At 35.5% G+C, this 105,010-nt stretch carries 87 protein-coding genes and 2 pseudogenes; 34 read left to right on the forward strand and 55 right to left on the reverse strand.

All coding sequences use genetic code 11. The annotated features are described in order from the left end of the window. The coding region (locus GSM_RS14065; protein ID WP_010077919.1) for a LysM peptidoglycan-binding domain-containing protein at positions 1–397 on the forward strand (397 nt) is incomplete at its 5' end. Between the two features lie 71 nt (positions 398–468). On the opposite strand, the gene GSM_RS06410 is transcribed toward GSM_RS14065, so the two are convergent. After that, positions 469–2,148 carry a glycerol-3-phosphate dehydrogenase/oxidase gene (locus GSM_RS06410; protein WP_003689044.1) on the reverse strand — a complete coding sequence of 560 codons (1,680 nt, stop codon included), beginning with the start codon at positions 2,146–2,148 and terminating at the stop codon, positions 469–471. Positions 2,149–2,162: 14 nt separating this feature from the next. After that, the gene (gene glpK / locus GSM_RS06415) at positions 2,163–3,674 is read right to left on the reverse strand and encodes a glycerol kinase GlpK (protein WP_003689046.1); all 1,512 of its coding nucleotides are present in this window, start codon (positions 3,672–3,674) and stop codon (positions 2,163–2,165) included. 255 nt (positions 3,675–3,929) lie between these two features. Here glpK (GSM_RS06415) and GSM_RS06420 point away from each other — a divergent pair, with 255 nt between their 5' ends. Then, the gene (locus tag GSM_RS06420; RefSeq protein ID WP_003689048.1) at positions 3,930–4,622 is read left to right on the forward strand and encodes an aspartate/glutamate racemase family protein; all 693 of its coding nucleotides are present in this window, start codon (positions 3,930–3,932) and stop codon (positions 4,620–4,622) included. Between the two features lies 1 nt (position 4,623). Here the strand turns inward: GSM_RS06420 and GSM_RS06425 are convergent, their stop codons facing one another. Continuing rightward, the gene (locus tag GSM_RS06425; protein ID WP_003689050.1) at positions 4,624–5,178 is read right to left on the reverse strand and encodes a TetR/AcrR family transcriptional regulator; all 555 of its coding nucleotides are present in this window, start codon (positions 5,176–5,178) and stop codon (positions 4,624–4,626) included. 175 nt (positions 5,179–5,353) lie between these two features. Between GSM_RS06425 and GSM_RS06430 the strand changes: the two genes are divergently transcribed. Next, entirely contained in the window at positions 5,354–6,121 is a 768-nt protein-coding gene (locus tag GSM_RS06430; protein ID WP_235720352.1) for a tyrosine-protein phosphatase, read from the forward strand. A gap of 169 nt (positions 6,122–6,290) precedes the next feature. Here GSM_RS06430 and GSM_RS06435 read toward each other — a convergent pair whose 3' ends face one another. Next, positions 6,291–6,896, reverse strand: a complete 606-nt coding sequence (locus GSM_RS06435; protein WP_003689054.1) for a nitroreductase family protein — start codon at positions 6,894–6,896, stop codon at positions 6,291–6,293. A 178-nt stretch (positions 6,897–7,074) separates the two neighbouring features. Between GSM_RS06435 and GSM_RS06440 the strand changes: the two genes are divergently transcribed. Both GSM_RS06440 and GSM_RS06445 read left to right on the forward strand, forming a co-directional pair. After that, a complete protein-coding gene (locus GSM_RS06440) occupies positions 7,075–7,566 on the forward strand; it encodes a PH domain-containing protein (RefSeq protein WP_003689056.1) in 492 nt (163 codons plus the stop codon). After that, the gene (locus GSM_RS06445) at positions 7,559–9,052 is read left to right on the forward strand and encodes a PH domain-containing protein (RefSeq protein WP_003689059.1); all 1,494 of its coding nucleotides are present in this window, start codon (positions 7,559–7,561) and stop codon (positions 9,050–9,052) included. The genes GSM_RS06440 and GSM_RS06445 overlap by 8 nt, the downstream gene beginning before the upstream one ends. Before the next feature lie 49 nt (positions 9,053–9,101). Here the strand turns inward: GSM_RS06445 and GSM_RS06450 are convergent, their stop codons facing one another. Further along, positions 9,102–9,794 (reverse strand): NADPH-dependent F420 reductase, encoded by a 693-nt coding sequence (locus tag GSM_RS06450; protein ID WP_201781410.1) that lies wholly within the window; start codon positions 9,792–9,794, stop codon positions 9,102–9,104. Then, a complete protein-coding gene (locus GSM_RS06455; RefSeq protein ID WP_003689063.1) occupies positions 9,791–10,834 on the reverse strand; it encodes an Atu2307/SP_0267 family LLM class monooxygenase in 1,044 nt (347 codons plus the stop codon). Before GSM_RS06455 ends, GSM_RS06450 begins: the two co-directional genes overlap by 4 nt. Before the next feature lie 577 nt (positions 10,835–11,411). Between GSM_RS06455 and GSM_RS06460 the strand changes: the two genes are divergently transcribed. The 5 genes from GSM_RS06460 (at position 11,412) to GSM_RS06480 (ending at position 15,851) form a co-directional block, all read left to right on the forward strand. Further along, positions 11,412–11,966 (forward strand): NADPH-dependent FMN reductase, encoded by a 555-nt coding sequence (locus GSM_RS06460; RefSeq protein ID WP_003689065.1) that lies wholly within the window; start codon positions 11,412–11,414, stop codon positions 11,964–11,966. A gap of 256 nt (positions 11,967–12,222) precedes the next feature. Further along, the gene (locus GSM_RS06465; RefSeq protein WP_003689067.1) at positions 12,223–12,699 is read left to right on the forward strand and encodes a Dps family protein; all 477 of its coding nucleotides are present in this window, start codon (positions 12,223–12,225) and stop codon (positions 12,697–12,699) included. 196 nt (positions 12,700–12,895) lie between these two features. Beyond that, positions 12,896–13,663, forward strand: a complete 768-nt coding sequence (locus GSM_RS06470) for a (Fe-S)-binding protein (RefSeq protein WP_003689069.1) — start codon at positions 12,896–12,898, stop codon at positions 13,661–13,663. A gap of 12 nt (positions 13,664–13,675) precedes the next feature. Beyond that, a complete protein-coding gene (locus GSM_RS06475; protein ID WP_003689071.1) occupies positions 13,676–15,154 on the forward strand; it encodes a LutB/LldF family L-lactate oxidation iron-sulfur protein in 1,479 nt (492 codons plus the stop codon). After that, the gene (locus GSM_RS06480) at positions 15,147–15,851 is read left to right on the forward strand and encodes a LutC/YkgG family protein (RefSeq protein ID WP_003689073.1); all 705 of its coding nucleotides are present in this window, start codon (positions 15,147–15,149) and stop codon (positions 15,849–15,851) included. Before GSM_RS06475 ends, GSM_RS06480 begins: the two co-directional genes overlap by 8 nt. Positions 15,852–16,157: 306 nt before the next feature. Here GSM_RS06480 and GSM_RS06485 read toward each other — a convergent pair whose 3' ends face one another. The 7 genes from GSM_RS06485 to GSM_RS06515 form a co-directional block, all read right to left on the reverse strand. Further along, positions 16,158–18,158, reverse strand: a complete 2,001-nt coding sequence (locus GSM_RS06485; protein WP_003689075.1) for an oxidoreductase — start codon at positions 18,156–18,158, stop codon at positions 16,158–16,160. Positions 18,159–18,789: 631 nt separating this feature from the next. Then, a complete protein-coding gene (locus GSM_RS06490; RefSeq protein WP_003689077.1) occupies positions 18,790–20,499 on the reverse strand; it encodes an FAD-dependent oxidoreductase in 1,710 nt (569 codons plus the stop codon). A gap of 25 nt (positions 20,500–20,524) precedes the next feature. Beyond that, positions 20,525–21,388 carry an FAD synthetase family protein gene (locus GSM_RS06495; RefSeq protein WP_003689079.1) on the reverse strand — a complete coding sequence of 288 codons (864 nt, stop codon included), beginning with the start codon at positions 21,386–21,388 and terminating at the stop codon, positions 20,525–20,527. An 89-nt stretch (positions 21,389–21,477) separates the two neighbouring features. Then, positions 21,478–23,208 (reverse strand): FAD-dependent oxidoreductase, encoded by a 1,731-nt coding sequence (locus GSM_RS06500; protein ID WP_003689081.1) that lies wholly within the window; start codon positions 23,206–23,208, stop codon positions 21,478–21,480. A 111-nt stretch (positions 23,209–23,319) separates the two neighbouring features. Continuing rightward, positions 23,320–24,282, reverse strand: a complete 963-nt coding sequence (locus GSM_RS06505; protein ID WP_003689083.1) for an FAD:protein FMN transferase — start codon at positions 24,280–24,282, stop codon at positions 23,320–23,322. A gap of 98 nt (positions 24,283–24,380) precedes the next feature. Beyond that, the gene (gene glpK / locus GSM_RS06510) at positions 24,381–25,901 is read right to left on the reverse strand and encodes a glycerol kinase GlpK (protein WP_003689086.1); all 1,521 of its coding nucleotides are present in this window, start codon (positions 25,899–25,901) and stop codon (positions 24,381–24,383) included. Between the two features lie 127 nt (positions 25,902–26,028). Further along, on the reverse strand, positions 26,029–26,958 hold the full coding sequence (locus tag GSM_RS06515) for a LysR family transcriptional regulator (protein WP_003689088.1): 930 nt from the start codon (positions 26,956–26,958) through the stop codon (positions 26,029–26,031). Positions 26,959–27,212: 254 nt separating this feature from the next. On the opposite strand from GSM_RS06515, the gene GSM_RS06520 reads away from it, so the two are divergent. From GSM_RS06520 to GSM_RS06540, 5 genes are all read left to right on the forward strand, one after another. Further along, positions 27,213–28,094: a shikimate dehydrogenase gene (locus GSM_RS06520; protein ID WP_003689089.1), complete on the forward strand. Its 882-nt coding sequence runs from the start codon at positions 27,213–27,215 to the stop codon at positions 28,092–28,094. Positions 28,095–28,107: 13 nt separating this feature from the next. Then, positions 28,108–29,322 (forward strand): MFS transporter, encoded by a 1,215-nt coding sequence (locus GSM_RS06525; RefSeq protein ID WP_003689091.1) that lies wholly within the window; start codon positions 28,108–28,110, stop codon positions 29,320–29,322. Continuing rightward, positions 29,319–30,080, forward strand: a complete 762-nt coding sequence (aroD, locus tag GSM_RS06530; protein ID WP_003689092.1) for a type I 3-dehydroquinate dehydratase — start codon at positions 29,319–29,321, stop codon at positions 30,078–30,080. The genes GSM_RS06525 and aroD overlap by 4 nt, the downstream gene beginning before the upstream one ends. 81 nt (positions 30,081–30,161) lie before the next feature. Further along, positions 30,162–31,379: an MFS transporter gene (locus tag GSM_RS06535; RefSeq protein ID WP_003689094.1), complete on the forward strand. Its 1,218-nt coding sequence runs from the start codon at positions 30,162–30,164 to the stop codon at positions 31,377–31,379. Positions 31,380–31,573: 194 nt separating this feature from the next. Then, on the forward strand, positions 31,574–32,977 hold the full coding sequence (locus GSM_RS06540) for an NAD-dependent succinate-semialdehyde dehydrogenase (protein WP_010077920.1): 1,404 nt from the start codon (positions 31,574–31,576) through the stop codon (positions 32,975–32,977). Between the two features lie 163 nt (positions 32,978–33,140). Here GSM_RS06540 and GSM_RS06545 read toward each other — a convergent pair whose 3' ends face one another. Further along, positions 33,141–35,249, reverse strand: a complete 2,109-nt coding sequence (locus GSM_RS06545; protein ID WP_010077921.1) for a putative ornithine decarboxylase — start codon at positions 35,247–35,249, stop codon at positions 33,141–33,143. Between the two features lie 188 nt (positions 35,250–35,437). Between GSM_RS06545 and GSM_RS06550 the strand changes: the two genes are divergently transcribed. Further along, a complete protein-coding gene (locus GSM_RS06550; RefSeq protein WP_010077922.1) occupies positions 35,438–36,661 on the forward strand; it encodes an MFS transporter in 1,224 nt (407 codons plus the stop codon). A gap of 40 nt (positions 36,662–36,701) precedes the next feature. Here GSM_RS06550 and GSM_RS06555 read toward each other — a convergent pair whose 3' ends face one another. Genes GSM_RS06555 through larA form a run of 5 tightly spaced genes read right to left on the reverse strand, consistent with a single transcriptional unit; the run spans position 36,702 to position 41,562 of the window. Further along, positions 36,702–37,424 carry an MIP/aquaporin family protein gene (locus GSM_RS06555; protein ID WP_010077923.1) on the reverse strand — a complete coding sequence of 241 codons (723 nt, stop codon included), beginning with the start codon at positions 37,422–37,424 and terminating at the stop codon, positions 36,702–36,704. 6 nt (positions 37,425–37,430) lie between these two features. Next, on the reverse strand, positions 37,431–38,267 hold the full coding sequence (larE, locus tag GSM_RS06560; RefSeq protein ID WP_010077924.1) for an ATP-dependent sacrificial sulfur transferase LarE: 837 nt from the start codon (positions 38,265–38,267) through the stop codon (positions 37,431–37,433). A gap of 22 nt (positions 38,268–38,289) precedes the next feature. Next, positions 38,290–39,519: a nickel pincer cofactor biosynthesis protein LarC gene (larC, locus tag GSM_RS06565; protein ID WP_010077925.1), complete on the reverse strand. Its 1,230-nt coding sequence runs from the start codon at positions 39,517–39,519 to the stop codon at positions 38,290–38,292. Next, complete coding sequence (gene larB, locus GSM_RS06570) at positions 39,516–40,277, reverse strand: nickel pincer cofactor biosynthesis protein LarB (RefSeq protein ID WP_010077926.1); 762 nt, start codon at positions 40,275–40,277, stop codon at positions 39,516–39,518. The genes larC and larB overlap by 4 nt, the downstream gene beginning before the upstream one ends. A 1-nt stretch (position 40,278) precedes the next feature. Beyond that, the gene (gene larA, locus GSM_RS06575) at positions 40,279–41,562 is read right to left on the reverse strand and encodes a nickel-dependent lactate racemase (RefSeq protein WP_010077927.1); all 1,284 of its coding nucleotides are present in this window, start codon (positions 41,560–41,562) and stop codon (positions 40,279–40,281) included. A gap of 223 nt (positions 41,563–41,785) precedes the next feature. Between larA and GSM_RS06580 the strand changes: the two genes are divergently transcribed. From GSM_RS06580 to GSM_RS06610, 7 genes are all read left to right on the forward strand, one after another. Continuing rightward, a complete protein-coding gene (locus GSM_RS06580) occupies positions 41,786–42,475 on the forward strand; it encodes a Crp/Fnr family transcriptional regulator (protein ID WP_029327382.1) in 690 nt (229 codons plus the stop codon). Between the two features lie 138 nt (positions 42,476–42,613). Beyond that, positions 42,614–43,909, forward strand: coding sequence for an isochorismate synthase (locus GSM_RS06585; RefSeq protein WP_010077929.1), 1,296 nt, complete (start codon positions 42,614–42,616; stop codon positions 43,907–43,909). Continuing rightward, positions 43,906–45,606, forward strand: a complete 1,701-nt coding sequence (menD, locus tag GSM_RS06590) for a 2-succinyl-5-enolpyruvyl-6-hydroxy-3-cyclohexene-1-carboxylic-acid synthase (protein ID WP_010077930.1) — start codon at positions 43,906–43,908, stop codon at positions 45,604–45,606. The genes GSM_RS06585 and menD overlap by 4 nt, the downstream gene beginning before the upstream one ends. Positions 45,607–45,608: 2 nt before the next feature. Continuing rightward, entirely contained in the window at positions 45,609–46,418 is an 810-nt protein-coding gene (menH, locus tag GSM_RS14070; RefSeq protein WP_010077931.1) for a 2-succinyl-6-hydroxy-2,4-cyclohexadiene-1-carboxylate synthase, read from the forward strand. Further along, on the forward strand, positions 46,415–47,533 hold the full coding sequence (menC, locus tag GSM_RS06600; RefSeq protein WP_010077932.1) for an o-succinylbenzoate synthase: 1,119 nt from the start codon (positions 46,415–46,417) through the stop codon (positions 47,531–47,533). Before menH ends, menC begins: the two co-directional genes overlap by 4 nt. Positions 47,534–47,943: 410 nt before the next feature. Continuing rightward, positions 47,944–48,798, forward strand: a complete 855-nt coding sequence (locus GSM_RS06605; protein WP_010077933.1) for a DegV family protein — start codon at positions 47,944–47,946, stop codon at positions 48,796–48,798. Between the two features lie 408 nt (positions 48,799–49,206). Next, a complete protein-coding gene (locus GSM_RS06610) occupies positions 49,207–49,707 on the forward strand; it encodes a DoxX family membrane protein (protein ID WP_010077934.1) in 501 nt (166 codons plus the stop codon). A 25-nt stretch (positions 49,708–49,732) separates the two neighbouring features. Here GSM_RS06610 and GSM_RS06615 read toward each other — a convergent pair whose 3' ends face one another. From GSM_RS06615 to glf, 11 genes and pseudogenes are all read right to left on the reverse strand, one after another. Further along, positions 49,733–50,236 carry a shikimate kinase gene (locus GSM_RS06615; RefSeq protein ID WP_010077935.1) on the reverse strand — a complete coding sequence of 168 codons (504 nt, stop codon included), beginning with the start codon at positions 50,234–50,236 and terminating at the stop codon, positions 49,733–49,735. A gap of 3 nt (positions 50,237–50,239) precedes the next feature. Continuing rightward, positions 50,240–51,340: a prephenate dehydrogenase gene (locus tag GSM_RS06620; protein ID WP_010077936.1), complete on the reverse strand. Its 1,101-nt coding sequence runs from the start codon at positions 51,338–51,340 to the stop codon at positions 50,240–50,242. Positions 51,341–51,344: 4 nt separating this feature from the next. Next, positions 51,345–52,649, reverse strand: a complete 1,305-nt coding sequence (gene aroA, locus GSM_RS06625) for a 3-phosphoshikimate 1-carboxyvinyltransferase (RefSeq protein ID WP_010077937.1) — start codon at positions 52,647–52,649, stop codon at positions 51,345–51,347. An 8-nt stretch (positions 52,650–52,657) separates the two neighbouring features. Then, positions 52,658–53,191, reverse strand: a complete 534-nt coding sequence (locus tag GSM_RS06630; RefSeq protein WP_010077938.1) for a hypothetical protein — start codon at positions 53,189–53,191, stop codon at positions 52,658–52,660. Positions 53,192–53,213: 22 nt separating this feature from the next. Then, on the reverse strand, positions 53,214–54,383 hold the full coding sequence (gene aroC, locus GSM_RS06635; RefSeq protein ID WP_029327384.1) for a chorismate synthase: 1,170 nt from the start codon (positions 54,381–54,383) through the stop codon (positions 53,214–53,216). A gap of 13 nt (positions 54,384–54,396) precedes the next feature. Beyond that, complete coding sequence (locus tag GSM_RS06640; protein ID WP_010077940.1) at positions 54,397–55,848, reverse strand: MFS transporter; 1,452 nt, start codon at positions 55,846–55,848, stop codon at positions 54,397–54,399. A 430-nt stretch (positions 55,849–56,278) separates the two neighbouring features. Beyond that, a pseudogene (locus GSM_RS14075) lies at positions 56,279–57,477 on the reverse strand (DUF2075 domain-containing protein). Between the two features lie 376 nt (positions 57,478–57,853). Beyond that, complete coding sequence (locus tag GSM_RS14560) at positions 57,854–59,254, reverse strand: L,D-transpeptidase family protein (RefSeq protein WP_162097657.1); 1,401 nt, start codon at positions 59,252–59,254, stop codon at positions 57,854–57,856. Between the two features lie 228 nt (positions 59,255–59,482). Next, positions 59,483–60,523 (reverse strand): glycosyltransferase, encoded by a 1,041-nt coding sequence (locus tag GSM_RS06655; protein ID WP_010077944.1) that lies wholly within the window; start codon positions 60,521–60,523, stop codon positions 59,483–59,485. A gap of 135 nt (positions 60,524–60,658) precedes the next feature. After that, complete coding sequence (locus tag GSM_RS14085) at positions 60,659–61,840, reverse strand: hypothetical protein (RefSeq protein ID WP_010077945.1); 1,182 nt, start codon at positions 61,838–61,840, stop codon at positions 60,659–60,661. A 71-nt stretch (positions 61,841–61,911) separates the two neighbouring features. After that, positions 61,912–63,027, reverse strand: coding sequence for a UDP-galactopyranose mutase (gene glf, locus GSM_RS06665; RefSeq protein WP_010077946.1), 1,116 nt, complete (start codon positions 63,025–63,027; stop codon positions 61,912–61,914). 351 nt (positions 63,028–63,378) lie between these two features. Between glf and GSM_RS06670 the strand changes: the two genes are divergently transcribed. After that, entirely contained in the window at positions 63,379–64,623 is a 1,245-nt protein-coding gene (locus GSM_RS06670; RefSeq protein ID WP_010077947.1) for a nucleotide sugar dehydrogenase, read from the forward strand. 164 nt (positions 64,624–64,787) lie between these two features. Here GSM_RS06670 and GSM_RS06675 read toward each other — a convergent pair whose 3' ends face one another. From GSM_RS06675 to GSM_RS06690, 4 genes are all read right to left on the reverse strand, one after another. Next, on the reverse strand, positions 64,788–65,570 hold the full coding sequence (locus tag GSM_RS06675; RefSeq protein WP_010077948.1) for a DUF4422 domain-containing protein: 783 nt from the start codon (positions 65,568–65,570) through the stop codon (positions 64,788–64,790). Between the two features lie 21 nt (positions 65,571–65,591). Continuing rightward, positions 65,592–66,239, reverse strand: a complete 648-nt coding sequence (locus GSM_RS06680) for a sugar transferase (protein WP_010077949.1) — start codon at positions 66,237–66,239, stop codon at positions 65,592–65,594. Between the two features lie 213 nt (positions 66,240–66,452). Further along, positions 66,453–67,328 (reverse strand): homoserine kinase, encoded by an 876-nt coding sequence (gene thrB / locus GSM_RS06685; RefSeq protein WP_010077950.1) that lies wholly within the window; start codon positions 67,326–67,328, stop codon positions 66,453–66,455. A 25-nt stretch (positions 67,329–67,353) separates the two neighbouring features. Further along, the gene (locus tag GSM_RS06690; protein ID WP_010077951.1) at positions 67,354–68,637 is read right to left on the reverse strand and encodes a homoserine dehydrogenase; all 1,284 of its coding nucleotides are present in this window, start codon (positions 68,635–68,637) and stop codon (positions 67,354–67,356) included. 208 nt (positions 68,638–68,845) lie between these two features. Between GSM_RS06690 and thrC the strand changes: the two genes are divergently transcribed. Then, complete coding sequence (gene thrC / locus GSM_RS06695; RefSeq protein ID WP_010077952.1) at positions 68,846–70,345, forward strand: threonine synthase; 1,500 nt, start codon at positions 68,846–68,848, stop codon at positions 70,343–70,345. A 174-nt stretch (positions 70,346–70,519) separates the two neighbouring features. Continuing rightward, on the forward strand, positions 70,520–70,972 hold the full coding sequence (locus tag GSM_RS06700; protein ID WP_010077953.1) for an Lrp/AsnC family transcriptional regulator: 453 nt from the start codon (positions 70,520–70,522) through the stop codon (positions 70,970–70,972). A gap of 120 nt (positions 70,973–71,092) precedes the next feature. Here the strand turns inward: GSM_RS06700 and GSM_RS06705 are convergent, their stop codons facing one another. The 5 genes from GSM_RS06705 to GSM_RS06725 all read right to left on the reverse strand — a co-directional run bounded on the left by GSM_RS06705 (position 71,093) and on the right by GSM_RS06725 (position 76,610). After that, positions 71,093–73,042, reverse strand: coding sequence for a PTS fructose transporter subunit IIABC (locus GSM_RS06705; protein WP_010077954.1), 1,950 nt, complete (start codon positions 73,040–73,042; stop codon positions 71,093–71,095). 15 nt (positions 73,043–73,057) lie between these two features. After that, positions 73,058–73,975: a 1-phosphofructokinase gene (pfkB, locus tag GSM_RS06710; protein ID WP_010077955.1), complete on the reverse strand. Its 918-nt coding sequence runs from the start codon at positions 73,973–73,975 to the stop codon at positions 73,058–73,060. Then, positions 73,972–74,727, reverse strand: coding sequence for a DeoR/GlpR family DNA-binding transcription regulator (locus GSM_RS06715; RefSeq protein ID WP_010077956.1), 756 nt, complete (start codon positions 74,725–74,727; stop codon positions 73,972–73,974). The genes pfkB and GSM_RS06715 overlap by 4 nt, the downstream gene beginning before the upstream one ends. A 251-nt stretch (positions 74,728–74,978) precedes the next feature. After that, positions 74,979–76,322 carry a PFL family protein gene (locus GSM_RS06720; protein ID WP_010077957.1) on the reverse strand — a complete coding sequence of 448 codons (1,344 nt, stop codon included), beginning with the start codon at positions 76,320–76,322 and terminating at the stop codon, positions 74,979–74,981. 18 nt (positions 76,323–76,340) lie between these two features. Then, the gene (locus GSM_RS06725) at positions 76,341–76,610 is read right to left on the reverse strand and encodes an ACT domain-containing protein (RefSeq protein WP_010077958.1); all 270 of its coding nucleotides are present in this window, start codon (positions 76,608–76,610) and stop codon (positions 76,341–76,343) included. Between the two features lie 319 nt (positions 76,611–76,929). Between GSM_RS06725 and GSM_RS06730 the strand changes: the two genes are divergently transcribed. Next, on the forward strand, positions 76,930–78,288 hold the full coding sequence (locus GSM_RS06730; protein ID WP_010077959.1) for a DHA2 family efflux MFS transporter permease subunit: 1,359 nt from the start codon (positions 76,930–76,932) through the stop codon (positions 78,286–78,288). Here GSM_RS06730 and GSM_RS06735 read toward each other — a convergent pair. The 8 genes from GSM_RS06735 to pdhA all read right to left on the reverse strand — a co-directional run bounded on the left by GSM_RS06735 (position 78,272) and on the right by pdhA (position 87,509). Beyond that, positions 78,272–79,252 carry an NAD(P)-dependent oxidoreductase gene (locus tag GSM_RS06735; protein ID WP_010077960.1) on the reverse strand — a complete coding sequence of 327 codons (981 nt, stop codon included), beginning with the start codon at positions 79,250–79,252 and terminating at the stop codon, positions 78,272–78,274. The two genes, GSM_RS06730 and GSM_RS06735, sit on opposite strands and share 17 nt — an antisense overlap. 176 nt (positions 79,253–79,428) lie before the next feature. After that, positions 79,429–80,208 (reverse strand): epoxyqueuosine reductase QueH, encoded by a 780-nt coding sequence (locus tag GSM_RS06740; RefSeq protein WP_010077961.1) that lies wholly within the window; start codon positions 80,206–80,208, stop codon positions 79,429–79,431. A 67-nt stretch (positions 80,209–80,275) separates the two neighbouring features. After that, positions 80,276–81,415, reverse strand: a complete 1,140-nt coding sequence (locus GSM_RS06745; RefSeq protein ID WP_010077962.1) for an SGNH/GDSL hydrolase family protein — start codon at positions 81,413–81,415, stop codon at positions 80,276–80,278. 239 nt (positions 81,416–81,654) lie between these two features. Next, positions 81,655–82,668: a lipoate--protein ligase gene (lplA, locus tag GSM_RS06750; RefSeq protein ID WP_010077963.1), complete on the reverse strand. Its 1,014-nt coding sequence runs from the start codon at positions 82,666–82,668 to the stop codon at positions 81,655–81,657. 12 nt (positions 82,669–82,680) lie between these two features. Further along, positions 82,681–84,087, reverse strand: coding sequence for a dihydrolipoyl dehydrogenase (lpdA, locus tag GSM_RS06755; RefSeq protein ID WP_010077964.1), 1,407 nt, complete (start codon positions 84,085–84,087; stop codon positions 82,681–82,683). 4 nt (positions 84,088–84,091) lie between these two features. Beyond that, a complete protein-coding gene (locus tag GSM_RS06760) occupies positions 84,092–85,417 on the reverse strand; it encodes a 2-oxo acid dehydrogenase subunit E2 (protein ID WP_010077965.1) in 1,326 nt (441 codons plus the stop codon). 11 nt (positions 85,418–85,428) lie between these two features. Continuing rightward, on the reverse strand, positions 85,429–86,406 hold the full coding sequence (locus GSM_RS06765) for an alpha-ketoacid dehydrogenase subunit beta (protein WP_010077966.1): 978 nt from the start codon (positions 86,404–86,406) through the stop codon (positions 85,429–85,431). A gap of 2 nt (positions 86,407–86,408) precedes the next feature. After that, positions 86,409–87,509 (reverse strand): pyruvate dehydrogenase (acetyl-transferring) E1 component subunit alpha, encoded by a 1,101-nt coding sequence (pdhA, locus tag GSM_RS06770; RefSeq protein WP_010077967.1) that lies wholly within the window; start codon positions 87,507–87,509, stop codon positions 86,409–86,411. A 342-nt stretch (positions 87,510–87,851) separates the two neighbouring features. Between pdhA and GSM_RS06775 the strand changes: the two genes are divergently transcribed. The 4 genes from GSM_RS06775 (at position 87,852) to GSM_RS06805 (ending at position 92,724) form a co-directional block, all read left to right on the forward strand. After that, positions 87,852–88,085: a hypothetical protein gene (locus GSM_RS06775; protein ID WP_010077968.1), complete on the forward strand. Its 234-nt coding sequence runs from the start codon at positions 87,852–87,854 to the stop codon at positions 88,083–88,085. Between the two features lie 578 nt (positions 88,086–88,663). After that, a complete protein-coding gene (locus tag GSM_RS14090) occupies positions 88,664–88,867 on the forward strand; it encodes a hypothetical protein (RefSeq protein ID WP_010077970.1) in 204 nt (67 codons plus the stop codon). Positions 88,868–90,884: 2,017 nt separating this feature from the next. After that, positions 90,885–92,057 (forward strand): SAM-dependent methyltransferase, encoded by a 1,173-nt coding sequence (locus GSM_RS06800; protein WP_010077971.1) that lies wholly within the window; start codon positions 90,885–90,887, stop codon positions 92,055–92,057. Positions 92,058–92,448: 391 nt separating this feature from the next. Then, positions 92,449–92,724 carry a hypothetical protein gene (locus tag GSM_RS06805; RefSeq protein WP_010077972.1) on the forward strand — a complete coding sequence of 92 codons (276 nt, stop codon included), beginning with the start codon at positions 92,449–92,451 and terminating at the stop codon, positions 92,722–92,724. A 247-nt stretch (positions 92,725–92,971) separates the two neighbouring features. Here GSM_RS06805 and GSM_RS06810 read toward each other — a convergent pair whose 3' ends face one another. The 3 genes from GSM_RS06810 to GSM_RS06820 form a co-directional block, all read right to left on the reverse strand. Next, positions 92,972–93,580 carry a helix-turn-helix domain-containing protein gene (locus tag GSM_RS06810; protein WP_010077973.1) on the reverse strand — a complete coding sequence of 203 codons (609 nt, stop codon included), beginning with the start codon at positions 93,578–93,580 and terminating at the stop codon, positions 92,972–92,974. Between the two features lie 114 nt (positions 93,581–93,694). Then, positions 93,695–93,940, reverse strand: a complete 246-nt coding sequence (locus GSM_RS06815; protein WP_003690750.1) for a helix-turn-helix transcriptional regulator — start codon at positions 93,938–93,940, stop codon at positions 93,695–93,697. Next, complete coding sequence (locus GSM_RS06820) at positions 93,916–94,224, reverse strand: DUF6442 family protein (RefSeq protein ID WP_235720354.1); 309 nt, start codon at positions 94,222–94,224, stop codon at positions 93,916–93,918. The genes GSM_RS06815 and GSM_RS06820 overlap by 25 nt, the downstream gene beginning before the upstream one ends. Before the next feature lie 454 nt (positions 94,225–94,678). Between GSM_RS06820 and GSM_RS06825 the strand changes: the two genes are divergently transcribed. Further along, positions 94,679–96,106, forward strand: a complete 1,428-nt coding sequence (locus GSM_RS06825) for a DHA2 family efflux MFS transporter permease subunit (protein ID WP_187323312.1) — start codon at positions 94,679–94,681, stop codon at positions 96,104–96,106. 230 nt (positions 96,107–96,336) lie between these two features. Here GSM_RS06825 and GSM_RS14735 read toward each other — a convergent pair. After that, positions 96,337–96,435 (reverse strand): annotated as a pseudogene (locus tag GSM_RS14735) (DNA recombinase); the annotation flags it as partial. Positions 96,436–96,509: 74 nt separating this feature from the next. Here GSM_RS14735 and GSM_RS06830 point away from each other — a divergent pair. Together GSM_RS06830 and GSM_RS06835 are read left to right on the forward strand one after the other, a co-directional pair. Further along, positions 96,510–96,788, forward strand: coding sequence for a type II toxin-antitoxin system Phd/YefM family antitoxin (locus GSM_RS06830; protein WP_003690740.1), 279 nt, complete (start codon positions 96,510–96,512; stop codon positions 96,786–96,788). After that, positions 96,788–97,144 (forward strand): type II toxin-antitoxin system YafQ family toxin, encoded by a 357-nt coding sequence (locus GSM_RS06835; protein ID WP_003690739.1) that lies wholly within the window; start codon positions 96,788–96,790, stop codon positions 97,142–97,144. The genes GSM_RS06830 and GSM_RS06835 overlap by 1 nt, the downstream gene beginning before the upstream one ends. A gap of 142 nt (positions 97,145–97,286) precedes the next feature. Here GSM_RS06835 and GSM_RS06840 read toward each other — a convergent pair whose 3' ends face one another. From GSM_RS06840 to GSM_RS06855, 4 genes are all read right to left on the reverse strand, one after another. Further along, the gene (locus GSM_RS06840; protein WP_003690738.1) at positions 97,287–99,179 is read right to left on the reverse strand and encodes an SNF2-related protein; all 1,893 of its coding nucleotides are present in this window, start codon (positions 99,177–99,179) and stop codon (positions 97,287–97,289) included. Further along, on the reverse strand, positions 99,160–100,452 hold the full coding sequence (locus GSM_RS06845; protein ID WP_003690735.1) for a hypothetical protein: 1,293 nt from the start codon (positions 100,450–100,452) through the stop codon (positions 99,160–99,162). The genes GSM_RS06840 and GSM_RS06845 overlap by 20 nt, the downstream gene beginning before the upstream one ends. Before the next feature lies 1 nt (position 100,453). Continuing rightward, positions 100,454–103,429 (reverse strand): type III restriction-modification system endonuclease, encoded by a 2,976-nt coding sequence (locus GSM_RS06850; RefSeq protein ID WP_003690733.1) that lies wholly within the window; start codon positions 103,427–103,429, stop codon positions 100,454–100,456. A 2-nt stretch (positions 103,430–103,431) separates the two neighbouring features. Next, positions 103,432–105,010 (reverse strand): site-specific DNA-methyltransferase (locus GSM_RS06855; RefSeq protein WP_010077975.1); only part of this gene is annotated, 1,579 nt, incomplete at its 5' end.

The raw sequence follows: 105,010 nt of genomic DNA on the forward strand, positions 1-105,010 counted from the left end.
CAGCTCTAGTTCTTCTAGTTCTAGTTCTTCGAATTCGGGAACATCGTCATCTTCCTCGACTTCTGCTTATACCGTTAAGTCAGGAGATTCGCTTTGGGCTATTGCTACTAAATATGGACTTACAGTGAATAAGTTAAAAGAGCTGAATTCCTTGAATACTAATACTATCTACATTGGGCAATCTCTGAAAATTTCAAACAAGGCAACTACAACTAGTTCAACAACTAATAGCAGTTCTAGTTCAGCTTCTTCGGCTAAAAAGTCTTACACAGTTAAATCTGGTGACTCTTTATGGCAGCTAGCTGTTAAATACAACACAACTGTTACACAAATTAAATCGGCAAATCATTTAAGTTCTGACATTATCTATGTTGGACAAATACTAACAATAAATTGACTAATAAATAAATGAGCCATATCCAGACAACTTGGATATGGCTCATTTATTATTTTAAAACTTACTAGCCACTAGCTAGTAACTTCCTCTTTCTTGAAAGCCTGTCTAATTTCAATCTGTTTTTCAACTTCGGACAGCATCTTTTCCTTTGTTTCATCTGCCCAAACGTAGTAGTTGGCCATTTCATCAATTACTTCTTTATAAACCGACTCCATGTGTTTAAACCCAAATAACATCTGACTGCTTCTGCGTAGAAGATAGTCAATTGGATGAACTACCATTTCATCTTCTAAACCATAATGTAATTGAGCATAATCAATAGGATCTAATTCTGTATCTGCTTCTTTGGCCTTTTCTAAGAACTTATAAACTTCATCAACATTTAAACCATAGCGATGAACTAATGCCTTAGCTTGCTCTTCCTCTAAGCCAGCATCAATTCCACGTTTAACTGCTCCTGGGAAGAAATCTTTAAAGCCTTGGCTTCCTTTACTATCTGCCCCAGACAATGGCAATTTTTCTGTTTGTGTATCCACGTAATGATAATCACCATACTCTTGCGCAAAATCTTTAGCCAACTTATTAATAATTTTCTCCGCCATTTTACGGTATCCAGTCAATTTACCTCCAGCAATTGAATACAGGCCCGAATCCGAATGGAATATTTCATCTTTACGTGAAATCTCAGATGGACTCTTGCCTTCCTCCTGGATCAATGGTCTAACACCCGACCAAGCCGATTCAACATCTGCAAAGGTCAGTGGTTCAATCGCAAACATCTGATTAACAGCACTTAAAATATAATGCACATCTTTACTTGTAATTGATGGTTCCTTCGGGTCTTTATCCCAACTAGTATCAGTCGTGCCAAAATATGTCTTTCCTTCACGGGGGATGACAAACATCATTCTTTTATCGTTGAATGGTGTATCAAAGAAAATCGCATTCTTAACTGGAAATTTTGCATTATCAACAACCAAATGAACACCTTTAGTAAGATGCAGATGCTTCCCCACATCAGAACCATCCATTTGCCTGATTTTATCTACCCATGGACCTGCAGCATTTACAACACGTTTTGCATAAATTGTGCCTGTGTTACCAGAGACCCGATCAACATATCTTGCACCATTAACTTTTCCTTGACCATTGTATGTCAAGTCCGTAACTTCTGTATAATTTGCTAACAAGACTCCTTGCTCGTTTGCCTTTTTTGCAACCTCTAGCACGAGTCGGGCATCATCTGTTCGATATTCAACATATACCCCTGTTCCTTTCAATCCATCGGCCTTGAGATACGGCTCGCGTTTAAGAGAGTCACTAGGGGCAAGCATGAACTTTCTCTCACTTTTTTTAACTTTTGCTAAATAATCATAAACATCTAGAGCAATTGCTGTTGTGAATTTACCAAAGGTTCCACCCGCATAAAATGGTAGCATCATCTTCAGTGGTGTTGTTACGTGTGGCGCATTCTCGTATACAATTGCACGTTCTGATCCAACTTCTGCTACTTCATGAATCGCAAGCTGTTTAAGATAACGCAACCCACCATGAACAAGTTTAGTCGATCTGCTGGAAGTTCCGGAAGCAAAGTCTCTCATTTCAATCAAACCCGTCTTCAACCCTCTAGTCTCAGCATCTAAAGCAATTCCAACACCTGTTATTCCGCCGCCAATTACGAGTACATCGAGTTCTTCATCCTGCATTTTCTGTAAATTATTTTCTCTCGTCTGCATACTAAAAGTAGTCATCAACATTCCTCCTATTACTTCTGGCGTTTATTATACTTGAACTCCATGGTTGCTTTAACCGCATGTTTCCACCCAGTATATAAATCGTTTCGTCTTTCCTCATCCATATTTGGTTCAAATTTCTTTCCAACAGAGAAGATTTGCTTCAATTCATCAACACCACCCCAGAATCCAACAGCCAAGCCTGCCAAGAAAGCGGCGCCCATCGCCGTTGTTTCAACATTTGCAGCTCTTTCAATCGGTACATTCAAAATATCAGATTGAAATTGCATTAAGTAGTTATTGTTCGATGCTCCACCGTCTACTCTTAAAACTGGTATTTTGATTTTTGTATCTTCATACATTGTGTCAACCACATCTTTTGATTGATATGCCAGTGACTGTAAAACGGCCTTGATAAAGTCTTTTCGGTTTGTTCCACGTGTTATCCCAAAAACTGATCCGCGAGCTTCAGAATCCCAATATGGGGCACCCAATCCAGTGAACGCAGGAACAACATAGACTTCGTCCTGACTTTCAGATTCAAGTGCGGCTTTTTCCGAATCCGGTGCGCTATCAACCAATTGCATTGAATCTCTTAACCATTGGATAGCTGAACCGGAAACGAAAACTGATCCCTCCAAAGCATAGTTAACTTTACCATCAATTCCATATGCAATTGTTGTTAATAGATTGTTTGCAGACATTATTGGTTCAGTTCCTGTATTCATCACAATGAATGATCCAGTGCCGTAAGTATTTTTAACCATCCCCGACTCTAGAGCTAGTTGCCCAAATAACGCACTTTGCTGATCACCTGCCATTCCCGCGATTGGAACAGAACTACCATAAAAATGGTAATTAGCAGTCGTTCCGTATACCTCCGAATTACTTTTTACCTCTGGCAGCATTACTTCTGGGATATTCAATAATTGCAAAATTTCTTTGTCCCACTTAAGATCATGGATATTAAACAGCATCGTACGACTAGCATTACTATAATCAGTAACATGAATCTCTCCGCCTGATAACTTCCATGCAATCCAAGTATCAATAGTTCCGAAAAGAAGTTCACCCTTTTCTGCTCGCTCTTGTGCTCCCTCAACATGATCGAGTATCCAACGTACTTTTGTGGCAGAAAAATATGGATCAATTACCAAACCTGTTTTTTCATGAATCATCTTTGCATATTTTTTATTTTTAAGATCCTGCGCTATTTCATTTGTCTGCCTAGACTGCCAGACAATTGCATTATAAATTGGTAGTCCAGTTTCTTTATCCCAGACTACAGTCGTCTCACGCTGATTTGTAATACCCACAGCTTTGATTTGTTTTGGCTGTATTCCTGAATTAATGAATGCATTTGCTATTGTCGATAAAACAGCGTTCCAAATCTCATTAGCATTATGTTCGACCCAACCTGGATTTGGAAAGTATTGTGGAAACTCGCGTTGTGCATCGGCTACGATTTTACCGTTATGATCAATGATTAGAGCTCTTGTACTTGTTGTGCCTTCATCAATTGTTAAAATGTAATTCTCTGTCATTTTATCTAGCCTCCATTTTTGATAGCGCTTTCTATAAATTTATCATATACCATTAGCATGGGATTGCAAGAAATTGAGCTTTCTTTTTTTGAAAATAGCGTTTGTTTCAGCTGCTCACTTTGTCACAAACATATCGTGCAAAACATCTTATTACAAATTTCACAATCTTTTAAGGTATACCAATTCTTTGCTCTATCTCAAAATATTATGTTGTATAATATCACTAATCAATTAATTTCTAAGGAAGGTACTTTTATGAAAAAAATAGGTTTGATTGGTGGTATGGGACCAGTTTCGACAATTGATTATTATCAACAGCTGGTGACAAAATTTCAACAAGTACATCCTAATATCTGTCCACCGATCGTGATTGACAGTCTGGATGTTTTTGAACTCTTAACATTAGAAGAAACTGGAAATAAACAAGCTCTTTTACGGGTACTGTTAACTAGTCTCAATAATCTGAAAAATGCAGGTGCCAGTCTTGCTGCTTTGACAGCTAATACACCTCATATGGTTTTTGATGAATTAGTCAGTGTTTCCCCTCTGCCTTTGATAAGCATTGTTGACTCGACCTTAGCTGCCATCAAGAAAAACAAACAAACAAAGATTGGATTACTTGGCACAAAAATGACAATGGAACTTGGCTTTTATCAAAAAAGGTTGCAATCTGCAGACATCAATCTTGTGACTCCGTCTGCCGAACAAATCGATACCATTCACCAAATAATATCTAAGGAATTGGAGGTTGGTATCGTAACAACTCAAAGTAAGCAAAAACTACTTGAGATAATCAAAAAAATGAGCTCCAAAAACAACCTAGATGGAATAATTCTAGGTTGTACCGAGCTTCCATTAATATTAAGCCAAAAAGATATCGCTATAACTGTATACGATACCGTTTCAATTCATGTAGATGATATCCTCAACGTTGCATTACAGGAATGAGTTAATACTTTATTCCAAAAAAAATCATCCTGAAAAGTGACGTTACCGTTTCTTTAAAGTCCAAGCCGTTTTCTTTGAGATACTTTTCTCCTAATAGGCGTTTAAAAATTTGCTGTATCAACATTTGTAAAACTTTTTTTTCTGTACTTGTTAATACCCTGATATTTTCATTTTCAACCACATATATATATATTAGCTCACTCAATTCGTCTAATTTCTCTTGTATTTTAGCCTGTTGTTCTGGATAATCATTCTTAATTTTTACTACAAATTTGATTAGCTTATCTACATCAGAATTATTAGGAAAATCGCTACATCGACACCTTGAAAGATCTGAGAGTAATAGCTTGCCTACTGCTTTTTCCCAACTATTTCTAAACTTGTAAAATACAAAATCAATTGTTTCATTGATAATTGCGGCTTTGTTTGGAAAGAGTATGTACAAAGTTCTCTTACTAATCCTAAGTTCTCTAGCAAGTTCTGCCGTAGTAAGTTTTGTGTCTTCTTTCTCTAATATGCATATAATTTTTTCATACATTTTTCTGTCTTTATCCATAAAATAGTTACTCCTAAAATTTTTTGAATAATATATTATCATCACTAGTTTTTTTTTCACAAAGATTATAAAACTTGTGCCCAAATATTTTTTAAAGTAGTTAGCTGTCTTTTTACTTTTTTCCCATCCTTAGTGTACAATCAGTGTTGTACTTTAAAACTAATATAACACGGGAGTGATTTGTTTGAGTGTTGACTATACGAAAAAAACCACCATTGTAAACTTCAGAGATATTGGTGGTGTCCCTGTTACACATGGTCAATTAAGAGAAAAAACATTTTTCAGAAGTGGCGAATTGTGTAACATTTCTACCCATGATATCTCTTTTCTTGAAGATAAACTACACCTAAAAAAAATATATGACTTTAGACGGCCAGAAGAAATAGAACGGCGCCCAGATTCTCCATTTGGAAAAATTAAATATGAAAATATTAATTTGATGTCCAAAGCAGGTCGAGCTAACCCAAGTCTTAAAAACATGACCATTTCTGATAACATAGAATCACAAATGCTTGATGCGTACTCAGAACTTGTGTTGGGCAACTCTGCTCAAACGGGTTATCATACTTTTCTCATGGAATTAGTGAAAAATCCGCAACCTATAATTTTTCACTGTTTTGCTGGCAAAGATCGTACTGGTTTTGCTGCAGCTTTGCTTCTAAAAATTGCTGGTGCTGCTTCAGATGATATCTACAAAGATTACTTAAAGACAAATGAAGCTCGCAAAGAGGCTAACAAGGAAATTCTAAATGCCTTCTCTGATAAACTATCTCCTAAAAAATTAGCGGGATTAGAAGTATCCTTAAATGTTAAACAAGATTACTTAGCATATGCATTTAAATTAATCGATCAACAGTTTGGAAGTTTTAACAACTATCTTCTTGATGCCCTCACTCTTCCAAAAAGTTATGTTTCAACTTTCCAAGATATTTATGTCATTTAGCATTATGAAAAGCTTACTGTGAATAGACAGAAACAATGACTAATAAAGTTCTTTTTCTTATATAAAAAGAGGGAGTCAGGCCAAAGTTTAACTTTTGTCCCGATTCCCTCTTTATTATTCTCTTATTTACAAGATTATCCATCTCTTGACAGATAGGTTCTTAAAAAAATCAGTCTTCAATTACAATTACACGTTTATCATCATCCACGTAAACTTTTTCTTCGCGTGTTGCTTCAATTGATCCAAATGGCATTTCTGCGCGCAAAACCCAGCCTTCAGGAATATTAAATGCCTCCTTAAAAGCATCATCTATAAGTGGATTATAATGTTGCAAACTTGCACCCAACTTATTTTCTGCTAAAGCAACCCACACACTTTGTTGAGCCCCACCAAGTCCTTGTTCAGACCAATCTTGGAAGTTATCGGCATATAAAGTAAACTGTGCCTTATTATCATCAATTATCGTTTGGTCCGTAAAGAATAAGATTGTCCCAAAACCAGCTTTAAATGAATTTATTTTCTCTTTTGTTTTTGCATATGCTTCCTCTGTCGGTACCTCGGACTTCAATCTTTCAGCTACTAAGTCCCAAGCCTTATCTGATGCATTTCCAAAAAGAACGATAGCACGTACTGATTGATTGTTAAAAGCTGTAGGCGATTCCTTGATTGCGTTTTTAACCAGATTAACTATTTCTTCTTTTGATTCGCTAACATTTTTTCCCAAAGCATAAATTGAACGTCTATTTTTTAATAATCCGATAAGTTTTTGTTCCATTAAAAATTCTCCTGACATGAATTGATTTGTTATCTTTTCTATAACACGTTTAATTGTAGTTAACTTTTTCTTTCTTGTCAATGCTTACTTTTTAAAAGTCTAGTTTTTTTGTACCTTTACATGTCTCATTACATTTTGCTATCATTTATGAATACTATCTTGAAAGTTGGTAACATTCATGAATACATATATTTTACTAAAGAACAAAATGCCTTCATCCATCAAGAAAGCTTGGATTATAAAAGATCTAATAACCTTTTTTACTTCAATTGTTGTTATTGAGGCACTCCACTTTCTTGCTAAAATTTTTTGGCACTCTACCTGGATAAATAAATCTGAACTAATTCTTATAATCATTGTGACATCAATAGCTGTTTTTTCTTTAATTTTAATTCCATATAAATACTTTTTTCACCGTTATGAAATCAATCAAACAGAAGTTGCAATTCAAACTGGCTTTTTCTTTCGCAAAACTATCTATATACCCTTAGTCCGGATACAGCACATTGAAACTTCTCAAGGACCGATCCTTCGTTTAATGGGTCTGACCGAGTTATCAATTCATACTGCTGCGAGTACTCACCACTTAAGTGGATTGGATATTAAAACAGCTGCCAACTTGCGTACACAAATACTGGAGTTAGTCGAGGTGATTCGCGAAGATGTCTAAATATCAACGACTTCATCCCCTTGTAATACTAAAAAAGAGTATCTCATGGTCATTTTCTTTCATACTCATACTAATTTTCGATATCTTACGTAATCCCAGTAATAAATTTAATTGGCTTTCTAGTACTTCAATCTTTGGTGCCTTAATTGCAGCAGCAATTATATTTAATGCATACCGCTGGGTTACATTTAAATACCAAATTAGTTCCACAACTCTATCAATTAAAACTGGTATATTTTTTAAACGTGAACAAATCATCCCTTTTTCGAGAATCCAGTCAATTCATCAGGAATCATGGTTCTTATTTCGTCCATTTCGAATTATTAAGCTTACTATTGAGACTGCTAGTTCAGGTAGCAAGGTTGAAAGTACGATATTGGAGCTAGTACCCCTGTCAACATATGATTTACTTGAAAAACTGCGGCTTGGAAAAAATGACATTATTGAAACAGATATCAAACAAGCTAACGAACAACACTATAAAGAACGGTATTCTGTATCTTTGAATGATATTATCGTCTTTTCACTAGTTGATTTTAATGTTATTTCCGGTCTACTAGGATTAATTGCTGCAGTTTATCATTTTAGTAATTTTTCTAATAAATATCTGAACCCATTTTTGAATAGGGTGGCTGCAAGTGGACTATTCATCATTTCTTCATTCATAATCATAATTATTATAGTTACCATTTTTGTATCTATTGCGAAGAATATTTTTAAATATTACAAATTCAAGGTATACCGAGAGCTCGATAACATAATTATAGAACGCGGATTTTTTACGCGCACCATTTTAAGTGTTCCAATCGAACGGATTCAGGCTATTCACACAAAGGGATCTTTATTACAAATTCTCTTAAGCCTTAGAACCGTTGAACTTTTATTGGCATCTGGTAAAAAAAGTGAAAACAATGAAAATACCGAAGACACTACCTTTTTTCTTTTTCCGATAATAAATCGTCGTTTATTATCCACTAAACTTGCACAAATTATACCCGAGTTCACTGAAAAATTTAATCAAAAGGAACCACAATCATTCCCATGTCCACCGCATTATTTTTTATTCAGCCGATTTCATTTTCTAGGCCTTTTCTTACTAATTCCGCTATTTTTTTGGAATAGTAGTAGCGGTTGGAAATTCTTATTTGGTATATTAATAATTTCTTTCACCCTATTGTCAGTTATTAATTCTATTTGGAAAACTAAAACTCAATCTAGCACATATTATGAAAAAGGGTTACTCACAGTTAGAACTGTTCATTTTTTTATACTCAATGAATATCTCTGCCCTTTGAACAAAATTCAATCAATTTCAATATCAACTACACCTTTTCTCTATTATCAGCAGCTTGGACACACAGCTCTTTCACTTAAAACTGGAGAAACAGCTTTGAAGATAAAGTTAAAGTATCTATCGTGGCCGATTTGCGAGAATATCAAAAAGTGTTGTTCCCCTAAAATCAAAAAATACACTTTAAAAAAGTAAAAAAATAATTTGCTGACCAACCTAGTAACTATAGTCAGCAAATTATTTTTTATTTCATAGCAAGATTGCCTGCCTTTTTTGCCTCTATTCCTCTTTTTGTTGTTTCAAAAGAAGCTAGTGCTGCTTTCAATTCATCATATTCTAAATTTGCACCAAAAACTGGGCTTCCCGGTTCCATGCGGATTCCCTGAGAAAGATTGCCTCCATCCAAAGGATCAAAGCCAAAATCATCAACTATTGCAGCAACTTTTTGGACTGCATCCTTGTTGTCACCAACTATTGCAATCGCTTTTCGCGTTCTCTGTCCCTTAGATTTTGCTTCATCATACAAGTTATGGTACCCCATATGATTGAAAGCTTTTACGACAATACTTTTCTTTAGATAACTTTGGACTAATTCACTTGATGAACTACTAACATCAGTTAGCTCTGGACGCTGCCCATCAACTTCCCACCAATAATTCATCGCATCTATTACAAGTTTGTCTGCTAATTGATCAATAGAAAGTGTCTGATATTTACCTAACGGAAGAGCTAGAATAACAGTATCTGTCTTTTCTACAACTTCTTTTGCGATGAGTGCCTTAGCACCCGGTAACAATACCTCCACCGTTAATGCAATCTTTTCAGGACTACCTGAGCCAGCAATATATACTTGATATCCTGCTCTTGAGGCGAGTTGGCCTAATACCATTCCTAATTTCCCAGCTCCTAAAATTCCAATTTTTTTCACCATTTCTATCCCTCGCTTAATAGCTCACGCACCCTTGGAATTACCTTAGTAGCATACAGTTCAATTGTTCGTTCACGGGCGTTTGCTGACAATCCTCCAGCACCGTACACTAATTCAAATCTTCCTATGCCTAAAATCTTGATCATTCTAGCAATTCTCTTTGCCACCGTTTCGGGTGAACCAACATAGAATGAACCATTCTGAACTTCGCCTTCATATTGTTCCCGCGACATTGGTGTCCAGCCACGATCTTGCCCGATTCTTACAAAACTCGCTCTGATATGATTCCACCCTAATTCAATTGCCTCTTCATCCGTATCTGCAATCACTCCATGTGAATGGACTGCAACTGGATAGACCGGTTGTTCAAACTTTGCCGCAGCTTTTTTATATAACTCAATATATGCACTGAATCTCTCAGGTGAGCCTCCGATAATAGCTAAAGTCAATGGAAACCCGTATCTTGCAGTTCTCACAACAGATTCAGGCGAACCACCAACTGCAATTCTTGTTGCTATCTTGCCATTATCCGTTTTTGGAAAAACATCAGCATCCTTTAATGCCGCTCTAGTTGTGCCTTCCCAAGTTACTGGTTTTTCTTCCAATAACTTAGAATACAAGTTAAGTTTTTCTTCAAAGAGAATATCATAATTTTGTAGATCATATCCAAATAATGGAAAGGATTCTGTAAATGATCCCCTGCCTAACACGGCTTCTGCACGTCCTCTTGATATTGCTTCAAGGGTTGCGAAACGTTCATATACTCTCACTGGGTCATCTGAACTCAACACTGTAACTCCCGTAGCCAACGTAATTTTTTTCGTGATAGATGCGATTGCAGCTAAAACTGTATCCGGACTTGAAATTGCATAATCAACTCGATGATGTTCCCCCAAGGCTATGACATCAATTCCTAATTCATCAGCCATTTTTGCTTCCTTAACCACCTGTCTGATAGCTTCAGCCTGTGTGAAGGATTTGCCGTCTTCATCTTGTGGAATATCTCCGAATGAATCCAGACCAAAAATTAATTCCTCTGGTTTTATCATTTTTTTTACCGCCTTCTTCAATTATATTCTTATTTTTTGTAAGTATATTAAAATACTAGTATTCATTTCTTTGAGTGTCAAGAAATATAATTAATATCTCAAATCCTTCCTTATCTTAATGTTAGCTTAACAAAAAGCACTATTATTCATTAACTATTATTCATAGTTTTTTCAAACTTGAATCCTATACTATAACCATAGTCTTGATACAAAACATCCCGCTCCCCCAAAACGGAGATGCTATAGACTACTAAAATTCGTTTTTTCTCTACTCCCTTTCTCCGTGGTTAACCCCAAGACCACGGAGTTTTTTGTGTAATAAACAGCTAATTGACTGTGGAAAAAACTAATTACAGAGAAACTCCAGAGCTTATTTCATTCGATAATTAATTGACTTCACTAACATTGTAGCGTCATATGTCTTTTTTACCCAATAGATACATCTCACATGAATCTAAATTAAATAAAATTTACAATAAAATAATTATTGATAATCAAAGTAAAAGTTGTTGCTTTTTTTATCACATGTTGTTATAGTTACTGTGTCAAGAACATAAAAAATAAGGAGTGATTTTTAATGACTAAAACAGTTGGTCTAATCGTTGGTAGTTTAAGAAAAGGTTCTTTTACTAGAGCTGTAGCCGAACAAATGGCTGCACAATTGCCCGAAGGATTTGAAGTTAAAAAAATTGATATTAGCAAGCTCGATTTATACAATCAGGATTTGGATGATGAAGGTAGAGTTCCTGCAAGCTGGACTGAGTTCCGTGAGGCAATGAAAACTGTCGATGCAGTGATTTTTGCAACACCTGAATTTAACCGTTCTGTTCCTGGAGCATTAAAAAATGCACTCGATGTTGGTTCACGTCCTTATGGAGCAAGTGTCTGGGACAAAAAGCCAGCAATTATTCTGAGCGTCTCACCAGGTGCAATTAGTGGCTTTGGTGCTAACCATCACCTTCGTCAATCATTAGTATTTCTCAACATGCCTACTATTCAACAACCTGAACTATATATTGGTAATGTCACAGAACTACTTGATGATGATTTGAAAATTACTAATGAAGGAACTATTAAGTTTCTTGGCAGTGCGATGGTCACCTTTGCTGATTTCATCAATCGTCTGTCTTAAAATTCTTCAATATAATTTCATGTATTCAAACAAACAGATATGAAACTGGTGACTGGCTCATTACTGGCTGCCAGTTTTTTATTTGCTTTTAAATTTGTTATTTTTAAATACCTTAATTCATTCTCAATAGCCAACTTTATTAATCTTGGAAGAGCTGTAAATCTGGTTCAGTACGGTAATGCTCTTTCCTTGATTGTGAATAAGTTTCAATATAAGATTAGGGTGTATCAAAAATAATGAAAGGTGGTACTCAAGAATGACGAAAACAATTGATTCTTCCAAAACACAGTTACAGTTAAACCAGCTATTAGCAGATTTGACTCAACTGCAAAATAATATTCAACAAACCCACTGGTATATGCGTGGTAAGAATTTCTTTCATCTGCATCCACTAATGGATGATTATAAAGATCAGTTGGGTGAACAACTTGATGAACTCGCTGAAAGACTTATTGCGTTGGGTGGAAGTCCTTATGCTACAGTCAAAGAATTTATTTCTAATACTGGTTTGCCAGACGAAAAAATCGAATTTAATCAGTTTACCTTGCCTGAATTAATGAGTAGATTGTTAGATGAGTTTAAATATTTGCGTGATCAGTACCAAATCGGGATAGAGGTTACTGATGAGGAAAAGGATTTCCCAACTCAAGATATTCTAAATGGATATAAGAGTGACACCGATAAAATAATTTGGATGATTAGTGCTTACTTAGATGAAAGTCCTACTGATTAGTATTGACTAAAGAATAAAAAAGTAGCACCTTAAAGCGATCTTTTAATGGGACACTTTAACGGGTTACTTTTTTATTTTTTTGTTTTGTAATTATTCTAATTTAATTTGATTTGAGCTATAATGGCCTTGAATAAATGGTGTTATCTTTTCTATCGTAAATTTTGATGCTGTTCCCAATTATTTTTGGAGGTGCCTTATGAAAGTTGCAATTTTTTCAACATGTGTCGTCGACCTACTCTTTCCCAATGTTGGACAAGCGATGGTCGAAGTACTAGAAAGAATCGGTTGTGAAACTTCTCTACCAACTAATCAGGTTTGCTGTGGTCAACCTACATATAACAGTGGCTACCATAAAGAAAGCAACAAAGTTTTTTACAACGAAATTGATGCATTGTTATCTACCGATGCTGATTATATCGTTGGTCCAGCAGGCTCTTGTGTTGCGATGCTACGTCAATATCCGCACATTCTAAAAGATAATCCTGACTACTCCAAAAAAGCACAAGAATTGGCCGATAAAAGTTATGAGTTCTCACAGTTTGTTTATAATATTTTGGGCGTTGTTGATGCAGGAGCACAACTTGATGCCGTTGCAACTTATCACCGATCTTGCCACATGACTCGGCTGCTCGGTGAAAAAACCGCTCCTTTTGCTTTATTAGACAATGTTAAAGACTTAAAAATGGTTCCACTCCCTCATCTTGAGAATTGTTGCGGCTTTGGAGGAACTTTCTCCGTTAAGGAACCGGAAATCTCAAAACAAATGGTTGATGAAAAAGTGGACTCAATTATCAGTACGGGTGCACGGGTTTTAATTAGTGCCGATGCATCCTGTCTAATGAATATTGGTGGCCGTTTCAGTCGTCGAAATGAAAATATCAAAATTATGCATATTGCAGAGGTACTCAATCATAATGTGGATGCCAGTCGTATCCGGTACAAAAATCAGCCAACTACTGTTTAGAAGGAGGCAATTATGACAATATCAACTAGTGATAAACCCTTTTTAACACGTGTCAAAGAATCTGAAAATGACCACTTTATGCAGCAATCAGTTGCAAAGGCGCAAGATGCACAATGGGACAAAAGAACTGCTGCTCGAGAAGAACTCGGTAATTGGGAACAATGGCGCGATTTAGGTGAACAAATTCGGCAGCACGTTATTAAATACCTACCGGATTACTTGGAACAATTTAGTGATAACGTTGAGAAAAAGGGCGGTCATGTTTTCTTTGCTCAAACTGATGAACAGGCCGTAAATTATATTAAAAAAATTGCAAAAGAGAAGAAAGCACATAGAATCGTAAAATCAAAATCAATGGTTACAACTGAAATCAATCTTGATAAAGCATTATTGTCCCTTCCAGAAACTTCAATAATGGAAACTGATCTTGCAGAATTCATTTTGCAAGAAGACAACTGGGATGAACCAACACATATTGTTTTTCCTACCCTGCACAAAAATCGTGATCAGATCCAAAATGTTTTTAAGAAGCTTGGTTACTCGGGCAGCAACGACCCTGAGGAAATGGCTAAATTTGCACGAAAATATCTTCGTGAGTATTTTATGCAAGCCGATTTGGGAATTACTGGTTGTAATTTTGCCATTGCTGATAATGGCATGATTAATCTTGTAACTAATGAAGGAAATGCTGACTTAACAATGGCTATCCCAAAGACACAAATTGTTGTCATGGGAATGGAAAGAATTGTACCAAGTCTTAAGGAAGCAGAAGTCCTAGATAATATGTTATCTCGAAGCGCAGTTGGTCAAAAGTTAACCAGCTATTGTTCATTCAGTGGACCACAAGTTAATGGAGAAAGCGATGGACCTACTGATTTTCATGTTGTTATTTTAGATAATGGTCGATCAAATGCTCTTGGAACAGATTTTGAGCCGGTTTTGCAATGTATTCGTTGTGGTGCTTGCTTAAATGTCTGCCCAATTTATCGTCATATCGGTGGACATGGCTATGGTTCAATTTATCCTGGCCCAATCGGAGCTGTCTTATCCCCAGTACTTGATGGCTATGAGAAATTTGGTGATTTACCGTTTGCTTCAAGTCTTTGTGCCGCTTGTACCGAGACATGTCCTGTGAGAATTCCTTTACATCAATTACTTATCAAACATCGTAAAGTTATGATGGATAAATTAAAGATGGATCACAGCTTCAATAATGTTTTGATGAAAGGTGCTGGAGTTGCCACAAGCTCTCCAATTCTCTTCAAGATTGCCTTGGAAGGTGCCCATATGGGATCAGCACCTTTGTCTAAGAGTAAAGAAACTTCAGTTGATAATCTGTTCAACTATGGTCATATTGAGAAGGCCCCTTCAATTGCCTCCGGTTGGACTGATGTTCGTGACCTGGCAAGACCCCCAAAGCATTCCGATGATTTCAGGAGTTGGTATAAGAAACATAAAAAAGAACAGCAAGAAGGTGTTTCACATGACTAATTCAAATCGCGAAATCTTTCTTGATAAAATCGCAACTAAGGCTGGTAGGCCTAGGCATCAGTTGAAAAATCATCCCTTCGTTCCTATCAATGATTTACCGGAATCAACCTTAGCTGGTAAGTCCCAAGATGAATTGCTTGAGCTTGCGCAAAAAAATAGTGAAGCAGTCCATGTTACTTTTGAGAAAACTAATAGAAGCTCGCTTTCAGCTTTATTAAACGATTTTTTGAGTGCAAAGGACATTAACAATTTAATACTGCCTACCTGTGATAAATGGACTACTTTTGGATTGTCTGATTGGGAGAATAAGCTTGTAGATTCTGCAGAATTTTGGGCTCCTGAGAGTTCACGTACTGAAAATCTCGCTAAAGCAAATGCTGCAGATGGAGCAATTGGATTTGCTGATTATTTACTAGCCGAGTCTGGCACAATTACGGTCGCTACTACTCCTGGACAAGGGCGTGGTTTCCACTTCTTGCCAACTCACTATCTCAGCATTATTCCTAAAAGCCATATTCTTTCCCGCAGCAGGCAGGCTATGCGCAAATACGAAGCAGCCATCACCTCTGGTAGATTAACAACTTCAAACATTAACTTTATTACTGGGCCGTCAAATTCTGGTGATATCGAAATGGTCCTTGTTGTTGGTGTCCATGGTCCACTTGACATGACGTATGTTGTTGTTGAAGACTTATAACTAGAATAATGTATCAAATAGTTGATGATATAAAACTTATTTATGTAATTATCAAAGAAATTGTGTATGAGTAATCTTTCATAACACAATTTTTTTGATTTTATAACAATACCATTTTATTTTTCACGTGAAACACTTTGGAAGTAAATTCTAATTACTTGGGATGATGCTTCTTGCAATCTTAACTAAATAATTTAGTGGCTACCTAGATTAGTACAGTCTGAATGTTTAATTTAAAATATGTAACGTTAAAAAACCATCAATTTTTTAACTTTTACTGAAATTTTGCTATTTATTAACCAACCTCTAAATTTTTTTGTATTTATCAACCAGATGAATTTCGTTTATAATTCCTCTAGCCTCTTGTGTCCCCTCATAAATTCGCCGAGCTCGTTTTGAATCTCCAATATTCAATAGTGTTATTCCTTCATTTTGTGTAAATTGTTGTAAATCGTCAAAGCCTGGGGTGTAGCTTCTCATTCCTAAGCATACAAAAGCTTTATCAAAAAGTAATTTTCTTTCTTTACCCGCACAACTCACAACTGCTGCTGTGTTTGAAATTGACAACAACTTAGTCCCAACAAATTGTTTAACGTTATATTTATCTAATAATTCTTTCATCCCAAGTTTAGTAATTATATCCAAGTCTTTTCCTATTTCAGGTAACAGTTCTACCATCGTTACTTTACAATTTTGATGTTCTGTAAAATATTCCATCACATCTAGACCAACGGCACCTCCACCAATCACCAAAATATTTTCTCCTTGATTGAAATCTTCTAAATTATTCAGTAAATCAAAAATATCAAATACATGTGAATTGTTTCCCGTGCGTGCTTCTTGCAAGCCTTCAATTGATGGTAAAAATGGATGGGCACCAGTTGCGTTAACAATAATATCTGGCTTTTGATTTTTAATTATATCTAAATCCACATATTCATTTAGATGTATTACAAGGTTGCTCAAATGTTCTGCTCTCACTTGTAAATAGTTTACATAATCATCTATTCTGTGCTTGTCAGGCAGCCGAGCAATCTCATGTGCTAATCCGCCCAAATAGCTTTTTTTCTCATATAAATAAACCTCTGCTCCTATTTCTGCAGCAGAACAAGCTGCCTCAAGTCCAGTTGTTCCTCCACCAATTACGACTATCTTAATTTTATTCTTTAATCTGTCTCGTTTAAAATCATCTTCGCCGATTACATCAGGATTCACGGTGCAACGTAAAGGAAGACCCTTACCAATTCGATGGTCTGCACAGCCAATATTACATGAGATACACTTTCTCAGCATTTCTTCATTTCCAAACTTTACCTTATTGACCCAGTTAGGTTCTGCAATCAACCCCCGTCCCATCGCTACCAAATCAGCCTGTCCTGTTTCCAATACTCTTTCAGTTACTTGCGGAGACCTAAAGTTTCCGGAAGTAATAGTGACTTTATTGAACTTATTTTTTACTTTCTGTGCCATGAAAGAACGCCAACCATCTGGTAGGTTCATCTTATCAATTTGATATTGTAAGTTATCATTGATTCCTGCAGAAACATTTAATATATCAGCTTCTTTGCTGAAATATTTCAATAATTCCAACACGTCTTCTACTGTATTTCCATCCTTAACAAACTCATCGGCACTGATTCTTACAGAAATTGGAAAACGTGGGCCAACAGCTTTTCGGACAGATTCCAAAACCTCATTTGCAAATCTTGCTCGATTTTCTACCGAGCCACCATACTGATCATTTCTGTGATTATAGTGTGGTGAAAGAAACTGATCAAGTAAGTAGCTATGACCAGCATGAATTTCAATACAATCAAAACCAGCTCTTTTTGCACGATCTGCTGCTGCTGCATACCTATTGACAATCAACTTTATTTCCTCAACTGTTAAAGGTCGAGGACAATTCATTCCTTTTTTAGAAGGTACGTCCGATGCAGATACCGGTTGAATTCCATTTAACCTCAAATTAGTTGCAGATGCTCCAGCATGGTTAATCTGGACGGAAGTACATGCACCATAAGCATGCATCCTCTCATTAAATTTCCAAAGGCCTGGTAAGAATTGATCATTATCCATCCTTAATTGGGTAGTTCCATTTGTCCCCATTGGATAGTCAAAACAAACATTTTCCAATGTAATTAAGGCTGTCCCACCCTTTGCTCTTTGCTCATAATATTTAATATGATTATCATTAATTGTACCATCGTAATTAGCAAAATTAGATCCCATCGGGGGCATAACAATCCTATTCTTTAGTGTCATACCATTAATCGTAATAGGTTCAAAAATATGTGGGTATCTATTCATCAGTAATTCTCTCCTTCTTGAAAGTTACGTTTTATTCTCTATATGACTTTGTTATTTAAAACTAACTTAATGCAAATAATCATTAGCAAAAAATAAACTATAATATTTATTTTATTTTCAAAAACATCTCCTTGTTATTTGTGATATCAAAATCAAGCTTTAAAATAATAATATTTTTGCTAATTTATTTAGGCTCCTACCTTGTACTATCTAAATTCCTTTAAAAACAGGAAATTAAGTTGAAAAAAAATAAAATAATATTGTTAAGATACACTGCACACCAAGAAAACAAGGTATTCTTTTTATTTTTTGTTACCTTATTCACATATTATAGTCAAAAAAACAATATAATAAATAAATTAAATTTGAATAATTCATAAAAAAATTCTATTGAATTTTCTACTCAATATCCGTTGACGAATTGATTCTGACTTATTAGGAATCATTTTATTATTCTTCATCTTATTTTTTCTAAACTGCCTGCCATTATAAATATTTAAATTCAACTCATTCTATAATTAAACAAATTCTAACAAAAAAACTGTAACTAGTTTCTCCAAATTAAATCAATTTAAAATTTGAGAAAGACAGTCACAGTATTTCTTCATTTGATATTATTAAATTTCTTTATTTACATTTTATCCTCGTAAATAATTGCTGCTCGACCCGCTGCAAAACCAGAAGAAAAGCTCCAACTATTCATCATGCTTGGCATTGAATCATGTCCATTCGCTCCACCAATAATTTCACCAGCACCAAATAAATTCTTGATTGGACGATTAGCACTATTAAGTAAATTCATTTTTTCATCAACTATATATCCACCTAAAGTAGTAGCAAATCTATCTCTTTGTTCCACAGCATAGAAAATACTGCCCTCAAACGAATGAAGATAATCAGCGGCCCTGCCAAATTCAGGATCTTCTTCATTTACCGCATATTCCTCATACTTCTCCAATGTTTTTATTAATCCTTGTTCGTCAATGTTTGCTTTATTAGCAATTTTTTCAAGTGATCCTTTTACAAAAATAGGAATCTTACTCCCATCGTTTTTCAAATATTCTTTTATTTCATTTTTAGAAAAGTCGTGTAACACTAATAACTTATAGAACTCCTTCCATGTTCTTTCATCCATAATTAAGTATGCAATCCTCTCTGATTGTTCCAAAATTGCATCTCGAAGTTTTGTATAAACGTCCGACTCATTAACTATTCTTTGGCCTTTTTTATTTACATAGATAGCTCCCATATCTGTTGCCATTTTAGAAGCATAAGTTGTTAGCTTAGCAATTCCAGGCTCCACCTCAACACCATGGGGATAGACCTTAAGCCAATTCTGGTCATGAGCTTTCAACGATAGTGAATGTGTAAATTGATATGAGTCTCCAGTAGAAGTCATGGGTCCATAATAATCAATTCCCTCACCCTTTCCTTCTTTTAGTACTTTAGCTCCATATCCTCCGGACGCTAATATCACACTTTTGGCTTTGATATAATAAGAGACATATTTACTTTCTGCAATGACCCCCTTCACCATGTTCTTCTCGATGGTCATGTTTTCCACTCGAACATCTAGTAGAATCTCCCCACCCTTTTTAAAAAATGCTTTAGCCATTTTGTCGATAAATTCATAACTACTCGAGCTAGGTAATTCAATCTGTCGTTCCACACTATGTTCAGGTGTCTGTGTTTGTGCTTTCCTATAATCTAAATTTGCAAAATCACTAACAAAATCAATTGCATTTCCAATATTTTCTACCATGATTTTTGTTAAATCAGTATAATTTGTTTGCCTTGATTCTTTAGAAACATCCTTTGCAAGAAGACCAGGGGAATCACCGTAGTCCGATTCAAATATTTTTTTACTTGTTTTTGAACCTGTACCCACAACATTTGACCCATTCAAGATTGTCGCGCCACCCAGATATCCATTTTTTTCTAGCAAAATAACTTTAGAACCCAATGATAGTGCCTTACTAGCTGCTACTAATCCAGCACCACCACCACCTATGACTAAAGTATCTGTAACTATTTCCTTTTTTTTCTGAACTTGCGTATTTTCAGATTTCTTGCCGTTTAAATGTATTCCATTGTCAGTAATTGCTTCTTTTGCGGTATCTAAAATTGACTTGGTCATTATTGTCGCGCCGCTAATCGTATCAACATCAAAGCTTTGATTAGAAATTACATCACTCTTTAATTTGCTAAAAACTTGGTTAAATATTCCAGGCGTTTCCATGTGATTTATAATTTTTAAATCCTTAATCTTGTTTTTTTCAATATCGACTTCAAATTCTATTTTTCCATTACGACCTTGGGTATTTAAATTTATTTTTTTCATTATTTATTTCTCCTCAAAAATATTGTTAATTTAGCCTCTGCAGTATGTTCATAACACTTGTGTGCCTTTGGAATGTTTTATTATTAAAAAATCTGATTTTTATATTTTCCCCATTTAATAACTTATTAACATTACTGCTTATTTCAACGTTATTATTTATCATTTTTATTTGTACTGAAAATTTTCCCATTGATGTCTCTGCTTCACCACTATAAATACCGTCTGCTGGCCGAACTTGAAATTCATTTTTTAGACTAAATTTATTAAAACTTTGTTTACCTTTTCTCACAGAAATATTACCCTCAATTTCATAGGCATATCCCAATAATTCATTTGCAAAACTTATTTCACCTAATTTAATTAATTGTCGAATTAATGTCGAGCTTATCTTCTCACCTTGATATGTTTCCTTTGGAACTGTGGTAACATTGAAACGTCCCTCACTATACATCCGCATCTTTTCCATGTTTGCTGTCCCATGATTTCCAAATGTATAGTCAAATCCTGCAACAACAGAATCGCTATTCAATCTAACAATAAAATCTTCAACGAATTCATATGGAGATAATACTGCAAATTTTCTCGTAAAATCTACGACGTACAAAATGTCAACTCCGGCATTTTCCAAAAGTTGCTTTTTCTGAGATAAGTTGCATAGATACCTTATTTTAAAGGGCTCATTTGGTCCACTAAATACTTCCGATGCATGTTTATCGAATGTCATAACTGCAAGTGGCAACTTTTTTCTTAATGCTGTCTTTTTAGCCTCACTAATAACCTTTTGATGTCCTAAATGAACACCATCAAAAAAGCCTAAGGCAAGTACTACCTTATGTGTATCACTAAGTTTTTTTAAATCATATGGATATTTCAAATCAATGACTTTCATATTAGCACCCCTCTAGTTAATATCTGAAATATATACGAAAAAACTGTGAATGACCTAATCTTGTCATACACAGTAATCTTCCTTCTCCATTACTTTAAATACGTCAATTCGGATTCTTCAATTGCTTTATTCAATTTCTCAGTTCTCGCAGAAAGTTCTTCACTATCCCACTCTAAGTAGTTAGCCATATTTTTAAGAACTACTTTTTTTACTTCATCCAACGTGTTTGACTTAAATAGCATATGATATGTCCTGCGCAATAAATAGTCAACTGGATCAAGAACCATCTCTTCATCAAGAGAATATTTAAGCGTGGCTGCTTCTGCCTTTGAAAGTCCTTCAACGTTTTCCACACTATCTAACAAATTAAATATCTTAATAGAATTAGACCCAAAACTTTTCGCGACTGAAAGAGCTTCTACTTGAGTAAGTCCTTTATCCTCACCAATCTTTGCAAATTTATTTAACTCTTCTACCACATTCTCTGAATCAAAATTTCCTCCTGAAACTATTGTTTCCTTAGAGTCTGCTAATGTGAACGTTTCATTGAAATCATTTTTTAGTTTTTTTACAATTAATTCAAGTGCAGCTTGTGCCATTAATCGGTAATCTGTTAATTTTCCTCCTGCCAAAGTAATCAATCCGTCTTCTGCAGAAACCAAAGAACTACCCCTTGAAACCGTCGATGGGGCTTTTGAATCGTTTACAGATTGACTAGCTCCTGAAACTACATCAGTTTTATTATCTTCTATTGCAATTAGTGGTCGTAAACCAGCCCAGCTGGCTTCAACATCATCTATTGTTAAATTAGCGGTTGGATATTTTTTATTGATTATATTGAGAAGATAATCTACATCCTCCATATCAACTTTTGGATCTTTAAAATCACCATGGTAATCAGTGTCTGTTGTTCCAAAATATGTCTTACCTTCACGAGGTATTGTAAAAATCATACGACCATCATCAGTACCAGATCCAAAATAAGTCGGTTGAGGTACTTGTAATTTTGAACTGTCTACAACAAGATGTATCCCCTTTGTTGGACGCATCTGTGGCCTATCATTATTTGCATCATCAATTGATTTTACTAAATCTGACCATGGTCCCCCCGCATTAATAACAATTTTCGCCCTAATAACAAACGATTCACCTGTCAATATATCCTTAACTTTACAGCCTTTAACCTTGTTATTTTCATCATGTAATATTTCAACTGCTTTCACACGACTTAACATGATTCCACCATCAGTATGTGCTTTTTTCACTGCTTCAATTACCAATCTTGAATCATTATTTTGATAATCTAAATATACTCCAGCACCAACTAATTTATCTGGATTCAATTGTGGTTCTCTTCTAAGAACTTCCTCTTTAGTTAGCGTATAATTTGCATATTTTTTAAGTTGTTCTGACTTGTCAATTTCTGCTAGATGATCATACAAATCCATTGCAACTTTGACAGAGAACATTGTAAATGTGGTTCCTGGTTCATCGTATATTGGTAAAATCATTGGGTCAGGATACACTAAATGTGGAGCAATATGTTGTACAACTGCCCTTTCCTTGACCGTATCAGAAACAACCTGTACATCAAAAGTTTTTAAATACCTGATCCCACCATGAACTAATCTTGTAGATCTTGATGATGTTCCACCACCAAAATCCTGCATATCAATTAGAGCTGTTTTAATTCCTGAGGCAGCTGCCTGCAAAGCAACTCCAGCACCTGTAATACCTCCCCCAATGACCAATAAATCAACTTTTTCACCATTTTTTAGTAACTCAATTTCTTTTTGCCTTGTTTTCTTTGAAAAAACCATCATAGTTCCTCCTTTAATTTTCGTATTTTAATCAGCATACAGAATAGCGCTCTCAAAATATAAAACAAATAATTTTTTATCTTACTATCAATAAAATAAAGTAACTCACTACTACAAAATCGAATTTTCTGTAAGAGAATAATTTTGATTTGTTATTTTAAAATTTTTTTCAATATTTTCTGTAATATATACTTTTCTATCCTTTGTAGTAAAAATCATCCCAACATTTTCCCGCGTATAAAGCTGCTTTTTTACCCCTCTAATACCATTATAAAAACCTAAGCTCGCCCAGATTTCACCATCGATTGACTTTTTTGTGACGGCAGTTACACTTGCCAAGTCATTAGCTACAGGATATCCGGTTTTAGGATTAAAAATATGGTGATACTCTTTCCCATCTATTTTTAAAAAACGTTCATATATTCCCGATGTAACAACAGAATAACCTCCTGTCTTTAGAATACCTAATGGTTCATTGCGTTCATTAAAAGGAGACTGGATACCAACATTCCATAAATGGTCTTCTCTCATTGCATTACCTACTAGCAAAACATTACCACCTAGATTAATTATCCCCCTATCTATATGATGACTAATCCAGTAATCTTTTATAGCATCGGCAATATATCCCTTTGCAATTCCACCTAAATCCAGTTCCATTCCTTTTTTTAGTAAAAAAACTGTCCTCTTTTTATCTTCTAAAACCACACTAAATGGATCAGTTAATGCTAATTTTGAGACAATTTTTTCAGCTTGAGGTATTTTTGCATCAACAAATCCTATATGCCATAACTTAACAACAGGTCCTATTAGAGCATTGAAACCTAGTTTTTTTTGACTAATCTCAATAGCTCTTTTCACAATTTCATAGCTTATCTCAGAGACAGCAACTGCATTTTTCCCTGAAGCATAATTAATATTCATTATCTCTGAAGAAGTCCTATTTACAGTTAATTTGTCTTCATATTCTTTTATTAATTCATACGCTCCTTTCAATAACTTTTCGTCTCCCGGATTGTAAACTGTTAAATCTATGAGGGTTCCAAGGGCATAATATTTTTTGTTTATTGCCATAATAATTAACACTTACCTTCTCAATTTACTCCAAAATGAATATATCTCTTTTGCTACAAATATCACCTAAAAATAGCCTATAAAAAAATCCAAATATTTTAATTACTATGCAAATCTTCATCATTACTAAATACTAAAGTAGCCTCCACTGCTTTTTTCCATCCATAACATAAATATGAGCGCTCCTCATCTTCCATTTCAGGATTAAATTTCGTTCCTTCTTGCACCATTGACTTCAATTCATCTAAATCTTGCCAGTAGCCTACCTTTAAACCAGCAAGAAAAGCTGCCCCTAATGCAGTTGTTTCCAAATTTGCAGCTCTAATAATAGGTGTATTTAAAATGTCTGCCTGAAATTGCATCAACATATTATTTCTAGCCGCGCCACCATCAACTTTTAGTGTTGGTATGTCAATTCCAGAATCTCTTTTCATCGTTTCTACAAGATCACGAGTTTGATATGCTAAAGACTGTAAGGTCGCCTTAACAAAATCTGATTTTGTAGTCCCTCTAGTCAATCCAAAAACTGAACCTCTAGCATTAGAGTCCCAGTATGGTGCACCTAAACCTGTAAACGCCGGTACAACATAAATTTCGTTATTATTTTTAGATTGATTTGCTAAATCCTCTGTTTCTGATGCAGATTTAATCATATCTAACCCATCACGCAACCACTGAATTGCTGAACCAGCGACAAAAATTGATCCTTCTAACGCATAATTCACTTTACCATCTATTCCGTATGCCACACTAGTCAATAAATTATTATGAGATAATTTAGGCTTTTCACCAATATTCATTAATACAAAGGCTCCGGTACCATAAGTATTTTTTACCATTCCTGGTTCAAATGCCAATTGGCCAAATAAAGCCGCTTGTTGATCACCTGCCATACCAGCAATGGGTACTCTTGATCCATAAAAATGATATTCTTTAGTACTTCCAAAAATTTCTGAATTTGAGCATATTTTAGGAAGCATTATTTCAGGAATATTCAACATCTCAAGAATGTTCTTTTCCCATGACAAAGTATGAATATTAAAAAGCATAGTCCTGCTCGCATTAGTATAGTCAGTAACATGTGATTCCCCACCAGTTAGTTTCCATACCAACCAAGTGTCAATAGTACCAAAAAGAAGTTCACCTTTTTCAGCCTTTTCCTGAGCGCCCTCAACATGATCCAAAATCCAACGAATTTTTGTCGCCGAAAAATAAGGATCTACTAACAGCCCTGTCTGTTCATGAATTGTTTCCTCGTAACCTTCTTTAATAAGCCTATTAGAAATATCTTCAGTTTGTCTTGATTGCCACACAATTGAGTGATAAATTGGCAGTCCGGTCTGTTTATCCCAAACTACTGTAGTTTCTCTCTGATTGGTTATACCGATGCCGGCTATTTGATTGGGTTTAATTTCCGATTCAATAAAAGCATTAGCAATTGTTGATAAAACTGCATTCCATATCTCGTTTGCATCATGTTCTACCCATCCTGGTTGTGGAAAATATTGTCGAAACTCCTTTTGTGCATCGGCAACTTTATTACCTTTTCTATCAAAAATAATTGCTCTCGTACTTGTAGTTCCTTCATCGATAGCCAAAATATATTTCTTTTTCCCCAAGAAATTCATCTCCTAATCTATTTATTAAATAGCACTACTTCCCTTTAATAATAGCGCTTACATTAAATAGATTAAACCTAAATTTATCTGTTAATTAATAGAAAATCTCTATCTAAAACAATATGTTTTAAATATATCTCTGTTCTTTTTTAAAATATTTATCACAATAATTAATAGCAAAAGATTTGAATTTTGCTGTGGATGGTGGTAAAAAATGATCTGCTTTGGAGATCAAATAGATCATATTAAATGCCTCAGATTCCCTTATATGGGCAATATGAACTAGATTTGTATTTAATTGCGATAAATGTGGTATTAAAGCAATTCCATAGCCGTGTTGAACGAACCCTACAATTGTATGATCTTCCTCTATTTCAGCCTTGACATTCGGATGAATATTATTGTTTTGAAACAGTTTGTCTATAAGAGGACGAATTCCACTGTTCTTTGAAAAATTAATAAATGGATAGTTACCTAATTGATTTAAAGAAATAGAACTATATTTTGCCAACGGATGATTTTTGGGAGTGACAAGAACTAACTCCTGCTTTGCTACTGGAACATACGCTAATTTTTTTTTAATGCTTTCGTTGTTTAATTGCTCAATATATGATGAAAAAACCACGTCATATTCTTCTGAAATTAATTTTTTCACAAGCTCTTCTGTATTATTTTGATAAAAATTAAATGAAATACTTTTGTTCTCTACATCTTTTTGAAAAGTAGTTATTAATTCTGGAACAAGCTCTTGACCGAGTGTATATGTGAACCCCACATCAACGTGCCCTTGTCTTACATCCAAAAGTTGTGAAACCATGTTCTTTCCTTCATTTAAAGTTGTAAGACTACTTTCAACATAATTTAAATAGATTTTGCCTATAGCTGTAAGTCTAATATTTCTTCCATCCTTTTCAAAAAGTGGAACACCAAGATCACTTTCTAAATGTTCTATTGCATAACTCAGTGAAGGCTGGGAAATTGATAAATTCTCTGCTGCTTTTGCCATATGTTCTGTATGTGCTAATTCCCTGAAAAAATAAAGATGCTTTAAATTCATAGCTTTCATCTCCAATCACGTTAATGGTAAATAATATCTATGTATAAATCAATTATACTTTGTCTATTTCAAAATTTGTAAGCGACATCTTGCCTGGCGTAGGATATCTTATATATTTTTTTGCAACTATGCATTTCGATAGATTCTTTTTATGAATTAATAGACTTTTATTTATTTATTATTCTGAATATGTTTTTTATAATATGTGAATAAGATAACAAAGTTAGCAAAAATTTGAAAGGGGTTTTTTTACAATGACAGAACGAATTGACGGACACACAATTTTAATTGGACTAATGGCTTATCCTATCAGGCATTCTATGTCTCCTACCATGCATAACAATGCTTTTGCAAAACTTGGACTAAACTATGTTTATCTTGCTTTTGACATCACAAATGACAAGCTTAAGGGAGCTGTTGATGCTATCCGTACACTTGACATGCGTGGCTCAAATGTTTCTATGCCCAATAAACAAAAGATTATTCCTTATCTTGATAAGCTGGATCCTGCTGCTGAATTATGTGGAGCTGTAAATACTGTTGTTAATGATAACGGTATTTTAACTGGTTACACGACCGATGGTACTGGTTTTATGAAATCATTATCGAATGAAGAATTAAATATTCATGGCGAAAAAATGACTTTGGCTGGTGCCGGTGGAGCAGGAACTGCCATTGCCATCCAAGCTGCACTAGATGGTGTTGCTGAAATTTCATTGTTTAACATAAGAGACGACAGCTGGGAGAATGCTATCAGAAATGTCAAAATTATTAATGAAAAAACATCTTGTAAAGCCACTCTTCATTCACTGGAAGATAAAGATGATTTTAAAAATGAGATTGCCTCAAGTGCCATCTACTGTGACTCTACCGGAGTAGGAATGAAACCACTTGAAGATATGACACTTGTCGAAGATCCTGCATGGTTCCATAAAGACATGATTGTCTATGATACTGTCTATGCCCCAAGAACAACAAAATTAATGGAAGTTGCTAAAAAAGCAGGTGTGGAACATGTATTTAATGGATTAGGAATGATGCTTGAACAAGGTGCTGAAGCTTTCAAACTCTGGACAAATGAAGAGATGCCCATTGAGTATATCAAAAGCTTACTGTTTGATGATGTTCAAAACTAAAGGAGGAGTATAGATGAAAAACAAATATATTCCAACTGCTTTTAGCCTCTACCTAAACTATTTTATCCACGGCTTCGGAGTTATAATTTTGGCTCAGAATATGAACTCATTGGCAACTCAATGGAACACCACAACGGCAGGTGTAGCAGTTGTCATTTCTTCACTAGGTATTGGTAGACTGATTGTTTTGTTGGTATCAGGTGCCTTGTCTGATAAATTTGGTAGAAAACCTTTTGTTGTATTAGGGGCCTGCACGTATCTAATTTTCTTTATTGGTATCATTTTAAGTAAAAATATAACTGTTGCATATGTATTTGGTATTTTAGCTGGAATTGCTAATTCATTTCTTGATTCAGGAACGTATCCTGCTTTGATGGAAATGTTTCCTGATTCAAAGGGTACTGCCAATGTGGTCATAAAAGCTTTCATCTCAGCAGGACAATTTATTCTTCCACTCATGGTCAGTTTTCTAATTGCCAGCAATTTGTGGTTTGGTTGGAGTTTTGTATTTTGTATCGCCATATTAATATTGAATGGGATTTTCATGGTGACTTCTGGCACATTTCCCAAAATATCTACAACCGAAGAAAATAATTTTTCAGTGGAAGCTGAGGAAGAAAAGAACGACACTGTAAAAGCAAACATCTGGATTGATGGCACCTTATTTATACTTTATGGATACATTTCACAATCTACATTTTATTTAGTAAGTCAATGGTTGAGTGAATATGGACAAAAAGTTGCAGGTATGAATACTACCAGTGCTCATGCTTTAATTAGTTATTACAGTATTGGTTCATTAGCATGTGTCTTTTTCACTGCAGCATTGGCAAAGAAAGCTGTCAAAGAAATAAGCTTTCTGAGTGTATACACACTAATATCCTTTTTATCATTGTTAGTGATGTACCTTGTGCCTAATTCGATAATCTGTACCATTATGGCTTTCACTGTTGGTTTTTCTGCTGCTGGTGGTGTTATGCAGTTAGGCTTAACTGTAATGTCTGACTTTTTCCCACAAGGCAAAGGAACAATTACCGGTGCCTTTTACACTGCCGGTTCAATTGCTTCATTCACCATTCCTCTAATTACGGGTGTGATGGCTTCCAACTTAGCAAACATAATTTTATTTGATGTTTTTGTTGCTCTAGCAGGTTTTGTTATCACGGTTCTAATTACAATCCGCTATCATCAACTTTTTCAAAAAGCAAAAAAGGAGTTGCTAAAATGAAAAGTACTAAAATAAGAAATGTCATTTTGGGCAAGGGACGACCAAAGATTGCTGTACCAGTAACAGGTAAAACTGAACAAAAAATTTTGGAGGAAGCAAGGGAGATTGTTGCAAAAAAGCCTGATCTAATTGAATGGAGGATAGATTTCTTTCAGGATGTGACAGATTTTACAACATTGGCAGATATTGCCGCCAAAATAAGAAACATTATTAAGGATACCGCTCTTTTGGTCACATTTAGAACCTATCAAGAAGGCGGTAATTTAAACTTACCTGATGAAGAATATTTCAAAATCATTCGAACACTTATTGAAAATAGGCTTGGTGATGCTGTTGATATTGAAAGATATCACGATGAAAAAAATCTAGCTCCTCTACTTACCCTATCAAAAACTAAGCAAGTCATTATTATTATGAGTAACCATGACTTCTATAAAACTCCTTCTAAGCATACTATTGTTGAACGCCTTCAAAGTATGGAAAAATTTGGTGCTGACGTAGCCAAAATTGCAGTTATGCCAATAGATAAAAAAGATGTACTGGAACTGCTATCTGCAACCCAAGAAGCTAGTGAAAGTATAGATATACCCATTATTACAATGTCTATGGGTGATTTAGGAAAAGTATCAAGAATTTGTGGTGAAACTTTTGGCTCTTCTTTGACTTTTGCATCAGTAACCGCAGCTTCGGCTCCAGGTCAAATAGAATTAACTCACTTAAGACAAGAATTATACGATTTAGAAATAAAAGATATTTAAATAAATTGAACAACCTGATATGCACAGCTATTTTATTGCGATCAGGTTGTTTTTATAAACTATATACTATCAGGTGACTAGATGAAAAAGCAAAATATTTTCTTTACCGTTTTTTTTCTGTATCTAAATTACCTAGTCCATGGTATGGCAATCGTAATTTTAGCTCAGAATATGCTCCCGCTTAGATTACAGTTAGGTGCAAGTATTGCACAAATTTCATATATCATTTCTTCACTAGGTATTGGCAGATTGTTAGTTTTGTACATCTCAGGATGGCTTTCTGATTGCTACGGTAGAAAACCCTTTATAATTACTGGTATTTTAACCTATATTCCCTTTTTCATAGGTATACTATTGAGCAAAAATATACTTGAGGCTTATATTTGTGGCATACTAGCTGGTATGGCGAATTCATTCTTAGATGCGGGAACTTATCCAGCTCTTATGGAATTTTTCCCAAGGTCTCAAGCAACCGTCAATATTTTGATTAAGGCATTTGCTTCTGTTGGGGAGCTTATATTACCTTTAATGGTAACTTTTTTAGAATTGCATTCTCTTTGGTACGGCTGGTCTTTTATATTATGCGTCATAATTTTAACGTTGAATTTATTTATTATCCTAACACAGAAATTTCCTCCTACCTCTGTGAGAAAAAAATTAACCACGTTCAAAACACAAGGCAAAAAAATACATATTGATATTCCTCATGTCATTGCAGGAATTTTACTAACAATTTATGGCTATATCTCTATGTCTACCTTTTATTTAATCAGCCAATGGTTAACAGATTATGGTATGAAGGTTGCAAATCTTAGTATGATACATGCTCGCTCTTTAGTCAGTGTATACAGTGTTGGATCAATTGTAGGTGTTTTGGTCAATACATTACTGGTTAGCTTTTTATTAAAAGAATCATCTCTAATGATATTTCATACATCACTTTCATTTTTGACATTATTGTTTATGTCACTAATACCTAAGGCATCTATACTTTTTATCGGCTCATTTATAATCGGTTTTTCTGCTGCTGGAGGGGTTATGCAAATAGGCCTAACGCTAATGTGTAATCTTTTCCCGGCTCATAAGGGCCTCGTGACAGGTATATATTATACAGCTAGTAGCCTGTCTTCATTTTCCATCCCACTGATAACAGGTTTAATTTCGCAAACAAATATTCATAATATTCTCTGGTTAGATGTGTTTATTGCTGTTATTGGATTTATCTGCAGCTTATTGATTACAATAATTAATAAAATTATTTTTAAACAAAAAAATACAGAAAGGATACTTAGAAAATAATTGGTCCTGTCCAATTTTTTTTTTAGTATCTTCGTATAGAATTATTGACCTCAACCTTTTTTTGGATTACTCTCTATTTGTAAGTTGTTTATGAACTAATTAGTTTATGACAATTTTTATGGTCACGTTTTCAATTTTTTGGAAATTTTTTCCATAACACTTCATGAATCAATAATCTAGAGGAGGAAACAAAATTGGCTTACAAAACTATTAACCCATATACAAATGAATTAATCAAAGAATTTCCAAATGCAACTGATACTCAAATTGAAGAGGCACTTACAACAACCCATAGTCTTTATCGTACATGGAAAAAAGAAAATGTCGCTGACCGTGCGCAAAAATTACATGATGTTGCACAAACATTTCGCGATAATTCAGAAGAACTCGCAAAAGTATTAGTTACAGAAATGGGTAAATTAATTAATGAAGCACGTGGTGAAGTTGAGTTATGTGCCATGATTGCTGACTATTTTGCTGATAATAGTGCAGCTATGTTATCACCTGTTCCATTAAAGACAACTGCTGGTAACGCACACATTGAGAAAGAATCAGTTGGGGTTCTAATGATGGTTGAACCATGGAATTTCCCATACTATCAGATTATGCGTGTCTATGCACCTAATTATATGGTTGGTAATCCCATGATTTTGAAACACTCTTCAAACACACCTTGGGCTGGAGCCATTTTCCAAGAAATGATCGAAAAAGCTGGTGCTCCAAAGGGCAGTTTGATTAACCTCTTTTTAACACATGATCAGGTTGATAAAGTTATTGCTGACAGCCGCATTCAAGGTGTTGCCTTAACAGGTTCTGAACGTGGTGGTAGTTCAGTTGCGCAAACGGCTGGTAAATACTTGAAGAAGTCTTCAATGGAACTTGGTGGCAACGATGCATTTATAGTTCTCGAAGATGCCAATATTGATGAAGTTATCTCAGTTGCAAATCGTGCACGTACTTACAATGCGGGACAGGTATGTACATCATCAAAGCGCTTCATCGTTGCCGACAAACTGTATGATGAATTTTTAGAGCGCTTAGCTGATAATTACAAACAATTTGTACCTGGAGATCCAATGGATGAGAAAACGACTCTTGCTCCTTTATCATCTGCTAAAGCAAAGCAAACACTGCAAAAACAATTGGATGATGCTCTTGCTGCTGGTGCAAAATTATACTTCGGCAATACACCAATTGATCTCCCAGGACAATTTTTCCAACCTTCGATTATCACAGATATTACTCCTGATAATCCCGCATACTACGAAGAAATGTTCGGCCCAGTTGCACAAGTTTATCGTGCTTCTAGCGAGCAAGAAGCAATTGATATTGCTAATGACTCGCACTATGGCTTAGGTGGGATTGTATTCGCTGGTGACAGTAAACATGGTGAGGAAGTCGCACAACAAATTGATACAGGGATGGTTTTCGTTAATACTTTCTTGTACACATTACCTGAAATTCCGTTTGGCGGAGTCAAACGTTCTGGATATGGTCGTGAAATGAGTAGTTTAGGATTAAACGCATTTGTGAATGATAAATTAATCGTTTCGGTTGAAAAACCTGATTTAGATAACTTAGGTGGAGCTTTATTCTAAAAATAGTTATTAATACACTTTAAAATTACCTATATAAACGAGGCTGGATCAAGAATTAACTTTTGATTCAGCCTCGTTATCGTTTTTCATACAGACCTGCTCCACAAATTAGAATTTTTTCTAATATTTATCTCTAGATAATCTATCAGCATTCGATCATGGTCTACGCTTTGACATACCCATAAGCGATGTATTTACCATCAACTTGTTTCAAGTAAACACCTTGTATTTCTGGATCAAAGCCCGGAAACTTAGTCATTGCGCCTAACAACGTCTGGAAATAGTCAATATCATCTTGTTCCCACTTTTCTCCAGGTACAACAACAAATACGCCTGGTGGATAAGGTAAAGCACCTTCAAGCGCTATTTTGTTTTTAAGTTGTGACAACTCAACTAGCTTTCCTTTATTACGTATGAATTCTAAGTCTGCTTCACTAGGAAGTTCTTCATACGATTGAAAAGAATGTTTAGCAAATAATTTCTTTTGTAATATAAAAGTTTGATGGCTCCTGTAATAATCATGCATCTCTTTGCACAATTGTTTCAGAGTGTAGCCATTATATCTCCCATGGCCTTTTTCAACTATTCTTGGCAACACATCAACTAATGGTGCATTTTCCTCATACTTTTTCTCAAAATCAAGAAGTTTTTCCAACAATCGCTCTAATTCATTCTCTCTGTCCCCTGGCGTCAGCAAAAAGAGTAATGAATTCAAATCTGCCTTAGCTGACATCACACGTTGTTCTGTCAAGAATGCATTGACAACCATCGCAGGTATCCCTGTCCGCTCGTAAACACCATGTTCAACATCCACTCCAGGTGTTTTAATTATCAACTTGAATGGATCTTGCATGACCTGTCCATCTTTTACCTGAGTAAAACCATGCCATAGGTCATCAGAGTTAAGCATCCAAGCATTTTTATCAATGGCAAGTCGCTCTGTTGCAACATCGCTCCAATTTACAGTATCAATCTTTTTAGGGACAAATGGAGCAAACAGTTTTGAACTATCCAATAGTCGTTTACGCCATTTAATCCCCCGTATCAAGGTTTTACTCCATTCTTTTACAGCAAAGTTTCTTTCTGCCATATAAGCATTAACAGCAAGGGATGCATAGACAGGATACGAGTAGCTCGTAGTTACATACTTTAAATACGTATGGTTGAAATGTTTGTGATCTATATACCGCTCTTGCCCTTTTATATGACTGTCTTTCTTCAATATTTGCGATGATTGGGCGACCCCAGCCTGTTGCTTATGAACTGATTGTGTCACTAAAATACCGGGATCTTCGCGACCAAGATTGCATGTAAATGCGGAGAGAGACTCCATTAATGGAACAAATTGCTCATATCCACCCCATGCGCAATCAAATAAAATATAATCACATAAGGGTCCTATCTTTTTTATAATTTTATGAGCATCATATATAATTCCGTCATAAGTTTCTAACTGTATAACCGCCATCCTGAACGGACGTCTCTTCTTTGCTTTAGCAGGAACAACTTTGCTAATCTCTTCTCTTATTTTTTCCTCATCGAGATATTCCTCATCCAGTGGACCAATCGCCCCTAGACCATTACGATCTGTTGGAATATATACAGGAACTGCCCCAGTCATAATCAGTGCACTATTGTAAAGTGACTTATGGTTGTTCCTGTCAAATAAGACTAGATCACCGGCAGTAAGAGCAGCCAATGAACAAATTGTATTTGCAGTTGTCGTTCCATTTGTAACAAAGTAAACCTTATCAGCATTATATGCTTTTGCAGCTTGTTTTTGAGCATCAAGTGGTGTTCCCGCATGGGTCAATGTATCGCCCAATTCCGTTACAGTATCGCTTACATCAGCCTGAAAAAAATTATCACCCATAAACTTTTTGAAGATCATTCCTGCAGGATGCAGTGAGTAGAATTTACCACCATGGTGGCCTGGTGTAGTAAAACTAACTGGTTTTTCCTTAGCATAACTCACTAAATCTTCGATGAACTTTGGAGTACTTTTTCTCTCATACTCTTCTGCAATTTCTTCAATCTTCTCAATTTGCTTTTTATTTTCTATATCCACGTCATACACGTCAAAAATTGGTATTTTTAATCCGCTTTGAATCAGATTTTGTCTTATATCTTCAGGAATAGTCTCATCTTTTAACTTCACAATCTCTGCGATTTCAGCCATCTTTGTCTCAGAGTTCAATGAAATTAGATTCCTAATATTGTCTCCCAAAAAAAACATTGTTTTTTGCGTTACAGCAATCTTCAAAAAGCCCATTTTTTCTTCTCTTTCTTATTTTAATTTACTTTAATTCAACTACATAACTGCAAAGGAAACAAGTTCAAGTTAATATAATTTTTCCAAAAACCTTAAGTTTTATGCTTTAGAATTTATTCTTTTGCTAACTAGGCGAAAATAAGATTATAATAAACTTACCTTTTAACAATTCATTGGAGATGACATGCATGCTTGCAAAACTAGAAAAATGGCAACGTAATCTGATTGTCTTATGGATTGGCTGTTTTATTGCAGGCATTGGTTTTAGTGAGATTGCACCCTTTCTTTCCCTTTATGTCGCTGAACTTGGCAACTTTAGCAAAGGACAGCTAACTATTTATAGTGGCTTGACTTACGCAATTACCTTCCTCGTTGTTGCTGTAGTCTCACCTATCTGGGGCCATTTAGCAGATCGGCGTGGTCGTAAAATCATGTTACTTCGATCTTCCCTCGGAATGGCAATCATAATCGCTGCCTGTGGTTTCGTCCACAATATCTGGTCTTTATTGATTTTACGTTTTCTTCAAGGACTGTGTGCAGGCTATATTCCTAATGCATCTGCACTAATTGCAACCGAGTCTCCGAAAGAAAAAAGCGGCTCTGTTTTGGGTATCCTAACTACAAGTTATGTCTCTGGTAATCTGATTGGACCTGTCTTAGGAGGATTCCTCGCCCAAGTATTTTCAATCAGAATTACCTTTGTGCTTACTGGAATACTTTTATTAATTGTTTTCTTTTTAAGTTTGTTTTTTGTGCATGAGACTTTTACCCCAGCTCCTGAGTCTAAGAAAAAAATAAAACATATTTCACCACTTTCACAACTAAAGAATCCTAAGATAATTATTGTGCTTCTTTTTTCAACGATGATTATCCAAATGGGAAATAACTCAATCACACCAATCATCAGTCTATATGTCAAAGAGCTCATGCATAATGTTGGTCCAATTACAATTATAGCTGGGATAATTGCAGCTTTGCCGGGACTATCAACACTGATTGCTGCACCAAAACTTGGTGAGTTAGGTGATCGCAAAGGAAACCGCAAAATTCTTGTATTCGGTTTCTTATTTGCCATTATTATGTACTTTCCCCAAGGATTAGTGACAAGTGTTTGGATGCTTGGTGTTTTACGCTTCATGATTGGTATCTCAGATGGCGCACTTTTTCCAACAATTCAGACCATCCTATCAAAAGAATCACCTTCAAAGTTGACTGGGACTGTATTCAGTTGGAACCAGTCCTTTCAAGCCCTGGGCAGTATGTTTGGTTCTCTCATTGGAGGAATTATTCCAAACTTTTTTGACTATAATGGTGTGTTCATCTTTACTGCCTTATCCCTATTAATAAACTTTCTTGTTGTTATTATTTTTTTACCTGAGCTTAGGCCCTCTTATAACAAGAATAAAAAATAACAAAAAAGCAGTGCGGCAATATTACCGAACTGCTTTTTTGTTAATTAAAAATACCTTGATATAAAGTTGTAGCTACAATTGCGCCTACAATTGGTGCTATTACAGGTACCCAACTATAAGAGAATTGTGAACTTCCTTTGAATCTAAATGGCCATATAGCATGTAACAGCCTTGGGCCCAAATCTCTGGCAGGATTTAGTGCGGGACCTGTTGGACCACCAAAGGAAACAACAAGACACATTACTAAGAAACCTAATCCTATGAAATCTGCACGAGAATCAACCTTATCGGCTGTAATGCATAATGCACCAAAAACTAACATAAATGTACCGATGAATTCATTGATAAACCCGTTAAGTTTACTGTTTGCAGCATCAATTGTCGAAAAAGTCCCCAGGATTGATTCTGGATTTTCAGTCTCATCGTAGTATGGACTATAAGCCAGAATAATCAACAATTGCCCAAAAATTGCTCCTAACATTTGTGCAACAATATATGGCACAACTTCATGCCAAGGAAAACTCCCTACAACTGCCAACCCGATTGTCATTGCTGGATTAATTTGTGCCCCTGAAACGGTGGCAAACATTAGTGCTGGAATCATAACACCAATCCCATAACCAAAGCCAATTAGGACCCAACCGCCATGAAAGCCCTTTGTCCCTTTTAGTTCAACGTTAGCTACCGAACCGTTACCTAAAGCAACCATGATAGCTGTTCCCAAAAATTCTGCTATACAGCGTATAAATAAAGAATAATGCATCGAATTCTACCCCACTAAAATATTTAATTTTTCTTCTTCTGAAAGTTCTTGGTTCATACGTCCACTGACAAATCCTTGCAAATCGACCGTAATATACTTGTAGCCGATTTTATTAAGCTTTTCAGTTATGGCTGTCTTCTTAGCAACTAAGTTCACAATTTCTTTTTCAGGTACTTCAATTCTTGCCATATCCTCGTGAACTCTAACTCTAACAGTCATAAATCCTTGTTCTCTCAAATATTTTTCGGCAGCTAAGACACGACGTAATTTTTCACTCGTTAATTCAGTATTGTATGGAAAACGTGATGAAACAGAACATGAAGGAATTTTGTTCCAATTCTTTAATCCCAGTTTTTGTGAAAGTTGACGAACTTCATCTTTATATATATCAGCTTGTTGCAAAACAGAAACAGCTCCTGCTTCATCTCTTGCACGAAGTCCTGGACGAAAATCAGCTGCATCATCCATAATCATTCCATCCAATACTACATCTGTATCAAATCTTTCAGCGATTTCCATTAATTTGGCATAAAAGATTTTTTTCATGTAATACCATGAATTTGGTTTATTGTTTTTTACATGCTCATCTGCCAAATAGTCTAATTGTACGCCCTTTACTTGTGCGCCCAATTCTCCTGCCAACTTAATTGCCTTTTCATATTCATCATCTGAAAAAAGCTCAGAATTTGCTACCACTGCTAAGACGTTCTCTTTCCCAAGTGCATTGATTGCTTCTTTCAATACAAGTGTTGAATCGATTCCGCCTGAAAATCCAATCACAACTCGTTTGTAACTTGCCAAAATCGATTGTAATTTCTTTTCTTTTTCTATTAATGTACTCATTTTAAAAAACTCCTTTTATGATTTAATTATTTTGTACAAACTCCATAATTCGATTTCTTAACTCTCTTACTGCCACTTTATTTTTTCTTGCCAAATCTACTAGTTCATCATGCTCCAACGAGATTTTTGAAAAACCGTCATAGGATAAGTATTTAACGTGGATATCACCGAATCTTGTCTTTACAGACTTGACACTGCGCTGCATTATTTTTCTATTCATCAGTTGTTGTCTAACACCGATTGATGGCGTCTTTTCAAATAATATTTTCACCAACTCTTCACTCTTTGTTGGTGCTGCCAGCAGACACAGCTTGTACGCCGGACGTCCCTTCTTCATAATAATTGGTTCCGTCCATACATCTTTGGCTCCCTTTTCAAGAAGTATCTGCGTTGCGTCAGATAACTCTTCTCCTGTAACGTCATCTAGATTGGTTTCTATCAACATTATTTGATCTTGCTCTTGCACAACTCTTTGATTACTCAACAAGGAATTACAAAGGCACCCTCTTAGCGCGTTCAAACTGCCTGTTTCTCGTGTTCCAAAACCATATCCCACTTGTTCAACTACCAAGTTATCTGGAATTCCACCAAATGTATCCGTTACAAATTTTATAATTCCAAATCCTGTCGGGGTTACTAACTCCGTGAGCACATCTTCTCTTTGTCTAAAAGGTACTTCGCTATTTATTCTCATCTGCATCACTGCGGGAACAGGTACAGGCATTATCCCATGTGCTACCTTGATTGTTCCAGTTCCATCCACGAGTGTTCCGCAAATAACCTTGTCTATCTTCAACAGCTCTAAGCCAATAAAGAATCCTACAACATCAACAATTGAATCTATTGCTCCAACTTCATGGAAATGAATCTCATCAATTTTCTTACCATGTACCTGTGCTTCAGCCTTAGCAATTTCTTCAAAAACGGCACAAGCTGCTTTTTTTATACTTTCACTCAATGAAGAATCATTAATAATACTCTCAATAGTAGCTAAGTTTCTTCCATGATGATGAACTTTTTCAGCACCTTCATCGGTGTGATGTCCTTTAAATTCTGCGCTCAATGTGACTTCAAACAGATGTCCCTTGATTGCTGATTTAGCAGTTTTTGTCAGAGTTAATTCATATCCGGTTACCTCTAATTTTGCCAATTCTCTCTTAAAATCTTCGAAATTCAGACCCAGATCAAACAGCGTACCCAGCAACATATTTCCACTTACTCCTGAAAAGGGATCAAGATATAAACTTTTCATTTTGCCGCCTCCGCTAAATGATTTATTTTACTTGCAGAATAACCAGCACCAAAACCGTTATCAATATTCACCACTGTAATGCCAGTTGCACAGCTGTTTAACATTGTTAGTAATGCTGCCATTCCATTGAATGCCGTCCCATAGCCAACGCTGGTTGGAACTGCAATCACTGGAGAACTCACTAATCCGCCTACAACAGAAGCTAACGCTCCTTCCATTCCAGCAATCACGATAACTACCTGTGCAGCTCTGATTTCATCTATTCGTGCAAACAGTCTATGAATTCCAGCAACCCCGACATCATAAATTCTTACAACGCTATTGCCAAAAGCCTCCGCAGTGACTGCAGCTTCTTCAGCAATCTTCAAATCAGAAGTCCCGGCTGTAACAATGGCAATCTTCCCGATTGTCTTAGCTACCGGATTCTTTTCCCACAATAACATTTCAGAAACCTCATCGTAGTGCAGTTGTGGTAAGCTTTTCCTAACTTCTTTTGCTTTTTGGGAATCGACTCTTGTCACAAGAATGTTATTTTGTTTCTCTAACATTGCTTCAACAATTCCAATTATCTGCTCAGCCGTTTTACCCTCGCCATAAATGATTTCCGGAACACCGGTTCTTTTATTTCTTTCCGTATCAATCTTAGCGAATCCCAAATCGGTAAACCCAGAGTTATTAATAATCTCAGTCGCATCTTCCACACTTATTTGTTTTTCAGAAACAAGCCGAAATATTTGTCTTACCTTTTCCGCTTCCATACTATTTCTTACCTTTTACAATTACTCCAAGTCCATCAGGAATAACAACAACTTTTGCTTTTTCGCCTTCGCGTTCATAAGCTTTTTTCATTGCTTCATCCAGTGAAGTTGCAAGTTCCATATGCATATTGGTAATTAATTCTGGATCAACAAGATCTGATACAAAAATAACATGATGATTTACTAAAATACGTGCTAGGATCTGTGATGTCCATTGATCTGGAACTGTCTCAAGTCGCGGTGTATTAATAGCTTTATCAAGAAATTCCTTAGGATCAGCAACATCAGCGATATTGTGATAGAAGCCTTCACCACCGTGTCCATCTCTGCAGCCTGCAACCATAATAATTGTTCCACCAATCTTATTAGTTGCTTCGGCTGCGGTCATACCTTTGACAGCCTGATATATATTTTGGTCTAAAGGATAACCACCATTTGTCGAAATAGTAATGTCAGATTCAATTGCGTCAACCTCTGATAATGATTCCACAAACTCTGTTCCTTTTTTGTGAGCCTTCTCCAAGTCACCTGCAAATGAGCCAATAATCTTTTTATCTTCATCAAGCACAACATTTAAGATAAATGCTAATTTTACTGTCTTAGCAGCATAAACCATGTCTTCATGAATTAGATTATGATTCAAGTTCCCAGTTCTTGAATGTTTATCGTTGATAAATTCACCTGAATGATTTGCCATAATTGTTTTATATGATGAAATACCAGGTAAAACAGCTTTTCTTCCACCAGAAAAACCGGCAAAAAAGTGTGACTCAATAAAACCTTCTGAAATTAACAAATCCGCTTCTGTTGCGACTTTATTAACGATGAGATCACCACCTGAAGGCAACTTGCCAACCTTAACCATGTCTTCATCGCGCTCAGAATAATGCATCACAATTTCTTCATTATCAACAATTTCCTTGCCATATTTGTTGATTAATTCCTCCGTTGTTGAAGGTCTATGGAATCCAGTTGCGACTAGGATTCTAACCCTTGCATCTGGAGCGGCTGAACGAATTCTACGCAATAGAATTGGTGTAATTATTTTTGAAGGAACTGGACGTGTATGGTCAGAAGAAATAATTACAATATTCTTTTTACCTTTTGCCAATTCTTCTAATTTTGGAGAAGCTGTTGGATTATCCAGCGATCGTTCCACCAACTCTTTTTCTGAATATTTTGCATGATATGTGGCTGCCTCGGAAACTAAAGATCCCGCAAAATTTTGTTCATCTATTTTTGCAGTAACCGTTCCACGATCATAAGGAAGCTTTATCTCAACCATCTAAACTTCATCTTCTTTCTTTTTTGTTCATAAATAATAGTAACTGCTATGTTTATATCTTTTCTTGTCAATAAGTATTGTTTGAAAACATTATTTAAGTGTATGTTCTTTAAACATTACCAATTGATAAGATGATATGATAAAATTAGGAGTATTATTTAAATCAACTAATAAGTTTTACATAATGAGAGGATAAACAATGACTAATAAGATAACTAATAAAATGACGAATAAAGATATAGATTACCTTGTGAAATTCCTAAAGGATAAACAAATTTCAACTATTACAAAGGATTATCACACTTATTTGACCTTTCATGGATTAAAGGCAGCAAGCGTATTCATACTTAAAGAAGGTATCATTAAAACTTCAGTAATTTTGCAAGATGGCAGAGAATTTAATATTTCATATATTAATCAACCCGATGTAATATCCTTGTTGCATGATGAAGCTCTGCAATATGATGAACAGCCTTTTAATGTGCGTATTGAATCACCCACAGCGACTTTTTATCAGATAAATCGTGTAAAATTTTGGAAATATGTTAATAATAATTCGCAACTCCAAAACTATGTCAAACAATATTATCGTCATAGATTGTCAGAGAACTTTTCACGTTTACAAAGATTGACAATGAATGGCAAACTAGGTGCTTTGGCCAGTTTTTTAAGAGACTTGGTCCTAAAATTTGGTCTTAAATTACCAAATAGTTCAAAAATATTAATTAATTTTGATGTTACCAATGAAGATATTGCTGGTTTCTGTGGTATTGCAACTTATGCAAGTGTTAGCAGAATGATGAAGAAACTTAAAGAAGAAGGCGTGATTGAATTCACGAACAATGGTGAATTCAGTAAACGTAGAATTGTTGTCCGCAACGTACAAAAACTAGATGATTATATTGCCTATTAAGCAAACTTATCAAATTATATATTTAGTGCATCAGTGGTCCTTTCTAAACATAGTCTGACAAACTGTATGGTAAAATTAATTAATTGAAATTATTTTGTAAAATCTTATCACCATCAAAATATTGTAAGGACTGTTTTTATGAGTAAAAAAATCTATTACACAAACAGCGAACTGCAGCCTGTAGATGAAAAAAAGCTGATTGCTTTGGCCCCAAAATATGATAATGCTTTTATATTTCAAACTCCTGAGGGTCTCAGGCTTTATTCATTTGGCTCCCTTTCGCAAATAACTCCTGGCAGCCACGAAAATCAGTTTACTGCTGTTTCTCACTGGAAAGATCATTTACATTCACTGCTTACTCCAATAAATGCAGCTGTCCCTCCACAGGTTGTTGGGGGGTTTAGTTTTTCATCCGAACAAACTGGCAAATCAGTCTGGGGTGATTTATCAAATGGTTATTTCTTTTTACCAAAATATATAGTTATCATTGAAAATAATAACTTCACACTTATAACTAGTAGCTTTAATAAAACCGAGATTACACAAGAAAAGATTGCTTTTATTTCTCAATTGTCTGTCATTACTATATCAAATCGACAATTGAGTAATGCAATAGTGGCGAAGAAAGAACTTAATGTAGATAAATGGGCAGCTGCCGTTGCAAAAACAACCAAGCTTATCAAAGAAACCGATTTAAAAAAAGTTGTCCTTGCACGAAACTTGCAAATTGAATTAGCTCATAAACCTGAGCTTTGTTTACTATGGCAAAGGCTTCAGTTTACACAGCCTAATACTTATCATATTCTTTTAAAGCAAAAAGAATTGCTTTTTCTTAGTGCAACTCCCGAGCGTTTTGCAAAATTTGGTGCCACCTATTTTGAAACTGCGGCAGTTGCTGGAACAACTCGTCGTGGAGATACTGCATTAGAAGATAAACAATTAGGGAACATACTCCTTGCAGATAAAAAAAATCGCAGCGAGCAACAATTTGTCGTCAACGAAATCAATAGCAGTTTAAAAAAAGCTGGTTTAGTTACCCACCATCCCATGGAACCGATCTTACTCAAAAATAAAAATGTACAACATCTTTTTACCCCTATCAAAGGAACTGGGTCCTATAACTTATTTTCTTTATTAGACAGCCTGCACCCTACTCCCGCATTAGGGGGATTACCACGAAAAAAAGCATTGCTGCAGATTGATAAAATAGAGCCATTTATGCGCGGACTGTTTGGGGCACCCATTGGTCATATTTCGTTTGACGGTACTGGAGAACTAGCGGTCGGGATTCGTTCTGGTATTATAAGCGGTACTACAGCATTCCTATTTGCAGGCGCTGGAATCGTTACTGACTCAATGCCCGAGACTGAAGTTGCAGAGACTAGAATGAAATTTAATCCAATCTTGAATATTTTAAAGGAAGATAATGAATGAAACAAAATGAAACTTTAACAAAACATATCTCACTTATTCTAAACGGTTTGTTGCTTCAAGGACTCACAACAGCCGTAATTGCGCCAGGATCACGCTCAACTCCCTTTGCCTTGGCATTAGCACAGTTAGCACGTGAGCAAAAGATTCAACTCTTTGTTGATGTTGATGAGCGATCAGCTGCTTTTTTTGCCCTAGGAATTGCAAAAAAAACTAACAAACCGGTCTTAATAGTATGTACTTCTGGAACTGCCGCAGCAAATTTTTATCCTGCGGTCTGTGAAGCTGCAATTTCACACGTCCCATTGCTTGTATTAACCACTGATCGTCCACCTGAACTCACAAAAGTTGCTGCACCTCAAGCACTTGACCAAGATCATTTTTTCGGTAACCAAGCTAAAGACTTTTTTGAACTTCCATTACCTGAAATCAATCAGGACTCACAAGACTATACTAATTATGTCGTTCAAAAAAGCTTTCAAATTGCACAAAGTAATCCCGCGGGTCCTGTTCATCTTAATCAGCCTTTGCGGAAGCCTTTGATGCCTGAATTACCAATCAAATTCAATCAAGACCAACAGAAATATGCTACGCTTCCAAACACTCCTGTCTTGCCCACCAATCTGATTACGGAACTACATGCTTCACTGCAGAAAAAACGGGGAATAATTTTGGCTGGGCCAAATCAGCGTACAACTTCTAATACTGCTATGCTTGAGTGGGCAAAAAAAAGTGGTTGGCCTATTTTAGCCGATCCTTTAAGTCAATTGCGCGGTCTTCCTAGCCTTAATGTTATTACTTGTTATGATTCTTTATTGAAAACCAAATCAGATAAATTAACTGAATTAATCCCAGAAGTTATTATTAGAACTGGTCAAACATTTGTTGCAGCCTCATTAGCATTATTTTTAAAAGAAAGTCATGCTACAATCTACTCACTTGACGAGGGAAATAAACTAAATGATTATACAAAGACTGCAACATTTTCGTTAGACATATCATCAGAATCTTTCTTTAATCAACTTCCACCTGTCAGCGTACATGGTGAATGGTTACACAAGTGGTCTACACTTGAAAAAACATATACCTCTATCAACAAAATCGATCCTACTAGTACGTTGAATGAACTGGATGTCGTCAGAGTAATTTCAGCAACTAAGAACAAAGAACGTAATTTATTTGTCAGTAATTCAATGCCAATTCGTGATGTTGACAGTGTTTTCCAGCCTTCAACTTTTCTTCGTGTTTTCTGTAATCGTGGGGCTAATGGTATTGATGGTGTTGTATCAACAGCTTTGGGAATCAGCACAAAAGCCACCGATAGTCTTTTATTAATTGGTGATTTAGCTTTCTTTCACGACATGAACGGATTAATGATGGCAAAAAAATATCATTTAAAAATAAAAATTATTGTTATCAATAATAATGGTGGTGGCATATTTTCATTCCTCCCTCAAGCGGGAAGCCCAGGTTTCGAAGATGTCTTTGGTACACCACTCGATATTGATATTGAACAAGTAGCTAGGTTATACCACGCGCAATATTCATTGGTTACGACTGTGACCAACTTGAAAGAACATTTGAGTACCCCTGCGCATACACTCGAAATCATTGAAGTAAGGACTAATAGAAAAAATAATGTTGACCTTCGACAGGAATTAGTTGATCGATTTGCAAGGCAAATTGCAAAGGAGCTTTAATAATGTTTTTTGAAACCAAATTTTCGAAATATTACTACACAGTATTCAAGAATAGTTCTGCACCATTTTGTTGGTTGCTTCTGCATGGCTTTATGGGATCACACAAAGAATATCTTAATATTGCAAAAAAACTTCCTGGAATGATTATTATTCCCGATTTATTGGGACATGGACAGTCTGAAAGTACTGGAAACATTGAATGTTTTTCCATTGAACAACAAGCTGATGATTTGGCCACATTATCCAGACAAATTACTAATCAGAAAATCAATGTTTGGGGCTATTCAATGGGCGGCCGACTAGCACTTGCCCTAACATTCAGGCACCCTAGTATTGTGAATCATCTCTACCTGGAAAGCAGCACTGCCGGAATTAAGGACAGTACTGACCGCAAGGCTAGGATTGCTAACGATCAGCACTTAGCTCTCAACCTGCAACAAGACGACCTTGTCAATTTTGTAAATTTCTGGGAAAATCTTCCCCTCTTCAACAGTCAAAAATCCTTACCTTCCGAAATACAAACATTTGTACGTACACAACGCCTGCAACAATCTAGCTCTGGTTTATCTAAAAGCCTTCTGGGGATGGGAACTGGCCAAATGCCTAATTACTGGGATGAACTGCCTTCATTGCAGACTATCACTACCCTTTTTGCCGGTGAATTTGATTTTAAATTCAGCAGCATTACACACGATATGCAACTTCTTATTCCTAATTCTGAACATTTTGTCATATCAGGTGTTGGTCATAATATTCACCTAGAAAATCCTAATGAAATTTTGGCAATAATACGCAAGAAGGAATGTATATGAAAATTATAAAGATGCACCTGCTCCCAATAAAGCTCCAGTTAAAGACACCTTTTATCAGTAATCACGAAACAATTTCAGAACGTGAAATCACAGTTATTGGATTAAAAAATGATGCAGGTATTTGGGGCTACGGCGAACTTGAAGCTTTTTCTACACCCTATTACACGCCAGAAACTCAAGAATCAGCTCGCTTAATTATTAGAAAAATAATCGGTCCTTTATTAAAAAACATCCAAATCAACCAACCAGAAGAAATAACTAATATTTTTAGTAACATTGCGGGAAATCAGATGGCAAAGGCTGCAGTTGAAACAGCCGTGTGGGATCTTTTTGCAAAAACTCAAAAGAAAACATTAGCCGCACTAATCGCACAAAAAATGAATACTACGTATCGTCAAAATGTTCCAGTGGGGATTAGTATCGGGGCCAAATCTACTTTTACAGAGCTAAAAAATAAAGTCTTTTCTGCAAACTCTCAAGGTTACCAGAGAATCAAGATTAAAGTGACTTCATCTGAAGAACTTGTTATTATAAAAAGGATATTGCAAGAATTTCCAAATCTAACTTTCATGATTGATGCAAATTCAAGTTTCAGTCTAAATACAACTGCCAAATTAGCTGAACTTGCTGCACCTAATCTAGTAATGATTGAACAGCCTTTGCGAACTACTGATCTCGTTGATCACTCCAGACTTCAATCAAGAATCAAAACACGACTTTGTCTTGATGAGAATATATTTTCATTGGATGATGTAAAAACAGCATATACGCTTAAAAGTGCCCAAGCAATAAATTTAAAAATTGCTCGCGTTGGTGGGATAACAAACTCATTGGCAATAATAAACTTTTGCTGGGAACACAAACTCCTTGTATGGTGTGGCGGTATGCTTGAAGCTGGTATTGGGCGTGCAACTAATCTAGCACTTGCAAGTTTGAACGGATTGAACTTTCCCGGTGATATTTCAGCATCTTCTCGTTACTATTTTAAGGATGTTATAACATCCGAGTTCATACTTGAACACGGTATGCTCTCGGTCCCAGTTGAATTAGGTATCGGAGTTGTCCTCAATTCCATGTTCCAAAAGGCACTTCAAAATACAATTTCTCTTTTATAATTTTTTAATCTTTAAAAAAACTAAAATTATCGTCACAAATAATTCACATTTTTACTCCATAATTCATTACATACCCTAGTAATATATCTTTTTCTTTTCCCTTGTTGTAAGAGTTAATAACTCATATGACAAATGATATCTACGTCTTTAACGCTCCCCCAAGTGTTGGAACTTTCTAGATATCATAGTGGACACAGTCATTGTTGATTGTGTCTTTTTTTATTATTTTACTAAGTATAATCGATAACTTGATTCTCTTATTTCTGTTATAATTTATATAGTATAATTAGTAACTATCTAGACTCAAAGTTTACGTGACATTGAATTAAAAACCATTTGGCGTATAATAAGAGTATAAATAAGTAATGTTAATAAATAAAAACAGATTAAAAATCTAAGGAGCATACAGCATGACTAAATCCATTAAAATCCTGACTGACTCTTCAATTCAACTCACAGCTGAAGAATTGCAAGAATATTCGATTAATATTATTCCTTTATCCATTGAGATTGACGGAAAAACATTCATAGATGGTGAGAATATCTCGCGTCAAGAGCTTATTGATCATCTGCGTGCTGGAAGATTTCCCAAAACCAGCCAACCAGCCCTAGGAAAGTTTGTGGAAATGTATGATGAGCTTGGTGCAGACGGCAGCTCAGTTCTTGCAATTATGATTTCTGATGTTTTAAGTGGTACTTGTGCAACTGCACAAACCGCTGCTGGTATGACAGATACTGAAGTAACTGTTATCAACAGTAAATCTACAGATCGTGGTCTGGCGTATCAGGTAATTGCAGCAGCAAAAGACCTAGCAGCTGGGAAAAGCCTCGAAGAAATTAAAGAACATTGTTTAGAAATTCATAAACGTACCAGAATTAATGTTTTGATTGATAATTTAGATTGTTTGGTAAAAGGGGGGCGTGTAAGTCGCCTAGCTGGTACCCTGACAAAACTAATTAACCTCAAAGTTATTGTTGAATTGGGCGATAAAAGTCTTGATCCTGTTGTCAAAGGAAGAAGCAAAAAAACCTTCGTTAAGTTTTGCGAAGAGCTTGCCAAGCGCCACATTGATAATCCAATCATTGATTTAGCTCTTTCGCATGTCGATCCAGAACCTGAGTTTTTAGAAAGACTAAAGAAAACAATACTGGGTGAAAACAGCCATGTTCCATCTTTGATAAGACTAACTAGTCCAATAATTATGACTCATACGGGATTAAATGCTATTGGTGTGATTACCCTATCAGAAAAGGAAGATCTTTAAAAATTAGTCGACTATTTCATTCTCGCATTTTTAGTTGTTTAAAGTCATGGATAATTTCGAGTTACGAAACATGTTTATACAGAATAAATAAAAGGGAGTGTGACATAAGTCGGTAAAATTTGAGTACTAACAAGAAATTACGAACATAGCAAGTAATTTGCTATGAGTAGTTCGAGGTTAGACGAAAAATTTTGATTTATGGAACACGTTTATCCGGAATAAATAGAAGAGCTAGGTTAAAATTTCACTTTTGGCCCAGCTCTTCTATTTATTAACAAAAAATTCAAAATTAGCCACCCAGCTATTCTAACGAAAATTTGTGTACTTTTTCACTTTTCTTTACAATTATATTCATCTTGTATATACTTACATTGTGAAAGCGAATTCATTAAATATGGAGGGATAATAATGATAAAATGGCTACGCAGTTCAAATGTAAGCAGTATTTTATTAGCAATTATTAGAATTTATTTAGGTGTCCTGTGGCTCATGACCGGAATTGAAAAAGTTGGTAATTTTACCGCTGAAAAATTCATATCCGCAGCAATTAAGACGCCTGTACTTGATCCGACAGGTCATTCTGCATACGGGTGGTTTACCTCGATTCTAGAAAATTTCGTTGCTCCAAATATTGGCATTTTTAATTTTCTAGTAGTTTGGGGTGAAATATTCATTGGTCTTGGTTTAATTTTTGGTGCCTTTACCACAACAGCTACATTCTTTGCACTTATGATGAACTTCAGCTATATATTGGCTGGAAGTATCTCAGTTAATCCCAAATATATTTTCTTCGAATTTATAATTATTATTGCTGGTTACAATGCTGGAAAAATTGGATTAGATCGCTTTATCATCCCGTTTATCCGTGAAAAGGCTCCTTTTCTCAAAAATTCGGTCGAAAACTATTGATTCTATAACAGCTAATTATTGTAAATTAGTTTACTGATAAATACTTGTAAATTTGTTCAGTAATTTCTAGTGGTGAATGATTATCTGTGTTTATACGCAAATTAGCGCATTTTTGATAAAAGGGCATTCTTTTAAACTGCAGCTCCGCTAATTGTTCTACTGACATTTGATTTACAAGTGGTCTTTCTTTACTCTTACCCACTCGTTCTAAAATCGTATTTGTTGAAGCCTCTAGCAGTATCACAGGCGCCTTTGTTGCTTGTAATATTTCTAAGTTTTGCATACTAATTGGAGTTCCTCCACCTGTTGAGAGGACTCCATTTTTTTTCAACTGATTCAATAAGATTTGGTGTTCTAGTTCACGAAACTTTTTTTCACCATAGTTTGAGAAAAATTCTGGGATTGTTTGTCCAGCATTTTCAACAATTTCTTGATCTAGGTCCGTATGCGGCACCAATAAAGTCTTGGCTAGCATCCTTCCAATTGTTGTCTTCCCACTTCCCATAAAGCCAATCAAGATAGCATCCATCTTCTATTCCCCCTTAACAATCCGATATTCTTGACCCGAAAGTATTTTTTTTGCTTTCTCATAATCAATTTCTTTCATAAATGTCAGCTGTAAAATACCATCAATTTCTTCTCGGATCTCTAAAATCTGCAAATTAACTAAATTAATTTTATTGCATGCCAACAACTGCGTTACTCTTGCAATTGCACCAACTTTATCTGGTATGTTAACAAATAAATCATAGAAATCTGGTAAGATATATTTTTTTTGGTTACTCAATTTATCACGACTATTCTTAGCTTGAAAGAATAAATTATAAAGATTTTCTTGGTTGCCATTTTTTAAATCATCTTGAACTTCAGAAAGCTGCTGCTGGTACTTTGCTAATTGAGTCGTGAGTATCGTTGTATTCGTTTTTAAAATCGCACTCCACATGTCTGGATCAGAAGAAGCAATTCTAGTAATTGATTTAAAGCCCCCGGCTGCCATCTTCATCCCCAATGGAGAATCTGCAAATTCATCTTGCGTTCGGTTTACCAAAGTTGCTGCAATGATATGCGGTAAATGGCTGATTTGTCCCACTAATTTGTCATGTGTGCTGGCATCTACTTCAAACCACTTAACATTTGTTTCTTGCAACAATAACTGTAGCTTTTCTATCTGCTTATCTTTTGCCTTTGGTGCGACCAAAAAATAGAACGCATTCTCAAATAAATCGGCTCTTCCAGCCGTAACACCAGCTTTATGCGATCCAGCCATTGGATGACCACCAATAAAAGTTACATTTGGTTGAATCAACTCTTTAGCCGCTTTTAAAACTGTTTGTTTTGTACTTCCCACATCTGTAACGATTGCATCCTTTTTTAACTGCATTTTGCTTAGTTCATGCAATGTAGTGACAATTTGATCCACAGGAGTTGCTAAAATAATAATATCGGCTGTTTTTACGGCCGCCAAATTTCCCGCAGCTCTATCAATTATTTTATTTGCAATTGCATAGTCCAACGTATCTTTATCTTTATCAGCCGCAGTTATCACTATTTCTTCATTCTTTTTTTTAATTGCTCGTGCAAGTGAACTACCAATTAAGCCGAGCCCATTGATAAAAACTTCTGTCGTACTCATTGCATCAACTCCTTCTCAATAGAGATTTTAAATCTGCAAAAAAAGATGGATATGAAACTGCAATAGCTGCAGCATCATTAAGATACAACTCCTGGTCTGTTCGCAAAGCAGCAACTGCCAGCATCATACCAATACGGTGATCTCCATGACTATTCAGTTCATTTGTATTTATTTTCCAGTTTTTTCTTCCATGAATTATCATTCCATCTGATAATTCAGTAATCAATACCCCCAATTTACCTAATTCTTGGGTGACCGTTGCAATACGATCCGTTTCTTTTACACGTAATTCAGCCGCTCCTCTTATTTCACTTACTCCCTCGGCACACGCTGCCAGTAAGGCCACAAGTGGTAACTCGTCAATCAATGCTGGAATATCGTTTTCTGTTATTCTAATTGAGGTTAGATTGCTTGTGCTAATCTCAATATCTCCGTAACACTCATCTGTGTTTTCTTTGTAAACAACCTTGAAATTTGCTTCCATTCGTTCTAAAACTTTTAAAATTCCAGTTCTAGTCGGATTCAAACTGACATTTTTCAAAAGTACCTTTGAATTTGGCACAATTGCTGCGGCCACTAAAAAAAATGCAGCCGACGATATATCTCCTGGAACATTGACTACTTGTCCCCTTAAATTAGCGCTAGGTTTTATATTGATTGTTTTTTGATCACTTTCAGTTGTGAGATCTGCTCCAAATTTACGCAGCATGAGTTCAGTATGATTTCTCGTTGGCAACTTTTCAATTACTGTTGTTGGGTTATCAGCTTGCAATGCAGCAAAAATAACAGCACTTTTAACTTGTGCACTGGCTACCTGTAACCGTATATCAATTCCGTGAATTTTACTCCCCTTAATGATCGCTGGGAGAGTTCCAAGTTTTGTTGTTTCAATTTCGGCACCCATTTTAGAAAGCGGAACAGCAACTCTGTTCATCGGCCTTTTTGATAGAGATCCGTCTCCCCTCAAATTGCTAGTAAAATTTGTCCCTACAAGTAATCCCATTAACAGTCTAGTTGTAGTTCCTGAATTTCCCATATCAAGTGGTTGTTCAGGAGCCTTGAAACCTCCAAATCCCACTCCATGTACAATTACCTGTGTTGCGCTTTCTTCAATTACCACTCCTAATTGTCGCAGTGCATTTAAGGTACTGCGACAATCCTGTGACCATAAAAAATGATTAATGACTGTCTGTCCTTCGCTTATTGCACCTATCATTAATGCTCTGTGTGAAATACTTTTATCTCCAGGAACATTAATCGTTCCGTGTAGTCCCCCCGTAGGAAAGGCATTTAACTTAATTTTTTCCATTATTATGGCTACTCCTTAATAATCTGATATACTACCCAAACCATCTGTGGACTGAATTTTTTTAAAATAATTTCATTTTCTCTTAAATGGATATTTTTAGTATTAGTAAGTACATATTGTCCATCTTCTAAATACTCTTGATAGGCAAGGTACTTACTCTTTGCACATCTTATTTCAGCAGGTTCAACAACCTGTCTCAATAAATCGGCTAATGCAGCGTGAGTATAGGCTATCCCGCTATTGCATCTGCTATTTTTCAGCAATACAAGTGGTGATATTTCAAATATGAAACTTGTAATTAATTTTAAGCGTTCAATATTGCGATAGTGGAAGTCTCCCCAGTCAACACCTAATTCTTTAGACTTAAAAGCCGCGGGAATCACAATATATTCGCCTTGATATTTTGACATTTGGGCTATTATTTTTTCAAAACTCGTATGCAGCTCAATTTCAACACTTTGATTCATTAGATGTTGATTAACATAATATTTTGTTGCCGCATAGCTATCAGTTTGTTTTGGGCCAAGCGTGTGTATTCGCAAGTTAGCCTCCTCTTAAAAAATTTTAAAACTCTCGAACTTCTTTCCGATAATCAGCAATTTGCTTTTTTAAACGCTCAATATTGCTTCCCTCAAAAGTAGCTAGGATTTCCTTAGCCAATTCAATTGCAACCACACTCTCAATGACAATTGAAGCTGGTACGATTGCCGTTGTATCGGAGCGCTCAACGTTAGCCTTTTGTTGCAGATGTGTCTCGACATTAACGGTTTGTAGTGCCTTGTATAAGGTTGGTATTGGCTTCATTGCAGCAAAGACCACCACAGGCATTCCATTAGTCATTCCACCTTCAAATCCTCCCAAGTTATCGCTTGTTCGTGTCCATCCTGTATCTTGGTCCCAATCAATCGGATCCATAACCTGACTCCCAAATTGACTGGCAACCTCAAATCCGTCTCCAATAGAAACACCCTTCATTGCATTTACTCCCATAACTGCTGCTGCTAATTTTGCATCCAACTTAGTGTTCCATCCTGTGTAACTTCCTAACCCCGCAGGTAAATTATTCACAACTACCCTAATAATTCCGCCAAGAGTATCGCCATTCTTTTTAGTCCTATCTATCAATTCATGAATTTCAGCTACTTTTTGATTATCAATAATTCGTAAGTCGTTTTGTAAAATCTTCTCCATAATTTCTGCCGAGTCAGTTGGACGTCCTCCTAAAGCTTTAACTGATCCAATCTGCTCCACGTACCCAACAATACCGATATCCAATTGATTCAAAAGCTGCTTACAAATTGCACCTATTGCTACACGCATTGCCGTCTCTCGTGCAGAAGATCGCTCTAAAACATTACGTAAGTCACGGTGTCCATACTTCATCCCACCAATTAAATCTGCATGTCCTGGACGTGGTCTTGTAACTTTTCTTAGTGTATTTTGTTCTGTCTCAACACTAATTGGATCCATAATTTTAGACCAATGAGCATGGTCAATATTATTAATCATCAATGCAATTGGTGACCCTAGCGTTTTTTGATGGCGTACACCACCTACAATTTGAATAGTATCATGCTCGATTTTTTGACGATTTCCTCTTCCGTAACCACCTTGTCTAGCCGATAATTGCTGATTAATCTGATCTATATCAAGTACCACTCCTGCTGGAAACCCTTCTAGTATCCCTGTTAATTGTGGGCCATGTGATTCACCAGCTGTTAGATAATTCATTATTAAAAAGCCTCCTTTAGTTTGTTAAATCATCTTTCTCGAAGTCCTCTGCCTCATATGTTCGTGAGTTCTTCATAATATGCCGATAGACATCTTGCAAGTATGGTGTCAAGTTCTCATTTGAACTCTGTACTGAAATTCTATTAAGCACTGCTTCCTCACGTTTTTCATCTAAAAATGCTTGCTGATTGAAAAATTTTATTTTTCCAACTACTTTAACTTCTTTAAAACGATATTCAAGTAACTTAATTACCAAATAATCAATTAACGTAATCTTTTTCCTAGCCTGTTCGAGATTAGTCTCAGATCCTAAAAACATACGGGCACCCACAGAAAGCACGAGGCCCACCAATGCAATCAACAAATCAAATTCCAATACTGACCTAATACTGTTCTTTGAAAGCCATCCAGTAATTAACGGAATTGAAAAAGATGCTAGACTACCAAAGGTAAAGAAAACTCCGGTAATTAGGCCTTTATGCTTTGAGAATACTTTCAAGAATAGATTTAATCCTGTCTGCATAATGCCGCCTGCAGCACTCATTCCGAACACCAATGATGCAATACTAATCAGTAAACTATTATTGGTAAAATTAACTACCAACAGACTTATTAGGCTCAATGCATTCAATGAAATTAAAAGTATCGTTTCAGAAATATGCTTTCGCAACAGCAAGAAAACAATAACAACTCCTGTAATTGAACCTATACTGTATAAAGAAAGCAACAAGTGTGCCTGCAGATTACTAAAGTGCAGCTGTTTTTCAGCATATAAACTAATCCATTGTGTGTACAGAATCATCAGAGCCATTGAGCTATACCCGTAAAGAGAAAGTACAACCGCTAAACCCTTTCTACGCCAAGCCGGGAGGTGAGCAAATAATTGCTGTTGAATTTCTTGATTAAGATTTTTTTCTGGAAATTTCACTGGAAATAAAATTATTGCATTCAAAACTAAAATAATAGCAGCAAGTATAAAAGACCAGCCAAACCACAACTTGTTGACCTCTAGAAAAGAGACACCTAAAGGCAAGATAAATTCTCCTGCGGACATAAAAGCCTTAATCAAAATATTTGAAGCTCCATTATTGGTACCCATTTCAAGAAATACAGGATATGTTCCTGAATCAAGTGCTGAATTGGCAATCCCCGCCAGAATTGCCAACAGATATGCGGACATCACGTCTTTAACTAGCAACATCCCAATAAAGAAAATAAAGTAACTACCAATTCCGATATAGATAAAACTCTTTCTTCCATATCGATCAGCTAGACTACCAAGTAGCAGGTATGCCGCTAGACGCCCAATGCCAACGCCAGAAATAACATATGAAACAACTGCTAGGGGCTGGCCCCATAATTTACCAAGTTCCTGCATGTTTTGAGCTAAGATTATCAAACCTATTCCGTGAACAAAATAGTTAAGATATAACCCAATTGTTAGTCTCTTTCGTTTACTTGCCTCCATAATATTCATCCTCCTTTGTGATAAAAAACTAAATAAAAAACCAGCTAGATTTTTTTATCTAGCTGGTTTGCTTTAACCGATTATTCAACAAAGAATTCAGTCATATCACCAGCTAGACTACTACACGTCTAGCTGGCAAAAAATGACCTTGCGCACCCAGACACGGACGTCCCGTCCGTGCCGCGAAACACGAACGTTACCTAAAGTAAGCAAAGCCATAATAATATGAACTTGAGAGTTTCGTATGAATACACATTTAATAGATCCTTCCTTTGTTTTATTTATTTTACATTAAAACACCTTAGAAATTAAAAGTCAATTGTTTATTTTTCTTTGAATTAAAAATTTCAGCTTAGCCGAGGCAGATTCCTCTGTGTTGATATTATAAACTCTTTACTAAATAAAACTATGTACCTAGATCACACTTTTTCTAATTTTGTAATAGCTTTTTTCGTAGTTTGCTGTCCACCGCATAGATGTATAGACCCTTTCTCGCACGAGTTAATAAAACATTTAAGGCATTCAGTATTAATCGCTCTTTAGCTGCTTCAATATTTGTGCCCAGGTGTTTTATCCCATTAAAAGCGGCCTGATCTTCATAAAGTTCTGAGCGAACAACGATCTTGTCCAATTGTTCATCATAACCCAGACTTGGCCCAAGAATTATACCAGCATAATTCAAATCAAAACCTTGGATCGTATAAACTGATCCAACCTCATCAATAGTATCTGCTCTTTCGGCCCATGCCAAAGATTCTTGTGGTTTGCTTCTATCCCAACGCAGACTCAGATTTCCCGCCTTTACAAAATAATCATTTCCATCTAAACGATAGGGAAAGTCGTATGTCGCTAACAATCTGCTAAGTCCCACAGTTTTCTCATGAGTTTTTATTAATTCGTACATTCTTTTTGCATCATTCATTATACGAAAATCAAATTTTTGTTTTGCTGGTAACTGATCGATTTTCTCGCTACAAAAATCACTGATCCAATTCTGCACATCGGTATTTGCTTCTATCCTAAACTGCTCCTGCAAATGTCTGATTTTGACATTGTCTCCGCCTAAAATTGCAACTAATTTTTGTTTTGACCAATAGCTTTTGGCTTTCAATACTTGTTTATTGTCAAATATCAATATAACTATCCTTGCATACTTTAGAATTTCTTGCAGTTGATTTTCCTGATAAAAATGATTATATGCATCTTTTTTTGTCAACAATAGGTGTGCTTCATCAATAATTACGATATCAACTTGTTCAACACTTTTATGAATTCTATTGATAAAAGACGTTGGTCTATCAAAGTTTTTTTTAATAACATCGGAGATTCCCCTGCTACTCTTTTATAGAACTTCAACATTTCAGGATGATTAACTAGTACATAATTATTAGTTCCGCTAAAAATTGAACTTTTATCCTTGCAAGCTGCTTGAATTTCATTAAACAAAGCTGTAACTAATACACTTTTACCAGTTCCAGCCTGTCCACCAATCACAAATATACCCTTCTGTCTTTCCTCAATCTTACTCTTCGCAAAATTCAATGCTTCATTTTTAATTTCTTCCTGCTCGCAACTTAATTCACGCACAGGCCAAGTAATACCTAATTTTCCCTCATTCTCTCTTACCATTTAATGCTCACTCCCGTTATAATCAATATGAGTGCAAAGACTTTATTTCCGTCATAACTGTGCTCCTTTAAATCTTTTTAAAGCCTTTCTTCACATTTTCTTCACATTTCAAGCATAATATTGCACTTGTAACCTGATATAAAAACAACTTTTCATTTACTCCCCCTATATAAGTAAATGAAGTGATTTTTAATCACGTAACCTTTTCTCCGTATGTTTAGGCATACGGAGTTTTTTGTTTTTTTGTATAAAAAGCAAGTGTTAGCAGTACTAAAACATAACCCTACAAAAAACTTATCTTTCTAACAACGGCCGAATAAAAAAAGAGTTATGCTCATCAAGTGACCTTGCACAACTCCCATTTTACTATTATTTTCTAGTAACTACTAATCTGACTTTCGGTATTAACATTCACGATATATGCACCCTTGTTAAGTTTGGCAAGCATCGCGATTAAAACTGATCTTGGTACCGAAACACACCCCGCCGTCGAACCACCAGTTGAGACATGTACGAAAAATCCAGAACCAGCACCCTTTACAACGGGATTAGTATTATAATTAATGACTATTCCATACTCGTATTGCGTTGGATAACTCAGTAAATGTTCACTTGGAGCTTTAGCATAGCTTCTCTCTTGCCATGTATTATAAGCTGAATCGTTTACATCCTCAATCCAGTAAGAACGACTATCTGCTTGTCGATAGGATAGACCAGTACTTACACTTGCATGGCTTCCAAATGCAGTACCAAGTGTGTACGCCCCTTGAGGAGTCTTCCCAGCCCCTTCATATGTCTTCCCTAGCCCGTTATATCCAACATGTCCAGCAGACGTAGCTATTACTTGAGACCATATTCCATTTGTATCTTTTTGATAAAGATATACATTTGCCGTCTTCTTATAGTTAGCAACAGTAACAATTGTTTGATTCGTTTTTTGTGCAAAATTCGCTTCAGCTAATTGCAAGGAAATATTCGAAATACTTAAAGCTCCACTTACGGTATTTAATGAATAAGTAATTCCATTGATTTTTTGACGGCCATACAACATTTGCCCTGCGGCATTATAATAAACAATTTTATTCTGATTTTTTATTAATTGAAAACCTGTCTTCATTGCCCCAGTTACCGAGTCAAAATAATACCACTTTCCGTTAATATGTTGCTGCCCATATTGTAACTGTCCATTTGTAGCATAGTAGACTGTCTTACGTTGGCTTTGAATATATTTGAAACCCGTCGTAACTGCACCCGTGGTATCATTCAAATAGTACCACTTACCACCAATATGCTGTTGTCCATACAGCATTTTACCATCTGCAGCGTAATAGACCGTCTTTTTCTGAGCGGCTATATACTTCCACCCAGTTACAACACCACCCGTAATATCATCAAAATAATACCATGAACCATTGATATGCTGTTGTCCATATTGTAACTGTCCATTTGCTGCATAGTAAACTGTCTTACGTTGACTTTGAATATATTTGAAACCCGTCGTAACTGCACCCGTGGTATCATTCAAATAGTACCACTTACCACCAATATGCTGTTGTCCATACAGCATTTTACCATCTGCAGCATAATAGACCGTCTTTTTCTGAGCGGCTATATACTTCCACCCAGTTACGACATTGCCCGTACTATCATCAAAGTAATACCATGAACCATTGATATATTTTTGACCACGCAATGAATAATCTTTATTAAGTTGTTGTGTCACGGCAACATTAACTGAAGAAGAACTACTTGCCTTTACAGTTGTTGTACAATTCAAGGCAAAAAATCCCAAAAGAAAAAAAGACATATAAATTAAACAGCTCAACGCCCTATTTTCACATTTCTCTTTGTTCTTCAATTAAATTCATCCTCTTTTATTAAAATAATTAATAATTCTCGATAAAGTTACCATAAAAATAAAAATTACAATTTCCCAATTCTGATTTTTTTAATCTCTTGACCTGACCTTAATCTCTATTCGAATTTCTATAACACCAACATTATATCATCTATTTTTCAATCTGATCAGTAGTTTAAGAATTCGGAAAAGGCGATACCTCAAACAGAACACAAAAATTTTTTCTTGGCTGTTCAAAAGTTTGTAATTTATATTAGCAAGTGCATTTTTATACCTTGGTGTTTCTAGTAACTGTTCAATTTCATTCTTAATGTTACCGAATTTTTTTGTATTTTTTTCATTAAAAAAATACCTAGCAAAAAAAGAATTAAAACTTGTAAGTTCCTTCATATAGACAGCCTGATACATTAAATCTTCCTTACCATATTTATCCAAAAACCTAAGTGTCTCATCAAAATAAGTTTCAAAGTTTGAAATTATATCAGTTGAATACTTATGAGAAGCAGAATTTTCATCTTCTCTGTAGTAGTAATTATTTTTCTTAGTATATGCGACTTTTTTAGCATTTTCGAATGCATACAGGCAAAAAATATTATCCTGCATTCTCTTCATACCAGGAACAAATTCCAAGTTATTTTTTTCTAGAAAATCTCTATTAAACATCTTACACCAAGGCACACCCGCGGCTATTCCCTTTGGATAGTATCTACAAAGTTTTTTCCCTACTAGTTGGTATAACAGCTCATTTTTCTGAGCCCCTGTCAGCACTCTGCTTTCACCTTGTAAAAAATCATTTTTTTGATTGTTATCCTTGTAATTTATAAAACAATTAGATACAGAAATGTCAGCATTTGTGTTTTCTATTGCTTCAACCAAATCAGATATATAGTCTTTAGAGACCCAATCATCTGGATCAACAAAACATATATATTCTCCGCTCGAAACTTCTAGTCCCTTATTCCTTGCTACAGAAACACCACTATTAACCTGTTTATGAACTTTCACTCTGGAATCCCTTTTTTGTAATGATAAACATACATCAAATATATTGTTTGTAGAACCGTCATCTATTAATATTACTTCAATATTTTTGTATGTTTGGTTGAGTAGTGATTCAACACATTTTTTCAAAAAGTTATCTTCAATATTAAATATTGGTAAAATAATACTTACGAGTTTTGTCTCCATCAGTTTTTCTCCTACAAATAGTTTAATTAATCCTATAAAATGCAATTCAATAGTCAAAATCAATATTATTTATTATTTAAGCATAATTCAATAAAAAAAAGCTGTTCAAACCCAGCTTTTCTTCTAAAAAATTATCTATACAATTTCATTTCTCCAATAATCGATGTTTGCAAATAAACCTAGAAATATCACATTAAAGGATAATTCAAACAGATGCTGATCAATTAGCGAACTGATAATTGCAAACAGTAACCACACAATCAAAACAAAGCTCTTTCCATTATAAAATTTCCGATACAAGAAATAAATTACAAATAACAGAACAAAAAATACAAGAATTCCTTCCATCATCAATAACCGAATAAATGAAACATCTATATAAAAGTAATCAAAAGGATGACTGTGTAGCCCTCCGTTACCATTTTGATAAACAAACTGTCCTAAAAAGGTTACATTATAATTTTTAAAAGCCTCATGACCATATGTTAACCTTCCAGACAAAAGCTTATTCACTATTTGAAAAATACGTACTGAAGGCTCAAAGAGATAAGCTAGTACTATATTGAGGAAGATTACCACAAAAATAGCACCCGCTGCAATTTTTACACTTATCTTCTTAATAATACGAAAAATAAACTTTTTGAATACAGTCGCCAAGATAACCATAATCATTAATAAAAAGTCTAACCGTGTATCCGTAAGAGCATAAATCATGACTGAAAAAGCACTTGCAGCTATATACTCAGGAATACTAAACTTAAATTTTTTCAAAGCAGCATAAGAAAGCAGTATATAAAAACATCTTGCGGCTAAATCAGTTGGGTAAACAGCTCCAACCGAATATCTGACGGTTGGTTCCAGCAATCTGCCGATTGTTACATTAACAATAACTCCAAATAAAGATGCAATAGCTGCAATAACAAATACAGATACCACTGCCCACAAAAACACCTTTATTATCTTTTTGAAATCTACATTCTTTGCTCCAATGATATACACATAGTAATAAAAAAATAAGTATTCCCTTGAATTTGTACAGATTTGCCATAATACCAAACCCGATAACAATATTACACTTATACTTTTTAAATCCCACTCGTCAAACAACAGAACTTTTATTAGAACTCCTACTATCGTCAATTCACTTATTAAATAAGTATAATTACTAACAGAATTAATCCAAATAAACATCGTCCCATTAATTGCACTTGCTATAATGTACACTGCAAACATTGATAAGTAAATCAACTCTGGTACGCTTAGTGCTTTATTGTTCAACGGAGCTACTACAGGTTCTTTTTCTATATCATTTATCATTTTCAAGTTAACCCCATTATTGAAGCCTTTTATTATTCAAAACTAAAATTTGACTAACAAAAGAACTAAACTTAGTCTCCTATTTCTGCTTTTACAACATTCAACGCTGCACTTATAACTTGGTCCATATCATAGTAACGATACTGGCCTAATCGACCACCAAACAAAACATTTTTAGCTTTTCTATCTGCTAGCTCCTTGTATTGCTTATATAATGTATTATTTTTCGTATTGTTAACTGGATAATAAGGTTCATCCCCACGCTTCCAAGTTTTTGGATATTCGCGAGTAATAACTGTTTTGTTTTTGTCACTTTTGCCAAATTCAAAATGCTTATGCTCGATAATTCTTGTGAAAGGAGTTTCAGCATCAGTATAATTCACAACTGCATTTCCTTGGTAATTATCAACATCTAATTTTTCTGTCTCAAACTTCAGACTGCGATACTCCAACTCTCCCAATGAATAGTTGAAATATTCATCAATCATACCCGTAAATATAATTCTATCAAATTCTTTTAAATATTCATCTTTCTTATCAAAGAAATCAACACCTGTCTCAACAGTAATCAAATCACTAGCAAGCATCTTTTCAACTATCTGTGTATAGCCACCAACTGGGATTCCTTGGTAATCATCATTAAAATAATTGTTATCATATGTCAATCTAACTGGCAATCTACGAATAATGAATGCTGGCAGATCCTTTGTTGAACGACCCCATTGTTTCTCCGTGTAGCCCTTAATTAGCTTTTCATAAATATCCGTACCAACTAAAGAAATTGCCTGTTCTTCCAAATTTTCAGGCCGTTTACCATTCAGAATTGATTTTTGTTCGTCAATTTTTGCTTGCGCCTCTTCTGGTGTTACAACACCCCAGAGTTTATTGAATGTATTCATATTAAATGGCAAGTTATAAATTTCGCCATGATAGTTTGCAACTGGACTATTTGTATAGCGATTGAATTCTGCAAATTGGTTTACATAATCCCAGACCTTTTTGTTTGAAGTATGAAAGATGTGCGCTCCATATTGATGAACCTGAATACCATCTACTTCTTTGGTAAAAATATTTCCAGCAATGTGGTTACGTCTCTCAATTACTTTAACCTCATGCCCCTTTTTAGCAGCTTCATACGCAAATGTCGCTCCAAATAATCCTGCTCCAACTATTAAATACTTAGTCATTTTCTTCCTCCAATATTATTATACAGTAAATTTATTTTTTCTAACTACAAATGCAATATACTGAAAAAATGCTGTCTATGTATAAAAAGTTTCTTGATATCTAATAAAATTTAATTTATATTTACAAACATTTTACTATGCTTGTCTAAATTTCAATTCCTATTCACTATAAATCAACCAAAATATATCTACTATTGAATGCTATATTCAATTTAGATTATAATAAAAGTATTAAATGGTCAAGTAATTACAGAACTTTTAAGTAATTATGATATAATGCATGTGTGTTTCCTATTGGATTTATTTATAGGGCAGCAACATTTAAAATTTATTAGTGAGGTTTTATGGATAATGGATAAACAATATCATATTACAGTTGCAGGTACGGGCTATGTAGGGCTATCCCTTGCAACACTTCTTTCTCAAAATAACATAGTAAAAGCTATCGATATAGTAAAAGAAAAAGTTGACCTTATAAATGAAAGAAAATCACCTATTCAAGATAAATATATAGAGGAATATTTATCAACAAAAAAACTTAACCTTGTAGCCACAACAGATGAAAGTTTTGCTTATAGTGACTCGGATTTTGTCATCGTCGCAGCACCAACAAATTATAATAGTAAGACTCATCTCTTTGATACCTCTGCTGTTGAAGCTGTAGTCGACTCTGTTCATAAATACAATCCAGAGGCTGTGATAGTTATAAAGTCAACGGTTCCTGTAGGCTATACTAGAAAACTGCGTAAAGAAACAGGCATAACAAATATCATCTTTAGTCCAGAGTTTCTGAGAGAATCTAAGGCCCTTTACGACAACTTATATCCAAGCAGAATAATAGTTGGATACGACGAGTCTAACAATGGATTGCTAGAAAAAGCAAAAATTTTTGAAGGCTTACTCCAGGACGGAGCATTAAAAAAGGATATAGATACATTATTTATGGGGTCTACTGAAGCGGAAGCAGTCAAGTTATTTGCTAACACTTATTTAGCATTGCGTGTGTCTTATTTCAACGAATTAGATACATACGCAGAACTTAAAAATTTAGATACTCAACAAATTATTGAGGGTGTAGGTCTTGATCCTCGTATTGGTACACACTATAACAATCCTTCTTTTGGTTATGGTGGATATTGCTTGCCAAAAGACACAAAACAGCTTCTTGCTAACTATGAAGGGGTGCCTCAAACACTTATCAAAGCAATTGTAGATTCAAATAAAACACGTAAGGACTTCATTGCTGATCGTGTTCTTAAAACTGCGGGTTATCATACTCGTGAAACAGATCATGGTAAAGAAGATGAAATGAACATAACCATTGGTGTCTACCGACTGACGATGAAAAGTAATTCTGATAATTTCAGACAGAGTTCAATTCAAGGTGTTATGAAACGAATTAAAGCAAAGGGTATAAATATAATTATCTATGAGCCTACTTTAGAAGATGGATCTACCTTTTTTGGAAGTAAAGTTGTAAATGATTTAACTTCTTTCAAGAAAAATTCTTCTGCTATTATCGCAAACCGTTATAACAACGAATTGTCTGATGTCAAAGATAAGGTTTATACACGCGATATCTTCAAAAGAGATTAAAAACATTTTATATATTAATAACTGTGCTAAAGGGTTGGATCAAATTGATCTGACCTTTTTTTGTAGGTCAAAAAAAGAAGCTGTGTCAAAAGTTAACCACTGACACGGCTCCTCTATTCATTTCTTATTCCGAATAAACGTGTTCCACAAAAAAGTTGCTACTATCAGACTGCCTTTTTACTTAATCCCATTTTTCTTAGAAAAAATAACCCAATTTTGCGAACCCAATTTTGTTTTCCTATAAAGAGAACAGGTAATTCTGCATATTTTATTTGATTCTTCTCAAACCAAACGTCTAATAAGATTTCACTGATAAACCCAAAAATTCTTTTTTCGTAATCAGAGTACTCCGAAATATCAACTCTTTTTTCTACCTCGGGCAGTATATCAAATAACCATTCTGTATAACTGTCAAACACTTCACTTTTAGCAATCATCATGTTAAACATATGAACGGCTTTTCTGTTAACTACCTCTTCAAAAGAGGGAATATACTCAGGATAACGTTCACCTATAACCTCTTTTGCAACCTCAAGCCCCTCTATATGGTGTGCATGCTCATAATGAGACCATGATGTTTCAATATAATAGTTTCTTTTACGTGGTAAAATTGCGTCATTTTCTTCTAATAAATCTGCAATTTTATTACTCGTAAGAATTTCATTGAATTTTTCCGCAGGTGTTTTAAAAAATGCTGCTTTCCCATTAGAAAAATATCTACGATAATGTACAAGTCCCTTCACATCAGCGATCCTATTTTTCCATGCCCAATATTGAACGGTTAACTCACAATAATTGGGGTTCTTTGCAGAGATATTTACACCCGTATTATCTCTTTCAAATCCCTTAAAGTTTTCTGTATTTTTACCAACTTGTACCGGTATATAAACCTTTTCACTTGGCATCTTCACATTTTTGTGACTAACCACATAAATCTCAGTCTTCATTAAGTCCTACTTTCCTGCTGCTTAAAACGCTCCATCAGCCTTAAAAATTGCAACAATATTTTTCAACAATATTTTTAAGTCGAACAAAAAACAAGCATGATCTACATAGTAAAGTTCATACTCACATCTCTCAGGATATTCAATATTACTTCTACCAGAAGCCTGCCAGTAACCCATTGCTCCCGGAGTAACAGATAAAAACTTATCCACTCTGTCACCGTATTCTTTTAATTCCTCTTCGATAATGGGACGTGGACCAATTAGACTCATATCACCTTTGAATATGTTGATAAACTGGGGCAGTTCGTCAATAGATGTTTTTCTTAAGAAATGGCCTAATTTTGTTATCCTTGGATCCTTATCAGGTGGTAGTTTGTAGCTGTTAGCAACATATAATTTATATAATTCTGCATCATTTTTCAGTACATCTGCTGCACCCACAACCATTGACCTGAACTTATAAATATAAAACTTATTTTTATTTTTCCCTACACGTTCCTGTTTATAAAATAATGGGCCCTTATTCTTTCCAAAGCTATATATGATTACCATCGTTATAAATATTGGTATCATTACGATCAAGGCTACACTCGAAATGAGAATGTCTATAACACGCTTGAAAAATAAATAAGTCTTATTTTGACCCTTAAACCCTATTTCGCGAGTCATTAATTTCTCCTCTATATAATACAAAATGTAAACTTTATTTTACCATATTGAGATAAAATATACATAACATACAGTATAATACTACCACAGAATATACGCAATTTTATAAAAATAATCTTTAAAATATCATAAGTATGTTATCAAATTAACTACACAAAAAAACTAGAATTGCAAACTTACAAAATTGCAAGTCAATTCTAGGATTATTTATATCTATTTTAGAAACTTTGTCTCGCATCCCACATCGTCTACTTTCATAACAAAAAACTTTCCGGTAACAAATCTCTTCGATAATTCTTTTGCTACTAGTGTGGCGTCTTTCTCCTGAGCAATCATCATAACTGTTGGTCCTGCTCCACTCAAATAAGTACCATATACTCCGAGCGGGTGAGCTAACTTTCTAATGTCCTTTAAATACGGGACCAATTTTTCACGGTAACGTTCATGGAATCTGTCAGCTTCGATCATTTTACCTGCTTTAGCCAACTCTCCTGCCATTAAAGCTGCAACTAATGTATTACCCACGCTACTTCCCTCTATCGCTGTCTTGAAAGGAAGTGTGTCCGGAAGCACCTCTCTACTTTCTTTCGTTAATAAAGACTCCTCTGGCACATACGCAACAAATCTCAGTTCAGGCAACTTGGCAACTACACTTGTCACACTGTTTCCATTATATGATGACACGACTAAATTCCCAAAAATAGCTGGTGCAACATTATCAGGATGGCCTTCGATTTTAGTCGCAATTTCCAATTTTTGTTGCTTTGTCAGCTTTAAGTTGGCAAGCTTATCAGCAATCTCAATCCCAGCTACTATCGCAGAAGAACTACTCCCGAGGCCCCGAGCCAATGGTATATCTGAGTTTACGATCACTTTATGCGGTCGAATCGTAGGAGCAACCTTTAATGCGGTGCTAATTATCAGATTGCGTTCATCGTGATAAACTTTTCCCATATTATGTTCTACAATCCAAGTTTTACTTTCTCCCAAAACCTTTACTGTAAGATAAAGATCGACTGCGACACCAATCGAATCAAATCCTGGGCCAAGATTTGCACTTGTTGCTGGCACTCTGAGTTCAAATTGCATTTATCTTTCCAACCTTTGCTTATAATTATTCTGACAAAATTCTGTATGAAGCGATAACTTCGATTTCTTCTAGATTGTCAATACCCTCAATAATCTCTTTAATTTGTTGTTCAGACATCTCATGAGTTGTCATAACAACACGAGCATTAACGTCATCATATTCACTTTGAATGATTAAATGAAAACTTGCATTAAGTTCTGTCATAACCTCAGTGATTTTTAGCATTTGACCTGGACGATCTCTAACCTTTAGTGAAATATAGTAAGGATACTTAACTTCATCGGGCAAAGCCTGCTTACCTTCGCGTGAAAAATCATTGAAACGATTACCTGTCGTTTCCAAAACAATATCTTTTGTCACAGCAATTATGTCACTTAGTACACTATTGGCCGTCGGCAATTCTCCTGCTCCAGGTCCATAGAACATGGTTTCTCCTACCGCTGCTCCCGTGACCAAAACTGCATTATTTTCATTTTGCACAGCCGACAATGGCTGTGTCTCAGGGACAAGCACTGGGCCTACAGCAACGCTAATCCTATCATTAACCAACTTAGCTATCCCTAACAGCTTAATGTTGTAACCTAACCCTTTTGCCTGCTTGATATCTTCCAAATCAATTCCGTTTATGCCTTTAACCTCAATATCATCTAGTGCAACATTGATTCCGAAGGCAAATTGTGTCAAAATGATCATCTTATATGCAGCATCAATTCCCTCAATATCATTCGTTGGATCTGGTTCCGCAAATCCGAGTTCTTGAGCTGATTTCAGAGCCTCTGTAAACGACATATTATTCTGACTCATTTTTGTCAAAATATAATTTGTAGTACCATTTACAATTCCTTTTACTTCTATAATACGGTCGGCAGCAAAAGAATTAACAATTGTTCGTAAAATTGGAATACCACCTGCAACACTCGCTTCGTAAAACAGATCGCATTTATTTTGATCAGCAAGTTCTGCTAATTCTGATCCATATGTTGCAATCAAGTCTTTGTTAGCTGTAATAATATGTTTCCCGGCCCTTAACAATAATTCAATGTATTTTTTTGCCGTTGCAACAGTCCCCATAACTTCAACAACAATGTTAATTTCGTTATCATTAATTAATTCATTAATATCATCAGTCATCTTGATACCAGTTAAATCAATATCCCGCTTTTTTTCAAGATTGTGTACAACCACTGTTTTAACCACAAGTTTCCTACCAGTGATGCTAGATATTTTATGCTCATGATCCTTCAACAATCTGACAACACCACTTCCGACTGTTCCTAACCCTAAAACACCAATATTAACGACTTGCATATCGTATCCTCCACTTTGTTTATTGCAACTATTCTATCATAAAAATCTAATATTTAGAGCAAATAATCAAAATTAAGTTTTCATTACATGGTTTTCGATCATTTGCTTTTCGAATTGCTTCACCTATATACTGTTATCAATTATCTATTTATGGTATTCTTCATATATAAATGAGAAACTTCTAACAAGCAAAAGGAGAGAACAGTTCATGTCCTTACTATATCGTAGTACTAGGGATTTAAATGCAAACACTATTCCTGCATCTGAAGCAATACTAAAAGGATTGAGTGCTGATGGTGGTTTATATGTACCAACAAGTATCCCCAAAATCGACTTTGATTTATCCGAACTACCCGCTTTCTCGTACAAAGAACTAGCATTTCGTATTCTCCGATTATTTTACACTGACTTTTCTGAAAATGAATTGCGAAAATGTATAGAGAATGCTTATGGAGACAGCTTTGATACAAATCTTATTGCGCCACTGTCTTTTCACGATGGGAATGGATATCTTGAGTTATTCCATGGACCAACGATTGCTTTCAAAGATATTGCATTGCAGCTGCTTCCCCACTTGATGACAACTGCAGCAAAGAAAAATCATTTACAAAATGACATTGTAATTTTAACCGCAACCTCGGGTGATACTGGTAAAGCCGCAATGGAGGGCTTTACTGACGTTGATGGTACAAAAATCATCGTTTTCTATCCTAAAGATGGTGTGAGCTTTATTCAGGAACAGCAAATGTTGACCCAGAAAGGAAAAAATACTTTTGTCTTTGCTGTTGATGGCAATTTCGATGTTGCTCAGACAAATGTTAAAAAGCTGCTTAACAATGATAAGCTTTCCCAAGAATTGGCAAATAATAATTATCAATTTTCTTCTGCCAATTCAATCAATATCGGTCGCCTATTTCCCCAGGTCGTTTATTATTTCTACGCCTACGCACAAATGGTTAAACAAAAAAAGGTTGCACTAGGTTCCGCTATCAACTTTAGTGTCCCAACTGGAAATTTTGGTGATATTTTAGCTGGTTATTACGCGAAAAAAATGGGTTTACCTATCGATAAGCTTCTTTGTGCATCAAATAAAAATAATGTCTTAACGGAGTTTTTCAATGAGGGAGTGTACGATAAAAATAGGCCTTTTTATGTAACGTCTTCGCCTTCAATGGATATACTAGTATCAAGCAATCTTGAACGACTTCTTTTTTACATTAACAACGAAAATGTGCAAGCAACGATTGAATTAATGGAACAATTAAACGAAACCGGGAAGTACACTATTTCCTCGGAAATAAAAAATTCATTATCAGATTTTTTTGCTGCTTTTGCCAATGAAGATCAAACCGCTAATGAAATTTCGCGAATATACCAACTTGATGGCTCGGTTATTGACCCTCATACGGCTGTAGCATCTTATGTTGCTAAGCTTTATAAAGAAACCCATTCTGATTCAACAACACCAGTAGTCATTGTATCAACCGCCAGTCCTTACAAATTTCCACAATCAGTCTTAGTTGGACTTCATGATCCTGCGGCCTTTGAACCAGGTTTTGCTGCACTAAAAGCACTGAAAAGTAAGAGTCATACTTTATTTCCTAATGCTATTGAACAGCTTCTAAATAATCAAAGTGCGCGCACAAAAAAAATTATCTCATCGGGGGACATGAAAAAGGCTGTTAAAGGTATCCTTTTTAGAAAATAGACTTTTACTATTTATTGCATTAGGTATTTATCTAAAAACACTATAATCACTATTTATTTATTGTCTTTATTCGCTTTTTGACATGTTTTTATTGTTTTTCTACTTTTTAATACGTGTTTAAATTAAGATAATATGTTATATTAGGTTACATAGGATCGTTTGGAGGGATTTTTAATGGATGAAATTGATTTAAAGATTGTATCAACATTACAAAAAGATGCCCGTATTTCCTTGAAAAAGCTGGCTGATATTTGTTTTATTTCCGCACCGGCAGTCTCAACTCGCTTAACACATCTTGAAGAGCGCGGTATCATCAAAAATTATCAGACTTCTATTGATTACAAAATTCTTGGGTACCCAATTAAAGCATATGTTAGCTTAAGACTTTCACCTAAAGATAAAGATGACTTTTATCCATATATAAAATCTGTTGGTAATGTTATTTCTTGTGATTGTGTAACTGGTAGCTATTCTCAAATTATTACTTGTTACTTCAAATCCACCAGAGCTCTTGATAATTTTATCAATGATATCCAGCGCTTTGGCGAAACAAAGACTCAGATAGTATTTTCGACAAGTGTTATTCAAAGGCCCTTAGAACTTAATCCAGGAGAAGTTTATTTTTAGTTCACATTTACTTACACGTTCAATATATAGCCTGGACACATATTCCATAAGCATTTAGATTATACAAAAAAGGATACAGGTCAAAATTTAAACTTTGACCTGTATCCTTTTTATATATATTTAGTTATTTACTCTTTCTTTTTTCCAAATTCCCAATACAACACCAGCAATGATTGCGCCAATTACAACGGCTGCAATATAACCAAAAGCATTAGTGGCCAACGGTGTTACCCATAAACCACCATGAGGTGCTGGAACACTTACATGCCAAAACTGTGTTAACCCGCCAGCAATTGCAGCTCCCAACACACTTGAACCAATAACATGCAATGGATCAGCTGTTGCAAACGGAATTGCACCTTCAGTTATAAATGAAAAACCGAGTACCCAGTTAGTAATACCTGCTTTTCGCTCATCATCAGTAAATTTCTTTGGCCAGAATGCTGTTGCAATAGCTGTTGCAAATGGAGGAACCATACCACCAGCCATTACAGCGGCCATCAAATCACCATTTTTAGTTGCCGTAAATGCACCAACAGCGAAAACATACGCAGCTTTGTTGAATGGGCCACCCATATCAATAGACATCATACCACCTAAAACCAACCCAAGTAATACAGCGTTACCTGTTCCCATGTGATTCAAGAATGTTGTTAACCATGTATTAACAACTGCAAAAATTGGATTTACAATAAAGAACATCAAAAGAGCAACTAAAAGTAAACCAACAATTGGATAAAGAAGCATCGGTTTCATACCTTCAAGTGATTTAGGCAACTTGGAGAATAAATGTTTCAGGAAAATAGTTAAGTAACCAGCAATGAAACCGGCTGCTATACCTCCCAAAAATCCACCAGCACTCTTTGCATTTGCTATAACGTTAGCAGTATATACACCACCAAAGGAACCACTATAAACAGTTGCCATGAATCCACCAACGAAACCAGGCATCAATGCTGGGCGATCACCAATTGATTCGGCAATATATCCTGCTAACACTGGGATCATAAATGCAAAGGCAAGACTTCCTGCGTTGTTCAGGAAAATAAAACCAGTTGACTTAGCTCCGCCGAGATACTGTTCAATAACGAATGACAATGCCATTAAAATACCACCACCAACAACGAAAGGCAGCATATGGGAAACACCATTCATTAAATCCTTATATATTTTGCTTCCGACTGTACCATTTGCGCTGTCATCTTCTTCACTAGAATCTGCATCAGCGTGATAAATCGGTGCATCTTGATTGACTGCTTTATTGATAAGTTCTTCAGACTTCTTAATTCCATCAACAACTGGACGATTAACCAAATGTTTCCCGTCGAAACGAGCCATTTCAACTTTCTTATCAGCTGCAACAATAACACCTGCAGCACGAGAAATCTCATCAGCCGTTAAAAGATGCTTTACACCTTCTGAACCGTTTGTCTCAACTTTGATATCAACACCCATTGCTTCAGCTTGTTTCTTCAGTGCCTCTTCAGCCATGTATGTGTGTGCAATCCCAGTTGGGCAAGCTGTAACAGCTACAATGTATGGACGATCAGATGAAACTGGTGCTTTAGCAGCAGCCTTTTCTTTTTCTGCTTCTGCCTTATCTTTGGCTTCTTTAGCAGCTTGTGCATCTGCAAATAATTGTTGAACTTCATCTGGTGTTTTTGCTTTTTTCAAGCTTGCAACCAAATCTGGATTTATTAAAAGTCCTGAAAGTGTTGCAAGTGCTTGTAAATGAGTATCATTGGCACCTTCCGGAGCAGCAATCATAAAGAACAAATGTACGGGATTACCATCAAGGGCATCATAATCGACACCTTTTTCACTCTTGGCAAACATAACCGTTGCTCTTTGGACTGCTTTGTTCTTGGCATGCGGCATAGCAATTCCGTCACCAATACCTGTCGTCGATTGAGCTTCACGAGCTACAATGTCTTTCTTATAAAGTTCTTCATCATTGATAACACCCGTAACATAGTACTGATGTACCATTTCATCAATAGCTTCTTGCTTCGTCGTTGCCTTTAAATCCATAATCATTGCATCTTTTAATAACAATTCACGAATATCCATTATTACACTCCCTTTTTAATTTTTATAGTCTTCTATTTTAATTTGTGGCAAAATCTCATCAATTTTGGCACGATCTGCTAAATCTTCTGAAAAAGCAGTTGCACTCCCACATGCCAAACCATAGCGGAAACTTTCAAGCGAATTCTTTGTGGCTGCGAATGTTCCCACAAAACCACCTATCATTGAATCGCCGGCACCAACTGAATTAATTACAGTTCCCTTTGGTGCCTTGCTGTAATAAACCTTATCAGGGGTAATCAACAATCCACCGTCACCTGCCATTGAAATCAGCACATGCTTTGCACCTAGATCTAACAATTTTTTACCGTACTTAACAATATCAGGAATTCCATTTAACTTAACACCGAATAATTCAGCTAGCTCATGGTGATTTGGTTTAACAACTAGCGGATGTTCCTTTAATGTTCTCATTAAACTCTCACCAGTCGTATCTATTACAAAGTTTGCACCCTTGTTACGAATTAATTCAATCAATTCAAAGTAAAAATCCTTCGAAAGACTTGGAACCAAACTACCAGATAAAATAACAACATCATTTTCTGTCAATTTATCGAATTGCTTTTTAAATACGGCAACTTCTTCACTGGAAATTTCAGGTCCCTTACCATTTATTTCCGTTTCATCTTGTGCTTTGACCTTCACATTTATGCGGGTATCAGCCGCTATGTGCGTAAACTTTGTTTTCAGATTTTTTGCCTTTAGTGATTCTTCGACAAAATCACCTGTGAACCCACCTAAGAAACCAAGAGCAATATTATCTTGTCCTAATTCTCGGAGAATACGTGAAACATTAATTCCTTTTCCACCTGGAAGCTTTGCGTCATAATCCATACGATTGACTTCACCTAAAGTCAATTCTTTAAGCTGTACAATATAATCAATTGATGGATTAACTGTAACTGTGTAAATCATAATGAAACCTCCTGAATTTCTGTTTGGTTATTATACTGGTCAAAAACCAGCTTTGATAACTTATTGGTAATTATTTTAGCATCTGATACTTCAGCAACTTTAACAAAAGAAAACTGGTCAAATTTTGTACTATCCACTAAGACGAACGACTCTGCCCCTTGCTTTATTGCCGCAAGTTTCACCGCTGCCTCATCAGGATCAGGAGTCGTATATCCGTATTCAAGATGAACCCCATTCATCCCAAGAAATACCTTGTTAAAGCGGTAACGCTGCAACTCCTGAACTGTTTCTACACCAACAATTGCCTTTGTCGTATTTTTCAATTCTCCACCAACCAGAATGGTCCTAATATTTTGATCAGCAAGTGCAGTCGCGTGCAGTATTCCATTGGTAACAACCGTTAACTGTTCCTTTTGTTTCAGAAACTGAATCATAGCCAACGTAGATGTGCCTGCATCAAGGTAAATGACATCTTCGTCTTGAATAAGACTTACTGCCACTTTCGCAATTTGATTTTTTTGTTCAATATTCTGAGAGAACTTACCCCTCATGTCTAATTCCTTTTGTAAGGATTGACGCACCTTAGCGCCACCGTGTACACGAATTAAGATCCCTTTTTCTTCTAATTCTTGCAAATCCCTACGAACTGACGATTCTGAACACTTAACTTCCTTACAAACATCATGCAACTTTACAATTCCATTCTCATGAAGCATTCTCAAAATTACTTGTTGCCGTTCTTCTGCAAGCACTTACATTACCTCCTAAAATATAGTAACATCGACGGTGGAAAAAATCAATCAAAAAAATGCAAAAAAGTGCAAAAAAACGCATTTTCAATCATTTAAATAAGTATTTGTGACTGTTTTTGATTGAAATACTCCTTTTCACTCACTAATTATAAGCCTTACTATCCAAAACATACCATTATTAAGACACAAAAAAAGCAGATTACTGAAAGAAATCAGTGTCATCTGCCAAAATGTTTTCCTACAAAAAATTTTTAATTCTTGAAACTATGAATAGGAGCTGGTATCAATCCGCCTCTAGCTATCATTCGTGTTGAAGAAGCCTTATTGACCCCCATTATAGGAGCATATCCCAATAATCCGCCAAATTCTACCGTCTCTCCAACCTTCTTATTCTGAATTGGTAAAATTCTAACAGCTGTTGTCTTGTTATTGATCATACCTATTGCTGCTTCATCTGCGATCATTGCAGAAATTGTGTCTGCTGGTGTATCTCCAGGAATTGCAATCATGTCCAACCCTACAGAACAAACAGCAGTCATAGCTTCAAGCTTTTCAATATTCAATGTCCCAGCGTTAACGGCTGCAATCATTCCAGCATCTTCAGATACAGGAATAAATGCTCCAGACAGCCCCCCAACATGGCTGCAGGCCATAATTCCACCTTTTTTAACTGCATCATTAAGCAAAGCTAAGGCAGCAGTTGTACCATGAGTTCCTACACTTTCGAGTCCAATTTCTTCGAGAATTTGTGCAACAGAATCTCCCACGGCAGGAGTTGGAGCTAATGATAAATCAACGATTCCAAAAGGAACACCTAGGCGCTCTGCTGCGATTGTTCCAACCAATTGCCCCATTCGAGTGACCTTGAATGCTGTCTGCTTAATAGTTTCTGCAACAACATCCATTGACTCGCCCCTAACATTTTCAAGGGCGTGTTTCACAACTCCTGGACCGCTAACCCCGACATTAATAACAGTGTCTCGTTCACCAACACCATGAAAAGCACCGGCCATAAATGGATTATCTTCAACTGCATTGCAGAAGACAACCATTTTTGTATTTGTCATAAAAGAACGCTCTGAAGCATCCTTTATAATCTTACCCATTTCAGCAACAGCATCCATATTGATACCACTACGTGTCGAGCCCACATTAACTGAAGCACAAACCAAGTCTGTCTCATCCAAGACTTGGGGTAGTGACCTAATTAATTTGAGATCTCCTGTTTGATATCCTTTTTGTACAAGTGCAGAGAACCCACCTATGAAATTAACGCCAAGTTCTTTAGCTGCACGATCCAATGTTTGTGCATACTTCAAATAATTTTGATCAGCACTCGCCGCTGCAATAATTGAAATTGGGGTCACAGAGATTCGCTTATTGATAATCGGAATACCATATTCTGCCTCAATTTGTTCTCCAACCTTGACTAAATTCTTAGCCTTTGTCATTATCTTGTTGTAAATGCGGTCACAAGCTCTTGTGCTGTCGCTGTCAATACAATCAAGCAACGAAATTCCCATTGTAATAGTACGGACATCAAGATTTTCGTCAGAAATCATGTGGATTGTTTCAATAATCTTCTCGGTTTCCATCTTTAATTAAATATCCTCCTATAGTTGATGCATTGCATGATAAATTTCTTCACGCCTGATTTTAATTTCAACACCCAATTTCTTCCCTATTCCACCAAGTTCTTCTGAAAGAGCGGTAAAATCTGCTTTTTCATCGTTTATCTCTACCATCATCATCATTGTAAAATAACCGTCCATAATAGTTTGAGAAACATCAAGTATATTAATTTTCTTTTCAGCTAAAAATTGGCTAACGCCAGCGATAATTCCTACTTGATCTTTACCAATTGTAGTCAGAATTGCTTTCATTACAGCACCTCATTTGATTTATTAGACTTATTTTCCCAAGTATATCCTTTTATACCATGTTCTGCAACGTTACTAATGTGTAGTATTCGTCTTTTAGATACCATTTTAAAAAATATCTGCTTCAAGACAAATTTTAGTAAACAAAAATAATCTAAAGACGAATATTATTGTTTAATTTGACACTATTTTATCTGATAGAAAAATTTCTTGCTATCATCCAAGATAAACTATAACATTGGATGTTGGAATAATTATTACAATATATGTTATTAGCACAAAATTCAGCACAGATATCTGTTTATATGGAAAGGAATCATTCATGAATACACACATTACGAAAGAAAAAAGAACAATTATCACAATCATTCTACTTCTAGTGACATTTCTCACATTAGCTAGTCAAACAATGATGGTCACTGCTTTACCTGTTATTCAAAAAGTAATGAATGTTTCTTTAAATAATGTTCAGTGGCTGACCACTGGCTATATCTTAATCATTGGAATTGTCACACCACTGTCGTCTAATTTATATGATAAGTACTCCAATAGGCAGTTATTTTTAGTAACAACCGGTATCTTTATTCTTGGTACTATTTTAGGTTCTTTAGCTACCAGTTTTCTTACCTTGTTGATTGCTCGTATTCTTCAAGCATGCGCCGGTGGAATAGTCATGTCCTTCCAGATGACCACCATGGTGACTATCTATCCTCCAGAAAAGAGAGGTACCGTTCTAGGATTGTCTGGCCTGGTAATTGCCTCTGGGCCAGCAATTGGACCAACAATTTCCGGTATTATTTTGCATTTTTTAAATTGGCGCTTTCTTTTTATTCTTGTACTGCCACTTGTTCTTTTGCTTTGGTTGATCGCCTTCTTTTATTTTCCTAATTATTCACAAAAAAAAGATGTCAAAATCGACATCCTATCTGTATTTCTCTCACTCGTTGGAGCAACTTTGTCTCTGGCAAGCCTCACATTGTATGAGCAAAACTATCTACTTGCTGGGCTCATGCTGATTATTGGTATTTTCTTATTAACAATCTTCTACAAGCGCCAATTGCTACTCACTCAACCTGTTCTTAAAGTTCAAATACTCAAAGTCCGCTCTTTCAGTTTGCTGACAGTGATTGGGCTGCTTGCCTTCATGGTACTCATTGGCACAGAACAGATTATTCCAATTTTTGTGGAAAATGTTCAGGGATTGAACAGCATGCAAGCTGGTTTCATTCTGTTACCTGGCGCAGTTTTAAACGCACTCTTTGCAGCACTAGCAGGTCGCTACTACGATAGCCATGGTCCTAAGCATCTATTATACATGGGTGTCTTATTAATGCTGATTGCGACGATTCCATTGGTCTCGTTGACAGAAACAACACCTACTTGGCTGATAACCTCCGCCTACCTTGTTCGAATGATTGGCAATTCATTAGTCTTTGCACCGGCAATGTCAGAAGCCTTCAAAGATATCATTCTAACAGATATTAGTCACGCATCGGCTCTGAATAATACTTTCCGACAAGTTGCTGCTGCTGTATCGACGACCATAATGATTGTAATTGCGGATATACCCAGCTCATTTACACTTGGTACGCGCCTATCAATTTGGTTCACAGTCGTACTTCTACTCTTAATGCTATATATTATAAAAATTTATTTGAAAACTGCTAGTCAACAAAATTAAAGACTTTTTCACTTTGGCCCTCAAAAAAAGATGTTACATTTTGACAAGATATTCGCTGTAGAGATGCCATTGAATCCTGTGAGTAAAAAGCTGTATGTGGAGAAATTATTATATTATTCCTCTGCAGCAAAGGATTATTGACTAAATCAGGTGTCTCACTTTCTAACACATCAAGTGCAGCACCTCGAATTATACCATTGTCAATTGCCATTAAAAGTCCTGTTTCATCAACTGTTTCACCTCTTGAAACATTGATGAAGTAAGGCTTTTTTTGCGCCATTTTTTTGAAAATATCAATGTTAAAAAAGTGATAGTTTTCAGATGTTGCTCTCATATGGTTAGATACAATATCAGCCATCGTCAACAGTTCATTCGCAGTTACAAATTTTATACCATCTTTTATTGTTCCAGCACCCATATGTCCACTGTATGCTATTACTTGCATTCCCAAGGCACTTGCCATCTTAGCAACCGCTGCACCAATTCGACCATAGCCAAAGATTCCTAAAGTCATTCGTGAAAGCCTAGGTTGAGCCATAAAAGCGTCGTACTCCCATCGATGCTCTTCACTCACAAGTTTGTCGTATTGTTTCAATCTTTTTACTAATGCAAGCATTAACGAAATTGTAAATTCAGCAACATCCTGCGTACAGTACTCTCCGATTGCACAGACTCTGACTCTTCTTTTCTGTGCCAACTGCAAGTCAATTTTTTCATAGCCAACTGCACTAACAGATATTAGTTTTAATTTTGGTGCTGCATCAAGTATTTTCTTATTGATTGGTAAAAAAGCCGTAATCAGCGCATCAGTATCCTTAAGTTCTTTAAAAAAGGCTGATTGTTCTTTCAAATCATAGGGTTGTGTCACAACTATCCAGTCTGGATGATTCTTTTTTAACAATTTTATCTCGACCGCATTATCCTTTTGCATTATTTCTTTAAAGTCAGAAATCATCACTTTCATTTGAACACCCCTGCTTTTTATCAAATATACATCTTAAAAGCATTCTATCATCGCATTTATACATTTCAAAGCCAAAATATACATTTTCAGAAAAAGCTATATAAAAAAAGAATCTGTCATTTTTTTTGACAGATTCTAAAGTTATAAAGCCTTTTTTGTTCGAAAAAAACAACTATCTACTTTAAAGTTTGATTTTCTTTTTCTTGATATACAAATTTAATATCTGCAAACTCTTTTGCTGCATCCTTACCCTTTAAATATGCCAAAGCTTCTCTTCTCGTCTTTGACAAATCAATTCCCTGAGCTTTTGCAGCAAAAATACAACCGCAATAACATTGGCGATAAACGTCGTATTCTCGGCACATTTCCACAGAACGCCGATAGCCATTATTTTTCTTAAAATCGCTAGGTAAATACATAGTATTATAAAAATTTTGAACTTCTATTCCAACACTATTAACTACCTGTGAGTTCTTATGTGGACTAATTGTTAGTGCACTTCCAAAGTAATCAAAGCCTAGTTCCACGGCTTTTGCAGCAACTAAATCCAATCTGTAACTAAAACATGCTCGGCATCTTTGCCCACCTTCTGGTTCTTTTTCAAGCCCCCTGACTGCCAAAAAGTACTCTTGCGGTTCGTATGGCGCTGCAATAAACTGCACATTATTGCCAGTTCTTTGGTTAAAATCGCTAATGAATTTCTGCTGAACATACTCTCTTCGCTGGTACTCTGCTCGCGGATGAATGTTCGAATTTGCATAATAGACTGTTACATCAGCATACTGCGTTAAGTACTCTAAAGTATAGGTACTACATGGTGCACAGCAACTATGTAATAAAATTGATGGTCTGTTAGCATTTCTTTGCCAATTTGCAACCATCTTTTGGAGTATCTTATCATAATTAATTTTTTGATTTGGATTCATTTTATCTAAAATTTCATGTAAATCGATCATCGTATAACCTCGTAATAATTTTCTATGCACAGTATACTACTCTTGTGCACACATCACCAAGGTAATATTAGTCTAATGCTACTGCCGCTGCAACTTTTTCAAACATACTCTGTGCAATAATTTCACCCGCTGCCTTATTGACATGCATGTGGTCCCCCAAATCATACTGCTTAAGCAACCGTAAACTATTATCTTCAACTAATTCTGCAGTATTAAGCAATTCATTTTTATATTTCTGCTGGAGAAGTTCGTTTAATTTTATTCTAGTTCTAATATTTTGCTCCACCATCGAAGTGTGAATTTCCCTTGTATGCCCAATTTCAAATGGCGTTACCGTACTTAGCATAAACTGGCTTTTTCCCATTTTTATCTGTTCACAGATGTGCTCAACTTCCGTAAAGAGCTCTTGAACCTTAACAAGTTGTTTTTGTGCCTCTTTGCTAAAGACAGGTAGTATTAAATCATTTAATCCCGCAAACATTAATACCAAACTTGGCTTATTTTGCAATACTTTAGGTAGAGTTTTCCTTGTTTTTACTCCAAATGTTGCAAACAAAGGTTCATCTTGTGGAGCATCATTGAGCATTCTCTGACCAGAGATTCCATAATTCAAAACAACCACCTTGCCTGGAAACTGTTTATACAGCAAAGCCATGAGACTATCACTAATATATCCCATTTCAACTAATGAATCCCCAATTATGGAAATTACTTTTGCTTGATAGTCACTAAGTACTTCTACTTTGCTTAGACAAAACCAGCCTCGTCTAGCATCAATTGTTCGACGCAATGACGGACTTGTGTTAGCCTTTCTGACGATTACCGCATTCGTCATTGATGTGTCATAGGTATTAGCAAAATCCATATATTTTTGGGACCTATTACTAACTAGTTTTAAAAAAATTTTCATCCCTGATTGAATCACAAAATCCAATGAATCGGTAATTATAGTTGTCCCCTTCTTTATAACAACAGCCTTTTTGCCATCAAAACATACCCTGTGTTTCACGTGGAACTTCTCATCTGTACTAAAACTTACTTCATCAAACACAATATCTTTATCACCATATAAATTTGACAACTCAAATCTGACAGCATTGCCACTAACGTTCAAAGTCATTTGAATCATTTCTGTTAATTCAGCCATTTTAAAAGGCAAAGTTGAAAAATCACTGCATTCATGTACCCAAGCAGTTTGCCATTCCATTTTATCCACCTTCTTTTAATCTCTGCTCGCAGCCTATTTTAGGCTAGAATATGTGGGAGTGTGACACAAATTGGTAAAACTTGAGCACCAACATGAAAGTTACAAACATAGTGAGTCTTTGCTGTGCATAGTTAGACAGAGCATTTTGATCATGGAATACGTTTATGCAGAATAAAGAGGCTGGTTCAAAATTTGGCTTTTGACCCAGTCCCTTCATAAATGACTCATAGCCGCTAGTCTTATCCAGCTAGCAAATCAATTATTTCTTGCTCGGGAATACCTTGGAAATATTGATTCAAGTTGCTGTTAAGCAGCCTTGCCTCTAATTCTGACTTACCAAAAATACTACCAGAAAGCTTGGATTCAAGCTCGCTTACATTATTTGTTCCGAAAAAGTCACCGTAAAACTTAATATTTTTGATTTTTCCTTTTTCAACAAAAATACGTGCATCAATCGTACCTCTTGTAAAGTGCTTACGCTTTTTGACAGTAAACTTAGGTGATTTACCGTAGACCCAATCCCAATTACTGTAGTACTGTGCCTCGATTTCATCAATCTTCTTTTCATCTTCTGCTGTCAGTAGGTACTCATTTCCTTTTGCCTGCTCAATACTATCTACTCCTAAAACCTTCGTAATCAACAAATCCCGAAATTCCTCAGTCGTAATATTTTGATACTGTGGTAAAAGATATGGCCGTAAATTTGTAACACGGCTGCGTACCGATTTTATACCCTTAGATTGAATTTTATCTAGAGGCACCGTCAACGTTTTGGCAACCTCTGAAGTATCCACATCTAACATCAACGTTCCATGTGAGAATGTTTTCCCTCCCCGAGTATACATTGCATTTCCAGAAAATTTCTTTCCATCAACCACAATGTCATTGCGTCCCGTCACTTCTGCATCTGTCACGCCCATGTCATGTAAAGCATCAACAATCGGAGAAACCATTTTCTTAAAGTCTCCAAATTCTTGGTTCTTGGAATCAACGATAAAGCTGAAACACAGGTTTCCTAAATCTTGATACATCGCACCACCACCGGAAAGTCTTCTGGTAACAGTCACTCCATGTTCTTTGCAATAACTCTGATTGACTTCCTCAAGGGTATTTTGATTTCTTCCAACAATTACGCAACGGTCCTCAATATAGAATAATACAACCGGTAATTTTAATCTGTCGCTATTCATCAAGTACTGTTCAGTTGCCAGGTTTCGTCGGATATCGAATGTTTTCATTGCTACATATTGCATCAAAGTCATCTCCTAAATATTAATTGGTAGTCCCAGTGCAATATCAGTGGCATCCATGACAGCTTCACTGACACTAGGATGTGGATGAATTGTTAATGAAACATCTTCAATCGTTGCCCCAGTTTCAATTGCCAGTGTCAATTCTGTAATCAAATCACTAGCATTAGGCCCAACAATTTGTGCTCCGACGATTGCCTGACTATCCTTTTCGAACACAAGACGTACAAATCCATTCGTGCTGCTCATTGAGATTGCACGTCCGTTAGCTGCAAACGGGAACTGTGCTTTCTTAACGTCAAGGCCTTGTTCCTTAGCTTCTGCTACTGTCAAACCAGTTGTTGCAATTTCACTATCTGTGTAACAGACAGCTGGCATAGCACGGTAATCTACAATTCCCTTAGAACCAGAGATTGCCTCTGCTGCAATTTTCCCTTCGTAACTAGCTTTATGTGCTAACGCGGCTCCAGGTATAACATCACCAACTGCATAGATATTGTCAATACTTGTTCTACATTGTGCATCAACCTCAATTAGTCCGCGATCCCCGATTTTTACACCAATATGTTCCAAACCTAAATCTGCGGTATTTGGTTTACGTCCCACACAAACAATGCAGTAATCGGCTGCTAATTCCTTTTCTTCGCCATTAACATCAAATTTAATTTTAACCCCCTTATCAGTCTGTTCTGACATTTTTGCGACCGCATTGGTATAAATATCAACATGTTGACCACTAAAATGGTGTTCAACAACTGACACCAAGTCTTTTTCGTAATTGGCTAAAATTCGATCTGCTCCCTCAAGGATAGAAACATGTGCTCCTAAATTTGCATATGCAGAAGCCAGCTCACATCCAATGTAACCTCCACCAACCACTATCAAATTTTTAGGCACTTCTTGAAGTGCTAAGGCTCCGGTTGAGTCCAGAACCCTTCCTTTGAATTTAAAATTAGGAATTTCAATTGGATGACTCCCAGTAGCAATAATCAAATTGTTAAAGCTATATGTCTGGGCAGAATCATCTGTCATCACACGCAAGCTATGATCATCTTTCAAAAAAGCACTACCCCAAATTACATCGATATGGTGCTTCTTGAATAGTCCAGCCACACCACCTGTTAATTTATCAACTACACTTTCTTGTTTCCACTTCTGTGTTTGCTTGAAATCCAGCGTTGCTGCTGTGACACGCAAACCCATTTCAGATGAGTTCATTGCTCTTTGATAACGATGAGCCGCCTCAATCAATGCCTTTGAGGGAATACAACCAACGTTCAAACACACTCCACCAATATATTCTTTCTCAATGACCGTAACTTTTTGTCCCTTTTCTGCTGCTCTAATTGCGGCAACGTAACCACCAGGTCCAGCACCTATCACAACCGTGTCAAGTTCAATTGCAAAATCTCCAACTACCATCTGCTCACCCCTCCATCAATAACAATTCTGGTTCACTCAATAATTCACCTAAACGATTAAGTGCTTTTTGGGCCGTTGCCCCGTCAATAATACGATGATCGAATGAAAGTGAAAGTTTTAACACATAAGCAACTTTGATTTCATCTTCCACCACAACTGCCTCTTTAGTAATCTTACCTAACCCTAGAATTGCAACCTCTGGCCAATTAATAATTGGTGTAAAGAGTCCGCCACCAATTGAGCCGATATTTGTAATCGACATCCCAGTATGTTTCATATCGTTGCTGGTGAGTTTACCATCTTTTGCTTTTTCTGTATTTTCTGTGATTTGTTTTGCTAATCCAAATAAACTCTTTTGATCAGCATTTTTGATATTAGGTACAAATAGACCTCTATCAGTATCCGTTGCAATTCCAACATTGATATAGTCACGATATACAACTTCTTGGTTTTCCATGTCAACATATGAGTTAAAGATTGGGAATTCCTTCATGACAATTGACAATGCCTTAACAACATATGGTAAGAATGTGAGACGGACTTCTCGTTCAGCCGCCATTGTCTTGTACTGTTTACGATGATCCCATAATTTGTCGACCACAACATCATCAAAAACTGTAACATGCGGAATTTCACTAACACTATTCACCATTGCTTTAGCTGTAGCCTTGCGGATTCCAGACATCTTTTCTCTAGTTTCTGGCCATTCTTGACTTGAGATTTGTGAATCTTTGCTTGCAGAACTTATTGCAGTTACACTCTCTGCCTCTTTTGTTTCTGCTGCCTCAGGCTTGTTTCCACCTTGCAAGAATGCATCGACATCCTCTTTAGTGACATGACCGTGGGAACCTGTCCCACTCAAATTTTTGATATCAACGCCTTTTTCCCTAGCATAGACACGTACTGCTGGCATTGCTAAGACAGGCAATGATCTATCGACCTCAGACATTTTAGGAGGAACCGTTTCCGTTTTATCCACTACGCTAGTTTCTGTTGTTGGTACCTTCTCTATTGCAGGAGAAGCTGGTGTCTGTTCAACAGATGTTTGTGGTGCTGCTGTTTCGGCGCCCTCGGTAACATTTCCTGCTCCTTCGACCTCAAACTCAACTAACACTTGCCCAACTTCAGCAGTTTCACCTTCACCTACAAGAATATTCTTAACAGTTCCTGCCACAGGAGAAGGGATTTCTTCAACTGATTTATCATTTTCAATCTCTAATAAGTCATCATCTTCTTTTAGAACATCACCAACTTTTACATACCATTGTGCAACTGTTCCTTCTGAAATTCCTTCACCAATATCTGGCAACTTGAATTGATACGCACCCATTTGCTCGCCTCCTAATATTCTAAAATCTCTTGCGCCTTTTCAACTACATCTTTCTTATTAGGAAGCCAATCACTCTCTGCTTCACTAAATGGATAAGGTGTATTCGGTGCCGTAACACGTCCAATTGGTGCCTTTAAATATAAAATACCCCTTTCAGCAATAAGCGCTGCTACTTGAGAACCTACGCCTGCTTGTTTTGGTGCTTCTTGCACAATTACTGCTCGTCCAGTCTTCTTAACTGACTCCAAAATGGTTTCCTCATCAATTGGCGACACGGTTCTTAAATCTACCACTTCTGCACTAACATTTTGTTTAGCCAATTCATCGCTTGCCTTGACTGCTTCTTGAACCATTGCACCATAAGCAATAATAGTCAGGTCTGTGCCTTCTTTTACGATGTTAGCTTTGTCCAGAGGTACAGTATATTCTTCATCAGGTACTTCTGCTTTGATCGATCGATATAACTTCATATGCTCCAAAAATACAACTGGATCATCGGAACGAATTGCTGAAATTAAGAGCCCTTTGGCATCATATGGATTACTTGGAATAACAACACGTAATCCTGGAATCTGTGCTACCAATCCTTCTAAACTGTCAGCATGTAATTCCGGTGTGTGTACACCCCCACCAAAAGGAGCACGGATTGTAATTGGCATCTCACGTGTTCCACCTAATCGAAAGTGAATCCGCGAAATCTGTCCCGCGATTTGGTCCATTGCTTCAAAGACAAAACCAAAAAATTGAATTTCGGGTACTGGACGAAAACCTTCTAAAGCTAATCCAGCTGAAAGTCCGATAATTCCAGATTCAGCAAGGGGTGTATCAAAAACACGTTCCTCTCCATGCGTTGCCTGAAGATTTTCTGTGGCACGGAAGACCCCACCATTTTTCCCGACATCTTCACCAAAAACAAGGACTTTCTCATCTCTTGCCAGCTCCTGATCTAGCGCGTCAGTTATTGCTTTAATCATTGTCTTGTTCGCCATAATTATTTTGCCTCCTTCTCTTCAAATTTCTCAATTTCCCTTTGAATCTCAGCCGGTGTATCTTTGAAAGTATTCTTCAGATATTCACTAATCTTTTGTTTTGGCATGTTTTCAACTTTATTAATTGCTTCATTAATTTCAGCACGGACCTGCTCAACATAGGCTTCCTCATCTTCTTGTTTCCAGAGACCTTTACTCTCAAGATAGAGTCTCATCCTTACTAGTGGGTCTCTTTTAACCCAAAGATCATCTGTTTCTTTCGTACGATAACGTTTCGGATCATCTCCAGAAAGAGTATGTGGACCATAACGATACGTCAAAGTTTCAATCAGCACTGGGCCATTACCTGCCAGTGCATAGTCACGTGCCTCTTTTGTCACCTCGTAAACAGCCAGTGCATCCATTCCGTCCACTTGAATCCCAGGTATTCCTGCAGCAACAGCTTTTTGAGCTAAAGTTCCAGCAGCAGTTTGCTTACTACGCGGAACAGAGATGGCATAACCATTATTTTGGATAACAAAGATGGCGGGAGCTTGAAATGCACCTGCAAAGTTAATCCCCTCATAAAAATCACCTTGAGATGTTCCACCATCACCAGTATAGGTGTATGCAACATTCTTTTGACCCTTTAATTTAAAACCAAGTGCTACTCCTGCAGCTTGGACGTATTGTGCCCCAATAATAATTTGTGGTGGTAATGCCCGTAATTCAGCTGGGTACTTGTTACCATCAACGTGGCCGCGTGACCATAAGAATGCTTGATATAGAGGCAACCCATGAAGTACAAGCTGCGGAACATCACGATATGCGGGTAAAATAAAATCCTCTTTTTCCATTACGAAATTCGATGCAATCTGGCTTGCCTCTTCACCCGCAGTGGGTGCGTAGAATCCTAGGCGCCCTTGACGATTCAATTTTGTTGAACGCTCATCTAGTGTTCTAGACCAAACCATTTGTTTAAAGAGTTCAACAAGCTCTTCATCACTCAGATCCGGTTTCCAATCAGGTTCCAACAATTTTCCCTCTGTAGATAAGAGCTGTACCGGTTTGAATTCATCATCAAACTTCTTCAATTGTTCAAAATCGATTATTTTTTTTGACATTTCTAGACCTCCTCGTCATTATCAAGCAAAACATTCATTACAAGCATTGTTTACAAAACAACTTATTTCTTCCTCTCTAGAAGCATTTCTGTAAACCGCTTTCATACTTATTTTAACGCCTTTTTTTCAATATTTAAACATTGTGATTACATGAACTTATTATGATATACAAGAACCATTTCTACAACAAATTTGCTACCCTAATTTTCATCAAATTATCATTTTTAAATCTATGGTTGTGATTTCAAACACATACTTTTTCGTAAATTTCTCCTACTAACTCTGTCGTTCCTCTGAAAATTATTTTATTATTAATTTAATTAACCTAAGGGAGGTGTCCATATGTTATGGCTTTGGAAAAATGCATCCCCACTAGTTGCCCTCACAAGTCTTTTTTTCATACCAATATTACTGTTGAATCTTTGGGGACTATCAAGCGGTAGTCATCTCATTTACGGTGTCTTAATAATCATTGATTTTATTTACTTAAATCTCGAATCAATTTTCATTGCAATTTTGGTAAGAAAAAAGCATCTAAAGAAAAATCTAGATGCTGATAGTAAAAAAGATGATTAACATTTTTTAATAAATTTTGCCTATTCTGTGGAGAAATAGACAAATAATTCCTATTTGAAGAGTGAATGTTATCGTATAAATTACCGCAATTTTATCCAGGTTAAGATCAGTAAATAAAAGGTCATGGATGATCCCCTCAATTGGTGTGAGTGTCTGTGCCAGCACCATAGAAACTGTGAAAATCCTTCTTTGAAAATTTTTACTGATATTTATTTACTGATAGGTATATTAAATGTTAAAAAACTAACAGCCCCTGCAAATGTCAGATATGTTAAATACAACAGTATGAACTCCCAAGAAGTTTTTGGAAAAATTAGCAACGGTGTGGAAATAATGAAAACAACAGTTCCACATAATAATGTTTTTTGCAGAAATACAAATATTGTTCCCATCTGCAAAATTACTCAATATGGAAACACATGATTTGCAATCGTTAGTAACATTACATTTAACCTAGGCTCAAGAACATATTAATAGCCCCCAAAGAAAGAACCATTTGTAGCATCTATATAAAATCTGTATTTTCGTTTCATTAATTCTAAAAAGGAACTGCAACTCAGTTTTTATCAAGAACTTTCATGAAAAAAGAATATAAGGCCAATGAACGAAAGACCATTAAGGTTGATCCGTCTGTATATGATTTAATAAAAAGTATGTCTGTCGTTACAGATACGAAGATGTACGATTTAGTTAATCAGATGTGTAAAACCTACTTGGATAACAATGTCTCTCAACGGCAAAAAGAAACAATTTTGCTGATGTTAAAGCAAAATGAAAAATAAAATTCAACAAATAGAAATTGCTTTGTTTTGCGTGTACCTATATCTGTACAACTTAAGCAACTTTGAAAAAAGTGTGGGAGTACTTTTCTATGGTTTATGAAGCATGGTAATAATCATATATGATATTAATTATGATTAGAATCTTTATAACTGATATAACAGCTATCTATAGCAGAATCAACTAACTTATGGTGTAAAGATTATCTTTGCTATAAAAATGAGGATTGTATATTTAATTAGAAGTGCCAGCATAACTATAAAAATAGTTACTGTCAGGGTTATAGTAATTACACCAATAATTAAAAAGGCTAGCTAAACTGTGTTTTTATAACTATTTGGAGAAGTGTACCAAAAATCATAACAATATTTAAAAGCTCAAACGCTTGTAACGAGTTAAATGTTATTTTCTTGATTAATATCGCAATTTTCTGATTAAATTGTAATATCAATCTCTTTTTTCATTACTCAGTGGAAAATCAGGGGTTTTAAATTGATTTCTTAAGGAAAATTCCGTATCACGTTTTTTCAAATATAAATAATACACTGGTAGCAACACCACAGCTCCAATAAAAACCACAAGCAATGCCATCTTTATATAAAAGGAAACTTTAAAAAAATGTGCCTAATAAAATGAACGTTGGGATCATGTTTAAGCCAAGTATTTTTTTCAAAGACTTTGCAGGATGATATGTACCCGCCACAACAAGTGCTTTATCTCCCAAACCAGAAGTATTACATTCATTTTTATACCTGCTTAACTCTTGCTTGAAAATTAATGTTCTTTTTCTTAATTTCTTTCGCACGTTAATCATTTGAAAAAAAAGTATAAAAAAAGAATGGTAAACGCACCCATAAATCCTAGAATGGTAAAAATTAGTTGAGTTGGAGACAACATACACACCCCTTTTTATTATTTTAAATCAGTATAGCAAATAAGTTTAAATTTTGAAAAGTGCCTTCACAGTATGCCCCCTACACCAATATGAAGAGTGTGAAAATTCGTAATGTAAAAGGCCACTACAAATAATCGGTATTGTCAACTTCAGCAATCACGACACCTTTTCTAGTATTGAGGTCTTATTACCAATTTTTCTGGATTAACGGTAACTTTACTAATGTTAATGTCTAGCGTTACCATCAATGGAGCAATATTTCTCCTATTTCTGTACCTGCAAAACATTCATGAATTAAGTGTTATCTAGTCAGGAATCTTTTTGATTTAGGATCTCGATCTGTTAATTACCAGAACTTAAGGCGTAAATTATGACGCATGCCAAGGCCATTAATTATATGGTATTAAAAAAATGACACAACCGTTAAGTTATGGCCTGCTTTTTTGGTTGAAATTTCTGAATCTTTAATTAAAAATGATCCGCTACTACTTCAAGCCAAAAATCTTTTTTGTAATTGTTAAAAAGCTAATCATATATTAAAAACAATGGAACCAACTTCAAAAGTCTATCATGAATTCAATGTAACATTGACGACAGTGTTATATGGATTACAATACTATCTAATCCGTTATTAAGACTACATGGAGGAAAAAATTGGATTATTAGTCGATTCCGCACCAGATATTCCCGCGGAAATAAAGAATCAAGACAAAATATGAACGAAAACAATCGGTAGGAGTGATTGTGGTCAGTGTACTTAAAAATGTATTCTCACTATCTGAAATAGAGCATGGACTATGCCTTATCCTTGTGGATACTTCACCTGCAGAAGGATATAATGACTTTATAAGGATGTTTAATGAACGAGTTCTCAAAAAGCAATAAAAACGCCTTCTATGATCAGTATTAATTTAGAAACCACATCTAGTACTACTCTTGTACAGTATAGTGCGGTTCAATCGGTTTTATTTTGTCTCTTAGCAAGACGCATTATTCAGAAAAACCAAGTATCTATGGAGAAATAATTTGCAATAATATTACAGTTAATTGTAGTATTAATATGTATTTCTGCATATGATCTTTTAGATATATAATGAATTTTTTATTTTAACGGAGGGATATTTGTGCTAGACAAAATGATTTACAAGGAATTATTCAGTAAAGCATTCGACATAACAATTGAAGTAACTTATTGGAATGGAAAAACGGAAAAATATGGTGATGGAGTTCCCGTCGTTAAGGTACAATTCAAACACGAAATTCCTGTTAAATCGCTAACTAGGCAACCCACTTTAGTTCTAGGTGAGGCCTACATGAATGATGACATAGAGATTGATGGAAGTATACAAACATTAATTGCATCGGCTTATCGGAAGAAAGACAGTTTTTTAACCCACAATTCCTTCTTAGAACACTTACCACAAATATCGCATTCTGAAAAAAATAGTGAAAAAGACATTCAAAAGCACTATGACATAGGTAACGATTTTTATAAGCTATGGTTAGATGACACAATGACCTATTCTTGTGCTTATTTTGAAAAAGAATCTGACACTTTGGAACAGGCACAACTGAACAAAGTTCACCATATCTTACGTAAACTAGCCACTAAACCAGGTCACAAACTATTAGATATTGGTAGTGGATGGGGAACTTTATTATTCACGGCTGCTGAAGAATTTGGACTAGATGCAACAGGTATTACCCTGAGCCAAGAGCAATATAACTATACACAATCACAAATAAAACAACGACACTTAGAAAATCAGGTACATGTAATATTGGAAGACTATCGTGAAGTATCTGGACAATACGATTATGTAACGTCTGTGGGCATGTTTGAACATGTTGGTAAAGAAAACTTAGGACTGTATTTTAAAAAAGTCCAAGAATTTTTGGTTCCAGGAGGACGATCATTGATTCACGGCATTACTGGGCAGCATGAAGGCGCTGGTGTGGATCCATTTATTAATCAATACATCTTTCCAGGAGGATATATTCCTAATGTTGCTGAAAATATTAAGCACATTATGAATGCCAAATTGCAATTTTCAGATATTGAGCCCTTGCGGCGCCATTACCAGAAAACATTGGAAATTTGGTATCAAAACTATCAGAAAGTTCGGAATCAAGTCATCGAAAAGTATGGTGAACGTTTTGATCGAATGTGGAGTCTGTACTTACAGGCTTGTGCAGCTTCCTTCGAATCAGGAAATATAGACGTTATTCAGTATCTATTAGTAAAAGCACCTAGTGGTGTTGGATTGCCGATGACACGCAATTACATTTATGATTAGCTGTTACTAGATAAATTGTAAAAATAATCCGAATAATGTTCAAAAAAAGATCAGCTTCTTTTATGACGATGTCTACCACACCCCATTTTTAAAGAAGGTGACCTTTTTTCTAGTATTAACCTATTTGGATCAGATAAAAACTGAAGTCTTAAATCACGACTCCTTGGGCTTATTCACTAAATGATCAGATAACAGCAAAGGCTTAGCTAAGATTTTGGCGCCTTAAAGGAACTATACGCATTTTAACATTTGCTTGTAACACCGAATTTTATTTTTTATACCCCTGGTTTAGACAATATTATTGAAAATTTATAAGTATGATCAATCCATGCAACGCAAAAAAGGGCCAAATATTGACTTAAGAGCAGATTAAGATGGAGAGGTAATATAATTGTTTAAATTAGATAAGCGGAAATATTTGCTAGACTTTATGGAAAAACATTCAAACTTGAATAAGATTGAACAACAACTTATTGTGGATACTTCAGAAAATATCAATAATCCAAAAGTTGTGCAGGAACGTGAAATAGTCAAGCTGATTAATTCTCTTAGAAAATTATCCTTAGAAAATCATCTATCAGACGATGGCCGGATTTTGTTAAAAAAGTTAAATCGGAGTGATTGGCTTGAAGGACTAATTTACAATATGAATCTTTTTGGAAATTAGTCGTTTTGTTCATGGCCCTCTTCTAAAGTAAGAGATCTTTTCAAAAAATTAAAAAGGTTTCCAAACATTGGAGAAACAATATGATAAATTTTTATAAAAATATATGGTTTTACGTCGGACTATCATTGATTGGGTTGCTACTTCTAGTAATTTTTAATGCACCAACTTCTTGGTATTATTACGATATTCTTATATGCGCTATCCCTGGTTTATTTGACACTTATAGACCCTACCGTATGAGGAAATATCATTGGTATTTTGTTTTCGTAAAAATGGAAAATAAAAATGAAACCCCTGTCAATACGAAGATTCCACCAATATAGAATTCTTTTAATAAAACAACAATAACTCCTGAAATGATAAATAATATCGGCAAAATAAGCGAATATTTGGATCCTTTTTCTCCAGATAAATATTTTTGCCAAGTGTATTTTAATCCAAGAGAACTAGAATCATCGAAAGCTCTCAACTTGTTTAACGCAGATACACTGCACAATAACAAGAAAAGTATTGGAAGCATAAATACGCCTAAATGTATTAGATTAAAAAAGTCACCAATTAGTAATGAACAGACTAGTAAATCAATAACTATAAGATTGCGATAAATTGGTTTTATTTCTCTCGTAACTTCCTTTTTTTCTAAAAACTCACGCATACCTGTATCCTCCTTTAATAAAGTATCTAGTGAAATGTGATAGTAGTCACTTAACTTAATTAAGTTAGCAATGTCAGGATAGGTTTTTTCGTTTTCCCAACTAGAAATTGTTTGTCTAGTAATAAAAAAATCATTAGCAACTTGTTCCTGAGTAAGATTCAATTCTGTTCTTGCATTTTTTAGACGATCACCAAATTTCATAAATACCCTCCTGATTTCAAAATAATTATGCTGATGAAACGCAAAAAGAGCAAGCAATGATTCTATGCTTGCTCTTTTTAGGCGCTATTTGAGACAAATAGCCTCTCATTTAGACTATTCTTCTTTAAAATAAAACAATTCTTCAAATTGCTCGTCCAAAGCAACGCATAAAAGCAACGCCAACTTAGCTGACGGAACAAATTCACCAGTTTCGATGTTGCTAATTGTTTGGCGTGATACCCCAACTAACTTTGCTAATTGTGATTGATTTAAACCTTTTTCTGCTCGTGCAACTTTTAAACGATTTTTTAAAATTATGTTTTTCAAGAGAATCTCTACTTTCCAAGTGCGATAAGCCATGCAGTGTAAACAACTGCTACAATTAGTAAAAGTGACATTAGAATAGATACTACGGAACGTTTATTGATAGCTTGTGATATCTCAATACCTAAACCACCAAGTAAAAACAAAAAAAGCACATCATTTAGAGACTCGTGACGCAGTAATCGGATAGTTAGGATGAAAAGTAATCCTAGCGAATAGAAGCCAAATATAATATTTTGACTTGCCAAAATGGTATACCGTTTTCCCTCATCGTCGTTTGCTTGTTGAGCTGCTTCCAATATTTTATTCTTGTTCATCATAAACACCTTCTGTATTTTTTTGTAAAACAAACTAGTCATTTTGACAAGTATACATGACAATTATGCTTGCTGTCAATATTAGTCCTTATACCAAGAACACACTTTATTTTTTATAAGCAGCTTATAGGCCCTGAGTATTGAGAAGGAGAGATATAATTTTCATATTAGGTTCTTAATGTCTTTTGCATTTTTTACATTTTTATTATTTGTTTCATGTTTGGAGCCCTCTTGTTCATTATGAAGATCACCTACGAATGTTATGCTACAAACAGATTTAAGAGAAATTTATTCAGAAAAACACCAGGTAAAGTGGAGATTTAAAAACTCAGTTGATGAGGAACTGAAAGAATACAACAGCAAATGGTCCTGGTGCAAATATTTTTTATTAAAAAAAACTTACATGAACAGAAAAAATTTGGTAGTGTAATCAAATGTACTTCGTATTCAGGAAAGGATGTTTTTTTTGGAAGAAACAAATAATTTACACAAAGAAGCTAGAGTTAAGGTTAAAAACCCCGAGCTAGCAATGGTTAGTATGTTAATTGGGGCTTTTGTGGGAATGCTTTCGGAAACCTCACTTAACATTGCACTCCCGCAATTAATGAGCAGTCTACATATAAATGCGGGTATAATTCAATGGTTGGTGACGGGGTATATGCTAGTGATTGGGATTGTCCTACCATTTTCAAGCTTATTGTCAAAATGGTTTACAACACGGCAAATCATCATTTTTGGTTTAGTAGATTTCATTATTGGCGCAACTATTTCAGCTATGGCAACAAATTTTGGAATATTATTACTAGGTCGCATGATTCAAGGTATTGCCACGGGCCTTATATTGCCATTAATGTTTACTGTTGCAATGCAAATTTTTCCACCACATAAATTAGGCACCGCCATGGGAATTTGCGCTCTTGTTATAATGCTTGCACCTGCAATTGGACCGACATTAACAGGAATTATTCTTGCAAAGCTATCTTGGCATTGGATATTCTGGACTTTTATCCCATTTTTAGTAATTGCTTTATTTTTTGCTGTGTTCTCCTTGGAAAATGTTGGAAAACTCTCTCGTCCTAAAATTGACTTTCTATCTTTAATAGGTTCAATTATAGGCTTTGCTAGCCTGGTTACAGGTATTAGCCTAGTCTCTGATTTGGGTTGGATATCTGTCCCTGTGATTGTTTTATTAATTGTTAGTGTTATCACTTTGACACTATATGTTCGCCGACAATTAACATTAGAGAACCCTGTTTTAAATTTGAAGATATTTAAAAATCCTATGTTCAGATCTGGTGCATTATTAGTTATGATTGACTTTGCTATTATTTTATCAGCAATGTATTTATTACCACAGTATATTCAACGAGGACTGCTTTTACCTGTAGCATTAACTGGTATTATTATGCTACCTGGCGGGTTCGTAAATGCTATTGTTTCAGTATTTGCTGGTCGGTCGTATGACAATTATGGAGCAAAATTACCAGTTCGTATTGGTTTTTTAATTGCTATTATCGGTTGTCTTTTATTATCAGCAGTTAAAACTGATTCAACAATTATCTATGTTATCATTGCACATGTAATTTTAATGGTTGGATGTCCTCTTGCAATGTCTCCCGCACAAACCTATGCTTTAAACTCTCTAGCAGGTCCTGAATCTGGAGATGGTAGTACTATTATGAACACTATGCAACAAATTGTTGGAGCTATATCAACAGCACTAACGACAAGTTTTCTTGCATTAGGTGAATCTTTTTACCCCGGAAAAAATTCTTCAGCTTCTTTTACAAATGGTATGCATTTTGGAATTTATTTCACACTTGTATTAGCTGTTATAGGTTTATTACTTTCGTTTACTTTGAAGAAGAATTCGCACAAGTATTGAAACTTCCTATTAGACTTCTATCTCTTTAATGCCAAGAATCAATGCAGGAATAGATATATTTTCAGCATGGAATCACTTTTTGGTTAAAAAAAACTACTCTCACTTTAGCAGTTTATCATTCAGTTTAAACCAGGAAATTTTTTCATAGTTATTTTATATTATCTTCAGACCTAGTTGAGCTTGCTTGTGTGCGAAACAATAAAGCACCAGTATTGCGCATTGTATAGTTTTGTATAGTTACGCCGGCCAGCTTTGAAATTATTGAGTAACGTATCTTGCACCTCTTTGAGAATATTTGAATCTTTGATTGGTAAAACAACTTGTTGCATAGTTTTAGTCCCTTTAAATTGATTTTTAGTACAAATTAAAGTACAATATTAAGTACAAAGAGAGGGTGGTAATTATGACATTAGCATTAACACAGAGCGATTTTCGCGCTAACCTAAAAAAATATTTAGATCAAGTTAATGACGAAGACGAAACAGTTTACATTGCTCGTTCAAATAGTCGAGCAGTGGCCATCATTTCGCAAGAAAAAATGGACTGGATAGAAAGAGCATTAAAAGCTAAAGAAGGTTCGTTAGAATATGCAATTGCGCGTGATCAGTTAATTAAACGACATGTTTTACCTGATGATGAAATTGTTGAATCAAATGATGATTATTGGGGTCAGTTTAAATAATGAAAAAACTAAGATTTAAACCACGTGCAACCTTTAATGCTGATCTAAAACGATTAGCCAGTTTAGACAAAACTATTATTGATGAAGTTCGAGCAGCCATTGACCTGTTGCTTGAACAACAACAATTACCACCAGAATTTGAAGATCATGAGCTTAACCGGCGAATGACTGGATATAATGAATTTCATTTACGAGATACCCCGAAAAACAAAACACCAAACGAAACTAACGATGTTCTGGTTGTTTATACGATTGATAAAGATGAACTAGTCTTAATCGGAATTCGAGTGGGTTCGCATGATCGTTTATTTCCTAGGCAAAATCGGTCTAAAAGCTATCGAAAAAATAACGAATAAAAGAAGTCATTTATACCATATCAAAACAAATAACCCCCAATATCTATAATGTAGATGTTGGGAGTTATTTGTTCAATGTTTTCGAGGGGGTATTTGTAATTATAGCCCCTGAACTTTGATTTTCTGTAATCATTGTAAATTATTATTTATACTTTCCTAGTACAATGTTTTTGACTTCTTGTAGATAATCATCAGGATACTCCGGCACTAGCAATTTTCCATCAATAGCATCAAGCATGATTTTTTCTTTATCTCTTAACTTGTTATAAACTGTTTGATCAATGAAACTGCTGTGAGCAACATCGCCATTGGTCATTAAGTAATAGTATCTCGTGTACTGATTCTTTGATAAGCCTAGACGATTAATTCTATTGCGAGACTGAAGCATAAAGGTTAAATTAAAATTGTATTCAAAATAAACAGCATCATGAACCGTTTGGTGAAGTGAAATTGATTCGCCTAAAGTATTCGGATTAGAAATCAGAACTTGAGTTTTTTTCGTTCTGAATTCATCAATCATTTCTTCACGTGCATCTTTAGGTGTACCACCATATATCAATGTTGTATTTAGCCCGTTTCTTTCTAATACATATTGAATTTTACGCATCGTGCCAACGAACATTCCCCAAACCAGAACCTTTTTTCCTTCATGAACTAATTTTTCAACCAATTTAATTCCAGCATCAAATTTAGGAGATTTTACGTTATCTAAAGGATACTTTTTATATAAGTCTGCATTATTTTGGTGGTAATCTTTGAATTTAGAAAATTCTTGCTTCCAAGAATTGGAATCTGCTTCTACTAATCCTAGATCTTGGTAATTAATATTGTATTTTAGAAGTTGTGGATTTGTTGAGGCCTGCAATAACCTAATAAATAATGCTAATGTACCATGCTCATTTTCATAAATAGCATTAGCCAGAGTTTGCTGATCTGCTGATGGGGAGATCTTAATAAATTGATCAGGATCAGGCTTAGGAACATGCAAATCATTTTTATTGGTTCGCCAAAAGAATGGCGCTAATTTATTATTTACATCCTCTGGATCAATATAATTCAACTCATTTATGTCCCAGTTAAAGAAAGAGGAATATTCATCGGGATACATCAAATGTAAAAAATTATATATATCTCTATAGCCATTAGGTATTGGTGTTCCCGTCAATACATATCGATAACGTGGTAATTGACTTAAACTTAATGCTGCATTTGCACGTTGACCACCTATACCCTTTACCCGGTGAACTTCATCAAAAACTAACATTGTCTTGGAATCCAACAAATCGTTAACTACGCTTAACTTACTTTGCAGAGATTCATAATTAATGGTAATCACGTTTGCTTGAACCCAATCATGTTTGATTGCGCCAACATTATTGTTGTATTTTTTATCTCGCATATTGAGATAATGTAAATTTCGCTTAGATTTAAACACAGCCTCAAACTCCGTTCGCCAGGCTGCAAACGCATTTAATGGTGAAATGACCAATAACTTGTTAACTTTATTCACACCTGGACTGGAAAGATATGCAAAAGTACCGTACATCATTGCAGTCTTTCCAGAGCCAGGAACTGAAAAATTGGCTGCTCGCTTCATAATAGTTAAGAAAAAACTAGCTCTTTCTTGTTCGGCTTTCAGTGGTCTCGCAATTTCTTGACTCAATAGTTGTTTAAAATTTTCAAATTCATGATACCAACGAATGTCATCAGACTTGACTGTTAATCCAGCTTGACTTTGTTCTTTAATATAGTATTCATGCTGTTGAACGAATTGCTTAAATTTGTTGCTGGTTTTGACCACAGGTAATCCCTTATGTTCTAATCGTCGATTAAGTTTTTTTACCAGTTCGAGTAATTGAACATAAGTTAAATTATCCTTGAAGGTTCGGTGCTTTATATCTTTAAAATATGGTACAAAAACTTTTAGGACACGTTGAAGGGCTTTGTTTTCTAAAGTATGGTGATCATCATCTAAGAGTTGAAATGAACCATCTTGATTTTTGATAATGACTGGATTATTTGATTTCATCGCCATACTTGCTGAACAGCTCCCTACTTAATTGATTTAGGTCTCGCATATACTGTTGCAGATCTTTCAGTTGACCTTTACTAACATCGTTATACTTCAAACTACCAATCAAACCACCATCTTCATTTAAGTCGCTGTAATACTTCACATTTTGCTTAATATTGTGAATGAACTTGCCTACAGATTCACTGTTATGTGCATTCCGCATATAAGTATCAAAAGTATCTCCTAGTGCTTCTACTGTTTCATGTTCATCAGTCAAGCTCTCCATTAAATCAGAAGTACTGTGAATTTCAGCATCGCGCAGTGAATCAGATAAGTCACCGACTATGTCTGCTACATCATCATTAAAATCTTCGTTATCAGGACTATGAACAATATTTTTGCCGTATTCTCGAATATGAGTTCGTGCAGTGTTGCCACTTACCCCAACATGGATCTGGTATAAAATGACACCAAAATATGAATTCATAGTCTCATTTTTGCGGACTTGTGACTCTGGATCATTGCTAAAGTTCTTGGATAATGACTTACCCATTTCATAAAATAACGACCAAACTTTGCTTTCTTTAATAATATTGTAATTATTTTCTGGTGCTCCAATATATTGAAGAAATTTATGCATATAAACCGCACCATTGTAATGCCTTTCAACTTCTTTTAGAAGCATATGAGAATCAGCTGCATAATCTGCCTGTGTCATAATTGGATCATCACCATTAGTAGTCTGGTAAATATCAACGGCCAAATCAACAGGATCATAATCCTTACGTGCTTCAACTCCCATCTGGATAGCTAGTTCAAGCTTCTTTATCTTGACCCGTTCTGTAGAATTATTATATGAGAAAGGTAGAATAACGGCTTCAAAATAAAACGTCTCACCTGTTGATTGATGAACATCACGTAAAGCGGTAAAACGTCGGTTCCCATCAACAATTCGACCATCATCAAGAACATAGCCGTAAACCTGCTGGCCGGAATTTTGAATGGACTTTTCTGTCCGTTTTAAAGCACTTGGATTATCTTGCTCAATTAATCTAGCTACAAAATTATTATATTTAGGATCATCTCGATCATTAGCAGGATTCAGATCGCCTTCATATTGAGAAATACCAGTCGCAATCCGACCATTTTTATCGTTATAATACAAGTACACTAAGGGTATTTTGTAAACATCCAAAGTCTCTGAACTGACTCCATCAACTTTGATCGGCAGTTTAGGCTTGGCACCTGTTTTTTCTATTTTTCCCTCTTTGGCTAATTCAATTAACGATAACATTCTAATTCAACTCCCCGCTTTCCAACTTATTAATTAGATCATGAACTTCTTGTGCACTCGTGGCCATTCGATAATAAACGCCAGATTCTTTAAGATGATTAAAATATTTCTGCTGGATAACACGAATGTCTTCATCTCCAAGACGCATGTTCTCAGCTTTCGTTTCAATAACTAAATAGATTGGCTTATTATCACGTTCAATCTTAAAAATGAAGTCTGGTGTCGTCGTACCATTATCAAAACGAGGAATCTTGATAGCCTGTTTTGGTAATTTACCAAAAACACTGATCTTAGGACTATATGATCGTTTCAAAATTGTTAATTCTGGATCAGCACTGTCATATCGCAGAGGTGGTCGGTCATAGAGGTAAGCTTTATCAGATGTCGAATCTGCTTGATAAATTCCTAATAAGCTAGCAGGAACAGAATTCACAAATTCTTGTTTTTTTGCATTGTAAATTGAAGTTGAGGCAGCAAAATCTAATGGTTCATAGCTATAGGAAGTTTTTATCCGTGCGTTGAACCGACTATTAAGGGTCCTAACTAAATTATCTAAAGTCTTTTCATTAATGTAGTTGGTATTACTTCCCAATCGTGTAATAGCTTTAATCATTAGATTATTTATCAAATTGACTGATAAATCAGTCTTATTAGCTAAGATTTTTAAAAACTTGCCATAATTCATAGCTAGATATTCAGTATTGTAATCCGACTGTGTTTCTCTGACTGAAGCTATATTATTGTCAGTATTAATTTTCTGAGAAATTATTTGTGGTCGCTGCAAAACAAAGATTTTGTTGTCACTATCGTTAAATACATGTCTGGCAACAGTTTCGGCATTCTGATTAACTGATGGATCAAATTGGATCATTTGCCGTTTGGCTAATTGGAGCCACAGATTCTTTAGCTGTTGCCAATTTTGTTTTCGCAATTTTACTTTTGTATTGTCTTTAGAATTTTTATCCCGAATTTTGCCCTTAGACACTTTGGTCTGCTGCTCTAGTTCTGGGTAAAGATAGCACAGGGCGTCATAACCTGACATTTTTTTGCCATCTATATCAACATATTGTTTAAACTGGTTAGAACGGGTAATGACGTTATGTTCATCCAAGTCATCAAGTAACTGGTTTTCATTAAATTGGGGGTTCGACTTCTCTTTGGCCTTAACGATCAACTTAATCATGTCTTCAGTCAATTCATCTTGATCCAGCTTAACTGGTGAATCAGTATTAATTTCACCTACTAACTTCTCAGCAAAATTTTGTTCATCATAGCCAATCAAAAATGACAGACGACTTGGCCATTCCTCTTGACTTAATCGATGCCCAGTTTCGTCAACAGGTAATCGTAATCCCCGTCCTACTTCCTGAATTTTGCTAATTTCAGATCCAGAGGTCCTTAATTTAGCAATCACGAAAACATTCGGGTTATCCCAACCTTCACGTAATGTCCACTTGGAAAATAAAAACCGCCGTGTGATCCACTTACCTTTACTGTCTTTAAAGCTTAGTAATTTTTCTTTGTTTTTAAGGATATCATCAACTTCCGCTTGAATATCATCATCAGAATTACCACGATCTTCACTGAAATACCCTGCATAAACATCTTGATGTTCGGATTTTAAACTTTGTAACGTTGCTTGTAGAAACTCGTAGTATTGTTTCTCACGATCGTTGATCGTGAATTCGTATTTCTTAATGAGTTTCCTTAACTTTTGTGTAAGTATCTTTTCAAAATTTTTTGCAAGCCAACCCTTAGTTTTATTATCGCCACGAAAGCTGCTAATACTATCAATAAAAAATAACGACAAGGTTTTTATTCGCGGAACATTTATTGAGGTATTTGATCGCATAAAATTTTCTTGTTCGGCCACAAAATGCCTGTCCAAAGCTTCAGAAATAATTTCATCTTGGTAAGATTCAGAAAAAGTCCCTGGAATTAATTTCATATCTTTAGAAAGGGATAGCCCATTAGAAAGTTCATGATCAAGACCTCCATCGTAAGTAATGTTTCCAGCAAAACCTTCATCAATATCTGCTAAGCTTTCACCAACAGTCACAGAATAATCTTTATTATCCTTAGTTAGGGTAAGTTCTTTTGGTTTTAATTTTTTGACTCTATATAAATTATTTGCCTGGTCTTCTGGCATATCCGGATAGCCAATATCAATTCCCTTAACTAGTCCTTGATTAAAACTGTCAACCGCATTTAAATTAAATTGAGGTTTACCACGATAATAGTCTATTTTTTTAACTTTATTATGGCCATGACCAGGCGTTATTTCCGGAAATGTTGCCCCGAATCGAACAATCAACTGCGGGTCCATTTCTTTGATATCACCATAGAACCTTTTTCCTCTCGAAAAGCGATGGGGTTCATCAATAATTACAATTGGTCGGGTAGCTGCAATAGCCTTAATCGGTGATGTTTCACCACCTAATAAAGTTTGATCATAGTCATCTCGATGCATAGATTTAGAATGTAGCATACCAGCGTTAATTAAAAGAACTTCAATTTGATTCACATTTTGTCGGGTAGATTCAACAAACTCAGACAATTGTGCCGGAAAATTTCTTCTACCTGATTGACCATTAAAATCCCCAGCATTAATAACATTAAGCTGAATTCTGGTATTTTCATAAAACTCACTGAAATGTTGTTTAGCATAGGCACTAGTAATAAAGCTTCGCGTTCCTTCTTTAATGCTTGGATTTGGAACCGCAATGACAAATTTAAATAATCCATATTTCTGATGCAATTCATACATCATTCTGGTATAAACGTAAGTTTTTCCAGTACCGGTTTCCATCTTAATATCAATGTTTGCTTTTTCTTGATAACGGTATTTAACTAATGGATTAGCATAAATATAATCTGCATCTGGATTGTTTTTTAAAGTATCAAGGCCATAAAAATTTTCATCGATTGCTTTTAGTGCCTCAGTTTGATGTGGTAATATTTCCAGTTTAATCTTCATTACTAGTACCTCCGAATTAGATTGACATGACTATCAACCTGTTTAAGACCAATTTCTAATTCACGTAATTCGGCAATGTTAAAAGAATAACCAAAAACAACAACACTTTGTAAATCTAATTGATGGGTTCCCAATTGATTGAGCAGTTCTTTAGTATGGTCCTTGTTCCAACCTTCATTGATTAGATATAAGCGATTGTTTTCAATAATATGAGCCCTATATTCTCCAAAATAAAATGTCTCTATATCTGCTTCAAAAGAATACCCATCTTGAACCAACCAAGTTGTTAAAATTGTTTGTTCCCCCGTAGCATCACCATCTGTATTTAGTCCCGAACTTGAAAAGGAATCCACCATATTAGTAAATAAGTCAGTACCGTTGAGATCAAAATCTTCAATATCTTCAAGTGTTCGCTTAGTTGGCTTTACTACACGATAATGTTTAAAACTGCCATCAAAATTTTCAGGTAATGTTAATTCATTGTCTTGCTTGATTTTCTTAGCAGCTCGACGAATTCTTTCTAGGGCTATCTCATCAATACTCATAAAGGCATCCTGAAAAGCAGCTTTGCCACCTTTAGTTGGAATTTTCTTTCCTTCCTTGTTCACACGATACGTTTTTTCAGGTAATTGAACCATAATAAACTTGCGGTGGCCACCATCTTCAATATTTTGTTGCATCACTGCTTCAGCAGTAGTTGCAGAACCCGCAAAAAAATCCATAATGGTTGAATCTTGATCAGAATAAAGCTGAATTGCACGTTGAATTAACTTGACTGGTTTAGGATAAGAAAAATATTTTCTGCCTCCCATCAACGTTTTTAAATCTTGTGTAGCTGATTGACTATGACCAACATCTTGATATTTCCAAATTGTCATCGGTGTAATGCCGGTCTTACGCAACTCAGATTTAAATCTTTTAATTCTTGGAACCCCGTTACCATCACTACCAAACCAGATTCTATTATCTGTGAGTCTCTCATGAAATGCATTTCGTGAGAGACTCCAGCTCCTACCGGTTGGAGGCTCAACCACTCTTCCTGAAGGAGTCGTAATAGGATAAATATTTTCTGGAATTGCTGGACCTACTGAAAGATTATCCGATTGCCATATGCCTCGATGATCGTTATCTGGGTTTTGATAACGATCATCAGCCGCATTAGTCCTTGGTATACCATTTGTTTCAATAATGTTCTTATCACGCCCATAAACTAACATGTAATCATGACTGGGCGAAAAATTTTTTTTAAGGTTAATCGGTGCGTATGCTCTTTCCCAAACAACTTGAGCAAGAAAATTGTTTTCACCAAAAATTTCATCGCATATTTCTTTTAAGTTACTATCTTCGTTATCATCAATAGAGATAAAGATCACGCCAGTACGTTTAAGCAAGTGTTTAGCTAGCTCTAAACGAGGATACATAAACGTTAACCAAGCTGAATGGCTTGATTTGCCTTGAATACTTTTTAATCGTGATAACTGATCATCATCAAGTCCAAACATTGTTTCAAGTTGATGATCTGAATATTCAAAGTTATCTGGATAAACAAAATCATCTTGCCCCGTATTGTATGGAGGATTG

This window comes from Liquorilactobacillus mali KCTC 3596 = DSM 20444 (assembly GCF_000260415.1).
GTDB lineage: Bacteria > Bacillota > Bacilli > Lactobacillales > Lactobacillaceae > Liquorilactobacillus > Liquorilactobacillus mali.

What these genes read in the sequence shown, in the direction of transcription:
- GSM_RS06410 (WP_003689044.1), bottom strand. Translation starts at nt 2,148, where the DNA reads ATGACTACTTTTAGTATGCAGACGAGAGAAAATAATTTACAGAAAATG.
- glpK (WP_003689046.1), bottom strand. Translation starts at nt 3,674, where the DNA reads ATGACAGAGAATTACATTTTAACAATTGATGAAGGCACAACAAGTACA.
- GSM_RS06420 (WP_003689048.1), top strand. Translation starts at nt 3,930, where the DNA reads ATGAAAAAAATAGGTTTGATTGGTGGTATGGGACCAGTTTCGACAATT.
- GSM_RS06425 (WP_003689050.1), bottom strand. Translation starts at nt 5,178, where the DNA reads ATGGATAAAGACAGAAAAATGTATGAAAAAATTATATGCATATTAGAG.
- GSM_RS06435 (WP_003689054.1), bottom strand. Translation starts at nt 6,896, where the DNA reads ATGGAACAAAAACTTATCGGATTATTAAAAAATAGACGTTCAATTTAT.
- GSM_RS06440 (WP_003689056.1), top strand. Translation starts at nt 7,075, where the DNA reads ATGAATACATATATTTTACTAAAGAACAAAATGCCTTCATCCATCAAG.
- GSM_RS06445 (WP_003689059.1), top strand. Translation starts at nt 7,559, where the DNA reads ATGTCTAAATATCAACGACTTCATCCCCTTGTAATACTAAAAAAGAGT.
- GSM_RS06455 (WP_003689063.1), bottom strand. Translation starts at nt 10,834, where the DNA reads ATGATAAAACCAGAGGAATTAATTTTTGGTCTGGATTCATTCGGAGAT.
- GSM_RS06460 (WP_003689065.1), top strand. Translation starts at nt 11,412, where the DNA reads ATGACTAAAACAGTTGGTCTAATCGTTGGTAGTTTAAGAAAAGGTTCT.
- GSM_RS06465 (WP_003689067.1), top strand. Translation starts at nt 12,223, where the DNA reads ATGACGAAAACAATTGATTCTTCCAAAACACAGTTACAGTTAAACCAG.
- GSM_RS06470 (WP_003689069.1), top strand. Translation starts at nt 12,896, where the DNA reads ATGAAAGTTGCAATTTTTTCAACATGTGTCGTCGACCTACTCTTTCCC.
- GSM_RS06475 (WP_003689071.1), top strand. Translation starts at nt 13,676, where the DNA reads ATGACAATATCAACTAGTGATAAACCCTTTTTAACACGTGTCAAAGAA.
- GSM_RS06480 (WP_003689073.1), top strand. Translation starts at nt 15,147, where the DNA reads ATGACTAATTCAAATCGCGAAATCTTTCTTGATAAAATCGCAACTAAG.
- GSM_RS06485 (WP_003689075.1), bottom strand. Translation starts at nt 18,158, where the DNA reads ATGAATAGATACCCACATATTTTTGAACCTATTACGATTAATGGTATG.
- GSM_RS06490 (WP_003689077.1), bottom strand. Translation starts at nt 20,499, where the DNA reads ATGAAAAAAATAAATTTAAATACCCAAGGTCGTAATGGAAAAATAGAA.
- GSM_RS06495 (WP_003689079.1), bottom strand. Translation starts at nt 21,388, where the DNA reads ATGAAAGTCATTGATTTGAAATATCCATATGATTTAAAAAAACTTAGT.
- GSM_RS06500 (WP_003689081.1), bottom strand. Translation starts at nt 23,208, where the DNA reads ATGGTTTTTTCAAAGAAAACAAGGCAAAAAGAAATTGAGTTACTAAAA.
- GSM_RS06505 (WP_003689083.1), bottom strand. Translation starts at nt 24,282, where the DNA reads ATGGCAATAAACAAAAAATATTATGCCCTTGGAACCCTCATAGATTTA.
- GSM_RS06515 (WP_003689088.1), bottom strand. Translation starts at nt 26,958, where the DNA reads ATGAATTTAAAGCATCTTTATTTTTTCAGGGAATTAGCACATACAGAA.
- GSM_RS06520 (WP_003689089.1), top strand. Translation starts at nt 27,213, where the DNA reads ATGACAGAACGAATTGACGGACACACAATTTTAATTGGACTAATGGCT.
- GSM_RS06525 (WP_003689091.1), top strand. Translation starts at nt 28,108, where the DNA reads ATGAAAAACAAATATATTCCAACTGCTTTTAGCCTCTACCTAAACTAT.
- aroD (WP_003689092.1), top strand. Translation starts at nt 29,319, where the DNA reads ATGAAAAGTACTAAAATAAGAAATGTCATTTTGGGCAAGGGACGACCA.
- GSM_RS06535 (WP_003689094.1), top strand. Translation starts at nt 30,162, where the DNA reads ATGAAAAAGCAAAATATTTTCTTTACCGTTTTTTTTCTGTATCTAAAT.
- GSM_RS06545 (WP_010077921.1), bottom strand. Translation starts at nt 35,249, where the DNA reads ATGGGCTTTTTGAAGATTGCTGTAACGCAAAAAACAATGTTTTTTTTG.
- GSM_RS06550 (WP_010077922.1), top strand. Translation starts at nt 35,438, where the DNA reads ATGCTTGCAAAACTAGAAAAATGGCAACGTAATCTGATTGTCTTATGG.
- GSM_RS06555 (WP_010077923.1), bottom strand. Translation starts at nt 37,424, where the DNA reads ATGCATTATTCTTTATTTATACGCTGTATAGCAGAATTTTTGGGAACA.
- larE (WP_010077924.1), bottom strand. Translation starts at nt 38,267, where the DNA reads ATGAGTACATTAATAGAAAAAGAAAAGAAATTACAATCGATTTTGGCA.
- larC (WP_010077925.1), bottom strand. Translation starts at nt 39,519, where the DNA reads ATGAAAAGTTTATATCTTGATCCCTTTTCAGGAGTAAGTGGAAATATG.
- larB (WP_010077926.1), bottom strand. Translation starts at nt 40,277, where the DNA reads ATGGAAGCGGAAAAGGTAAGACAAATATTTCGGCTTGTTTCTGAAAAA.
- larA (WP_010077927.1), bottom strand. Translation starts at nt 41,562, where the DNA reads ATGGTTGAGATAAAGCTTCCTTATGATCGTGGAACGGTTACTGCAAAA.
- GSM_RS06580 (WP_029327382.1), top strand. Translation starts at nt 41,786, where the DNA reads ATGACGAATAAAGATATAGATTACCTTGTGAAATTCCTAAAGGATAAA.
- GSM_RS06585 (WP_010077929.1), top strand. Translation starts at nt 42,614, where the DNA reads ATGAGTAAAAAAATCTATTACACAAACAGCGAACTGCAGCCTGTAGAT.
- menD (WP_010077930.1), top strand. Translation starts at nt 43,906, where the DNA reads ATGAAACAAAATGAAACTTTAACAAAACATATCTCACTTATTCTAAAC.
- menH (WP_010077931.1), top strand. Translation starts at nt 45,609, where the DNA reads ATGTTTTTTGAAACCAAATTTTCGAAATATTACTACACAGTATTCAAG.
- menC (WP_010077932.1), top strand. Translation starts at nt 46,415, where the DNA reads ATGAAAATTATAAAGATGCACCTGCTCCCAATAAAGCTCCAGTTAAAG.
- GSM_RS06605 (WP_010077933.1), top strand. Translation starts at nt 47,944, where the DNA reads ATGACTAAATCCATTAAAATCCTGACTGACTCTTCAATTCAACTCACA.
- GSM_RS06610 (WP_010077934.1), top strand. Translation starts at nt 49,207, where the DNA reads ATGATAAAATGGCTACGCAGTTCAAATGTAAGCAGTATTTTATTAGCA.
- GSM_RS06615 (WP_010077935.1), bottom strand. Translation starts at nt 50,236, where the DNA reads ATGGATGCTATCTTGATTGGCTTTATGGGAAGTGGGAAGACAACAATT.
- GSM_RS06620 (WP_010077936.1), bottom strand. Translation starts at nt 51,340, where the DNA reads ATGAGTACGACAGAAGTTTTTATCAATGGGCTCGGCTTAATTGGTAGT.
- aroA (WP_010077937.1), bottom strand. Translation starts at nt 52,649, where the DNA reads ATGGAAAAAATTAAGTTAAATGCCTTTCCTACGGGGGGACTACACGGA.
- GSM_RS06640 (WP_010077940.1), bottom strand. Translation starts at nt 55,848, where the DNA reads ATGGAGGCAAGTAAACGAAAGAGACTAACAATTGGGTTATATCTTAAC.
- GSM_RS06655 (WP_010077944.1), bottom strand. Translation starts at nt 60,523, where the DNA reads ATGGAGACAAAACTCGTAAGTATTATTTTACCAATATTTAATATTGAA.
- GSM_RS14085 (WP_010077945.1), bottom strand. Translation starts at nt 61,840, where the DNA reads ATGATAAATGATATAGAAAAAGAACCTGTAGTAGCTCCGTTGAACAAT.
- glf (WP_010077946.1), bottom strand. Translation starts at nt 63,027, where the DNA reads ATGACTAAGTATTTAATAGTTGGAGCAGGATTATTTGGAGCGACATTT.
- GSM_RS06670 (WP_010077947.1), top strand. Translation starts at nt 63,379, where the DNA reads ATGGATAAACAATATCATATTACAGTTGCAGGTACGGGCTATGTAGGG.
- GSM_RS06675 (WP_010077948.1), bottom strand. Translation starts at nt 65,570, where the DNA reads ATGAAGACTGAGATTTATGTGGTTAGTCACAAAAATGTGAAGATGCCA.
- GSM_RS06680 (WP_010077949.1), bottom strand. Translation starts at nt 66,239, where the DNA reads ATGACTCGCGAAATAGGGTTTAAGGGTCAAAATAAGACTTATTTATTT.
- thrB (WP_010077950.1), bottom strand. Translation starts at nt 67,328, where the DNA reads ATGCAATTTGAACTCAGAGTGCCAGCAACAAGTGCAAATCTTGGCCCA.
- GSM_RS06690 (WP_010077951.1), bottom strand. Translation starts at nt 68,637, where the DNA reads ATGCAAGTCGTTAATATTGGTGTTTTAGGGTTAGGAACAGTCGGAAGT.
- thrC (WP_010077952.1), top strand. Translation starts at nt 68,846, where the DNA reads ATGTCCTTACTATATCGTAGTACTAGGGATTTAAATGCAAACACTATT.
- GSM_RS06700 (WP_010077953.1), top strand. Translation starts at nt 70,520, where the DNA reads ATGGATGAAATTGATTTAAAGATTGTATCAACATTACAAAAAGATGCC.
- GSM_RS06705 (WP_010077954.1), bottom strand. Translation starts at nt 73,042, where the DNA reads ATGGATATTCGTGAATTGTTATTAAAAGATGCAATGATTATGGATTTA.
- pfkB (WP_010077955.1), bottom strand. Translation starts at nt 73,975, where the DNA reads ATGATTTACACAGTTACAGTTAATCCATCAATTGATTATATTGTACAG.
- GSM_RS06720 (WP_010077957.1), bottom strand. Translation starts at nt 76,322, where the DNA reads ATGGAAACCGAGAAGATTATTGAAACAATCCACATGATTTCTGACGAA.
- GSM_RS06725 (WP_010077958.1), bottom strand. Translation starts at nt 76,610, where the DNA reads ATGAAAGCAATTCTGACTACAATTGGTAAAGATCAAGTAGGAATTATC.
- GSM_RS06730 (WP_010077959.1), top strand. Translation starts at nt 76,930, where the DNA reads ATGAATACACACATTACGAAAGAAAAAAGAACAATTATCACAATCATT.
- GSM_RS06735 (WP_010077960.1), bottom strand. Translation starts at nt 79,252, where the DNA reads ATGAAAGTGATGATTTCTGACTTTAAAGAAATAATGCAAAAGGATAAT.
- GSM_RS06740 (WP_010077961.1), bottom strand. Translation starts at nt 80,208, where the DNA reads ATGATCGATTTACATGAAATTTTAGATAAAATGAATCCAAATCAAAAA.
- GSM_RS06745 (WP_010077962.1), bottom strand. Translation starts at nt 81,415, where the DNA reads ATGGAATGGCAAACTGCTTGGGTACATGAATGCAGTGATTTTTCAACT.
- lplA (WP_010077963.1), bottom strand. Translation starts at nt 82,668, where the DNA reads ATGCAATATGTAGCAATGAAAACATTCGATATCCGACGAAACCTGGCA.
- lpdA (WP_010077964.1), bottom strand. Translation starts at nt 84,087, where the DNA reads ATGGTAGTTGGAGATTTTGCAATTGAACTTGACACGGTTGTGATAGGT.
- GSM_RS06760 (WP_010077965.1), bottom strand. Translation starts at nt 85,417, where the DNA reads ATGGGTGCGTATCAATTCAAGTTGCCAGATATTGGTGAAGGAATTTCA.
- GSM_RS06765 (WP_010077966.1), bottom strand. Translation starts at nt 86,406, where the DNA reads ATGGCGAACAAGACAATGATTAAAGCAATAACTGACGCGCTAGATCAG.
- pdhA (WP_010077967.1), bottom strand. Translation starts at nt 87,509, where the DNA reads ATGTCAAAAAAAATAATCGATTTTGAACAATTGAAGAAGTTTGATGAT.
- GSM_RS06775 (WP_010077968.1), top strand. Translation starts at nt 87,852, where the DNA reads ATGTTATGGCTTTGGAAAAATGCATCCCCACTAGTTGCCCTCACAAGT.
- GSM_RS14090 (WP_010077970.1), top strand. Translation starts at nt 88,664, where the DNA reads ATGAAAAAAGAATATAAGGCCAATGAACGAAAGACCATTAAGGTTGAT.
- GSM_RS06810 (WP_010077973.1), bottom strand. Translation starts at nt 93,580, where the DNA reads ATGAAATTTGGTGATCGTCTAAAAAATGCAAGAACAGAATTGAATCTT.
- GSM_RS06815 (WP_003690750.1), bottom strand. Translation starts at nt 93,940, where the DNA reads ATGGCTTATCGCACTTGGAAAGTAGAGATTCTCTTGAAAAACATAATT.
- GSM_RS06820 (WP_235720354.1), bottom strand. Translation starts at nt 94,224, where the DNA reads ATGATGAACAAGAATAAAATATTGGAAGCAGCTCAACAAGCAAACGAC.
- GSM_RS06825 (WP_187323312.1), top strand. Translation starts at nt 94,679, where the DNA reads ATGTTTTTTTTGGAAGAAACAAATAATTTACACAAAGAAGCTAGAGTT.
- GSM_RS06830 (WP_003690740.1), top strand. Translation starts at nt 96,510, where the DNA reads ATGACATTAGCATTAACACAGAGCGATTTTCGCGCTAACCTAAAAAAA.
- GSM_RS06835 (WP_003690739.1), top strand. Translation starts at nt 96,788, where the DNA reads ATGAAAAAACTAAGATTTAAACCACGTGCAACCTTTAATGCTGATCTA.
- GSM_RS06840 (WP_003690738.1), bottom strand. Translation starts at nt 99,179, where the DNA reads ATGGCGATGAAATCAAATAATCCAGTCATTATCAAAAATCAAGATGGT.
- GSM_RS06845 (WP_003690735.1), bottom strand. Translation starts at nt 100,452, where the DNA reads ATGTTATCGTTAATTGAATTAGCCAAAGAGGGAAAAATAGAAAAAACA.
- GSM_RS06850 (WP_003690733.1), bottom strand. Translation starts at nt 103,429, where the DNA reads ATGAAGATTAAACTGGAAATATTACCACATCAAACTGAGGCACTAAAA.